This window comes from Erythrobacter sp. S259, assembly GCF_057364965.1.
Genome location: NZ_CP200286.1, coordinates 682,280 through 793,553 on the forward strand (window position 1 = coordinate 682,280; position 111,274 = coordinate 793,553).

Below are 111,274 nucleotides of genomic sequence, written 5' to 3' on the forward strand. Positions count from 1 at the left end.
CGATGCTTTGGCAGAGGTGGGAGGGACGCTTTCAAGGGACGCTGAGGAGCAATGGGCAAACTTGCAAAAGGTTCATCCTCCATTGCAATTGGGAGCGCGCACAATTCGCCTCGACCAGCCCCAGATTATGGGGGTTCTCAACGTAACGCCTGACAGCTTTAGCGACGGCGGGGAATGGCTCGAAAATCCCGACGCAGGGCGCGCGCATGCAGCTGCCATGCTAGAGGCGGGGGCATCCATCATCGACATCGGCGGGGAGAGTACCCGGCCCGGCAGTCAGGCGACTTTCGAAGGTGATGAGATCGAGCGGGTGGTCCCTGCAATCGAATATTGTGCATCAATGGGAGCAGCGATCAGCGTCGATACAAGGCGCGCTGGCGTGCTTGAAGCAGCGCTTTCGAAGGGCGCGCATATGGCAAACGATGTGTCGGCGCTGCGCTATGATCCGCGTATGCTGGAGTTGGCGGCGAGTTCGCGCTGTCCAATTGTCTTGATGCACGCCCCGGGAACGGGTGAGGATTTGCATTCCCTCGATGGGCTAAGCGGCGGCGAATATACAGACGTTGTGAGCGATGTGTTTGACACCCTCCAGCATCAGCGTGCCAAGGCTATCGCGGGCGGTATTGCCGAGGACCGGATCATGATTGATCCGGGCATTGGTTTTGGCAAGACGCTGGCCGAAAACCTGTCGCTGATTAATGCTTTGCCCCTGTTCCATGCACTGGGAAGTCCGCTGCTCGTGGGGATGAGCCGCAAGCGGATGATTGGTGCGCTCAGCAATGAGGAAGCGGCACATGACAGGCTTGGCGGATCAATTGCTTTGGCAACAACCGCGATGAACGCTGGCGCGCATATGCTGCGCGTGCATGATGTAGCCGAAACGGTGCAGGCGAGGAATGTTTGGCGCGGTTTGCGCGATGCAGCGCTGACCGATTTCAGCGGGTTGCCGATGTAGGCTTTTTAAAGCGTAAACCCGCCATCGCTCACCAAAACATGGCCGGTGATGTTCGATGCCGCATCGCTGAGCATGTAAAGCATGGTTGCAGCCATCTCTTCAGAGCTTGCGAAACGGCCATTGGGTGTGGTCTTGGCCATGCGCTTCATCGTTTCCTCGCGGCCAATGGCCTCGACTGATCGCTTGAAGTCCTCGCCGCTCTCCCAAATGGCAGTGTCGACACCGCCGGGCGCAATGGCGTTGACGCGGATGTTGGCAGCGGCGTTCTCCATCGCCGCAATGCGCGCCATGTGCGCGACCGCCGCTTTGGAAGTGCCATAAGGGCCAACGCCGGGCACCGGCTTCACGCCTGTCGAAGAGGAGGTGATCATGATGCTGCCACCCGAACCGCCCCTGGCAATAGCGCGGAGCGATGCGCGAAGGGTCAGAAAAGCCCCGTCGAGATTCACATCCATCACCCTGCGCCATTCGCTAAAGGTGAGATCGGCAATAGGCCCGCCAGCGCCAATTCCAGCATTGACCACGGCGTGATCAAGGCCTTCAAGCTTGGGCTCAACCGCGTCCCACAGGCTTTCATCAGCGACGCTTCCCGTAATGGTCTCCACTTCGCAATCAAGGCCGAGCGCTGCCATTCCAGCGGCGTCCACATCGACAAGTATGAGCTTTGCCGCGCCGCGCTGAGCAAGGAGGCAGGCGCATGCAGCGCCAATGCCAGAGGCTGCCCCGGTTATCAAAGCAGTGCGGCCTGCGAAGTCATTGAGAATAGTCATGAAGAGCGCGCTAAAGCGGCAGCTGCGATTGTTCAAGCGCCCGGTCTTCTGCTCTGCCTTGGGGCCATTTCTAAACGAAAGAAATTGCTGGCAAAAACGGCTCATCGCAAAGGCAAAAAAAGATGTAACCAACCTTAAAAAGGGGCCGAACACTAACGCGAAACGCGCGCGAGAACGGTGTGTTTCGATAGTCCCCCCGAACGTTCTCAGGAGCTTGTACATGACCTTTACCCCTCTGCACCGTCTCACCCTTACCCTTGCTACAGGAGCAGGCGCGATCGCTTTGCCAATGACCTCCGCAGCCGCACAGGAAGTGGACGGTGGTGTGTATGTCCGTGGCGGAGTGGGCATCACGCTACCGAGCGATTTTGACCTTGATGGGGTTCAAGCCCCCGAAGGACTGTCGCCCGGAGTTGCTGGTGCTCCGGCCAATGTGGAAACGGACCTCGATAGCGACGTCACGCTTGTGGCAGCGGTCGGCTACCAGTTCCCAACCCTGATATTTGGCGTTTTCCAGCCTAGCCTCGAACTGGAATATTCCTACGCAAGCCCCACAGTTGACGGAGGAAGCTTCAACGGCGGCGATCAGACTTTCGGCGGCGAGGTTGATGTCCAGACTTTCACGATCAATTATCAGTCCGACATTATCTACTCAGATAAACAGCGAGTGACCCCATTCTTTGGCGGCGGGATCGGCATTGCCGATGTTGATAGCGAAGTGTCGTACTTCCCTGCGACCGCAACGGCAGCGACGTTTGGAGTGGAGGGCGATGACACAGCTTTCGTCTACCACAGCAACATTGGAGTGCGCTTTGACATCACCGATGCGATCGCGCTGGACGCACGGGCTCGGTATGAGCGGGTTGAAGGTGTCGATCTTGAACGGCGATTTATCGCAAACGGTGGCGGCGACTTTAACGCTAATATCTCAGGCGATTATGAAACGGTGAGCCTGATCGCTGGTATCCGCTACAACTTCTAGGCGGTGCGCGGCTGTCTAGGCCGCATTGTCGATGCCGAGGTCGCTCAGCTTGCGATAGAGTGTGGAACGCCCAATCCCAAGTCGCCGGGCGACCTCGGTCATCCGACCACGATAGTGGCCGATGGCCAAGCGGATCACATCGGCCTCAATCTCTTCGAGAGGGCGCAAATTGCCGTCTTCGGTGTAGAGCATGACGCCGACACCTTCGTGCTGCGGGGACTGAGTGGTGTTATCAAGCTCACCAATCATTTCAGAAAGCTGCGGGAAGCTTTCCGCCGTCAGCGTATCGCCTTCGCAATACACAGCCGAACGAAAGAGCACCGACTGCAATTGGCGCACATTGCCCGGCCAATCATAGGCTGCAAGCAGGCCGAGCGCGCTGTCGGCAATCGAGAGATGGGTGAGGCCAGGCTGCTCACCAATGCGGGTGAGGAAATGCCGGGTGAGGGCAGGAATATCGCCAGTGCGCTCGCGTAGCGGTGGTAATTGCACGCGGGTTGCGCTCAGCTTTTGAGCAAGGCCTGCATTGAACACTCCGCCTTCGACAAGCGGGGCGAGGCTCATATTGCTGGCCGACAAGATACGAATATCAATGCGGAAACCGTGCGCCGCGCCAAGCGGGCGAACAATGCCCGTCTCAAGCGCATCGTTGAGCCGGTCTTGGACAGCAAGGCTGAGCCTGTCAATTTCATCGAGCACCAAAGTGCCGCCATCGCAATGTTGAAGCGCGCCGATCTGGCGGTCGAATGCGCCTGGAAATGCGTTGGGCTCATGACCAAACAAGACCGATTCAACAGAATTCGGCGGCACGCTGGCGATGTTGATAATGCGCAGCGCCTCTTTCGAACGAGGGCTCGCCCCGTGCATTGCGCGCATCAGCATCTCTTTGCCGGTCCCGCTTTCGCCTTCGATGAGCGAGTGGTTGTGCCCGCGCGCAGCCTTAGCAGCCTGAGCAAGCGCGGTGCGAAACGGCGGCGCTGTGCCGATCATTGCGTCGAAATCGAGGCTTGCCGACATCTTCTCGGTCAGCGGCGCAAGCTCATCGCGCGGCGCTTCCTGAGTGGTGACAGCGCGAAGGGCGTCCATCAGGCGGTCGGGTGAAATGGGTTTAACTAGGTAGTCGCTGGCACCTGCACGCATCGCTTCAACTGCAAGCAGCGGAGAGGCGCTGGTGGTCAGCATCAAGATCGGCAGGGCTGGGCGGCGCTCTTTAAGCTCAGCAATTAGCGAACAGGCGTCATCGCCCGGTACCCATTGATCAAGCAAGATCGCAGACAGCTGCATACCCTCGTGCGTGCCAAGCATGGCAATTGCGGTTTCAGCGTCGCTTGCCACAACCGTGCGCCAACCATCGCGCGCGGCAATCGCAGAAATGAGACGGCTTTGCGCAGGCTCATCATCAATCAGCATGACGATGCGGGCGTCTTCTTCTGATTCGTCGAGACCGCCTACATCGAGGTCAAAATCCTCGCCTGCCACAGAATCGGACGTAATCTCAGCGTGTTCGTCGCTTTGCGCCATAGAGTTTCGGCCCGCATTCCTAACATCCCCGGCAACCGCCCCGGGGTGAGACGTCAGGTGGGCTTAAAGTAGCCGGGTAAAGACAGAATTAAGGCTGTTGCGATGAGGTGTGTGTCCTGCAATTGGAACCAGCCCCCAACCGCTCGGGAACCGCATTAGCCTTTGATGGGTTGAGCTTGGACAAACCCTTCGATAGTGGGTTCGGGGACTAAACAATTGGCAGACGCAGCGATGTGCGCAACATAATGCGCACTCAGGTGCGTTTGCGGGAAATAATGCTGAAGGGACTTTAACGATGTCAGCCAATGATATGGACCACGCCCGCTCCACCTATGATGGATTTATGGGTGCGCTCAAATGGGCAATTCCGCTGATCGCGATCATCACATTTTTTGTTGTGGCTCTGATCGCTCCATAAGGGCGTAAATTGATGAAAATTGCTGTTCTAAAAGAGCGGGCCCCCGGCGAAACGCGGGTGGCTGCAACTCCTGAAACGGTCAAAAAGTTCATTGCCCTTGGTAATGAATTTGCCGTTGAGAAGGGCGCAGGTCTTGCCGCCTCGATCCCTGATGAGGCTTATGCGGACGCTGGCGCAACTGTGGGGGCGGCGGGCGCCACTGTGAAGGGCGCGGATATTGTGCTTGGCATTCAGGCGCCTGACGTTGCGAAGCTTAAAGGCGCATCACCGGGTGCATGGGTTGCAGCCTTGTTTGATCCTTTCCAGAACGGTGATCTTCTTTCGGCCTACGCAAAAGCAGGGTTTGAGGCATTGAGCATGGAATTCATGCCGCGCATCACCCGTGCGCAGTCCATGGATGTGCTCTCCTCTCAGTCGAACCTTGCAGGATATAAGGCCGTGCTCGCCGCAGCGGACACATACGGCCGTGCATTTCCGATGATGATGACGGCAGCTGGCACAGTTCAGGCCGCGCGCTGCTTTATCATGGGTGTGGGTGTCGCGGGACTTCAAGCGATTGCGACCGCACGGCGTTTGGGCGCGCAGGTTTCGGCAACCGATGTGCGCTCCGCGACGAAAGAACAGATCGAAAGCCTTGGCGCTAAGGCGATCTTCGTCACCGAAGTCGAAGGCATCGAGGGCGAAGGTTCTGGCGGTTATGCGACCGAGATGAGCGATGAGTATAAGGCAGCGCAGGCCAAGCTTGTCAGCGAACACATCGCGAAACAGGACATAGTCATCACCACCGCGTTGATCCCCGGACGCGCGGCTCCAGTTCTGATCACCGATGAGCAGATCAAGACGATGAAGACGGGCAGCGTGATTTATGACCTAGCTGTCGCGCAAGGCGGCAACGTCGAAGGCTCTGAGGCTGACAAAGTGGTTGAGAAGCACGGCGTCAAGATCATCGGTTATGCCAATACGCCAGCGGCATTGGCAGCAGACGCCTCGGCACTGTTCGCGCGCAACCACTTCAACTTCCTCTCAGCCTTTTGGGACAAGGAGGCGGGCAAGCCGGAACTCGACGAAGAAATCGGCGACGCGATCCGTCTTACCCAAGGCGGTGCGGTTGTGAATGCGCGATTGAAGGGAAGCTAGTCATGGGAATTTTGAACGCTACCACTGCGAGCGTTGAAGGCTTCATGAAGGGTCATGGCCATTGCCTTGTGGGCGATGAGCAGGTGCTTGTCGCTTTCAAAACCGTGCGTGACTGGATAGTCTTCACCGACTGGCGAGTAATCCACGTTAACATTCAGGGCCTTACAGGCTCGAAAAAGGAATACAAAACGGTCCCTTATCGTTCAATCAACGCCTATTCGATTGAAAGCGCTGGTACGTTTGATCTGGACGGTGAGATAAAGCTCTTTGTGTCTGGACTTGGCATGATTGAGTTCAAGATCGGTCGCGATAGCGATGTCACTGGTCTGCAAGTGCTCATGGCGCAAAAGCTGCAACGTTGAGCCGGACGATACCCTTTCTTGATCGAGCGCCGGTAAGCCTGCGAGCGGGCGCGGCAGTTCTTGCGTTTCTGGCTTCGTCTGCGGCTTTGGCGCATGATGACCGCGAGCCAGCGACTTACACTCTTGATGACGTGGCGGCCGGAGCGCAATTGCGCGCAGAGGTTGGGGCAACGCTCACCTTCCTTCATAACCCGTGCATTCGAACCGACGCTGCGGCAGCTGCGTTGGAACGTTTCGCCAGCATGCGCGATGGCCAAAACTCGCACGCTCGCCGGATGGATTTTGCAATCGCGCGTGCAGATTATGACTACGGAATGAGCTTGGTCGACATCGCGTGCCCTGAACTTACTGAGCAAGAGCAACGCGAAGCTGATGAGTTTGAAGCGTCTGTCGCAAATTCTGTGATGGATCGTATCGAAAATGTGCTCGAAGAGCTGGCCGAGAGAGGCAAATAATGGACTTTATTTCAATCCTATCCATCTTCGTGCTGGCGTGTTTCGTCGGCTATTATGTGGTCTGGTCGGTGACGCCTGCGCTGCACACGCCGCTTATGGCTGTGACCAATGCGATTTCCAGCGTCATTATCGTGGGTGCACTTATTGCAGCAGCAGAGGCGACGAGCCCGCTTGCCAAATGGCTTGGCCTTGCGGGCGTCGTGATGGCCTCGATCAATATCTTTGGCGGCTTTGCCGTGACCGAGCGTATGCTCGCCATGTATAAGAAGAAGGAGAAGTAGATATGGGTACGCTAACTTCTCTCGTCACCCCGGCGCAGGCCGGGGTCCAGCTTGCTTCGGCGGTGCGCTCAATTGGTAGAAGCTGGATTCCTGCCTTCGCGGGAATGACGGCCTTGTTCGCAGCACCAGCCCACGCCGCAACAGGCGAGGGCACCCCCGCTTGGGCTATGCTCGCCTACCTTGCAGCGGGCGTCTTCTTCATCCTCGCGCTTCGTGGGCTTTCCTCACCTGCCTCAAGCCGCGCGGGTAACCGCAATGGCATGATCGGCATGGCCATCGCCCTCATCACGACGCTGGTCACACATGACATCGCCAATATCGTCGAGATCGCCATCGCGATCTTCATTGGCGGCATCATCGGTGTCACTATTGCGCGCAAAATCGCGATGACCGCTATGCCGGAACTGGTGGCGGGTTTCCACAGCCTCGTGGGTCTTGCAGCCGTTGTTGTAGGCCTTGCCGCGTGGCTGAACCCCGGCGCATTCGGCATTCTGGATGCGGCGGGCCAAGTGCTTGTTGTCAGCCGTATTGAGCTGGGCCTTGGCATCGCGATTGGTGCGATCACATTCTCTGGTTCGGTTATCGCCTTCTTGAAGCTTTCGGGCCGGATGAGCGGGTCTCCGATCCTCTTGCCTATGCGCCACTTCATCAATCTGGGCACTTTGGCCGCTATCCTTGGCTTGATTGCCGCTTATGCGATGAGCGGTGCTGGCGGTCCGGGCGAAGGGCAGCTGATCATCTGGGTGACGGTGCTCGCCTTCATCATCGGTTTCCTCCTCATCATCCCAATCGGCGGGGCGGATATGCCGGTCGTGGTGTCGATGCTGAACTCCTATTCCGGTTGGGCAGCAGCCGCGATGGGCTTCACCCTTGGCAACTCGGCGATGATTATCACCGGCGCGCTGGTGGGCTCTTCAGGCGCGATCCTTTCTTACATCATGTGTAAGGCCATGAACCGCAGTTTCATCAGCGTGATCGCAGGCGGCTTTGGCGCGGAAGACGGCGCTGGCGGCGGCAGCGGGGAACCGCGTGAACAGCGCCCTTACAAACAAGGCTCTGCTGACGATGCGGCGTTTATGCTTGAACAGGCCGAGAGCGTTATCATCATCCCGGGCTACGGCATGGCGGTCGCGCAGGCTCAGCACGTGCTGCGCGAAATGGCCGATGCGCTCAAAGAAAAGGGCGTCGAGGTAAAATATGCGATCCACCCGGTCGCAGGGCGTATGCCGGGGCACATGAACGTGCTTCTGGCCGAGGCGAATGTGCCTTACGATGAGGTCTTCGAGCTTGAGGACATCAACAGCGAGTTTGCGCAGGCCGATGTTGCCTTCATCATCGGCGCAAACGACGTTGTGAACCCGGCGGCCAAGACCGATAAGAGCTCGCCCATTTACGGCATGCCCGTGTTCGATGTGGACAAGGCCAAGCAGGTCTTCTTCATCAAGCGTTCGATGGGCGGCGTTGGCTATGCCGGCGTTGACAATGACGTGTTCTACATGCCGCAAACGGTCATGCTTTTGTCTGATGCGAAGAAAATGGTCGAAGGCATTGTGAAGGCGCTGGACTAGGCGCTTCATGCGGTTTCTGCTGGTATTCCTTGTGCTCCTATTGGGCCTTGGCGCGTTCTGGGTGCTTGGCGGAGAGAAGCTGCTTGAGAAGGTGACCGAGGCCCGCGTGGAGCAAGCTTTGCTCGACAATGGCGCGCCTGAGCCACTGGCCCAATGCATGGCGGAGAGGCTCGTCGATACGCTCACGATTGAGCAATTGCTCAAGCTTGAAAAACTTGCGCCTGAAGAGGGGGAAGGGCGTCTTCCGGCTTCTGCGAGAGAGGCCATCGCGCGTTTGGGCCGCGTCGATGATCCCGAAGCGGTGCGCGCGCTGGCTGCGACAGGAGCGACCTGTAGCGTGGGCTTGATCGGCGAGGCATTTAAAGACCGCTTCTGACTTGCCAAATCTCCCCATTGTGCGCCACTATGCGCAGCGGATTGGGAGACACATCATATGATCAGAATTGCACTGGCAGCATGCGCTTTAGCAAGCGCCGCACCCGCATGGGCTGAGACCCACACAATCAGCCCCGGCGAAGGCGCGCAGGAGCGGTTGCAAGAAGCGCTGATACTTGCTGAGCCGGGTGATGAAATCATCCTCGAAGCCGGGCGTTACACGATCACTGATGGGCTTTCGCTGGATGTGGACGGTGTGACAGTGCGCGGCGCGGGCATGGATGGGACCGTGCTGGATTTTACCGCGCAGGCAGGGTCAGGCGAGGGGCTGTTGGTCACTTCCGACAATGTCACTTTGCGCGATTTCGCTCTCGAAAACCCAAAAGGTGACGGGATCAAATCCAAGGGCGCGGACCAGATTGTCTACCACCGCATTCGCGTGACGTGGACCAATGGCCCTGACCCCGATAACGGCGCCTATGGCATTTATCCGGTTGAAAGCACCGGCGTGCTGGTCGACGGGGTAAAAGTCACCGGAGCTTCTGATGCTGGCATTTATGTCGGTCAATCCAATCAGATCACCGTGCGCAATTCTATTGCCGAAGCAAATGTTGCCGGGATCGAGATTGAAAACAGCCGCAACGCGATTGTTGAGCACAATATCGCAACGCGCAACACGGGCGGTATCCTTGTGTTCGATCTGCCGGGACTGCCAGTGATGAACGGCGGCAATGTGATTGTTGAAAACAACCTTGTGGTCGCCAACGATACCGCCAACTTTGCCCCTCCCGGCAATATTGTCGCTGGGGTCAGGCGGGGCACCGGGATCATGGTGATGGCCAATGAAAAGGTCCTTATCCAAGACAATATCATCGACGAAAACCCAACCGCGCCAATCATGGTGATCGCCTATATCCAAAGCTTTGACGATGACCGCTACAACCCCTTCGCGCGTGACGTGGTGGTGGGCAATAATATCTATGGCCGGGGCGGAGATGACCCTCAGTTTGAGGGCGCAGAGATGCTCCTTGCTGCGTTCGGCGGGGCGTTGCCTCCGGTCCTGTGGGATGGGCAAGGCAGCCTTACTGCGGTTGAAGGCACCAAAGGCTGGTCGCTCAACCTTACGCAGCAGGGTAAGGGCCTGGCGGACGCGGCCCCATCCCCATTGGTTGTGCCTAAACCCGAAGGTGAGTTTGACCGCACCGGCATCGGCGCTCCGGCTGAACTGGACGCGCGAATCTAGTGCGGGGGAATTGGTTCTTCCTGGCTGCGTTGGCAGCTCTTGGTCTGTCTGTTGCGGGGCAGTCGAAGGGCATTCCAAAACCGGTCGTCAATGACGCGGCTGTGACGGGCAAAGGCTTTGCGCGCACCCTTGGAGAATACGGTTTTTTCCAAGATTACGGCGCGCGCGAGCCTTCTGAGCGTGTTCAGGCTTATACGCTCAACACCGCCCTTTGGTCAGATGGAGCCGATAAGCTGCGCTACATCTATCTGCCGGAAGGCACCGCGCTTGAGGCGGATGGGGACGGCTTGCTCAATTTCCCTATTGGCAGCGCTATCATCAAGACGTTCGCTTTTGGCGAGGGGAAGGACCAGCGCTACATCGAAACCCGCGTGCTCCTCCACCGCGCGGATGGGTGGCTTGCATTGCCTTACCGCTGGAATGAGCAGCAGACAGAGGCACGGCTCGCGCTGGCGGGCGGCCGCACCGCGATCACCGCGCCTTCGGGGGAGGAAATCAGCTACCGCATCCCCAACAAAAACCAGTGCAAAACGTGTCACTCAGTCGAAGGAGAGGTCATTCCCATCGGCCCGAAAGCGCGCAATCTCTCAAACGAATGGCTAGGCAAGATGCATGCAGGCGGCATGCTCAATGCGGTTCCGGACGGTGCTGACACGCTGCCGCTGTGGACAGAGACCAACGCCAGCACTGATGCACGTGCACGCGCCTATCTCGATGTGAACTGTGCGCATTGCCACCAGCCTGGAGGCGGGGCGTCCAATTCTGGCCTCGACTTAAGCTGGGACCAGACCGATGCCTTTGCCATCGGCGTCAAGAAACCGCCCGTGGCCGCAGGACGCGGGGCAGGGGGGCTCCTCGTTTCAATCGAACCGGGAGCGCCTGAGAAATCCATCCTCGTGCACCGGATGAACTCTGACGAGCCGGGTGTTGCGATGCCCGAACTTGGCCGGTCTACCACCGATAAAGAAGCGGTCGCGCTTATGCGCAAATGGATTGCAGAGATGCCGCAATGAAATGGACTTTGCGCATCGTTGGAGTGCTGATCGGGCTGCTAGTGGCCGCTTTTCTTGTGTTTCGCGTGCCCGATACCGACCCTGAAATGATGCGCGCTCGCTGGGGCGCAGAGCCGTCGCAATTTGTCGAGATCGGTGATGGGGTGACTGTGCATCTTCGCGACGAGGGACAAGGCGAGGGCCCGCCCATTATCCTCCTTCACGGCTCTAACGCTGACCTGCACACTTGGGAGCCTTGGGTAGAAGGCCTAAAAGATACTCACCGCGTCATCCGCTTTGACCAGGTTGGCCACGGGCTCACTGGGGCAGACCCTAACGGTGACTACAGCCGTGCCAATTACGCGGGCGACGTCATTGAGGTGGCAGACGCGCTGGGGATTGATACGTTCATCCTTGGCGGCAACTCCATGGGCGGCAAACACGCGCTTGCTGTCGCCAGCCTTTATCCTGCCCGCGTCTCCGGCCTCATCCTTGTCGATGCTAGCGGCGCACCGCGCGATGAGGTTGAAGCGATGATGGACCCCGTTGAACTTGAAAAAGAGGATGGCGGGAACATTGGGTTTACCATTGCGCGCATGCCCGGTGTGAACCTGATAGCAGAGCACATTACGCCGCGGTCACTTATCAAGCAGAGCCTCGAGCAAAGTGTTTCCAACAAGGCGGTCGTTACCAAAGAGGCGGTTGATCGCTATTGGCAGTTGCTGCGATATCCTGGCAACCGCGCCGCAACCATGGCGCGCTTTTCGGCCGAATATGCGCCGCTTACGCCTGAGGAAATAAGCGCGATCACTGCGCCGTCTCTCATTATCTGGGGCGATGAAGATGGCCTCATCCCAGTGGAAGCTGGGCAGTGGCTCGATCAAACCCTCCCGGCGAGCGAGTTAAAGGTCTACCCCCAAATCGGCCATTTGCCGCATGAAGAAGCAGCTGAGGCGACTTTGAGGGATGTGAAGGAATGGCTTGCCCGTCAGGAATTTGCTCCATCTGAGGCAGGCGACCAACAGCACACACCTTAATCCTGCCCCGCTTCCCTATGGCTATGGACGGCGGGGTGTAAGGCTGGCACGATCCTTTTTGCAGTGCCGTGCATTGCTCACAAGATTCGAGGGACACGACTTTTGCGAAAACTGGGAATGATTGGGGGGATGAGCTGGGTCTCTACCCGTATCTATTATGATCGGATCAACCGGATAGTGCAGCGCCGGGCTGCGCCGATGGCCTCTGCACCGCTTCTTATCGAGAGCGTTGATTTTGCGCAGCTTTATGCGCTGCGCGACGACAAGGAATGGGAGGACGCTGCGCAAATCCTCTCCGAAAGCGCGAAACGGCTTGAGGGGGCAGGGGCCGAGGCGCTGATCATCAACGCCAATTCCATGCACAAGGTCTATGACGCGGTCGCTGGCGCAGTTGATGTGCCGGTCATCCACATTGCGGATTGTGTGGGCAGGGCTTTGAAAGCCTCTGGATGCAAAAGTGCTGCGATTTTGGGCACGCGCAATGTCATGACAGAGAGCTTTTATCGCAAGCGTCTTGTCGCGCAGGGGATTGATTTGCTGCCCCCCAACATGACCAATGTCGAGATTATGGACCGCATCATTTATGATGAACTGATGGTTGGCAAAGTCACCCGCGATGCGGAGCGTCAAATGAAAACGATCATCACCAATAAATCCCAAGAAGGGGCCGAAGCTGTTGTGCTTGCCTGCACTGAATTCGACCTTGTGGTTGATGTGGATGCGAATGTGCTTCCGGTATTCGATTCCACCCGAATTCATTGCGAGGCGGCCGCAAATTGGATTTTGGAACAGGAAACCGTGAGTTAGATCCCGGCTCAACGCTCTTGAAGAACGCTTTGCCGCATCCCTTTCGAGGGCGGGGTGTAAGTTTAATTTCAAGGCTTTACGCCGGAATAAAGCTTGTCATCAATAACAATCAGATGAGCTTGTGGGTCTTCGGGTCGCGCCGATGACCCGAGAGCTGAAAGGCTCTTGGGGCCGCTTACCACCCCCCATTGCACCCGGTAAGCGGCCCTTTTTTTCAAATTTTGGTACGCCTGCCTCGCATGCTGTTCTGCGCTATTTCGGGCTGTCCACCAATTTCATGGACTGTTGCTGATCTGTTCCCGTTGAGGCGGATGCTGCGCTGACTTAAGCGATAGAGCCGTGACCAACCGAGCTCCCTTTGCCGCCGACCCTAACGCACATGGTGGACGCGAATTTGATGTGGGCAGGCCGGCCGGTTCAGAAACCGCGCTGCCACCAGGAGAGCGACGCGGACCGCGCAGCGATTTTCAGCGTGACCGCGACCGGATCATCCACTCGATGAGCTTCAGGCGGCTTAAATCCAAAACACAGGTGTTTATTGCGCCTGATGGCGATCACTATCGCACCCGCCTAACCCACACGATTGAGGTCGCGCAAATTGGGCGAGTTCTGGCGCGGGCTCTCAGGGTGGACGAGGATCTCACAGAGGCGCTGTGCCTTGCCCATGATCTTGGCCACCCGCCGTTTGGGCATGCGGGAGAAGAGGCCTTGTCTAGTGCGATGACGGCGCATGGCGGATTTTGTCACAATGCGCAGACCCTTCGCACCGTCATGCGGCTTGAAAGCCCTTATCCGCTGCATGACGGGTTGAACCTGACATGGGACCTTCTCGAAGGGCTTGCCAAACACAATGGGCCGGTCACTGACCCGGGCTGGGCTTTGGTCGAACTCGACAAGGCGTTCCCACTAGACCTTCGAACCTGGCCGTCAATCGAGGCGCAGATCGCGGCCATTGCTGACGATATTGCTTACGACAATCACGATATCGACGATGGGCTTCGCGCAGGGTTTCTCAGTCTTGACGAACTCATGGAACTGGATTTCCTCGCGGACCAGTGGCGAGCCGTCGAAAAGCGCTTTCCAAATGCTGCTAGAGACCGGCTACTGCGTGAGCTTATCCGCGATCAAATCGGGCTTATGGTGAATGATGTGTTGGAATATACGCAGGGAATGACAAAAGGCATGGAAAGTGTCGCAGACATCCGCAGCGCTGGCCGCAAATTGGCGGGCTTTTCGCCTGACATGGCAAAGCAAGAACGCGAACTGAAATCCTTTATGTACAAGAAGCTGTATTACCACCCTGAGCAGGTGTCTGCCGCCCAGAAGGCGTGCGATGTGGTGACCAAACTTTTTGCCGCTTACTGCGACGATCCCCTGCTCATGCCCGCCGAATGGCAGGCGCGATTGCCCGAGCAAGAACCGCAACGCTCGCGTCTTATAGCAGACTTTATCGCCGGGATGAGTGATCGCTTTGCAATGCAAGCTTGCGCAAAACTTTATGGGGAAGCGCCGGAGGGGCTCATCAATGTCTGACCAAATCGGCACGCTTCATTCGCCCGTCCGGGTAGGGCTTGTGGGAGCAACAGGCCTCATTGGCCGGCGCCTTATCGAGATTTCGAGCGCGGGCGATGATATGCGGATGGTCGGCATCGCCCGGCGCGAGCAGCCATTGCCGAAAGGCGCCAAGGTCGAGATGTTTGTCGCAGATGTCGAAAAATGGGGTGAGGTGCTCGGGGCAATTCGCCCACGCGCCTTGATCTGCGCGCTTGGCACCACCTGGCGCAAAGCCGGGCGCGATGAAGCCGCCTTTCGCGCGGTCGATTATGACTTGATCGTCGGAACAGCCAAAGCGGCTCAAAAGGCCGGTGTCTCGAACTTCGTCATGATCAGTTCGTCGGGAGCAGACCCTCGCGCAAAGAGCTTCTATATGCGCATCAAAGGCGAGACCGAGGAAGCTGTCTCAAAAATTGGCCTCCACCGGGTTGATATTCTGCGCCCGGGCCTTTTGAAAGGGGCCCGCAAAGACGACCTTCGCCCGCTAGAGGCCATTGCCCAGATCGCCAGTCCGGTGCTTGACCCGTTGTTGCCGCAAAAGTGGCGAGGCTACCGTTCAATCAACGCTGATCTTGTATGCGAGGCGGCCATGGGGCTGGCTTTGCGCAAGGCGGCTGGACGCTTCACCCACGACAATGGGGCAATTAAACGTGCCGCGCGTGATTGGCGGACGAAACACTCTCACCGCGAGCCATAAGGAAGCAGCCACATGGATTGGTCCCTCGTTTTCAATGCGGTAAATTTGCTCGCACTTACCGCGTGGACCGCGCTTATTATGCTGCCACGCTGGCCGTTCTTGCTGGCTTGTGTGCTCTATCTAGGCGTCGGTTTTCTGTGCTTTATCTATGCAGCCTTGATGGGCTCTCTTCTGGCTGGATTTATATCACCCGGCGCAGATGGTGCAGACTTCACGACCATCGAAGGCGTGCGCTCAATCTTCGCAACCGATGTGGGCGTCACGATTGGGTGGACCCATTATTTGGCGTTTGACCTTTTTGTAGGCCTTTGGATCGCCCGTGACGGGGATGCCAAATTCATCTCACGCTTTGTGCAAGCACCCATCTTGCTTCTTACTTTCGTTGCTGGCCCGGCTGGTCTTTTCTTGTGGCTGATTGTGCGGGAACCGGCAGCACGCGCAAAAGGGCGCTGGTCGTAAACTTACGCATTATGTCAAATAGGTTAGTTGCCGTGTGTGAAAATATGGACGAAAGCCCAGACAATCGCTTAACATTACAAAAAGCGAAGTTTGCGGAGAGATGAAATATGGCTGGAGAGGCCCGAGACAATTGTCTGTCATTTGATGATTTCCTGACCCAATGGGCAAAGGCTCGCCCTGATCAGGTTGCGCTAGAGATGGGTGACCGCGCCACAACCTACGCTGAGGTGGAGGTCTTGACCCGGCGCCTTATCGCATTGCTTGCCGACAAAGGTGTGGGCAAAGGCGACCGGATCGCCTGGCTCGGCAAAAACTCCGATCGCTATTTTCTGCTGCTTTACGCCGTTGCCCGCATTGGCGCTGTCATGGCGCCGATCGGCTGGCGATTGGCACCGCCTGAGATCACCTATATCTTGCAAGATACCGGCACAAAGGTCCTGTTCGTCGAAGAAAGTTTCTTGGATACAGCGGTTCAAGTGACAGAGGCGATGGAAAGCGCCCCTGCGGTGCTTGAGGTGGAAACGGCGTTTCGTGCTGCTCAGACATTTGATCCAGCTCAGATCGTGCCAGCGGGTCCAGACGATACTATCCTGCAACTTTATACCTCTGGCACGACCGGAAATCCCAAAGGCGTTGGCCTGTCCAATCGCAATATGTTCGCGCTTCGCAAACCTGCTGAGGACGCATCGCTCCCTTGGCAGCAATATGAAGAGAGCGATTGCATCCTTGCAGCCATGCCATGTGCGCATATTGGCGGAACAGGCCTTGCCGCGATTGCGACTTCAGCGGGCATTCGCGCGCAAGTTCTTGCTGAGTTCACCCCGGACGGCGTCCTGAACGCGATCCAGAACGGGGCGACCCATATGTTCCTTGTTCCTGCTGCCATCCAATTTGTGATCCAGCATCCTCTCGCCAAAGAGACCGATTTCTCAGGGCTTCGCTACCTTATGTATGGCGCAGCGCCCATGCCGTTGGAGCTGCTCAAACAAACCGTGGCCACCATGCCAGGTGCCGGCCTATTGCAAGTGTACGGAATGACAGAGACCTGCGGGACGGTCACGATGCTTCCGCCCGATGATCACGTCTTAGAGGGCAATGAACGGATGCGCTCAGCGGGCAAGGCTGTGCCCGGCGTGAGGATTGAGATCCGCGGCGAAGACAATACCGAACTGCCCCGCGGTGATATCGGAGAGATTTGCATACACTCGCCTTCCAACACCGCTGGATATTGGAAACTGCCGGAAGCGACAACGAAAACCATTGATGCCGACGGCTGGCTCCACACAGGCGATGCCGGGATTATGGATGATGACGGCTATGTCTACATTCAGGACCGGATCAAAGACATGATCATTTCCGGGGGCGAAAACGTCTATCCCGCAGAGGTCGAAAGCGCGATTTATGGCCACCCGGCCATTGCCGAGGTCGCTGTTATTGGCATTCCCTCTGAGCAATGGGGCGAAGAGGTCAAAGCGTGCTGTGTGCCCAAGCCTGGAATGGAGATTGAGGCGGGCGATGTGATCGCCTACGCCCGCGAACGGATCGCGGCTTTCAAGGCACCAAAGAGCGTGGATGTAATCCCTGAAATGCCGCGCAACGCCTCAGGCAAAATCCTGCGCCGCCAATTGCGCGATCCCTATTGGGAAGGGCAGGACCGGCAGGTTTCTTAAAGAAAACCGGTCTTTCATGAAACGTCATGCCCCTGCCACTTTGCGCAACCGCGAGGCGATTGCACGTGTTTTATCCGAGGAGCTCCCGATAGAAGGGCCGGACAAAACAACCGTACTTGAAGTCGCGAGCGGTTCTGGGGAACACGCAGTTTTCTTTGCTGAGCGGTTTCCTGACCTTTACTGGCAGCCCAGCGATGCTGATCCTGCTGCTATCGCCTCGATAAGGGAATTCACTCAGGAATATTCCGGGAAAAACCTAGGTTTTCCGGTGGTTATTGATGCGCAGATGCCTAACGTATGGGCAATACCGCCCGATATTGCCGCCACCTTGTGCATCAACATGATCCACATATCTGCCTACGCTTCGTGCATTGGCCTGTTCGAAGGGACCGCGCGATTGGCAAAATCGGCCGCTTCTGCCCGCGCCTTAGGCAATCGCGGATTCCCCCTAATTTTGTATGGCCCTTTCTTTGAGCAGGGGCGCGAGCCATCTGCATCAAACCTTGCCTTTGATGCGAGCTTGAAAGCTCGCAATCCGAATTGGGGTATTCGCGATGCCGATAAAATAGACACGACTGCGCGCGAGCACGCCTTTAAACGCACCGCGCGGTATGAAATGCCAGCCAACAATCTGATGCTGGTCTATCGCTTTAAGGGAAGGGCCCAATAATCGGGCAGAGCGGCTAAGCCCTTAAGTCACTCATCATTAATGACTTCTTCGCCCTCGCGGCCCACAGATTCGATGTCTTGGCCCAGTCCCTGGACGGTGTTGCATGCAGCGGCCGATATGGTCAAAGTGCCAAGAACGGCTGCGAGAATAACTTTACGGGTCATATTAGGTCTCCCTCGGGGGCGGCGATGCCGGAGTGTTGACAGCATCCTGCCGCAGCTTTGCCAGTTTGCGCTCGCGCCATGCGATCAAAAGCCCTGCACCTACGATCAACGGTGCACCCAGCCACAATGTTGTCGAGGGTGCCCGGTCGAATATGGCGTAACCATACCACGTTGCCCAAAGCAGCGATGTGTAGTCAATCAGCAAGATCACACCGGCCGACCCGAAACGCAGCGAGCTTGTCAGTAGAATCTGGGCCAAAGCCCCGCACACAGCCATTGCGACAATAATCACCCAAGTTTCCTCGCTGTGCCAGCTTGCAAAGAAGGGCATGAGGATCAGGAATGCCGGCATCGAAATCGCGGTGAACCAGAAGATGATGCTCCACGGGCTTTCGGTTTTGTTGAGGTCCTGAATTTGGAAGCTAATCAGCGCGACCATCGCGGCCGCAAGAAGCGCGACGAAGACGCCCAACGCGGTAATTTCATCGCCCATACTGCCGGGTTGCATAATCACAAGAACGCCGCAGAAGCCGACCAGAACCGCAGCAGAGCGATACCGGCCAACCTTCTCACCAAACATCGTGACAGCGATCCCAACGGCAAAGAACGGCGCTGTATAAGAAAGCGTCGTCGCCTCTGCGAGAGGCAGCAGCAGCACAGCGCCATAGACAAAGAACATGCAAAGCCCGCCAAGGGCCGCGCGCGCTGCGTGGCTTTTGATCCTTCTGGTTCGCACAGTGGCGAGCTTTCCAAACAGGGCCAAGCCGCCAGCGATCAGCGCGAAGGTTATGAATTGGCGCCAGAAAAGCATCTCAACCAGATGCACGCCGCGCTCTCCGCCAAGCTTCACCAGCATCCCCATGGTGGCAAACACCACGGCTGTGATGAGGCGCAGTCCAATGGCAAGCATTGGGCGAGGGCGGGCGACTGAACCATCCATTGCCTTGGTGCTTTAGGGACACGGTGTGATTGCGCAATGCTTAGCTGCGAGTTGGGCTTGTGCCCAAGCGAGACACGCCTAAATGAGCGCCGACATGGAGTTCATAAACCCTCTCACCTTTGCGAGCGATGCCGCGCTCTTGGCCTTGGTTGGCATTGCCTGCTGGGTCCTGGCGGCGTTATGCCTGCTGATGGACAAACAGCGCGCAAAACGCCGCTCGGTTGACCGGTTAGAACGCGTCGGGTTTGTGCCGTGGACAGGATTGTTTCTGGGGCTTGCGATTATCGGCGGTGGGTGTTTGGCAATGAGCTTGCCGGTTGTGTTGGGGAATTTGTGAGATACACTCACACTATGCGGATTTTGGGTGTCGTCCTCTCCTTGCTCGCTTTGGCCCTTGGTTTCGCGGCCAAAGCTCAGGCTTGCACAATTGCAGTTGAGAAAAACTACGACGAAATGTTGACCGCCGATGGTATTTTCGTCGGCGAGATGATCGCTTACGAGCCGACCGGGTTTAACGAAAACGGCAATGCGTCGCAGGCTCTAGTCACCTACCGAGTGGACGAAATCCTTAAAGGTCAAGCTGCGGACCAGATTGAGGTTTACTTCCCGCCGATCAACTATCGGGTGCCGGATAGCCGGGCACCTCAGGGGCCAGAGATCGTGAGCTTCTGGCGGCATCGCTACGAAGACAATGCCGGAGCAACATTGTTCGCCAATATGGTCGTTGGTGGCCCATGCGTTGGACTCTACGTCTTGGACGGGAGACGGCAAAACGTCTCTGCCGTTAAGGGATGGATTGTCGATGGCGTGGCGCGCCCGTCGCAACTGTACTCTGAAGAAGCCGAGTATGTCGCGCGAAAGCGGGCAGAAGCGGAAGCGCGCGCAGCTGAAAGGCGGGCCGCGCGCGGTTTGCCGCCCCAAGAATCGCAATCGAGTGTTGTAGCTTCAGAGGAGAACTCGCCCACAACGCAGGAGCAGACGCCGTGGTACACTTACGCTTGGATCTTCCTGCTTGGGCTTGGGGCTTTTGCCGCAGCTTGGTATCTTTGGAGATATTCTAGGCCAGAGGACTAGAGACACGCTTCCAAATACGCCTGATCAAACCCGAACTGACGCGCTTTCTCCAGCGTATAGGGACGCAGACCGCTCGAGCGGAATTCGCCCATGATCTTGCCGTCTTCGCTCTCGTCGAGATATTCGAACTTGAACAGGTTCTGCGTCACGATCACATCGCCTTCCATCCCGATCACCTCGGTAATGTCAGTTGTACGGCGTGAACCATCGCGCAGACGTTTCACCTGAACAATCAGGTCAACAGATTCTGCGATCTGGCGCGAAATGGCTTCTTTAGGGATCTTGATGTCGCCCATCAGGATCATGTTTTCCATACGGCCAAGACACTCACGCGGGGAGTTGGCGTGAAGCGTACACATCGAGCCATCGTGGCCCGTGTTCATCGCTGCAAGAAGGTCGAAACACTCAGAGCCACGAATCTCACCCAGGATAATCCGGTCAGGACGCATACGCAGAGCGTTTTTCACAAGGTCGCCAATGGTAATCGCGCCTTGCCCCTCAAGGTTTGGCGGACGGGTTTCCAGTGGCAGCCAGTGGGGTTGTTGCAGGCGAAGTTCTGCCGCGTCCTCGATCGTCAGAACGCGCTCGCCCGGGTCAATCATTTTTGACAGAGCGTTGAGCATGGTCGTTTTACCAGAACCCGTACCCCCTGAAATCACGATGTTAAACCGGCACGCGCCCGCAATTTTGAGGGCGGTGCACATCTTCTCCGACATCGAGCCGAATTCCTTGAGCATGTCCAAGGTGATGGGTTTCTCAGAGAACTTACGAATGGAGATTGCAGTGCCGCGCAGAGACAGCGGCGGAACGATGACGTTCACACGCGAGCCGTCTTTCAAACGGGCATCGGCAAGCGGCGTGGTTTGGTCAACACGGCGGCCAACCTGGTTCACGATACGCTGCGCGATCTGGAAAAGGTGTTGTTCATCGCGGAACCGGATGGGCGCGATAATGAGCTTACCCTTTTTCTCGATATAGGTCTGATCAGGGCCGTTCACCATGATATCGGACACGTCCGGGTCGTTGAGAAGCTCTTCCAATGGACCAAAGCCCAAAAGCTCGTCGATCAGAACCTTCTCAAGAGCAAATTGCTCACGGCGGTTCAGTGTAACTTTAAGCTCGGCCAGCACTTCCATGATGATCGGGCGAAATTCTTCCGACAGCTCTTCTTTGGTGAGAGTGGCTGCCGCTTCAGGGTCAACGCGCTCAAGAAGGCGCGGGAGAACCTGTTCTTTAATCTTGTGAACGCTGGCCTCAAAACCGCCGGCCTCTGCTTCGGCGGCATGGGTTGCGTTCATGCGCTCGGTCAGGCGATCCATCGCATCTGCTGTAGATGCTGGCTTGGAGGATTTGGGCGGAGGAGGTGCGCTGGATTTGGCAGGCTCTGAGCTGCCCCCGCCTTCAGGAAGGGGAGGGAATTGCTCGCCGCCTTTGGCAGGGTCAGAGTTTGAGCCCCCACCTTTCATTGGCCGTGCAACGCCGAAGGCAGGTTTCGCACCCGGTTTCATGCCGCCTGCGCCACCTTTTTTGCCAAATGCGCTCATTAACTTAGCCCCCAGGCTCAATATATATTTTTCAGCACTCTCGCGAGTTATCGCAAAGAGCTCGTGTCGAAATGTGGTGAATAATTTGGAAACCTTAATTTTTTGCCAAGGCGCTGGTTAAGTTGTGGGGCAATGATGTGCCAAAGACTTGAACGCGCGTTTCCCGGGCAAATCGAAAGGTATCCTATCGCTCTTTTAATGTATCTTGGGTTAAGGATAGTTTGCTAGGATAGATGCCGGACCGCGCGGTCATACGCAGCTTGGCAGATGGCAATGAAGGGTGGCCCCAATCCCATGAAAGCGCTGCTTGGTGCATGGAGCAAACTGGTGAGCGGCAATGCGGCCAATGGCGTCTTGCAATTGGCGATCTTTGCAGTTGCCGCGCAAGCGTTGGATCTGACCGCCCTTGGCCTTCTTATCATTGTCCAATCCTATGTCCGATTTGTCGATGGAATCTGCAATTTTCAGTCCGTCAACGTGCTCACCAATTTTATGGCAAGCGCTCGGGAGAAGAGTGACGCGGCGCGGCTAAGGGGCCTTGTGAAAGCCGGTCTTCTGGTCGATTTTGGCACCGCAATTTTGGCGACGGTGATCGCAATCGCTGCGCTCCCGCTTGTGGCAGGCTGGCTTGGTCTCTCAGCCGATTGGATGTGGCTTGCGGGCGTTTATGCTCTGGTGATTGCAACGCGAGTGTTTGGCGCGATTGAGGCGGCACTGCGCTGCTTTGACCGTTTCGGCGCGATCAGTGTGCGCCCGGTTTCTGCATCCCTAGTGATCCTTGCAGGGTCTTTGGCGGCTTGGGCTGTAGGTGCGTCGGCGCAAACCTTCTTGCTCATCTGGCTCATGGGAGAGGTATTTGCAAACGTCGCCTATCTCATCTGGTCGCTGATACTCTTGCGCCGCGAGGGTATGACCCAACTGAGCCGCGCCAATGCGCAAGATGCGATTTCAGGCTCGCCGAACTTCTGGCCCATGATGTGGCAAACCAATGCAACATTCGGCATCCGTATGCTGAGCCAAGAGGCAGATGTGCTGTTGGCGGGCGCCGTACTTGGACCGGTGGCAGCAGGCTTGTTACGCGCGGCCAAGAACCTCGCTAATCTGGTCGGACAATTGGGACGGCCTTTGCAACAAGTCGCAAGCGCACCCATAGCGCGGGCTTGCGAGGCAGGGGATAAGGGCGGTGCTTTTGGCTATGCCACCAAAATCGCCGGTGCCGCTTGTGTAGTGGGGTTAGTGCTCACAGGCGCCGTGTATTTCTTTGCAGAGCCCATTCTGGTGCTCGGCTTTGGTGCAGAGTTCGCGGCAGCTGCCACGATCACCGTGATCCTGTTTGCCGCGCGTGGGCTATACTTATCGGGCGTGACGCTGATGCCTTTGCTGCTCGCCTTCGGGCGCAGCGGGCGGTTTTTGGGCTCGGTGATCGCTGGGACGTTTGCGTATTTCGCAGTGCTGATATGGACGATCGGATCGCTTGGTCTTGTCGGAATAGGCCTTGCCCATATCGCCTTTGAGCTGGTGTGGTCCGCCTATGGCTGGTGGGTTGCAAGGACCGCTGCGAAGGGCGCCTAATCAGCCTCGCTAGTCAAGCTCGCCCGAAGACCTGCTTAAGCTTCCGGCCCATGGCACGAACGGGCTGAGCGGCCTCGGCGTGAAGATATTGATCCGGGTGTACCAGGTCGAGCATTTGCGGCGCGCCAAAGCCTTGTGCCTGAAGCTTCGCCTCGGCCTTTGAGCCCTGCTTGGCAAACATCAGCATATTCTGACGATACCAAAAGGCAATGTCTGAATTCTGCCAGATCAGCGGGCGTACCGGATCGAACGCGGTGTAGCCATGGGCGGCGAAGTGCTCTGCCCAATAGCTTTGCCATTGCTCGTTCACATGGCCCGTTCCCCCTTGCATCGGGATGGCAGCGGAAAACAGCACGCAGTCGCCAAGCTCGCACAGATCGCCTACAAAGCTTGCCGCGCGCGGGGGGCTAGGTGTTCGGCAACTTCCAGCGAAATAACGAGATCGAAGCGATCATCGGCGCTGACTTGCTCTTCAAGATTCGTAAAGCTGACATGCGATTCATCGAGTACCAGATTGGCGGTTTTCGCCCATGGCCCCTCGAAGCCGCGCACTTTCTGGATGCCAAGTTCCTCTGCTACCGAAAGCCAAGTGCCAACGCCGCACCCCACGTCTGCCGCGCTCTTTGGAGCAATCCAGCGCTGGACATGCCCTAGAATTAGTCTCGCAGCCGCACGCGTGCGCGCATCGCGATCGGCGTGAAAGCTGCTGTCGTAGAGGCTATCTGGGGCTGGAGCTGCGCTGGCCATTCATGTGCTCTTAAATGTGCGCCGATGAAGGCGGCTTGGGAAAAATTGTGGTGCGCAGCAGAGCGCGCTTTCGAAAATGTGCCTAAGAGGTAAGAAATCTTAGTAACTGTCAGGTTAATACCGGTGCCATGAGTCGCAAAATTGTCTCCTCCATCGCGATGGCCGTGCCGAGACCGGTGCGCCGGGCATTGAAAACGCAAGTTTTACCGCCCGTCTTGCGGACGCTGCGCAATGTTCAGGGCCGCGTACCTGCCGAACTTAGTGCGCGCGAGTACCGCGTGCCGGGGTGTGAGACCTTTGCCGGCTATTATGAGATTCAACCCGTGTCCACCGATGGCGGCGCGGTTTTAGCTCATGCCTGTAATGTGGCGCGCCGGGCGCTCACGGGAACTGAAACGGCTCAAGTGGGCTGGTTTGATTTTGCCTCTGGTGATTGGCATCGCGTTGCCGAGACGCAGCTATGGTGCTGGCAGATGGGCGCGCGGCTTCGTTGGTGGGACAGCGCTGGTCCACGCACTTTGGCTTTCAATGCGGTAGTGGACGGTAGGCCTGCGCATTGTTTGGCAGAGGAGGGGAGCGCTCTTCGCAAGCAATGCGGCGTGCCGCTCTTCGATGCAAATGAGAAGGCTGGAGTTGGTCTCAGCCTGAATTTCGCACGGCTTGCTAGGTGTCGTCCCGGCTACGGCTACCCGCTGCTTGAAGACCCGTTTGCGGCTGAAAATTTGCCCGATGGTGACGGAGTGACGCTGGTGGACCTAGCAAGCAGCAAGTCTGAGCTTGCCTATTCCATGCCGCAATTTGCGGCGCTTGTTCCGGGGGCGGCGCGCCATGAGTATCACTACCTCAACGCTGCCCTTTTGAGCCCCAAGGCGAACCGTTTCACAGTACTGTACAAGCGCCTACCCAACCCTGAAGATGTGCACGGTTGGACGGTCGATGCGGTGATTGGAAAGTGCGACGGATCGGGCCTCACACATGTGCCTTTGCCAGGGCGCGCTTCGCACTATTGGTGGCTTGATGACGACCGCATCGTCTACACCTCGAATGCAGGGATTAACTCGCAATATCTTGTATTTGACTGCCGCGACGGGTCGCTTGCGCCGTTATCGCAAGCAACACCCGATGTCGATGGTCATCCTAGCCAGAACGGTGCGAATGGCGCTTGGGTTACGGACACTTACCCTGATCTTTACAGTGAACAGACGCTCTTTGTTATCAGCAATGATGTGGGTGGGCGGCGAGAGCTTGGACGGCTATTGGCGGACAAGCGCTATCAGGACGAATGGCGCTGCGACCTCCACCCGCGCTGGTCGCGTGATGGCACGAGGATTCTTGTGGACTCGACCCATGATGGCTACCGCGCAATTTATCTCGTGGAAGCGGGCTAATTATGCCTGCGGTCACGGTGTTGATGGGGGCGCACAATGGTGAGCGGTTCTTGGGTGAGACTCTTGCAAGCGTCGCTGCGCAAGATTTTGAAGCTTATGAGTTCCTGATCGTTAACGATGCGTCGAGCGATGGGACGGCTGCGATGTTGGCGAAGGCGGCGGCGAGTGATCCGCGGATTCGGGTGCTGACCAATGAAAGCAACATGGGTCTCACTCGCTCGCTCAATCGCGGACTGGCAGAAGCGCGGGGTGAGTTTATCGCGCGTATTGATGCTGATGATGTTTGCTTGCCGAACCGGCTGAGCGTGCAATACGCGCATATGGCGGCGAACCCGCAAGATGTTGGTGTTGTTGCTGGCTTTGAGATGATTGATGCCGAGGGAAGGGTGCTGAGCCGGAAGTCTGAGGCGCTTGATGAATGGCAGGTGGGCTGGCTGCTTGGCTGGAATCCGCCTGCGCCCCATCCTACCTTTTGCTTCCGCCGCTGCCCCGATGGCAAGACACCGATCCTTTATGATGAGAGCTACAAAACCGCGCAGGATTTTGACCTATGGGGAAGGCTAGCGGTGATGGGGCCGACCCGGCGCTTGGCCCAGCCGCTTATACAATACCGCCGTCATGAGGGCGCGATTACACATGCTAAGCGGCTTGAGCAGGCGCAAAACTGCGCCGCGATTGGGAGGCGGCATTTGGCTGCGCGACTGCCTGCGGAAATTGTGGCGGGGTTAGAGCCGCTGATTGCTCTGTTTTCCTACAATGCTAGCGCTACGCCTGAGGTGATTGTTAAGGCAATCGCGGGTGCCGATGCAATGGTGGTGCATGATTGTAGGGAGGCTCCGACGAAAGCGCACGCTCGCTGGATGCGGCGGATGACGGCTGGGTTGCTGGCCGATGCGATTTTATCGCGGGGCAAGGGGCTTTCTTCGCCTGCGTCGGTTGCGGCATTTGTCTGGCATGGAAAAGCGCATTTGCCTCATCTGACGCGCGCGGTGCTCTGCGATCCGGGGACTGCGCTTAAGAGCCTGCGCAATCGGGGGCGTTAACTTGCGTAGACCTGGGCGGTCTCTTGCGCGACCCTATCCCAGGCATAGTGGCTTTGCGCGATCTTTTGCGAATGCGCGATAAACTCGCCGCGTGTCTCAGCATCCCAGCCCAGCACTTCTCTAATCTTCGCGGCCCATTGCTGCGCATTTCCTGCTTCGACTAAGAACCCGGTTTGGCCATCGCGGACCGCATCGGTTAGGCCGCCGCTAGCGCTTGCAAGGACGAGCCCGCCCGCGCTGGCGGCTTCGGGTGCGATCAGGCCAAAACCTTCATATTCGCCATTGTCAGGCTCTATATTGGGCACGATGACGCACGCGGCTTTGGCAAAGCGTTTGGCTAAGGTTGGCTGGTCCATTCCGCCCAAAAAATCGACCTGAGTGTGCTCCAATGCGCTGTCTTCGCCTGTGTCCCACCGGGTTCCGATGACGGTTAGGCGCACCTCTTTGGGCAGATGCGGTAAAACCTCGCGGACGAACCAGCTAAGGCCTTTGCGCTTCACCAATCGGCCTGCGAACAGGAGCTCATTCGGATTGAATTCGGCTTCTAAGTCGGCGCGCAGGTCTGTGGCGAGCGGAACCACCGCGTCGCAATTCCAGCCAATGTCTTCAAGGCGGGCTTTCGTCGCATGCGAATTTGCGATCACTTTCGCGGATTTGAACAGTGATGAGCCGGCGCGTAGATAAGCGTTGTAGAGACCTCCCTTAAGGCCGCCTCTTGCTCCATAAGCAACATCTGTGCCGTGCGCGGATAGGACAAGCCTCGCTTGCGGTACAAAGGCGAGGGAAAGGGCCGCCAAGGGCCAGATCGACATATCGCCGAGATGCACGATGCTGGGTTTTACTTTGAGGCCAAGCAGACGGCGCAAAACAATGAACGGGAACAGCAAGAGCGCCACTGCACCGGGTGGTTGACCGTTTGGCCTGCCTTTCAAAGCAATCACGTCGACGTCAGTGAGCTTTGCAAGTTCCTCGGTCAAACGCTCGCAATAGGTCTCCATTCCGCCGATCGCAGGTCCCCATTTGCGGGTGATGAAAAGGACGCGTGGTCCTTTAGCCGAGGCCTTGGTCCGCGCAGGAGGCACGGCGGCGTCCATCAAAACCCGCCCCAATAATCGCTTGGGGCAGTGGATTGCGGAGGCTTTAGGTTGTCGCCCCATGTCAGGGTGGCTGGAGCGTTTGCGGTGTTTGCGATTGTCACAATGCCACGTGAAAGCTGTACAGTTTGCCCAGCCTCAACCACTTCGCCATCGACCATCAGCGCGCGGGACGCTGTGTAGGTTCCGGGCACCAGCACCCTCCAAGTGAGAGTTTCGCCTGCCGCCAACTTACGCCCAGCCAAATACAGATCGCCCCAGAAATGGCGGTATGTGCCGCGAAGGGCATTCGCATCTTCCGGGTGGAAGAAGGTCTCCCCTTCGCTTTCAAAGAGGGGTGCGAACATTTGCTCATTATCGAGCAGGAGCGGGACGGCTTGGGCTTCCATTTTATCGGCAAATGTCGAGGCACCTGCTTTGCGGTAGCTCTCAATCCCCCACGGTGTCATAAAGCCATTGGCCTTGGTGAAGCGCCCGATCATGCCGCAGCAATCGAAGTATGTGACGGGCTCTTGGAAGGTCTCATCAATCGCGGTGAGCAAAGCTTGCTGGCGGTCGGTCACGGGCTCCTCATTGCTGAACCAAGCGAGCATCGCAAAGGCCGCGACAGCGCCTGCGATCAGCGCGTTGCCGTACCGCTTGGCGATAAAGGCGAAGGAAATTGACGCGGCCATCGCCACCGGCGGCAGGATGAAAACGTAAAAATAGGGCGCGCTGTTGTGGTAGAATAGCGGAGTCAACACCGGGAACCATAGGAGCATAAGCCCAATGCGCCGGGCGAGGCTATGTTGGCCTTTGAAAATCAGCGCCGGGGCAAGGAACGCGGCGAGAGCCAGAGGTGCTGCGCCAAGGGCTGCGTGCCGCGTCAAATAGAGATAGGGCGAGTGGAACAGGCCAAACATCTTGCTCGCCGCGCCGCCTGCGTATTTCGCGGTGCCGATGGTGGTCTCGCCTGCCAGTGCAGCCCCGGAATGCCAGATGTAAAGGAGCGCGCCGAAACCGACGGCTACCGCTCCAGCTGCGACCCAACGAGCGAGATAGCGCCAGTTAAAACCTTCCTCTTCCCAGCGCCACAAAGCGACACCGAGAAAAGCTGGAAACCACAGCACGAACTTAATCGTCACTAGCGCAGAGACAGCGATCAGTGCCCCCAGCGCTAAGATCGCTGGTGTGCGCACTTTGGAGCGCATGGCAATCGCAAGAGCAAGCCCAAGCGTTGCAGCCGCTATCCCATCCACGCGAAATGATGTCGCGTGGTTGAGTACAAATCCGCCGCCCAGATATGCTGCTGCGGCAAGATATCCTGCGGTGCGGCCTGATACGCGCTCGGCGACCAGATAGATCGACCATGCGGCGAAGCCAGCAAACCCAAGCATAGCCCAGCGCGCGGCGAGGATCTGCTCCACCGCTGTCCCACCAAGTTGCGGGAGCCACCAGGCGAACATCTGTGTGTGCAGGGTTTGGAGCGGCTGGAAGGTACGCCCTTGCGCGAGCGCTTCGACCTGCGAGTAGAACCAGAACTCATCCCAGTTGATCGAGCGGGTGACGCCCAAATGCACATGCAGCGCTGCCATAAAAATGAGCAACGCAGCAGGCCAAGACCTTGATAGTGTCTGTGAAAGAGCGCCCATCGCCCCGCTGGGCTCTTGCTGGCGCTCTAAGATTGCCGCTGTCATGCGCGCCGCCTTACCTGACGCCTGTCTGGAGTGCTCACTGGCAGGTCTTCGGGCTCCGTTTCGCCGCGATCAAGCCGCTCTTCGATGCGCCTGAGCTTGAGCATATTGGCCTCAAGCAGCTTGCGGTTGGTCGCGATCAGATCGGCCAGTATGCCGAGCGTTGCCACCAGCACACCCACGGTCAGCAAAGCGCCGCCGATCACGAGCGACTGGATGTGGCCGTCGCCGTCACCCGTCACAAAGAACCACAGGAAACGGCCAATCGGGACCAGCCCAATCAGCGTCGCCAGCATGCCCAGACCCACAAACACGCGCAGTGAATTGAATGTGGTATAAGCGCGCAGGATCGTGACGCCGGTTTGCTGAATGAACTTTGGAATAGACTTGAAAAGGCGCGAGGGGCGGGTGGTTGCATGGGTCCGGATCGGCACACTGGTAATCGCCAGCCGCTTGCGCCCTGCCTGTATCAGCATGTCGGTCGTATAGCTGAAGTCTGTAGTGATATTGATACGCTGGGCCGCATCGCGGCTGATCGCGCGAAAACCGCTGACGGCGTCGGTGATATCTGTCGCAGACAGCGTGCGCACCACATAAGAGCCGAGCCGCTGAAGCAGCCGCTTGCCAGCACCAAAATGCGCATTGCTGCCAACCGACCGATCTCCGATGCAGATATCAGCCTCGCCTGCGACAACAGGCGCGACAATCTTGGCGATATCCGCGCCCTCGTATTGCCCATCAGCATCAGTGTTGACGATAATGTCCGCGCCTTCAGCCAAGCATTTGTCCATGCCGCTGCGGAAGGCTTCGGCAAGGCCGCGATTGCGGCGGTGACGAACGATATGGTGCGCGCCCCATCGCCTTGCGACGCCGCTCGTGTCATCGCGGCTGCCATCATCAATGATGCAATATTCGATGCAATCGACACCGGGCAGCGAGCGCGGCAATTTCGCAAGCGTCTCAGGCAGCACTTCTGCCTCGTTAAGGCACGGTATCTGAATGATGAGCTTCATGTTTTGTGTTGCCCCTTAAAGACAGCGCGGTTTGGCCATCCTTTTGCCGTGCTAGCGGGGTGTGCTTAAGCAATCGTAAACCATGATGAGTGACAGGCGCACGCGGATGCTGCTCATCTTCGGGACAGCGGCTGAAAGTTTGCGCTTTTGCTTCAAGTCTTGTTCAAGCTTTGCAAGTAGTGCACCGGAACACAAACGGCTAACCACCGGTAACACTACCTCAAAGGAATACAGCGAAATATGTGCGGCATCATCGGGATCGTCAGTTCAGACCCTGTGGCAGACCGGTTGGTCGATGGCCTGAGGCGGATGGAATACCGCGGGTATGACAGCGCCGGTGTGTGCACCCTCGATGGCGGCCAACTTGTCAGGCGGCGCGCTGAAGGCAAATTGCTCAACCTAGAAAAAGTATTGCAAAGCGAGCCAGCCCCCGGGACGACCGGCATTGCGCACACCCGCTGGGCGACACACGGTGCACCCACTGCTTCCAATGCGCACCCGCATGCGACCGGTGAAGTTGCGATTGTGCACAATGGCATCATTGAAAACTATAAGGAACTTCGAGCGGAACTGGCTGCGGCTGGGCGCTCTTTCGAAAGCGAAACGGATAGCGAAGTTGTCGCGCATTTGGTGTCTGAGCAGATCGAGGCGGGCCTCGCGCCTGAAGCGGCAGTGCGCGCTGTTCTGCCAAGGCTGCGCGGCGCTTTTGCGCTGGCGATCACCTTCCGCGAGCATCCCGGCCTTTTGATAGGTGCAAGGCTCGGCTCCCCCTTGGTCGTTGGATACGGCGAGGGCGAGATGTTTCTGGGCTCAGATGCGCTGGCCCTGGCCCCGCTCACACAGCGAATTACATATCTTGAAGAGGGCGACTGGGTCGTGGTTCGCAAGGACAGCGTGCAGGTCTTTGACGAAGTCGGCAACGCTGCCGAACGCGCGGTCCAGGCCTCAGGTGCTTCGGCGGCGGCGGTTGAGAAGGGCAATTACCGCCACTTCATGCAAAAAGAGATTTTTGAACAGCCCACCGTGGTTGCGCAAACCTTGAGCTCTTACTTGCGGCGCGAGGATGTCTCAGTTGCGCTTCCGCAATTTGATTTTGACCTCTCCGCCATTCGGCGCCTTACGATTGTTGCTTGCGGCACCTCATATTATGCCGGTCTGGTTGCCAAATATTGGTTCGAGCAATTTGCCCGTGTGCCGGTCGATATCGACGTTGCAAGCGAGTTTCGTTACCGCGATCCCGTGCTGGAGGAGGGCGGACTTGCGCTCTTTATTTCGCAAAGCGGAGAGACCGCAGATACTCTGGCAGCGCTTCGCCATTGTAAAGCGGAAGGCCAGGTCATCGCCGTGGTCGTCAATGTCCCGACCAGTTCGATGGCGCGCGAGGCTGATCTGCTGCTTCCCACTCACGCTGGCCCTGAGATTGGTGTGGCTTCAACAAAGGCTTTCACTTGCCAGCTTGCTGTTTTGGCGGCGCTAGCGGCGCACATGGCCGTGAAGAAGGGCCGCCTGTCGCGGGATGAAGAACGCGAGGTGGTGGAGCATTTGCTGGAAGCCCCCGCAGCGCTGAATGCTGCGCTTGCCCATGATGATGATATTGCCGAAATGGCGCCTTTGTTCTCGCAAACCCGCGATGTGCTTTATCTTGGACGTGGTCAGGATTATCCGCTGGCGCTTGAAGGCGCGTTAAAGCTCAAAGAGATCAGTTATATCCACGCTGAAGGATATGCATCAGGTGAGATGAAGCATGGCCCTATCGCACTCATTGATGACGACGTGCCAGTTGTTGTTATTGCGCCTTCTGGCCCGCTTTTCGAGAAGACAGTCTCCAATATGGAAGAGGTGCGTGCGCGCGGCGGCAAGGTTGTCTTGATCTCGGATGCGGCGGGAATTGAGGAGGCTGGCGATGGTTGTCTGGCGACGATTGAGATGCCTGTTGTGCACCCTTTGATTGCGCCATTGGTGTACGCTATACCCGTACAGCTACTGGCATATCACGTGGCAGTCGTTAAAGGCACAGACGTTGATCAGCCGCGCAATCTGGCCAAGTCTGTTACGGTCGAATAGCCGCAGAATTCCGGGGTTTTTGAGGCCGCGAATTTCTTCGTGCGGGGCAGGCGCTTTTACCACCTTATAACCTTTCGAGATTAACCAAGCGGGTGTGAGCGAGCAGATAAACATAACAGCGCCGTCAATTGAGCGGGAATTGCCGATGTCAGCTGTCCTTGGCCTTTCTGAGAAAGGTCACGCCGACTGGCCGCGTCTTCGGGGGCTTGAAGAGCACGATCTTAGCCGTTTGACATTCCACCGCGCATACGCCCATGCGCTTTTGGGCCTGTTTGTGGCGCAGCTTTATTTAAGCTCAGTTGGGCTTTTGTGGGTCGGGTTATGGTTTGGCGCTCTTGCTTGTTTGCAAGTCTACGGAACCTGGGCAGATCGCCGCCGCCGCTCGCATACCAGCAAGGGTGCACATATTTTGCGGGGGCGGGTTCATTCATTCATGGCTATCGCATCGGCGGTTGTTTGGCTGGTCCCGCCAATTGTGTTTGCGCCTTACGGCTCTCAGGCTAGCGCGGTGACATTGCTCGTACTGATCGGGCTTTTGATGGCAGCGCGCGTCTATTTCTACACCACCACCCCGTTCAACATGGTCGTTGCCACCGCAATCAACGGCGTGGCGGCTTCTTTCCCGTTCCTCATCAATGGGGACTGGAGCGTTGTGGGCGGTATCATTCTCTTCACAATCTGCACCACGCTAGGCGCGGTCGAGGTGGGCCGCGCCCATATCAGCGCACGCATTGCAGAGAGCATGATCGCGGAAAAAGAAGAGGTCGTCTCGCTCCTTTTGCGCGAATTTGAGGAGAATGAAGCAGACTGGCTTTGGGAAATTGATACCCGCCGCCGGTTGCAATCGGTCAGCCCCCGCTTCGCTTTTGCGCTGAATGCTTCAGACACAGAGGTGGAGGGCAAACCACTCCTAGCGCTTATTGCTGGCGATAAATGGGAAAGCGGTGATTTCCCGCCCAGCCTTCATGAGCTTGCCGAAAAGCTGCGAAACAGGGAGAATTTTGCTAACCTGTTCGTGCAGGTCTCAATCAAAGGCGTGAAGCGTTGGTGGGAGCTATCAGGCACACCCATCCGCGATGAGCGCGGCAAGTTCACCGGTTTCAGAGGCGTTGGCTCTGATGTTACAGAGCAGCGGCAATCATCGGAAAAGATTGAGTATCTAGCGCGTTACGACACGCTCACCTCGCTACCCAATCGTTTGATGCTGACAGAGGCATTGGGCGATGCGCTTGAATATGCTGAACATTGGCGCACGCGCTGCGCGATGATGATGATCGACCTTGATCGCTTCAAGGCTGTGAACGATTCGCTCGGACACATGACCGGCGACAAGCTTTTGGCGCAAGTATCCGCGCGACTTGAATCGCTGATGGGCGATAACGCTATCGTTGGCCGGCTCGGCGGGGATGAATTCGCTGTGGTCATACGCGATGCGAGCGATCTGGAATACCTGCGCAGCCTCGCCAAGCGGGTAATCACCACCCTTTCTGAGCCCTACCAAGTCGATAACCACATGCTTTACGTGGGCGCAAGCGTAGGCTCAGCTGTCGGTCCGCGCGATGGCCGCACTGTCGAAGAACTGATGCGAAATGCAGATTTGGCGCTCTACCGTGCTAAGGACGCAGGCGGCGGCGAACATTGTCGTTTTGAGCAAAACCTGCACGCATCCGCTGAAGAACGGCGCCAGCTTGAAGCGTCTTTGCGCAAAGCTCTCAGCCTTAACGAGTTTGTGCTGCACTATCAGCCCGTAGTCGATGCCAGAAGCGAGAATATTGTGAGCTTCGAGGCTCTGGTGCGCTGGAACAGTTCAGAGCATGGCTTTGTCAGCCCAGGCAAATTTATTCCGCTCGCCGAAGACACCCGCTTGATCGTCCCGATTGGAACATGGGTCTTGCGTCAGGCTTGTCTTGAAGCGCGCAATTGGCCCGGTCATGTGAAGGTCAATGTCAATGTGTCGCCGGAACAATTGCTGGAACCTGATTTCCACCAAGAGGTGATCGACGCGCTCTCTGCCAGCGGCCTTCGCCCTGAGCGCCTCGAGATCGAGGTCACAGAGAGTATCTTCCTGCGCGATGCGAGTATCGCTCGCAATGCGTTGGAGCAGGTCATGGCGCTTGGCTGTTCGATTGCTCTTGATGATTTTGGCACAGGCTATTCCTCGCTTGGCTATTTGCGCAAGCTGCGGTTCTCAACCATCAAGGTTGACCGAAGCTTTGTGCAAGGCGCTTCGCAAGGGGCAAATGAAAGCCTTGCGATTATCAACGCAGTTGTTGCGATGGCGAAAAGCCTCGAAATGACTACAACTGCAGAAGGCGTTGAAAGCGCTGAAGAGGCTGACCTCCTTCGCAACCTTGGATGCGATAAGATCCAAGGGTTCTATTTTGGACGGCCCATGCCAAGCGGTGACGCAAAGGCACTGTTTGATGACAATTGGAAGCGGGCAAAGCACGCCTAACCCTAAGCCGGTCTCGTTACGCGGCGATCAGGCTTTCGATCACATTTTGAAACAGTACTCGCCCATCTGCCCCGCCAAGTGAGGGGTGTGCGGCCTGTTCCATTGCGCGTTCCGGGTGGGGCATCATACCAAGGATGCGGCCATTGGCGCTAAGAACGCCTGCTATATCACGCTGCGATCCGTTCACAGGCGAGCGATAGCGGAAGGCCACGCGGTCCTCGCCCTCGAGTGTATCAAGTGTGGCTTGGTCTGCGAAATAATTGCCGTCATGGTGCGCGACCGGAATGCGCAAGGTCTGGCCTTGCTCTAGGCTTTGCGTGAACAGCGATGTGGTGTTGGCAACTTCAAGATCGACCGTGCGGCACACAAATGTCTGCCCCGCATTGCGCATCAAAGCGCCGGGAAGAAGCCCGCTTTCGGTGAGAACCTGAAAGCCATTGCATACGCCCAGGACCGGCACACCGCGGTTCGCTGCTTCGACAACGGCGCGCAGCACCGGGCTGCGCGCTGCCATCGCGCCAGAGCGCAAATAGTCGCCATAAGAAAATCCGCCGGGTAGAGCGATAAAGTCGAGGCCAGCGGGAAGGTCAGCATCGCCGTGCCAGATCCGGACTGCCGGTTCCCCCGATACCATTTTCAAAGCGACAGCCATATCGCGGTCGCAATTGGAGCCGGGAAAGGTGATGACGCCGCCTTTGAAGGCCATTATGCGGGCTCCTTCACGCCGCCAAGCCGCTCGATCGCGTAGTTTTCGATCACCATATTGGCAAGCAGCTGCTCGCACATTTTTGTCAGCGTTTCGTCGGTTGTGCCGTCGGCCACATCCATTTCAATCATACGCCCGATACGCACGTCTTCGACGACATCAAAGCCAAGTCCATCAAGCGAATGATGCACCGCGCGTCCTTGAGGATCGAGCACGCCCGGCTTTAGCGACACAAGAATGCGAACTTTCATGGGACCGATTCCTCAGCTTGAATGTGGTGTTTGTGCATGCGCGTATAACGTCTCGTCGCGCGCGTGCAATGCGGGGCATCATGACAATCACCCGCGCGTATGGCCAAGGCGGTTCAGATGGTGGGCGCTTTTGTAAACAGGGCTTGGTAATTTGCGCGCTTTCGGTTAGCGGCAATAGCTCAGGGTGCCTATCAAGATACCCTAAGGAAGGCTGGCAGGAGGCGACCTGTCAGCCTTTCTTATTTGACGCTCCAGAGGCCGCAGCGTTTTCCCCCGCCTCAGGCGCTTCTTTCGGCAGCACGATAAATTCCACCGCATTTTCAGGTACTAGGAATTCCTTAGCAGTGGCGCTCAATTCCTCAGGCGTGATCGCGCGCAAAGTGTCGGGCCCCTCAAACCATCGCTCCAGCCTCTCTGCCTCGCTTTGGGCACGGTCGGCAAGCTGCATCCATCCCCCAAGCGATTTGAGAGCATTGTCATACGCCTCAAGCAATGGCTGCCGGGCGCGCTGAATAAGGTCGGGCTCAATCGGCTTTTCGCGAAAATCCGTGATCATCGCAGCGATGGCTTTGCGCGCCTCTTCGACTTCAGCCACATCAAGCGAGGCTGTGAGTGTGAAGGTGCCGTAGCCGGGGTAGATCTTGCTCATCGAACTGGAAGCGTTGGGGGAATAGGCCTGACCCAATTCCTCTCGCAGACGGTCGGTCAGCTCAATCCGGACCGTTCGTGCCAAAAGCGAAAGACGCAATTCCTGCGCAAAATCGCTGTCATCATCGGTTGGCCATACCATACGGACAAGCGCTTGATCGGTTTCCCCGTCATGGCTGAGGGTGTGCTGGAGGCGTTCTTTTGTAAAACGGCGTGTGCGCGCCTCGTTGCGGGGGCGAAATTCAGCTTCACGAGCAGGCAAGGCGCCGAGTGTGGCTGCAACGCTTGCGATTGCTGCGTTCTCATCAAAATCCCCGACAAGGGCGAGTTCAATCGCGCCGCTTTCCAGCCGGTCTCCAATAGCGCCTGCCAATTTGGCGTAATCGAGCGCAAAGAAGGCCTCTTTGGGCTGGAGGCTGAAACGCGGGTCTCCTTCTGAAAGGATCGCGCCTGCCGCATTGCCGTAGGCTCTGAAGGGGGTGGAATTGAGCGTTGCAAAGAAATTGTCGATACCGCGCTTAAATTGCTCAATACCTTCAGCGCGGTAGCCGGGATCTGTAAGACCTGCTGTGAGCAGTTGCATCTGCAAATTAAGGTCGCGCGGTGTCGTGCCGCCCGTGAAACTGAATGCTTCTGCGCTGTTGGATGCGCTGAAACCAACGCTGCGTCCTGCCAAAATAGTCTGCAATTCATCACGGCTGTGCTTGCCAAGCCCGCCTGCCGAAAGCGCTCCGATGAGATAGGTGCGCAGCGGATCTTCGGGCGTGTTCATAAGCGCACCGCCATCCAAAAGCAGCCGGTACGCCACGCGGTCTTCGCGAATGTCTGTCGTCTTGAGGGTCAGACGCACATTGTTGGCAAAGGTGATATAGCGAAAGCCCAGCCGCTCATCGCGTGTGTCGAGGACGACCTCTCCGGGAGTTCCAAAATCGCTGTAGGCAAACGCCTTTGCGCTTACCTCTTCGGGCGCGCTGATCGGCAACGCCATGGCCTCGGTAAAGGCCGTGCGCAGAGCATCTTCACCGCCTTCTGGCCGGATGCGGCCCTGAAAGCGGATCAAAGGATCGCCAAAGGGAATAAGGCGCTCGCGAAAGGCTGCGGCCACGCTTTCAGGCGTCACCGCGCTCGCGATGCGCTCGAACAAAGCCAGTGCGAACTTTGGCTCTGTTGGGACCGTCTCGCTCGCGACAAGGTTGAGTGCGCCTCTTGCATAGGCACCATTAGACCGCGTCACCGCGCCTGCCACTTGGTTTTCAAGCGTCGTGCGGATATTGGCGAGTTGTTCCGCGACCTCCGCTTTGGTGAAGCCGTGAACGGCGGCTTCGTGGACGATTTGAACAGCCGCCTGCATCGCCTCGCGCCATTTTCCATCCTCGCTTGCGATGGTCAAAGTGTTGGTGCGTGCGTCCTCGAAGATAGAGCCCTGCGAGAACCGGGCAGCGCGAAAGGGTGGCTGCGCCGAGCGGGCAGCACGCGATATGCGCCGCCGGATGATCCCATAAGCGATCCCTCGCAAAATTGATTGCTCGCGCGCTGTGACCGTGTCCGGCTCGTCGATATACGGCGCCAGCATGGTCAGCGTCAGGCTTTCGGAAAGCGCCGGATCGAGGAAAATATCGCTCTCACCCTTCCGGCTCACATCAACTGGTCCGGTCAACGGTTCTGCTGGCACAGGTGCAGGCGCCCAATCGGAAAACCGCGAGCGGATCGCCTGTTCCATTACCTCAATCGGAAAATCGCCGACAATGACAAGCACTGTGTTCGAAGGTGTGTAGGTCCGCTCGTAAAGCCCGCGAAGGTCAGCTGCGCTCGCATTTTCAATGACTTCCAGCGTTCCAATTGGCAGGCGCTGTGTGTAGCGCGCGCCGGGGGAGATAAATTCAAACCCATCTTCGCGCGCACGCTGGGAATAGCCGCGCCGATCGCGGCGTTCGGCTAAGATCACGCCGCGTTCCCGATCAACGGCGTCAGGTGCGATGGTAAGCTCGCTTGCAGTTTCGCGCATGAGCATCATTGCTGTTTCAAGCAGCGCCTCATCATTGCGCGGCAGATCAAGCATGTAGGTAATCGCCTCGAACCCGGTCGCCGCGTTGGTATCAGCGCCAAAGGCGAGCCCCTCACGCTCTAGCAAGGGGATCATCTCACCTTCGGGAATATTGGTCGAACCATTGAAGGCCATGTGCTCCAAGAAATGAGAGAGGCCGCGTTCGTTCTCGTTCTCAGCGAGCGATCCAGAACCGATGCGCATTCGAACAATTGCGGTGCCTTCAGGCGTTGCATTCTCCCGCAGGATATAGCGCATTCCATTGGGCAGGGTGCCGAAAACATACGCCGGATCAACGGGGACGTCGCTGGCCTCATAGGCCCATGTGGGCTCCGCTTCGCTGCTGCTTGCAGCGCTTGTTTGGTCCTGTTGCTGCGCTGCGAGCGGCGCAAACAGGGCGAGCTGCGATAGGGCGAAGGTCCCTGCGACAAAGGCGCAGGCAGCAAATTTCATCAATGCTTCTAGTCTTTCATCTCTTTGAGATGCTGAGACTAACCACTCTTTGATGTATGTCAGCTTATTTCTTTGAAGGAGGTGTCCCGCGCAGGCGCGAACGGTGGCTGGATAGGTCGAGGACCTCGCCCGGCCCTGTGTCCTCATTCTGCAACAAGCCGAGGCGGCGCGCAACCTCGCGGTAAGCCTCTTCCTCACCGCCCATATCGCGGCGAAAGCGGTCCTTGTCGAGTTTTTCACCGCTCGCCATATCCCACAGGCGGCACCCGTCGGGGCTGATCTCATCGGCGAGGATCACGCGGCTGAAGTCGCCGTCGAAAAGCCGGCCAAACTCGAGTTTGAAATCGACAAGCCGGATGTCGATTGCGGCAAACAGTCCGCTCAGAAAATCATTGATGCGGATCGCCATGGACGAGATATCCTGCATCTCTTCCTGACTGGCCCAATTGAAACAGGCGATGTGCTCTTCTGCGATCAATGGGTCGCCCAGCGCATCGTCCTTGTAGTAATATTCGATCAGTGTGTGGGGGAGGGGCTCGCCCTCTTCCAATCCCAAGCGCTTGCAAATCGAACCCGCAGCAACATTCCTCAAAACCACCTCAATCGGGATGATCTCAACCTGACGCACCAATTGTTCGCGCATATTGAGGCGGCGAATGAAGTGGGTGGGAATGCCGATGTGCGAAAGGCGGGTGAAGACATGCTCGCTAATGCGATTGTTGATCACGCCTTTGCCGTTGATTGTGCCCTTTTTTTCCGCGTTAAATGCGGTTGCATCATCCTTGAAATATTGGATCAGCGTGCCGGGTTCTGGACCCTCATATAGGATCTTGGCTTTGCCTTCGTAGAGTTTGGAGCGGCGGGACATTTTTCAAGAGTTCCCTTATATTCAGCGTGGTGCCCGGGGGCGGAATCGAACCACCGACACGCGGATTTTCAATCCGCTGCTCTACCCCTGAGCTACCCGGGCATTCGCTGCGGCGACGAGGCTTGAAAAAGCGCCCCGGCGAGCAAATGAAGCGGCGCTATGGCGCGGCTTGGGCAACTTGGCAAGAGAGAAATGGGCCGCAATTCGCCTTTTATGCCTAATCTCGGTTTTCCCACTCGCTTTGGACGAATTGTTCAGGATCGGCAGGCTCACCGGGGACGGAGTATCCATCGCCAAACCACCGCGCCAGATCGCGGTCCTTGCAGCGCTGTGAGCAGAAGGGCGTAAATTCCTCGGTGCGGGCGCGCTTGCAGATAGGGCAGAGTTTGGCGGTGTGGTTCATTGCGCTATAATCTGGGCTTGGGGCGCTTCGAGTGCAAGGGCAGGATTTGTCTCTATCCGCACCTCGCGGCCTGTGCGGCGGCGAAGTTCGTCCAGCCATTCGGATTTGAGTTTTGCCTTAAGGGCAGGGTGAACGGTGAGGAGCAGCACAGGGCCGGTGCCTTCTGCGCGCTCAGCGACCCGCAACGCATACCGGACGCACATGCCGGTGCGCGAAGTGGCAAACCTGTGCAGCAGCGAGGGCCCTTCAAGGCGCGCAATGATCTGGACAAAGCCAAAACCGTTCATGGCAGTGCGCTCATGCGGCCAATCGTTGAGCGCATAGCCCAATGCCTCGTCCACCGCGCGGCGATCGGCTTTGGCCTCAAGCGTTGGAAAGTCGATCCCGATGTTGCCGCCCATATCAAACCAGCGCAGCGCCTTTGCGATGGCAGGGACGGCCGCGAGGGCGAGTTCGCGGGGTGGGAGCGCGCCGTCCACGTCGATCACCGTCATGCCCGGCGTCACCGCGCACAGGATTTCGCCGCCAGAAAAGGCTATGCGGCCCGAAGATGCCGCGTGCCAAACCTCTTCCCATGCGCCCGCTTCAAAGCGGTGAGTGGGCGTGCCGCGGCCTGAGGGCGGGGCAGGGCAGCCTTCCACCCAGCGTGCCTGCGGCAGTTTAAACCGGCCTCGTTCTGCAATAGGCCCGCGCGCTATGCGCACATGTCCGCAAAGTCCTTCGGTGGCCTCTTTGGGCAGGTGGTCAACCAACGTCTCTTGCCCGTTCTTAAGGGTGACTGTCCCGCGCCTTGCGCCGCTTGCCTTGTGGGTGAGCTGAGCCGAATGGATCGACCCTGCGGTGAGTTCGCCGGGCCATTGGAGGCGGCTCGCGATGACCTCGCCATTTTCAATGAGAAGCTTGCGGGTCTCACCGATGCCGTGTTCGATGAGCCACGTCACAGGCCCACCCCGCTGCGACTAAGCTCGCCTTCGGCTCGCCAAGTCTCGCTCCCCTCCCGCATGCGGGAGGGGTTGGGGGTGGGCAAATCCTGACGTTTATCCAATCTCAAACCCTGCAGCCTTCAAAAGCGCCCGCGTTTCATAAAGCGGCAATCCCATGACGCCCGAGTGCGAGCCTTTCATCCACTGGATAAGAGCCTCAGCTTGTCCCTGGATCGCATAGCCGCCTGCTTTCCCGCGCCATTCCCCGCCCGAGATATATGTGTCGACCTCCTCGGTGGAGAGGTTTTTGAAGCGCACGACATTTTCGTTGAGCCGCTCGCGCACGCTCCCATCAGGCGCTCGCAAAACCACACTGGTGAGGACAACATGCCGCCGACCTGAGAGAAGCTTCAAGCAATCGCGCGCCTCACTCTCTTCCTCGGTCTTAGGCAAAATTCGGCGTCCCGCGGCAACCACTGTATCGCCTGCCAGAACAAAGCCATCCGCCGAAACCGCAAGCGCTTTTTCCCGCCCCATGCGCAGTGCATAGTCGCGCGGGCGCTCTGCCGAGGCAGGCGTTTCATCAATATCGGCCGGCGTCACGGCGTCAGGCGTTACCCCGAGGCGCGCCAATAGGTCTCGCCGCCGGGGCGATGCAGACGCAAGGGTAAGGTGAAGCGCGCTCATCGGCGCACAGGCTTATTGTGGTCCGGGACCGCCGCGGCCCGGCATAAAGCGATAGGTGATGCGCGCCTTGGTAAGGTCGTAGGGCGTAAGTTCGCAGAGCACTTCGTCACCCACCAGCACGCGGATGCGGTTCTTGCGCATTTTGCCAGCGGTGTGTCCAAGCACTTCGTGACCGTTTTCAAGCTCTACCCGGAACATCGCGTTTGGGAGCAGCTCGACGACGCGCCCGCGCATTTCGAGTAGTTCTTCTTTGGCCATGGGTTTCCTATATCTCGTTTCTTTACCGGGGCAGACTGAATGCCGCCCGTAATGTGGTGGGTGTTAGTCGTATCTTGCGGGCCGTTTAGCGATGGTGAGAACAAAAGGGAAGCCTCGTGCGTTATTGACAAAATTCGGAGCGAAACGAGTGCTGTGTTGCATCAAATCCTGTGCCGTACCCGTTTGTTCTGATGCAAAGTGATACAAAGCATCGCTGTAATTGGCGGCGTTAACAGCTCAATAGGCCCTGAATGACCCTCTTCCGCTTTCCCCGAGCCGCCCTTCTTGCGGGCGCTTCAGTCTGTGCAATTATGGCTCATCCTGCGATCGCGCAGGAAAGCGAGCCTCTTGTTGAGCAATCTCCGGAACCTATTGAAGATGAAGCAGGAGTTGGCAGCATCGTCGTTCAAGGCAGGCGGCTTCGCGGCCAGCTTGATGTCGAGCAGGCTCCCATTCTTGAACTGAATGAAGAGGAGATTGCCGCTGAAGGTGTCGCCTCGATTGCCGACCTGGTAACGCAGATCACGGCGCAATCCGGCTCATCGCGTGGGCGAGGGGGCGGCGGAAGGCCGGTCATCCTCGTGAACGGTATTCGCCCCGGTTCCTTCCGTGAGCTTTTCCAATACCCGCCCGAGGCACTCGAAAAAGTTGAGGTCTTCCCAGAGGAAGTTGCCCAGCGTTTCGGTTTTGCCCCTGATCGGCGCGTGATCAACCTTATCCTTAAAGACAATTACCGCAACGCGGAGGTTGAGTTTGAATTTGAAGGCCCGTCGCGCGGCGGATATTACCAGCGCGAACAAGAGCTTGGGTTTTTGCAAATCGCCAATGGCGCACGGATCAATGTCAATCTGGAAGCAAACGACACCTCACTCCTGACCGAAGATGAGCGCGACATTATGCAAACGGATGGGTCAATTTCCGATGTGCAGGGCGATCCTGATCAAGCGCCGTTTCGCTCGCTCATCGCTGACAGCCGGTCACTCGAAGGCAATGTAAGCTGGGCCAAAGCGTTTGTTGACAGCGGAATATCTGTGTCGGCCAATGCCAATTATGAGCGCACCGACAGCCTGTCTTTGCAAGGTCTCAATATAGTGACTTTGACAGATGGCGCAGGCAACAGTGCAATTCGCACATTCGGCGAGGAAACGCCGCTGGAAAGCCGCAGATCGCAGGATTTGGTGAACGCCTCAGGTTCGTTCACCAGCCCCATCAACGCCTTCCGCTTGACCAGCACGATTGATGCCGGTTTTTCTGAGACCACCCAGCGCATCGACAGCCGGTTCGACACGTCCGAATTGCAGGCCCAAGCGCTTGCGGGCGCGTTGGCGCTGGACGCTGCGCTGCCCGCCAGCGTTGAAATCACCACCGACACGGCATTTTCGCGCAGTATCACGACAAGTTCGCTCACCACATTGCGCGGCCCGCTGGCGTATCTGCCAGGGGGAGGGGTCATTGCGACTTTTGATGTCGGCTATGATTGGCAGCGTCTTGAGAGCGACGACACGCGCACCAATCTGCCTGTGCGCCTAAACCGGGGCGACCTGTCGACAGGCGCCAACTTTGTCATCCCGATCACCAGCCGCCGCGAGGGGTTTGCTGATGCGCTGGGCAGCTTCACCCTCAATGCGCAAGTGGGTCTGCAAGAGCTGTCGGACTTTGGCACTTTGGGGGACTACACCCTTGGGCTCAGCTGGTCTCCGTTTGGAAATCTCGATTTATCGGCAAACTACATTGTTCGCGATGTTGCGCCGGGGATCAGCGCGCTTGGCGCGCCGCTGGTTGAAACTTTGAATGTGCCCGTGTTCGATTTCGTCAACGGCGAAACGGTTCTTGCAACGGTGACAACAGGCGGCAACCCTGACCTCGTCGCAGAGACCCAGCGCGACTGGAAATTTGCCGCCAATTGGGAGCTTCCCTTTTGGGAAGGCGCGCGGTTTCAGGTCGAGTATATTCGCAACCGGTCCGATGATGTGGTGAGCGCGTTTCCGCAAGTGACCTCGGAGATCGAAGCCGCCTTTCCTGACCGAATTACGCGCGATGCAGGCGGGACCTTGATCGCGCTTGACCGCCGCCAAGTGACCTTTGCCGAAACACGCGCGGATAGGCTTAGCTTCAGCCTGAATTTGCGCGGGAGGATTGGTGGGAGCGAGCGCGGAGGCCCTTCCGGTCCTGCTCGCGGTGGTCGCCTAGGTGGCCGCGGCGGACCGAATGCAGGCGCAGAACGCCCAGCAATCGCTTCGGCGGCGGCTGGACCTCCTCCGGGCGCAGCAGGCCCTCCTGGAAACGGCACACCAGCAGCAGGCGGCGCTCCAGCAGCAGGCGGCGGACGGCGCGCCGCGTTTTTGCAACTGCGGGAGCGGATCTGCGCCGATGATGGTCTGGAGGTGCTTACCCGCCTCGCCAATGCAATCGCGAATGGAGAAGATGTTACGGCAATCATTCCGGGAGGCGGCTCCCCGCGCTTGATGCGCATGGTAGAGCGGATGAAGGACGCAGATGGTCAGATTGACCCGGAACGCCTCGCCGCGGCGCGCACCCGCATCTGTAGCATGGACCCAACCGCCATGAGAGGGCCGCGCGGTGGTCCTGCGGGCGGCCCTCCAGGCGGTCCCCCCGGTGGGTCTTTCGATGGTCCTCCTACCAATGGCCGCCCCGCTGGACGTCCAGCCGGGCCAATGGGTGAAAGCTTTGCAGCCTTCCGTTCACTGGTGTGCGCTGAGGATGGCGAGACGAAGCTGCGCAATCTCGTTGCGCGTATTGAGCGCGGCGAGGATGTGTCAGACGCCATTCCCGGCTTTGATCCCAATATGGCCGGCTTTATGATCGACCGGCTGCGCGGTGAGGACGGCACGCTTTCCTCTGAGCGGATTGCGGGTCTTCGTGCACGCTTCTGCGAGGCAGAATCTGGCGGCGCATCCGGCGGCGCATCTGGCGGTGCATCCGGCGGTTCTGGCAGTGGTAACTCCAATACCCAACGCGGCGGTCCGCCCGCTGGCTTTAACCCGCTTGCACGGCGCAATGCCCCAGGTTTTCGCTATTTCCTCTCGCTCAACCACACAATTGAGCTTGAAAATGAGATTCTGATCGCGCCTGGCCTCGCGCCGCTTGACCAGCTTGATGGACAATCCACCAACGCCTTTGGCCAGCCGCGTCACAACACGCGCCTTGAAGCCGGGCTGTTTGGGCAAGGTATGGGTATGCGCCTCTCGGGACGTTACACTGGCCCCACGCGGCTCGACGGATCGGGCCTCCCCGGATCGAGCACGATCTTCTTCAATGATATCGCGCGATTTGATCTCAGGCTGTTTGCCAATATCGACCAGCTGACCGGCAGCCAAAGCCCAATTTTGAAGAATGTGCGCGTCTCATTGCGCGCCGACAATATTTTTGATGCACAGCTCAATGTCGTAGACGAGAATGGCGACACACCGCTGAACTTCCAACCGCTTCTGATTGATCCAGTTGGCCGTTTCGTCGGCATTGATATTCGCAAATTGTTCTAGGGTCTGGGTTTAGCCTCAGGCTGTTTCTAGCTTGGGGAACATCCAGCTTTGATGGATGGGGGCTCGGAATGGAGCCCATTCACCTTCAGCCTGCGCAAGGCGGTCTGCAATGGCGATCATCACGCTGGGATTCACGCCAAGCCCGAGATGGCTTGCAAAAACGCGGATGTTTTCCGTTGGAGCGCCGCTCGCTTTGTCCGGGTCCTGAACGCTGCCGCGCCAATGAACCACACCGTCGGTTTTGGTGAGAACCGAGGTTGTGGGTACAGGCGGTGCCACATCAAGCCCGCGGAACTGACCATCGCGGATTTCTTCAGGCTCATTGCCGTTGAAAAACTCAAAAAGACGCGAGGCATTGGTATGCGCGCGGTCATCGGTGATCGGGCTACCAAGGCTCATCACAAGACGGATTTTCTCAGGGCGAAGCTTTGCCAGCTCGCGCGCCAGCACTCCGCCAAGGCTCCATCCAATCAGCGAGATTTTGCGGCCACTTTCCTCAAACAAACGGTCAATCTGCGCCTCGAGCTTTGAAACAAGCTCTTCGTTGACGCGGACATTGCGGCCAGAATCCCAGCCATGGGCGTCATAGCCAAGGCTTTTTAACAGCCCGCGCAAAGGCACGGTTGAGCTGTTGGTGGCCATGAAACCGGGAAGCGTCATCACGCTATGCCCGTCACCTTTTGGCAGGGTGGAAAGGTAGGCTCTGGAGGCGAAAAATGCGCCAAATTCAAACACGGCGCGCCCCTCAGACAAGGCCCAGAATGGGTGCGGTGCGCGCGGTTCGACCGGCACTTTGCCGCGTGTTTTGGTGTCATCGACAACGATGCTGCCGGGCAGGGGAGGGAGTTTGCGCAATGTGGGAAGGGTGGCCATTATTTGCTTTCCTCGGCAATACGCGCTGCCGAGGCTTTGGCAGGCTTGCGTTTGGCTGGTCTTTTGGCCGCAGTTTTTTTGCCTGCGGATTTCGTGGCTGCAGGTTTCGTGGCTGCGGGTTTCTGGGCCGCGGACCTCTTGGCTGGAGCTTTACGCGGGGCTGCCTTTTTCGCAACCGGCTTCTGGGTCGGTGCCGGAGCTTTTTGCGCTGCTTTGGCCGCCGCGAGCATCTCATCAAAGCTTTTCTTGAGACACTCAGAATAGAACTCAGGATCAGGCATAAGGTCGCGGCAGGCGGTGAAGCTGATATAGGCCTCGTCGCAGTAGGATTGCACAACGTGCGCGAGGCCCAGACCATCAGAAAGACAGATCAGCGACAAAGCCATGCTTTCCATCTTCGCACCCGCCGAATAGATCGGAACGGGCGGCCCCGGCACGTTCGTCACCACCGTATTGAACGGCATAGCGACGCGGTGGGCGATGCTGACACGGCTGAACAATTGCGCACCCAGAGCCATATAGAGCAGCGGATTGACCTTCGAGACCTCGGTCATCGTGCGTGCGCCCATGGCATTGGTCATTGCTTTGGAATTGCTGGTGCGGCCAAAGACGTATCTGAGGCGCTCCGCCGGGTCAGCAATATGGGTGCCCAAAGGAGCGATCATGGCTGCGACCTCATTGCCCATGTCGCCCTTTTTATCGCTTGAGCGCACCGAAATCGGCGCCATGGCGGTCATGGTTGCTTTGGGCAGATCGTCTTTTGCCGTCAGATATTTGTGCAGCGCCCCGCCGATAATGGTGAGCGCGACATCGTTGACCTTGGTTATGAGGTCAGGCGCAAGCGCGCGGATCGTTTTGATATCTGCAAGCGCGAAGCGTTGACCTTCCACCACGCGGTGGGGCGAGATGGATTTGTTGAAGCGCGTGCGCGGCGGCACATAGTCGCTGGTGAGTTTAAATTCGCTCGTGATGAGGCCCTTGATCGCATTCGCTACGCCCGGCACCGCCTGGGCTGCGACCTTTGCTTGTTTGAGCGGATTAATCAGACCGTTGATGTAAGACTTCCCTAGAAGTTCGACCGGACCAGGGATTTTCTCAGGCTTCCACTCATCGGGCTTGTTTGGCGGCGGCGCGTGCGGGGCGAGCGTGTGGATCGCCTCCATCAGGTCAATCCCGCTCATCCCGTCGATGGCCGCGTGGTGAACCTTTGTCACAAAGGCGAAGCACCCGGGAGGATAGCCCGGCACATTGTCCAAGCCCTCAACCACGGTGAACTCCCATGGGGGACGGTTGAGGTCCAGGGGCCGCGCGTGAATACGCGCGGTTTGGATGCACAATTGCCGCCAATCACCCGGCTTGGGCAGAGCCACATGGCGAAGGTGATATTCGAGGTCGAAATCCGGGTCTTCAATCCAATAAGGATAATCGAGGTCAAACGGCACGCGCACGAGGCGCTGACGCATGGTTTTGGAAAGCTGCAAGCGGCTGCGGAAGAATTCAAGGATGTCTTTGAAACGCACAAATCCGCCGGGGGCTGTTGCCGGATTGTAGATCAGCAGATTGCCAATGTGCATTGGAGAATTGGGCGATTCCATCGCCACAAATGATGAATCCATGCCCTGCAGTTGCTGCAAAAGTGCTCTCCTACGATTATCCCTACCGGCCGTGTTTCCCGGTCCCTGTTGCAAGAGGTAGCACTTCTTTGAAACGTGACAAGCTGACGCCCACGTTATGCTTGGCCAGTCAGGTGGAGCTCAAAGCATCACCGCAAGCAACGCCGCTCGCCCAGGCCCATTGGAAATTGTAGCCGCCAAGCCAGCCCGTCACATCCACTGCCTCTCCGATAACGTAAAGCCCGGGGATGCTCTTGGCTTCCATCGTCTTGCTGGACAGCTCGCTGGTGGCGATACCGCCGATGGTGACTTCGGCCTTGGCGAAACCTTCCGAACCGCTGGGGCAGAAGCGCCAGTTGGCAAGCTTTTCTCCAGCGTCTTTCAATGCCTTGTCGGACACATTGCCCAGTTCGCTGTCGATGCCAAGTTTCTCTGCAAGCGCATCAGCGAGACGGTCAGGCAGGTGTTCTCGCAAAGCTGACTTGATGCGAGCACGCGGGCGGTCGCGTTTGAGCTCTAACAGCCAATCGGTATCGGCTTGGGGAAGGAAGGTGATCCCCACTTCCTCTCCGGGGCGCCAGTAGGAGGAGATTTGCAGGATTGCGGGGCCTGAAAGCCCTTTGTGTGTGAAAAGCGCCGCCTCATCGAAGCTTGCCCTATAGCGTCCGGGGCGTTTCTTTGTTCCAGCGGTCGCGCGCACCGGGGCCGACACCCCGGAAAGCTCGCGAAACAGAACGTCATCTCCGCCAAGCGTCAGCGGCACGAGGGCAGGGCGCGGTTCGACCACTTTGAGGCCGAACTGCCGCGCAAGGTCATAGGCAAAGCCGGTTGCGCCCATTTTCGGAATGGAGGGCCCTCCAGTGGCGATCACGAGGTTGGGGGCGGCGAAGGTCTGTCCGCTGGCTGAGACTGCGAACATGTCGCCATCTTTTACAACCGCACTGATAAACGCATCGCACAGGACGTCCACGCTCTCCCCGCATTCATCGAGGAGCATCTGCACAATCTGTTTGGCGGACCCATCGCAAAACAGCTGGCCCAGCGTCTTTTCATGCCAAGCAATGCCGTGTTTATCGACGAGTTCTATGAAATCGCGAGGGGTATAACGGGCCAGCGCTGACTTCGCGAAATGCGGGTTGTCGGAAAGGTAATTCGCAGGCCCCGCATCCACATTGGTGAAATTGCAGCGCCCACCGCCAGAAATCAGGATTTTCTTCCCCGGCTGCTCCGCCTTTTCCAGCACCACGACGCGAAGGCCGCGCTTGCCAGCTTGCGCAGCGCACATAAGGCCAGCAGCGCCGCCGCCGAGGATTATCGCGTCATAATGCTCCATTTTGTAGCCGATAGAGGCTCGCCCGCTCATTGCCAATGGACGGGTGTGCGTCCTATCTATGCCGCATGCCCAATGCGCCGAAGAAAGATGGAACGGGACGCCCCTATAATCCCGATGGTGCTGAGCGCTTCAATGAAGCTCAGGCGGCCACCACCGTTGCGCGCGCCACACCCAATTTAGAGGTCGGCGTCGCCGCCATTCGCGAGGTTGTAAACACGCTCAAACCCATTCCGGGCGTCTACCGGATGCTCGATGCGCGCGGCGATGTGCTGTATGTTGGCAAGGCGCGCAGCTTAAAGGCGCGGGTGGTCAATTACACAGCTGTCAATCAGCTTACGAACCGGCTCCAGCGTATGGTCTCGCAGTGCCGCTCGATGGAGATTGTCACCACCAACTCAGAGGCTGAGGCGCTGCTCCTCGAAGCGCAGCTGATCAAAAGATACCGCCCGCCTTTCAACGTGTTGCTGCGCGATGATAAGAGCTTTCCTTTCATCCTTTTGCGCGCCGATCACGAATTCCCGCGCATCCACAAACATCGAGGGGCACGGCGGGCGAAGGGCAATTATTATGGACCGTTCGCCAGCGCTGGATCAGTCAACACGACGCTTAATGCGCTGGAGAAACTATTCCTCCTAAGGTCTTGCACAGACAGCTTTTTTAACAATCGCGATAGGCCATGCCTGCTCTATCAGATCAAGCGGTGTTCTGCGCCGTGTGTGGGCCGGGTAAGCGAGCCTGACTATGCCGCGCTGGTCGCTCAAGCGAAGGATTTCCTCGCAGGCAAATCGGGCAAGGTGCAGGCCGATCTTGAAAAGCAGATGGCCAAGGCTGCCGAAGACTTGGATTTTGAGACAGCCGCGATCCTTCGCGACCGACTGCGCGCGGCGACCTTTATCCAAGGCTCGCAGGCTATCAACGCCAAGAATGTGGGCGATGCGGACGTCTTCGCGATTGCGGCAAAGGGCGGGCAGATGTGCGTCCAAGCTTTCTTTATCCGTGGCGGGCAAAACTGGGGCCACCGCGCCTTTTTCCCCAGCCACATCAAGGATGTCGAAGAAGCGCAAGTCCTCGCCAACGTCATGCTGCAATTTTACGAGGAAGTGCCGCCGCCGCCGAGCGTTCTGGTGGACCGCGAACTGCCCGAGGAGGAGCTGATAGAGGCCGCTCTTACCGAGCTTGCCGATAAGAAAGTCACCATCTCGATCCCTCAGCGCGGCGACCGGCGCAAGTTGATGGCGCAGGCCGAGCGAAACGCTGTGGAGGCGCTTGATCGCAGGCTCGCCGAGAGCGGGACCAAGGCTAAAGTTCAGCGCGAGTTGGCTGAATTTCTGGAGCTCGACGAGCCGCCGCAGCGCATCGAGGTGTACGACAACTCCCACATCCAAGGCGCAAAGGCCGTGGGCGCGATGGTGGTCGCATCGCCCGAAGGCTTTGAAAAGTCGCAATATCGCAAGTTCAACATCAAGTCCGCGCAGACCAATGACGACTTTGCGATGATGCGCGAGGTGATGGAACGCCGCTTTCGTAAGTTTGCGGAAACCACCAACGGCGAAGGCCCACCCCAACCCCTCCCGCAAGCGGGAGGGGAGCCAAAGGCCACAAGTCCATCCTACCCGACCTACTGCTGATCGACGGCGGGAAAGGCCAATTGTCCTCAGTGATGAGCGTGCTCGAAGAATACGGCCTAGCCGATGCGTTCGCAGTCATCGGCATCGCCAAAGGCCCCCACCACGGGCGCGAGGGGCGCGAGGTGTTCCATTTTCCTGACGGACGCGAAAAGATGCTACCGACCAATTCGCCCGTGCTTTATTACGCCCAGAACCTGCGCGATGAAGTCCACCGCTACGTCATCGGCGCGCACCGTGCGAAACGCTCCAAAGCGATCACCGCGAGCCCTTTGGACGAAATCCCCGGCATTGGCCCGGCCCGCAAACGTGCGCTGCTTCTCCATTTCGGCACCGCCTCAAAGGTCCGCGCCGCCTCGCTGCAAGACCTCCAACGAGCCCCTGGTGTTAGCGATGCGGTGGCGAGGACGGTGTACGATTTCTACCATGCGGGTGGGTGAAGAGACTTGGCAGACTTTTCTACCGAGCCAACGGAACGCTCTTGAGCCCCAGCACGCCTTCATCATTATTCCTTGAAAGGCTGCCGCATGCCGAACTCAAGTTGGATGACATCGGCGCAAGTTCGGGCATGCCGTCAATCGCTGCCAGAACGATGGTTCTCGTGTCACTGTCATTAAAGCCTGCATGATGAAAAGCATTGCCGATGCGGCGACAAAATCCGAGCAAGCTTGTCCTGCGAGCAGCGGTGTCCGCAGATTGGTCCGGGCGATTTTTAAAGTCGTCAGAAACAAGAAAATCCTTGTACCATTGCTGATCGCTCAAAAATTGCTGGACGGTCTTATTGGCCGCCATTTCAAAGTTTAAAATGGTGCCGGTAGACGGATTGGCTTGATGACCGTTATCGCACAAATCCTTTGTTTCAAACATAGATTTGCGCGGGCATGCGAGGGCGAGCCAATAGGAAAGATAGATGGATTCTTTGCTCGAACGTCTGCGATTTGTAGAGCCAATTCTTCGGTTGCGCTCGTGTGATGTGATTTCAAACGGCAGTTGAACGATAACCAAAACCCGCTTTTTCTCGTGCCAAGCCTCGATGCTGAAGCCGTCTTCCACCGTTTCATCGAAGCTTTTGTCAAACAACGAACTCCCGACCTCATTGATGGCATTCGAGGTTTTGGTGAGTTGATCGTTATTGATCGAGGTAAGCAAAGTGGAAGTAGGAGCGACCAGCTTCACGGCGTCTTGAACAGCATTGAGCACTTCGACGGCACCAGAATAGCTTGTGCGGAAAGAATGTTGAGCGCGGGCTGTGACATCCAGTGTCGTGTTGGAGTTCACCTTGAAATAAGTCTGATCGAATGCATGGTTTCGGAGGCTTGTCGTGAATTCGACCCCGTTTTCACCTTCCTCGTTATATTTGAAGGTGGAAAGGGGGATGGGAAACTGGACGGTGGGTGCAGCCATCTCAATTTGCAGCGAATGCGAGGTTTCGATGACACGGTCCGAAAACAGTTTGGCAAGCCAGCCTCTGCCTTCGAATGAATAGACGCGTTGTCCATCATATTGAAACACGGGCCCAGGCTTGACGACCCAGCGCGTATAATTGCCTGCCAATGGTCGGCCAACGCTATCTTCTTCAGGTTCACAAGCGATCATGGAAATGTAGCCAGTGGCGCGAAAACCATCTTGAATGACTTCCAAGTCAGCTGTGTTGGCATCGCTTGACGAGCTTGCATTGCATATCGTTGTTGCGTCTACATCTGCCCCGATACTGCCGTTCTCACTCTCTTGCGCCGAAGCTGCAAATGAAAACGATGAAAGCGCAAATGACGATATAATAATCCTTGTGTATAAAAGTTTCATATTTCCACCCCCTATGCAAAGCAGACATCTGCTTTAGCTAGTAAGGGTATGCGGATTAGTGGCGAACTTGTAAAGTCGTTCGCATTCTCTTCTCTGAAGATAGACCTGAGTTCAAATCAAAATAAAGCCCGGCGCCGCAATTGATGCGGGCCGGGCCTTTTTTCGACTATGTGCGAGGTTTACTTTGGATAGACCCAAGTGCTGCCACGCTCGAGGTTTTCGCTCGCGAAAGCCCAGTTGAGTTTACCGTCAACAACCGCGTCAAGATACGCAGGGCGCGCATTGCGGTGGTCGATGTAATAGGCGTGCTCCCACACGTCGATTGTCAGAAGCGGATTAAAGTCGCTGTCTGCAAGCGTGTCGCCGTCGTGGGTTTCTTGGATGGAGAGTGTGCCGTCTTTTTCGGCAAGCCATACCCAGCCGCTGGCAAAGTGGCCTGCGCCGCGCGATTTGAGCTGCGACTTGAGTTCATCAATCGAGCCAAACGCGGTTTCAATCTTCGCTTTGAGTTCGTCTGAAGGTGCGGTTTCTTCACCGGCGAGCGAATGCCAGTAGAACGCATGGTTCCATGTTTGCGCGGCGTTGTTGAACAGGCCAGCGTTCGATGCGCGGGCATCGGCAACAACGGCCTCAAGAGCTGCATCATCGTGCGCTGTGCCCTCGATGGCTGCGTTCATTTTGTCCACATATGCCTTGTGGTGCTTGCCATGGTGGAATGACAAGGTTTCCGATGAGATCGCTGGTGCGAGCGCGTCGTCGCCGTAGGGTAGGTCGATGAGATCAAAAGCCATCTTAGAAAGTCTCCTGGGTTGGAATTGGGTGTCCATTAGCCAATGCTTGGACTGGAGAAAAGTTGCAATTTTACTGTTTCAGATCGCGGCGCCTCCAAGAAGCTGGATCACGAATTTGTAAAAAGGCGTCTTTGGGGACTTGGCACAAACCTGGTACTTAGCTTACCAGTTCAGCGCATGATCGGTTATCGGGTCGCCGTGGTTAAAGACAAAAGCATGGAACCGCGACTGCCAAAAGGCAGCGTGGTCCTCTTTAAGTCTAAAATACGTCCAAAGCGGGGAGACACCGTTTTGGCGCTCCATCCAGATATTGGCAAAATCGTCCAAAAGGTCACCGCTGTGGGCCGCAAAGGCGGTGTCCATTTGAGCGCAGAGCGCAAAGGCGGGTCTGAAGTGCAATCGGCGGGCCGCGTAGCACCAGAAGATGTACTGGGCGTAATGGTTCGCCGTTTGGTATAGAAGGCGCGCTTAAGCGGCAGCCGTCTGGGCGCGGAGAGCGGCGTCTTTGCGCAATTGGGAATGCTCGACCCAGGCTGCGTGCACACCGCTTGAGATTTTGTGCGGAAGCCGGGCGCGCGCGACCGGGCCTTTGGTGATGTCGCTTGCATCGAGGATGGCCAGCTCAGAGGCGGCGGTGTTCTCGTCGATGAGAAATGTGACAAGATATCCGTCGTCTTCGCTAACCGCCTGTTTGCGCGGCACCATCGGGCTCTCACTCGCGTAAACCCCTTGAGGCAGCGCAAAGACCTGTTCCTCACCCGTCTGCGTGTCGTGGCGGACATATCCGTTAAACAAAAACCACCCGGGCCGCGTCGTTGTGGACCAGATGTAGCGGCTTTTCCGCATGAGATAGGCGGGGTTGATCGTTCCAAATTCGGTGATCCTGTCGCACAGACGCTCTTCGGCTGTCTCGCCCGTTTTCAGGTTAAAGCGCCAACGGTGCAAGCGGCTTTGGAAGCTGTGCTCATCCACATAGGCCATCATATGACTGTATTCGCCCGCTTCTTCGAGAGGGTCGGGCATGGGTTTGTCCTGATAATACCCCTCCAGAACAACTTCGTCGCCTTCCTCCCAGGCATTCGTCCAGTGCAGGACATAGGTAGGAGACGCTTCAAACCAGCGGATATCCTCTGGCTGACCATAGCGCGGGATGAGGGCGAACCGCGTAGGAATGCCGTCATGAATGCGCGCCGCATGAATTTTACGATCCAGCAGGTTTTCGTCCCAAAACAGCGGCATATCGTTGAGGATCGACCAATTCTTGGTGATCGCCATATCATGGGGCAGGCGCGGGCCGGGGAGGGGAATGGGTATATAATGCGCCAGTTTGCCCATCCGGTCGACCACACCGTAATGCATGAAGGGCGCATATTTGGAGTAATTGAAGAACATCAGCTCGCCTGTTTCTTCATCGACCTTGGGGTGAGCGGAAACTCCATCAACCGGGCCCCATGACGCTTTGCCAAGGTTTTCGAGCGTTACCGGGTCCATCTGCCAAGCTTCCCCGCATTGATAAAGCGTCGCGAGCGCGGTGCCTGCGTGCACGATGATATCGGTGGAGCCTGTATCTTTCAGCCCCTCATGCGCGCCAAAACCGGGGCGTTTTGACGTGCCATGCGGGTCCATCAATCCGCCCCACAATGCGCCGCCTGCGATCTGTTCCTGTTTAAAGCAATGGGTGCGGATGAAGCGGTTGCGGTAGCTTGCCTTGCCGCCCGAAATGTTTACCTGATGCACCATACCATCGCCGTCAAATGGGTGATGACGGCCCAGCGGCTGGTGCACTGGATTCTCGGTGTTGCGCAGATAAACACCGTCAATATCCGCCGGGATTTCGCCTTCAATCAGCTCAAGCTCCTCCGCATCCAATTCTTCATGAACCGGCGTCCATGGTCCGCTCAAATAGGGGTGGTTCGAAGGCTCAAGCGTGGTTTTGACAGGTGGCCGGCGTGTGATCTGCATGTGTCTCTCCAGAGGGGCATGGTAGCCAAGAAGCGCGGCAAAACAAAGGCTACCTCAGCCCATGATGATATGCGGCAAGAACCTTGCAAGATCGCGCGTAATTGGGCTCGCGTCTTCGCGGATCGACATGCCCGCAGGGTCATCGCCAACGACCCAGCTTCCGATCACTGCATGATTGTCGCCAGAACGGGCAATCGGCGCATAGCCTTGCACAATATGCCCTTCCGCGCCGTACCCTTCGGCGGGCCCCACATGACTGGCCTCTCCGTCGAACAGCGCAATATCTGCGCCCTCGCGGCTAAAGAACGGCTTTTTGACATGCGCCTGCGTCTCCAACTCGCGGGCGCCGTCAGTGCCTGTAAAGAAGGCGGGCACGAGATTGCGGTGCCCCTGATGTCGCTGCCACAAAAGGGGCATGATCGCTTTGTTCGAAAGGATCGCCTTCCAAAGCGGCTCGATAAAATTGCACGAGGCTCCGGCGAGCTGGGCGGCGCTCTCTTCGAGGATCATATCCTCCCACGGATAAAGTTTGAACATGGCGCCAATCCGGTAGCCTTCCGGGTCCATAAATTCGCCTTCTTCGTCGATCCCGATTTTCTCGATATCGACAAAGCGCGTCTCCAATCCCGCCTGCCCTGCCACGTCCTCAAAGTAAGCGACGGTTGCGCGGTCCTCAACATGCGCTTCGACAGCGGAGAAATGGCACAAGGAGCCTGGTGTCAGTATTTGGGCAAAGCGTTCAACAAGCGCTTCATGCAATCGGTTGAATTGGTCAGTGCTTTGCGGAAGCTCTCCGAGCTCAATCATGTCTTCGAGCCATTTCCACTGGAAGAAAGCGGTCTCGTAAACGCTTGTCGGGGTATCGGCGTTGAACTCTAAAAGTTTGGCGGGCCCATCTCCGGTGTAAGCAAAGTCAAACCGGCCATAAAGCGAGCAATCCCCGCGCTTCCAAGAATTCGCAATCGGGTCCCACATATCTCGCGGGATCGCCAGAGCTTCCATCATCTGTTGGTCATGGCATACATCATCCACGAGGCTTAGACACATGGCATAAAGCTCGGTCGTAGGGTCTTCGATCTCGTCTTCGACCTCGCGCAGCGTGAACTGCCAGCAGGCGCGTTCATCCCAGTAAATTTCGCCGTCAACATGATGAAAAACAAACCCATTTGCCTGTGCCACATCTTGCCAATTGGGTCTTTCGGGAAGCGATTTGCGCAGCATTCTTGAGCCTTTCTTCAGGGCTTTTAATCAAAATCCACCTTACGATAACCTTTTTGCGATAGCCCGAAACGCTCAGACCGGAAGTCTTACGGGGAAAACGTGAAAATGGCCGCAAATAGATCGAAGCGTTCGTCCAATGTTCGCCTGACAACGATGGCAGCACTCAGCTCTGGCGTCATGCTCAGCGCATGCGGCGGCGATCCTGCACCAGCAGCCAAGGCATTGACCCCAGGGGAAAAGATGGACGTCGAAGTCGAAGTTTTTGAGAATGTCTTCGCCTGCGCCAAAGCGACCGGGAAATCGAACGAAGAATGCGAGAACATGCGTCAGGAGGCGGCCCAAATCGCTAAGAAGGACGCACCGCGTTTCGAGGCGAAAGAAGACTGCGAAGCTATGTATGGTCCGGGCCAATGCGTTCAGGACACCCCGCCTGAAGAAGAGCAGACGTCTGGCCGCCGCTCTCACTATTCCGGATTTATTGTTGCTTGGTTCTCAAGCAAAAAAGACGGCAAAACCGGCCCGCTCTATAAAAGCACAGCCGGCGGCTATCAGACCGCCAATGGCTCGCGCCTTGGATATGGCGGTGCGCCGGGCAAATATCTCGCCTCTAATCGGTCAATGGAGCGCGCCAAGAGCGTGCCCAAAACCAAGCCTGCCTCGCAAATGGCTCGCAAGGCCGGTTTTGGTACGCCGGGTTACGGCAAAAAGGATTCTGATTTCGGCAAGACCCGTATGGCAGGCGGTGCAGGCGGCGGCCTGTTTGGCAAGACAAGCGCGCCTGCTGGCAATGCTGCACGCAGCAAGGGCGGTTGATCGCTCGGCGTTGAATTTTCCTACATTCCTATGACGCGCTAGCCTCCGCAAGCTTCGGTTTCGCGGGGGCTTTTGCATTTAGGGGATAGTGGACATCAAAGTTGACACATAAATTGCGGGAAATCATCAAAAATGCCGCAGACTCAAGGCTTTGGGGGAGTCTTGCAATTTCTTCCGAGCGCAGTGACTGTCCCAGATCACCCGCTCTTTCGCTTCCTTATCATGCCTTCCTGGGCGACGCTGGCGATCAAAACCCCCTCGCGGTTGAAGATGCGGCCCCGGTTGAACCCGCGCCCCGCACCAGACCACGGGCTGTCGGTTGCATAAAGGAGCCATTCGTCCGCCTTTGCCTCTTGGTGAAACCAAAGCGTGTGATCAAGGCTGGCCCCGACCAACTCGCCGCGCATCCATGACAGGCCGTGGGGAAGGGCGGAGGTGCCGAGCAATGTGTAGTCGCTGGCATAGGCGATGATGGCGCGGTGGAGCGCGGGGTCATCGGGCAGAGCGCTGGCCGCTTTGAACCAACTGTGGGCGCGCGGGTCTTTGGGCTCTGCGTTCATCCAGTGAAGCTTGTCGGTGGTGCGCATTTCGATAGGACGCGGGCGAAGCGCTATGGAGCGCTGGGCCTCGGTCACGCGGTCGCCCATCGCGTCGATCATGGAGCGGCGGACCTCCATATCGGGTCTGAGCGTATCGGGATCTTCAACCTTGGGCATAGGGGCATCGAGGTGTTCCAGACCCTCTTCAGCGGTCTGGAAAGAGGCTGTAAGGTTGAGGATGGGCGTGGCGGTGCCGTCCTCATTCTCCTGGGATGCGACAACCCGGCGATTGGAGAAGCTGCGCCCGTCGAAATCGCGTTCGATCCGGTACTCGATGGGAAGCCCCTCGCGTCCTCCACGAAGGAAATAGGCGTGCAGGCTGTGCGCAGATTTGACCTCAGGCACGCTGGCTTGGGCCGCTTGCAGGCCTTGCGCAATCACTTGCCCGCCAAAGACCCTTCCCACGCCGCCCTTCTGCGCCGAGCCGACGTAGACATCGGCGGCAACGCGCTCAACGGTGAGAAGTTTGATGAGGCCTGCAACGAGCTTTGCGTAGTCGGGTGTATCACTCATGGGGCGTTCCTTGAGCGCAGCGGGCGGCGCGCGTCAAGCGGGAGTGAGACCGACCTTGCGGATCGCGCGGTACGCGAGCGATTTTGCGCGGTTCGTGTGCGGCCAACGCTGAGGCGCTCTGGGATCAAGACCAAACCTGCGAAGCACACCGTTGAAAGCGCGGGCTTCGCTTTCATTGTAGCTCCACTGGGAGCGCCATGTGATGGAGAGCGAAACGCTGGAGTGCGGGCCGTTGCGCACGAAATGCGGCGCCATAACGGGCACATAAACTGCATCTCCCGGGCCCAGCGCAAACTCGGCTGCACCGTCCATGAAGCTATAATCCCATTCAAGCTCGCGGGGGCCCCCTGTGTGATAACTTTCATGCACGCTGTCGCTTGCAAACCGCGGATTTCCTGCGGGAAACTGGGTCATCACCTTGGTCCCGCGCACCTGCAGCAGGATGTTATGCTCTGGATCAAAGTGGTAAGGCGTGACAGCGCCGGGGCTCGAGATAAAGATGTACCCTTGCGGGGTGAGCAGCTCGCCCGTTTTGCTTTCGATCTCCTCGCGGACTTCACTGAGAAGGTCGCTCAGCAGTGCCTTGTAAGTTGCTGTTTGCTCCACGTTCTTGAGCACCGCCCAACTGTTGCTTTGCGTCACTTCGCGGATCGTCTCACCGATCGAAAGTCCGTTTGATGCAGGCTTGCTATCGACACCAATCGGCACATTTCCGCGGTTGTATTCAACGCTTTCTTCTGGAAGCCCCTCAGCGAGATGGGCGAGGGCATCCAGCTCAAGCAGAGGATGCTGGCCAAGAGAGTGCCGCAAAACATGCGGGCCTTCAGGATAGTGTTTTGCAAAGGTCTGACGCATTGTGAGATCAAAGGTCTCCAGACCCGATACTGCCTTGAGCGAAGGAGACTGCGCGTTCACCCGACTTAGCCTCGATCGCGCGTTTCGTAGGCCATAAGGGCGCGCGCAGTCAGGCGGCGCAGCGACCCGCCAACGGCGATATTGCGGCTCACAAAATGCCGCTTCTCGCGCCAGATCCGCTCTATCATTAAATGCCCTTGCGAGGCGCAGCTATCCGTCCAGGCGATGCCTTTGCGGTTCAGAATATCGAGATTCTCGAGCTGCAAAAGCAGTCCCGGCGAGAAACGCGAATATTCTTCGTCGAACGCGGTCTTGAAACTGTAAGCGCCCGGAGCCGTGAGGAAATTGGTGAGCATCGCGATGGGCTTGCCGTCCAAACGCAGCGCCAAGCGCTCAAGCTTTCCTGTCTGGGCGCACGCGTACATTGTGTCAGCGAAAAACGCATAGGAGGCCGCACTGTCTTTGAGCGCAGAGCCCGCATCACCCTTCCAACCTGCCGCCTCAAGCGTTAGGAATTGTTCGATCCAGGGTTCAAGGCACTCGGTCCCTTCAAGACGCTCGAAGGTCAGCTTGCCCAGTTCAGACAAGCGTTTGTGCTGACGTCGGAGTTCCTTGCGTTTTTTCGCACTCATCGCCTTCGCAAGGTAATCCTCAGGGCCATGGATTGATGAGAGCATCGCGCGCTCTTTGCGCTCTACGATGGCAGCCGGGCGGCGCATATTGCGAAGGACGCGGTCAAGCGCGTGATTGAGCACACCGTGCTCTGGCAGCGCGGGCAGGTGAAGGAAAAGCGCAGGTCCCGGTGTGTTGTCGAGATGCTCAAACAGGGCGCGCCAAAAGCCTCCCTCTGATCCCTTCGCAACAAGGGGGGCACCGTTGAATGCGTTGTCGTGCAGCCAACTGCTCATATGGGGCAGAGTGTGGCCATAGTAGTTGTTAGAGCGCACCAGTGGAAGCACACCGGAAAGCACTCCGCGGCTCCAAAAAGCGGCAATCGCGTAATCTTCTCCGATAGCGAACTGTTCTAGGGAGGGCCCTGCAAACCAATGCTCGAAAAACGGATTGGGTTCGGCAGCGCGGTCCGCGAGCGCCTTCCACGCTTCAACGAAATCTCGCGACATAGCGGTCTGCACATTCAGAAGGCGCAGCTCTCCTTCAAGGCTACTGATCGGCTTTGTATTGCCGGGAAGGGTCGGAGTGCTCGCTTGCATAATCGCGCAACAGATAGGGGAAATCCCTGCGTCAGCGCTATAAACTTGCGTAAAGACATTTTGGTTGCGTCACAGCGGGACACTTAATGCCGCAAATGCAAAGAGCCCCGCCGCGGCTGGACCGGGCGGGGCTCTTCAATGGCGGGTTGAAGGTGCTTAGTGAGCGCCGCCAGCCAATGCCGCGAGCAGAAGCAGCGCAACGATATTGGTGATCTTGATCATCGGGTTCACAGCAGGGCCTGCAGTGTCCTTGTACGGATCGCCAACAGTGTCGCCGGTCACAGCCGCTTTGTGAGCTTCAGAGCCCTTGCCGCCGTGATTGCCGTCTTCGATGTACTTTTTCGCATTGTCCCATGCACCGCCGCCAGCGGTCATGGAAAGCGCGACGAACAGACCGCCGACGATCACACCAAGAAGCAGTGCGCCAAGCGCTGCGAAGGCGTTGTCTTGACCTGCAAGGAAGTAGATCACGAAGTAGGTCACAATCGGTGCCAGCACTGGAAGCAGTGAGGGCACGATCATTTCCTTAATCGCAGCCTTAGTCACGAGGTCCACGGTCCGGGCATAGTTTGGACGGCTGGTGCCTTCCATAATGCCTGGATCGTTTGCGAACTGATCACGCACATCGACAACCACATCGCCAGCAGCCCTGCCCACAGCGGTCATGCCCATCGCACCAAACAGGTACGGGAGGAGCGCGCCAAGCAGAAGCCCGACGATGACATATGGATTTTCAAGGCTAAAGTTGACGTTCGCATCTGGGAAGAAGAGGCGAAGGTCGGCGGTGTAAGCGGCAAACAGCACGAGTGCTGCGAGCCCTGCTGAACCAATGGCATAGCCTTTGGTCACAGCCTTGGTGGTGTTGCCCACAGCATCGAGAAGGTCGGTCTTTTCACGAACACTCGCGTCAAGCTCAGCCATCTCAGCGATACCGCCAGCGTTATCGGTCACCGGACCATATGCATCGAGCGCCACAACCATCCCAGCAAGTGCGAGCATCGCGGTTGCACCAAAGGCGAGACCGATAAGGCCTGCGAGTTGGTACGCACCGATGATCGCTGCGATGATGACGATGGTGGGAAGGGCGGTCGATTCAAGGCTGATCGCAAGACCTTGGATCACGTTCGTGCCGTGGCCCGTTTCCGAAGCCTTGGCGATTGAGCGCACGGGACGATAGTTCGTGCCGGTGTAGTACTCAGTGATCCAGATGATGATGCCGGTCAGAGCCAAGCCAATGAGCGAACAATAGAACAATGCCCGGCCAGTGAACTCGATACCGCTTGGGCCTGCGCCCAATACCGTGTTCATATCTGCGCCAACCGTGCCAAGAGCATGCGCTGTGGCAAACCAAATCAGTGGGATTGCCAGAACGGCTGTGACGATGAAGCCTTTGTACATCGCGCCCATGACATTGGTGCCATTGCCGAGACGGACAAAGTAAGTGCCGATGATCGAGGTAACGATACACGCGCCGCCGATCAGAAGCGGCAATGCCATCATTGGCAAAAGCATCTCGCCCAATTGCTCAGCGAAGAGCAGAGCGGTCAAAACCATGGTTGCGCCAACGGTCACAACGTAAGTCTCGAACAAGTCAGCGGCCATACCAGCGCAGTCGCCCACATTGTCGCCCACGTTATCGGCGATTGTTGCAGGGTTACGGGGGTCATCCTCCGGAATAGAGGCTTCCACCTTACCCACGAGGTCAGCGCCAACGTCGGCGGCCTTGGTAAAGATACCGCCGCCCAAACGCGCAAAGATCGAGATGAGCGATGCGCCGAAGGCAAGGCCAACAAGGCCGTCAATGACGATCCGGTCATTCGGCGCAAGCGCCATCGGGCCGACAAGCACATAGAAGAAGACCGCAATCGCCAGAAGCGCGAGACCTGCCACCAGCATGCCTGTGATCGCGCCAGCGCGAAACGCGATGGTGAGGCCCTCTTGAAGGCCTTTTTCAGCCGCAGCTGCCGTGCGCACGTTGGAGCGCACCGAGATGTTCATCCCGATATAGCCCGCAACGCCTGAAAGCACCGCACCAATGACAAAGCCCACCGCTGGGATCGGCCCAAGAGCCACTCCAACGATAATCGCGGCGACCACGCCGACTATGCCAATCGCTGTGTATTGACGGTTGAGGTAAGCTTGAGCGCCTTCTTGAATAGCGCCCGCAATCTCTTGCATTTTGGCATTACCAGCGCTGGCACCCAGCACTTGGCGGCTGGTCACGATACCGTACACAACGGCAAGCAGTCCCAGCCCAATTGATATAAGAATTAAGTCCACGAAGAATCCCCTCTCCAAAGCGTGGAAAACCATGCGCATGGAAGGGACCGGACGTTATTATCTCTCATTCGCCGATCCCATGCGCCGAGGCGCGCCAACTTATCGGGAGAATGCGCTTACACAAGGGCGAATGCGTGTGCGCGGTGGGAAACTTCGCATTTTTGCAACCAAGTTTGCAATTTTAGCTGTGTTCGAAGCCCAAACCTTCTCCGTTTACGAGCGGATGACCGTCAAGGAAGAGCGGCGCGAACCCGGCAGGCCCGACCGTTCCAATGCGCTCTGCATTTATCGTGGGCTGCATTCCGGCGGGCAGGGTGAAGAGCAATTCGTAATCATCACCCCAGCGCAAAGCATCTTCGCGGCGCTCAGGCGATGCAACCGGCACCGCTTCGCTCTCGAGCGCGATGGAGACCCCGCTTGCTTCGGATAGCCGGAAAGCATCAAGCAAAAGCCCGTCCGATACATCCATCATGGCGCTGACGAGCGGTGCGAGCGCGCGGCCTTCGGCAAGGCGAGGGGTGGGGCGGTTGAAGACGGCAAGATGTTCCGCGTCGCCCTCAAAGCCCAGCATTGCGCGGCCCAAGATGCCGGTCACATAAACTTCATCGCCGATATTTGCGCCCGCGCGGGAGGGAACGGGGGTGTAAGTCGCCCTACCGATCGCGGTGAGGCCCAGCACATTTGCGCCCGCCGTTTTGACGGTGTCCCCGCCAAGCAGTGGCGTGTTGAAAGCGTTGAGGGCTTCTGCAAGGCCGCTCAGGAACCGATCATCCTCTTGGCCAAGGCAGTGCCCAAGCAGCACTCCGATAGGCTCCGCGCCCTTGGCCGCTAAGTCCGAAAGATTGCTGGCGACGAGCTTCCACGCAACGTCTGCCATATCCGCATCCGACCGGAAATGAGTGCCCTCAGCCATGATGTCATGGTTGAAGATCAGCGTCTCGCTGCCGAATTTGAGCACTGCGCAGTCATCTTCAAACCCGCGCGCTCCACTGTGTAGAGGAAGGCCGCGCAAGGCGGTGATGAAATCCGCCTCGTTTATGGCCGAACCTCTTTGGCCACCGCATCAAGCAAGCCGTTCACAAACTTCGCCTCGCGGTCATCGAAGAAGGCTTTGGCGACCTCAACATATTCGTTGATCGCAGCCGCTGCTGGAACATCGGCGCGGGCCAAAAGCTCATAGGCGCCAGCGCGCAGGATCTGAACCATGGTCTTATCAAGCCGCGTCAGCGTCCAGCCATCGGAGAGCTTGGCCGTGAGCACCGCGTCAATTTCATCGCGGCGCGCATCGACGCCGCGCACCAGATCGTTGAAGAAATCGACCTCGACCGCTGCCAGTTCCTGACCGCCGCCGCTGTCCTCGTCATCAAGGCGCTCGCCAAGACGGTGGCGGTGAAATTCAACGAGAAGTTCGTCGACCTTAGTGCCCTCCATCTGGTGCTGATAGAGCGCTTGCACACAAGCAAGGCGCGCAGTCGAGCGGGCTTGAGATTTGGGATTGGTGTTCATTTGAGGCGCAATTCTACTGATTTGGCGTGGGCAGGAAGCCCTTCTGCATGGGCAAGGGTCGCAGCTGCAGGGCCAATCGCGCCAAAGGATGCGTCGTCCAACTCGATAAAGCTGGTGCGCTTCATAAAGTCGAGCACCGACAGTCCGCTGGAGAACCGCGCGCGCCTGCCGGTGGGCAGAACGTGATTGGGCCCCGCGACATAATCGCCCACAGCCTCAGGCGTCATGCGGCCAAGGAAGATGCTGCCTGCATGGCGAACCTTGCCCATCATCGCCTCGGGATCATCAATGGCAAGCTCCAAGTGCTCAGCGGCCAGAGCGTTGATCAAATCGGGCGCTTCAGTCTCCATGTCATTCACAAGAATGATCACCCCGTGATCTTCCCAGCTTGCCTTCGCGGTCTTGGCCGTATCGAGCATGCTGATCTGCACATCGACACAATCGGCGACCATAGCGGCAAAGCCGGCGTCATCGGTGATCAGGATGGATTGCGAAGTGGGATCGTGTTCGGCCTGACTGAGCAGGTCAGCAGCGATCCAGTCGGGGTCATTCTTACCGTCTGCTACGACCAGAATTTCGGACGGCCCTGCGACCATATCAATGCCGACAACGCCGTACAGCTGACGCTTGGCCTCTGCGACGTATGCATTGCCTGGGCCAACGATCACATCGACCGGTTTAATCCTCTCAGTGCCGTAAGCGAGCGCGCCGATTGCCTGCGCTCCGCCAACGCGCCAGATTTCGTCAATCCCTGCAATATGGGCGGCCGCCAGCACAAGTGGGTTCGAATTGCCCCTGGGCGTGGGAGTGACAACGACAACGCGGTCCACTCCGGCAACGCGGGCAGGGATCGCATTCATCAAGAGCGACGAAGGATAAGCCGCCCGGCCGCCAGGAACGTAAAGCCCCGCTGCATCCACTGGACGCCAAATCGCGCCAAGCCGGGCCCCGCTTTCGTCTTTGAAATCGCGGTTTCTGGGTAGCTGGGCTTCATGATAGGCGCGGATACGGTCTGCGGCCATTTGAAGCGCATCGCGCTGTTCGGTCTCTATTTGGCCGTAAGCCTCTTCGCAGCGTTCCGCTGTTACCACCCAGTCCGCATCGTCGATCAACGAATAGCCGTCGAAACGCTGCGTGTACTGAATTAGCGCGTTGTCTTTGCCTGTACGCACTGTGCGAAGAATGTCCTGCACGGTGCCTGCAACATCGCTGTCTGTATCGCGGCGCGCTTCGACCACGCGGGTAAAGTCGCGCGCAAAATTCGGGTCAGTGGCGACGAGCTTTTGCATCAGGCGGCATCCTTTTCCGCACGGGTCTCGGCGTCTTTGCGAAACGCATCGACCAGCTCTGCGACGCGGCGGTCAGTTTTATAAGCTGCGCGGTTGACGATCAGCCGCGCGGTGATGTCGATTATCCGCTGCGTTTCAACCAGGCCGTTCTGCTTAAGCGTTGCGCCCGATGAAACAAGGTCCACAATCTGCCGAGCAAGGCCCAGAGACGGCGCCAATTCCATCGCGCCGTTAAGCTTTACACATTCCGCCTGAATCCCGCGCGCTTCAAAGTGTCTTGCGGTAAGGCCTGGATATTTGGTCGCAACCCTGAGGTGACTAGCGACCGCGTCATCATCGGTATCGCCCGCTAGCCTTGCGATAGACAAACGGCAGTGGCCGATGTCGAGGTCTACGGGTGCATACAGATCATCGTAGTTGAACTCTTCGATCACATCAGAGCCAACGATCCCGATTTGCGCCGCGCCGTGAGCAACAAAGGTCGCCACATCGAATGCCCGCACCCGGATTAGACGCATGTCTTTTCTTGATGTATCGAATGACAAGGATCGGTTTTTCTTATTATGAAAACCGTCATCAGGCACAATTCCTGCGCGCTCCATCAAGGGGAGCGCTTCGTCCAGAATACGCCCCTTCGGCACCGCGAAGGTGAGCTGGCTCCTAGATTGGTCGGCGCGGGTCGAGGATAGATCATGTGTCATGAGCCCCGCGCACTTAAGGTGTCGCCACCCAAAGGGCAACAAGAAGAGCTACAACAACAATAACTGGAGGCAGCAGGAAATATGAGCGATGCAGCTAAGGGGCAGGCGGGGATCATGGCGATCGAGGAGTTTGATGCGGCGACCGCGTGGCAAGCGGATCACGCTGAGATCAATCACGCGCCGTGCACTGCTCGCATTATTCGTGCGCTTACCAAGGTCATCGAGGGCGATACGGCGTGCGCCCGGCGGATGTCCTCGTGGCAGGGTCTGACCTTAAAGGACGCGATGCCGCTGCGCATTGCGGGCGGGTTGCACCATCTTGTGCTGTCCGGCGTGGATGACCGGCTCGCGCAGGTTTATTCGGGCCACATCACCGATCAGGGCGAGGTCGACCGGCTCGTCTGCGCGCTGTTTGAGGCTTACGACAGTCTGCTTCTTCCGTGGTTTGATGGCCCACCGCAAACCAACGAGGCAGGGCGCTCTGCCAGCATTATGGCTGGGCTGTTGTGGCTCTCACACCGCGTTCATCCGCGTTTTGAACTCTTCGAACTGGGGGCAAGTGCCGGGGTGAACACAATGCTTGATCGCTATCATTTCCGGCTTGGAGAAACTCAGATCGGTCCTGCAAATTCGCCGATGCAGATTGTGCCCGAGTGGAGAGGAGAGCGCGGTTCGCCGCCTGCGCCCGCCGGTCAGTTTGAGATCCAATCGGTGCACGCCTGCGATGTCTCTCCTATCGACCTAACTGACGAGAATTGCGCATTGATGTTAAAATCTTACGTATGGCCAGATGCACCGGGAAGATTGGCGCGGATTGATGCAGCGGTTTCATTGGCGAATGAAAAGCCGCCAAGCCTTGTCCAAATGGATGCGGCGGACTTTGTGGAGGAGCGCCTTGCCGCCCCGCAGGAGCCGGGCACGACGAAGGCGATGTTCCACTCCATCATGTGGCAATATATGCCTGAGGCCTCTCAGAATGCGATCACCGAAAGGTTCAAAGCAGCGGGAGGTAAGGCGACACCTGAAACCCCGCTGGCTTGGGCGGCGCTGGAGACCGATCCGGCGACCTTCCGCCATGAGCTGAAGGTCCGCTATTGGAACGGCTCCGCGGAAGATGGCAAGTCGTGGACGCTTGCCTTTGCTCATCCGCATGGCGCCTGGGTGGAATGGCTCGGAGCCTAGTTCGGCCCCTCACCAAATTCCCGGTTTAGCTGCAGCTAGTGCAGCCACAATCGCAGCAGCCGCTGCCCGATTTGCAATCGGTGCAGCCGCAATCGCAATTGGCCGGCACCGTGTCTGCTTGGATATGATATACCATATTAAAACTCCTTATCTTTTAGAGACTTACGTGAATATCACGGGTTTGTCAATCAAAGGGGTGGTGCATTCACATTGGTAGAAATTCTTCCATCGCGTCGATTACTTTGTCAGGCGCTTCCCACGGCACGAAGTGCCCGCAATCGGGAACCTTGACGAGGGTGAGCGGCGAGATGATGTCCTCCATCCCGTCGAGATTCTCGGGCGGCAGGGCGATGTCATCCATGGCCCAGATCACCAAAGTGGGAATGGTTAAATGGGGCACTTGCGGCGCGGCGTAATCGGCTGGCAGCTCAAACGGCTCGTCCATGCTCGGGACCACCATAGGCGTTGCGCGGTAGTAATTGAGCATCCCGAAAGCTGCATCACGGTCTTCGTAATCGCGCATCAGGATCGCACGTTCTTCTGGGTCAGAGGTGGAGGGGTTGTCCCACTCCGCCGCCGTTTCAAGCAGCGCTGAAAGCCCGCCTTCGCGGATCAATGCATCATTCGCCGTGTCACGAAACGCTCTTATATATTGCGAGGCGCTGCGCTGATTGTGGGATGTGAACAGCAGCTTTTGAAAGATTGCAGGATGCGGTGCATTGGCAATGATCGCGCGGGTCACACGGGCGTGCTGCCCGCCCAGAGCCACACCCCATGCGATTGCGCCGCCCCAATCATGGCCAACGATAGTGAATTTCTCGATGCCTAAGGCGTCTGCCAGAAGGAATACATCGCCGATAATCTGATCCGGCGTGTAGGCCTCCACTTCCTTAGGCTTTGATGACCCACGATAGCCGCGCTGATCGGGCGCGATGCAGCGGTATCCCTTCGCCGAGAAATGTGCGATCTGGTGACGCCAGGAGCGGTGATTTTCGGGAAAGCCATGCAGGAAGATCATCGGATCACCGCGGTGCGATCCGTCTTTGGGGCCTTCATCGACCACATCGAGCTCAATCCCGTTGGCCAAGGTGACGCGGTTCTGCTCAAGCGTGATCATTGGGTCTCTGCCTCCATGCGCTCCATATAACCAGCGGCCACCATGTTAGCGACTTGGTCAAGCAGCGCATCGGGTGTGCGCCGCGCCTCGCCCATTTGCAGTTCCATCCCCCGCGCAACGATGATCTCGCGCTCGCCAGCTGCAATCCCATCTAGCATGGTTTTAGCAGCATCTGCGGCCGGAATGCCTTCGTCGATGACCTTGTCCGACACGCCGCGCTTCGTGCCATCGGCGGTCATGGCATTGCGCGAAACATCAGTGGCGACAGAGCCGGGATAAATCATGTGCACGCTGATCCCTGATTGCGAGAGTTCGGCCCTCAGCGCGTCGCCATATCCAGCAAGGCCAAACTTCACAGCGGAATAAGCGGTGCGCATGGGCACGCCGACTTTACCGGCGATGGAGGAGAGAAATCCAAGAGCGCCTGAGCCGCGCTCTGCCATGTGACCGATGAGGCCTTGGCTAAACGCGATTTGCGCGGTGAGGTCGATGTCGATGATATCGCGGTAGACTTGCATATCGGTTTTGAGCGCGCGGGAACGCTGAGACACGCCGGCATTGGCCACCGCCAAATCAACGCCGCCCCTCCAAGCGATCGCTTTGGCCGTCGCATCTGCCAAGCCCGCATCATCGCGCACATCGAAGGGCAGGATCAGCGTTTCGCCGCAATCCGCCGCGACCCGCGACAACCGCGCTTCATCGCGGCCCGACAAGATGACATGCGCCCCCCGGCTCGCCAGATCGCGCACCAATGCAGCCCCAATTCCCGAAGATGCGCCGGTGATCCAAGCGACTTTGCCGGTGTAATCCATCATTCTCTCCCTCGATTATGTGTGGGGGAGGTGCTCGCAATTGTGACAGCCAGGGGCAAGCAAATTGTTTCTACCAAATTGTTTGCGGCAAATTGTTTGCGGCAAATTGTTTGTGGTCAGGTTCCGCAGGGTGTCCGGTCCGCTCCGGCGATGATGTGCGCAAGGTTCTCAGGAAAGATCGATTCGTCCCAAGTGGCCAGTTCAGCCAATGCAAACCAGCGGTGCTGGGTCATGACTTGGCGTTCAAGCTCGGTATGGCCGCTCGTCTCGATTGTGGGATCAGAGATCCGCACAAGAAAGTAGCGCTCATCGGCTTGGATGGGCTCACCTTCGACTGTTACGAATTCAGGCGTGGTCCGCGCGATTTGAGCGCCAGGGTCTGCTTGAATGCCTGTCTCTTCGAGTAACTCGCGGGTCGCTGCCTCTTCGAAGCTCTCATGAGGCTCGCATTCTCCCCCGCTGTGACCCAGAACGGCGGGCGGTCAGACACATCGAAACGGAACAGCAAAACGCGGTCTTGCGCGTCGAGGACGATGATCCGCGCCGCGCGCCGAATGCGTTTTGAATTGCCGAATTCGTTCATGGATATGCGCGATCGCTTAGGCGGGCACGCTCGCCTTGATCGCAACAGCATGCACACGCTGACCGACAATATCGCCCAGCGCCGCGATCACCGCGCGCTGGCGGGCGAGGCGGGTCATGCTCGCAAATTCAGCCGCTTCGATCACCACGGTAAAATGGGATTCGCCCGATCCATCATCGCCAGAATGCCCGGCGTGTTGGTGGCTGTCATTGATGATCTCGAGCGAGCTTGGAGCAAAGGCCTCGGTCAAAAGCTCCTGCATTTCTTGTGCAACAGTGCCGCTCATTTTTGCTCATCCCCTAGTTCTCGTGATTTCACGCCTTGGAATTTGGCGTCTTAATCGCCATTCTCAAGCACTTTATGGCAAATTCACGATTTCACGGCCGCTATGAAGGCGAGGGAAGGGTGTGCGAACACCCCACTTGCCGTGAGGCGGGCGAATTTCGTGCGCCCGGATACCGGGCCAGCGGATTTGACGGGCCGGGCGAATATCGCTGGTTTTGCTTGGACCATGTGCGCGAATTTAACGCAGGCTACGATTGGTTCGAGGGGATGAGTGCAGAAGAAATCCTCAACGCACAAAGCCCGGTGAACGGGTGGCGGCGCGAAAGCCCGACCTTTGGCCCGCGTGCAGGGGTCGATGGAATGCCGCGTTGGAACGATTTCGACGATCCCCTGGACGCGATTTCGGCGCGCGCCAATGGCATCAAAAGCCGCGCTCAACGTCAGGCTGCCCATCAAATGTCGGGGCGATGGAGCAAGCCAGAGGCCGAAGCGCTTGAGGTTATGGGGCTGGGTTCTGATACCGATAAAGCCAAACTGCGCCGCCGGTATTCAGAGCTCGTGCGGCGCTATCACCCTGACCGCAATGGCGGGGATCGCAGCTATGAGACGCGGCTCACCAAGGTGGTGGATGCCTATCAACTGCTGCGCAAGGCGGCGGCGATTGTTTGATGCAGCCTAGGCCTCGATGTCGCAAATGACCTCGAAGCTGCCAAAGATCATGCGGGCGCCGTCAAAAGGCATCGGATATTTTTCAGGGTCCAGCCTTTCGTCTTTGTCTTCGCCGCTTTCCATTTTGGTCATTGCGGCATCGCGGGTCGCCTTATCAGGCCATTCGACCCAGCTAAATCCCACTGTCTCACCCTCTTTCGCAGCCACCGCGCGCCGCATGTCGGTGGTTTTGCCTTCTGGCACATCAACGCCCCAGCCATCCACCACGCGCAGCGCCCCGTTGTCGGTGAACCATGTGTTCACGGCTCTGCTGTGCGCAATATATGCCTCGCGGTTTTCGCTGGGTGTTGGTGTCAAAAATCCGTCAATGTAGGTCATTGTTTCACTCCCGGCCGTTCGGTTTGGCGCCTAATCTTTGCGGTGGCTGCCATTTTGTTTGAAGGCCCACCGCAAAGTTTTGCCTATGCCCCAAGTGGCGGCTCTTGCGGGCAGGGCAGTGAGCACGGGCCTTTGAAGTTTGAGCATATCGCGGGCAAAAGACGGCAGCATAGCAACGGCCTCTGCGCCGATTATCGTCTGCACCGCAACGGGCGTGCCCTTGGGCCGCTGGCTCAGGACCAGTTGCGCGACCTCGCGCGCTTCGGGCGATGCTTTCAAGTCGCCGCGCATCTCGCGGAAAATCGCATCAGCCTCGCGCCGGGTTTCGGGCACAGGATCAGCGCCAAGCGCGCGCGCAATCACAGCGATTTGGGCGTAATATTCATCCTGTTTACGCCCAGGCATATCCGGCCGCACATGGCGAAGGTATCCAGCAAGAAAGCTCTGCGCTTCGGTAACATGGACCCAAGCCAGCGTGCGCGGATTGGTCGCCTCATAACGGCTGCCATCGGGCAGCGTCCCGCCCACACGCGCATGAATGCGGTTCACCCGGTCAATCGCCTTCATTGCCTCATCGCGGTGGCCAAAAGTCGTAACCGCGATAAAACGCGCCGTGCGCTGGAGACGCCCGTGCATATCCTCGCGAAAATTGGAGTGGTCGAGCACCCCTTGCAGCGCATGGGGGTGGAGCATTTGGAGCATCAAAGCGCGCACTCCGCCGGTCATCATCCCTACCAGGTCTGCATGGACGAGACGGATCGGCGTGTCCTTTTCGAACAGGGCCTCATCCGAAGGGGGAACGGGCTTTTGCTTTGCCGCTTGGTCGTTAAACGTCGCGCGGACTTGGTCCACGAGCTTGAGCCTTATGGTTTCAACCGGGGAGGACATGGTGAGAACGGTATCACAGTGATCGCATTTTTTGGAGTTTTCTTCTCTTTGATTTTCCATCTGATGCTCGCATCATGGGATCATGGAAATAAACGCAGATTTCGCCCAGTGCGCGCTCATCCGAACCCAAACGCTCGACTGGACACCGTCACCAATGGACGGGGTGACCCGCCGTATGCTCGACCGGATTGGCGGAGAGGTAGCGCGGGCGACCTCTATCGTGCGATATGCGCAAGGCAGTTCTTTTCCTGAGCACACCCATTCCGGCGGTGAGGAATTTATCGTCCTCGAAGGTGTTTTTCAGGATGAGCACGGCGACTATCCGGCGGGCACATATGTGCGCAATCCGGTTGGCACACACCACGTTCCAGCCTCTGCGCCCGGGTGCACGATTTTCGTGAAACTCTGGCAATTTGACCTTGAAGATCAGGAGCAAATGGCCGTCGATATGAACGCAGCCCTCCTCACTCCTGATCCAAACAGTCCAGGAGTAAGCCGCCATGTGCTCGCCGCGCGCGATTATGAACATGTGTCGCTTGAGGTTTGGGAGGCAGGGACAAGGCAAAAGCTCATTCATAACGGCGGGGTGGAAGTGCTTGTTTTGCATGGGGCGGTCACTTTGGACTGTGTCACATATGGCGCGCAGGATTGGCTGCGCATCCCAGCAGATGAAGTGGCCAGTATGACCGCAGGCGATTTGGGCGCACGCTTGTGGATCAAACGCGGTCATTTGGGTGAAATCCGCGTTCCTGATCAAGTTGCTTAAACGGGCTCTTGCAGGGGCGCGCTGAGCCCACTAACGACCGTATTGAAATGAACACGCACACTTCAGATGAATTCACAGGCGCTGCGGCGCTTCCTACCGAGCCTGATACTACGCTTGATGTCCGAGATACATTTGGCGTCGATGTCGATTGGCAGGTTCCCGCTTTCAGCACGCCATCAGAGCATGTACCAGAGCTTGACCCTTCTTACGTGTTCGATCCCGACACGACGCTCGCGATCCTTGCAGGTTTTGCGCACAACCGCCGGGTGATGGTTCAAGGCTATCACGGCACGGGTAAATCCACCCACATCGAACAGGTCGCAGCGCGCCTTAACTGGCCGAGCATCCGGGTCAATCTAGACGCGCACATCAGCCGGATCGACCTTGTGGGCCGTGATGCAATCGTTCTCAAAGATGGCCTCCAAGTCACTGAGTTCAAAGAAGGCATTCTTCCATGGGCGCTTCAACACCCGGTGGCATTGACCTTTGACGAATATGACGCAGGGCGCCCTGACGTTATGTTCGTGATCCAGCGCATTTTGGAATTTGATGGCCGCCTGACGCTGCTTGATCAAAACCGCGTGATAACACCCAACCCGCACTTCCGCCTGTTTGCGACCACCAACACGGTCGGCCTTGGCGACACCAGCGGGCTGTATCACGGCACGCAGGCGATTAACCAAGCGCAGATGGACCGCTGGAACGTGGTGTGCGCACTGAACTATCTGCCCGCCGAAACCGAAGAGCAGATTGTCGCCTCGAAGACCGACGAGACTTCGCCTGAGGTTATCGCTGACATGGTCAAGGTCGCAGACCTCACGCGCCAAGGGTTTATGAACGGGGATATCTCCACCGTAATGAGCCCGCGTACGGTCATCACCTGGGCGCAAAATGCCAGCATCTTCAATTCGGTCGGCTTTGCCTTCCGCCTGTCATTCCTCAACAAATGCGACGAAGCAGAGCGCACATTGGTGAGCGAATATTACCAGCGTGTGTTTGGTGAAGATTTGCCTGAGAGTGCGGCATAAAGGGCGAAGGGTTATTCGCCCACTTGCCCATTGCCGTGTTACTCTGCTAATACACTGCGGCAATGGCGCTGTTTGAACGATTCTGGAAACGCTCGAGCCGTGAGGATTCTCGCGATGAAGAGCGCGGCTATTACGCCCTTTATGAATCGCAGCGACCACTTGATCCTGACGAAGGGTCATCCACTGTTTATCGCTCACCGGGTTCCACCGACTTTTCGCGCTGGGATGCTGGACTTTCGCAGTTGGATGCAGGCGGCGGAGCGGCCACGGGAACGGGCTCAGGCGCGCTTGTTCCCAAGGATCGCGGGTCGTTTTGGAAACGCGCGTTTTGGCTGGGGCGGCGCAAACGCTGGTGGGTGGTTCGCATTGTTGCGGCAATTATCATGCTGTTTATCGTGCTTGTGGCGTGGCTTGCGATCACCGCGCCGCTTTCCAAAAGCCTCGAACCTATTGCCGCGCCCCAAGTCACATTGCTTGCCAGCGACGGGACGCCGATAGCTCGCAGCGGAGCTGTGGTGGCTGCGCCTGTCAAAATCGCAGACCTGCCAGATCACGTGACTCAGCCCTTCATCGCGATTGAGGACCGGCGGTTTTATTCGCATTGGGGCGTGGACCCGCGCGGAATTGCGCGCGCGGCATGGAGCGGCCGGGGCGGGGGCTCTACCATCACACAGCAGCTTGCGAAATTCACCTGGCTCACCCCCGAACGCAGCCTCACGCGCAAAGCGCAAGAAGCGATGATCGCGTTTTGGATAGAGAGCTGGCTGACCAAGGATGAGATCCTCGAGCGCTATCTTTCGAATGCCTATTTCGGCGACAATCAATATGGGCTGCGCGCCGCCTCGCTTCATTATTTCTATCGCAAACCAGAGAACTTGAAGCCCGAGCAGGCAGCGATGCTGGCAGGGCTTTTGCAAGCGCCATCGCGCTATAACCCGACCAAGCATTACGACCGCGCCAAGAACCGTATGGACTTGGTCGTGGGCGCGATGGTGGATGTGGGATATATGACGCAAGCCGAGGCGGATGCACTGCCCAGACCCAAGATTGACGTGCGCGCCCGCAATGACCTGCCCACAGGCACCTATTTTGCCGATTGGGCGCTTCCCTTGGCGCGCGAGAGATTGGAGGCGGGATATGAGAAACTGGTGGTGGAAACCACGCTCAATGCTCAGCTCCAGGCACTCGCGAACAGGGTTGTGGGCAGAGCAGGGCTGGGCGATGCTCAAGTGGGCCTTGTCGCAATGCGGCCCAGCGGCGAAGTTGTCGCCATGGTGGGCGGTAAATCCTATGCAAACAGCCCCTTCAACCGGGTGACACAGGCGCGCAGGCAGCCAGGCTCGACGTTCAAACTGTTCGTCTATCTTGCCGCGCTCGAAGCGGGATGGGACCCTGAGGACACCATCTCGAACCAGCCGATTGAAACGGGCAGTTATCGCCCCAAAAATTCACGTGAGCGTTATTCAGAAACGATCACGTTAGAAGACGCCTTTGCCTCCTCCAGTAATGTCGCTGCAGTGCGGCTTTTCGATGAAGTGGGCAGCGAGGCTGTGATCCGCACGGCGCGTTCCTTAGGGGTGCGGTCCGATCTGCCGAAGGGGGATCCAAGCGTGGCGCTGGGCTCATCCAGCATGACATTGCTCGAGCTTACCTCTGCTTATGCAGGCGTTGCGGCGAATGAATATCCGGTGCGTCCCTATGCCTTCCCGCAAGAGGAGGAAAGCTGGTGGGAGTGGCTGACTTCGAGCGAGGATAGCACCTCTGGCCGGGTCCATGACGATATGGAGCAGATGCTGCGCGCGGCGATTAATCGCGGGACGGGGAAGGCGGCGGAACTGCCGATTGCAAACTTTGGCAAGACCGGCACCACGCAGAACAACCGCGATGCGCTGTTCGTGGGATATGCGGGCGATCTGGTGGTGGGCGTATGGGTTGGCAATGACGACAATTCATCGCTTGGCGGCGTAACCGGCGGCGGGCTTCCAGCTCGCATTTGGAAGGACTTTATGCGCGGCGCTCTCGACCTGCCAGCGCCCAAACCCAAGGCCTCACCCGATCCGCAAGGACCGGTGGAACCTTTCGATATTGATATAGAGGAAGGCGAGGAAATCCCGCTGGGCGAAGATGGCACTTCCTTGCGTTTTGAAGAGAATGGGGTCGTGCTATCCCAAGACGGTGTGCCTGTCGAACTGCGCCTTTCCGAAGATGGGTTAGAGCTTGACGAGACCGGTAACTAAGCCATCAGAATATTCAAAATTGCGCTCGCAATCGGCTTGCTGCGATCGGATTGCCATGCCTCAACACTGATATTGGCATTGCGCCGTCCCATGCGGGTGATGCGCGCTTTGGCATAGCTGGTGAGCGGTTTGCCAGCGGACAGATATTGCACAGTTATGTTTACCGGTTTCAGCCTAGCCTCCCGGCCCTGTTCGGCCAAAGCGCTGCGCAAAGCGGCAAAGGCGGCGTTTTCCAAAAGGCCCCCAATTGCGCCGCCGTGGTAGTGACCGGGACGCCCTTCGACATCCGAACTGAAATCGACGGTGAGGATTGGAATACTGTCCTCAATCTCGTGGACTGTAATGCCAAGCGCCTGAGCATAGGCGGGAAGTGTCGCAGCATCAGCCATTGCCGGTCTCCTTCATTTTCGCCTCTGCCTGCGCCTTGACCTGCCGTCCGATAGCCTTGGGATCGGCCGAAAGCGTCATAAAGACGCCCGCCATGGTCGCCACGGTATCTTCCGGGTCGCCATCATGCGCAATGCCGCGCACAAAAGCGGCGGACTTGGTGATCCGGTAGCATTCCACCCGCGCCCAAACCGCGCCTCGCTCTTTGGCAGGGCGCTGATAGTCGACCCTCAGATCGAGTGTGGCCACTGGTGAGAAAGTGCCCTTCTTGCACCATATGCACATGCCGCTTGCCATATCGAGCAGGCTGACGATGGGCCCCGAGGCCAGCACGGGACGGTCCGGTTCGCCCAGTAGTTTTTCGTTCCAAGGAAGCTTCAGCTCCACCCAGTCATCGCCGTGCCCCGAATACTCCAGGCCAAGCCAGCCGGGATGGGCGCGCGACATAAAGAACTTGCTGACCTGCGCGGGGTCGAAGCTTTCCATGGAGGGCTGATCATTGCTCATAATTGCCACTTCATTGCAGCGGACAAGCGCATATGACAACGCCTAAAGCATCCGGCCTCTGAGAGTTTCTGCCTCCAGCGCGCCCCTAAAGGGCGCGCTCAAAGCACACCGCCTGCCATGCGGTCGATTGCGCCTTGCAAAATCACCGCAGCGGCGTGGGCGTCGATGGCCTTTGCCCGCTTGGCTCGGCTCATATCCTGTCCGATCATCGCCGCTTCCGCTTCCTGTGTAGACCAGCGTTCATCCCAAAGGAGCAGGGGAAGCGCAAAGGCTTCTTCCAAATTGCGAGCAAAGGCGCGGGAGCTTTGTGCGCGCGGGCCTTCGGTGCCGTCCATATTGCGCGGGAGGCCAAGGACGAGGCCTTTGACCTCGCGCTCCTTGATAAACGCCTCCAGCTTCGAGCGGTCCTTGCCCCATTTGCTCCGGCCTATGACGGTGCCATTGGTAGCAAAGCGCCAGCCCGCATCGCATGTCGCAGTGCCGATAGTTTTGCTGCCAAGGTCAAGCCCTAGAAGCACGCCTCCATCGGGCAATGCCTCGCTAAAATCAGGGGCGGACTCGGTGATCAATCAGTCTTCGCCTTCTTGCCCGCCGTTAAAGGCGCTTACCCGGCGCGCGACATCAGCCTGCGTATTTGCCCAAAAAAGCGGGATGTCATAGACGTGGTAATTGTTCCCCGGCAGCACGTAAGAACCCATTTCTGGCGGGTCACCTATCATCAACAGGCCGCGTTCATCGCACCTTGCTGGCACAGCCTGGGGGACAAGCTCGCCGCTGGTCATGCTGTCATCGGGCACCAATGTCCCGAGGTTTGCCTCCTTGTCAGCCGCAGCGCCGAATGTACCGGTCAGTGGGTTTGTGCAAAGGATCTGGCTGTCACCGCGCGGGGCTCCATCAAAACCGATAGAGGCCGAATAAGCGTCAAACACCGAAGAGGGATCAGCTGGCTGGGCAAAGCTCGACCATGAGAGAAGGCACCCGGTCTGCTCAGCCGTTGCGCATGCAGGGACGCCCAGTGCTGGCAAGTCATGCTCAACTGAAATAGGCCAGCCAATGGCGTAATATGCGGCGATACGGTCTGAGAGGCCCTTTTCCGCGACCTCTTCGCGCAGCAGCCGCAGCAAATGCACCGATCCTTGCGAATGCCCGGCAAGCACAATCGGCATATCTGTATCGAGAGAATCGACGAAGAAACGGAAGGCTTCAACTACGTCATCATAGGCGGCATCAAGCGCTTGCTGAGCCTCTGGCGCGTCGGTCAGAAACGCACCCAAAGTTGCCTGCCTGTAACGCGGCGCCCAGATCTCGTCGGCTGCGTTGAACGGGCTCGCCATACCCCGGATATAGATACGGGCGATCCGTTCGGCTTCTTCATGGCCGATGGGCGCGTTCCAACTGTCCGTGTCGCGGTAACTTGTGGGGTGGATAAAGAAGACGGCAAAGTCAGGCGTGCCGTCACCTGCAGGCGCGGGCGGGCCGGCGCGCTCATTCGCATAGGCTGGTTGCCAGCGGGCAGGGTCTTTGACACCGATGCCGGGGCGCGAATACCACAGGGCCGGGTCTTGATAGGCGCTCGCCTCAAGCGGTTCCTGCTCGGCGAATTCCACATCGGGCACGAACACAAAAGCGGTGAGTTCTTGCGACCACACGCGCAGAATTATGAGCGCTGCAAATATCAAAACGATGATGATTGCTATTAAATAGAGGAACTTGCGGGCCATCAAATAAGCCTTTCTGGAGCGCTACTCAGCCGCCTCTTCTTCTTCCGAAAGGGCCGGACGCAGCGTTGTCCAGGCTCTATCACCGCGCATCGCTGAGAACCATGAGAGCGGGTTCCAAGTGGCTGAGCCATCAAGGCTGAAGGTGATAAATTCTGCTCGCCCGCCAATGTTTTCCATTGGGATGCCGCCGCCAAGCCCGCTTAGTTCAGCGGCAGCGCGGCTGTCCGCGCTTTCGTCGCGGTTATCGCCCATCGCAAAAACCTGGCCTTCGGGAACGGTGTATGGGCCAAAATTGTCGAGCGGTTGGTTTTCGTGGTCGATGATCAGATAGCTTGCCCCATTAGGCAAAGTCTCGCGGTAGGTGGGCGGTTCGAAATAAACAGAGCCATCCGCATCGCGCACTCTGAAGGGATCGAAGGCAGAAAGGCATGGGGAGCCATTGCAAAGCAGTTCAGGCTCAAACGGAATGCGCACCGGAGGTACGACCTCACGCTTTACCGGCGTACCGTTCAAGATGATCCGCCCGTCGCTTACCTCGATGCTATCACCGGGCAGCGCGACAACGCGCTTGATGTAGTCTTCGTTGCGCGAAGGATGCACGGGGATCACCACATCGCCATATACTGGTGTCGAGCCACGCACGCGCCATTCCCCGCGCGGCAGCAAGTGGAAGCTCGCCGAGGCCCATGACCAACCATAAGGATATTTACTCACAATAAGGCGGTCGCCTACATGAAGACCGGGCATCATCGAGGTTGAGGGGATATAGAACGGTTTTGCCACAAGACTGTGGAACATCAGCACTCCGAACAGCATCAAAGCCAGCCCGCGTATTTCCGCGAACCAGTTGATTTTTTCTTCCTCACCGTCGCCCTTCTTGAGCTGCTGGCGCAGTTCGTCGTGTGGGTGCGGCTCAGTGCCGGTCGTGGGTGTATTGCTTTGGCTCAAGATTTGTCTTCGTTTCTTATTCAGTACCGGTCAAATCACATCTTTTGAAGCGGCGTTTGGTATCGCCTCGATGATAACAAAGGCCTGCGCCCATGGGTGATCGTCGGTGAGTGTTAGATGAATATTGGCCTCATGGCCTTCTGGGATCATTTCTTCAAGCCGTTTGGCCGCACCGCCTGTGAGCGAAAGGGTGGGTGCGCCCGATGGTTTGTTCACGACGCCGATGTCTTTCATAAAGACGCCGCGCCGAAATCCGGTGCCGACCGCCTTGCTGAATGCCTCTTTGGCAGCGAAGCGTTTGGCGTAGGTTCCTGCGATGGTGAAAGGGCGCCGCTGCGCCTTCGCGCGCTCCAATTCGGTGAACACGCGGTTCTCAAACCGCTCACCAAAGCGGTTCAATGAGTTCTGGATACGCTCGATATTGCACAGGTCTGAGCCAGTTCCGATGATCATGAAAACGCCCTTATGATGACGACAATGAGGAGGGTGGCTGCCATGACATGCAGCATGATCTGGCTCTTAAACAAGGGATGCGCGAAATCGCCTTTGGCCATTTTGATCGCGCCGACATAGCCGAATATCTGCAAAGCCACCCAGCCAATCGCAAAGGGCCGCATGATGCCGGTGTTAAGCGAAAACCCGAGGAAGCCAATGCTCGTGAGAAACAAGCATGCGGCTGCCAATGCCCAGCGCTTTTGAGCAGGTTCAAGGGGAGGGGCATCTTGCGGCTGGCTCACCTGGTAATCCTCATCCCCGCGCTTCATCCATCAAATCGCGCATCCGGCGGATGGCTGGCTCTAACCCAGAGAAAATTGCCTCGCCAATAAGATAGTGCCCGATGTTAAGCTCGGCCAATTGAGGAATGGCGGCGATGGGTTGGACATTGTCAAAGGTGAGGCCGTGGCCTGCGTGCGGCTCAATTCCGTTTTTTGCGGCAAGGGCGCTCATATCGGCGATTCGGCGCAGCTCGCTTGCCACCCGCTCTCTGTCACCATCAAGGATTGCGTGCGCATATTCGCCTGTGTGAAACTCCACCACAGGCGCGCCTAAGCGATTGGCTGCGTCCAATTGCGCCTCGCTTGCCTCGATAAAGAGCGATACGCGGATGCCTGCCTCGCGCAATTGATCGACGATCGGCACCAAAGTGTTGTGCAAGCCTGCTGCATCCAATCCGCCCTCGGTTGTGCGCTCCTCGCGTTTTTCAGGGACGATGCAGGCCGCGTGCGGTTTGTGACGCAGCGCAATCTCAAGCATTTCCTGAGTCGCCGCCATTTCAAGGTTGAGCGGCAGATCGGTCGCATCTTGAATGCGCTGCAAATCCTCATCGCGGATATGGCGGCGGTCTTCGCGAAGGTGCGCAGTGATCCCGTCCCCGCCAACAGCTGCCACGATTTCTGCTGCGCGCACAGGATCGGGGTGGTCGCCGCCTCGCGCGTTGCGGATAGTGGCGACGTGATCAATGTTGACGCCTAATCGAAGTTTGTCGGGGATCATCCGGCTTTTATTCCTTCCGGCTTCCGGGTTTGGTCACAGCTACGGCGGCGAGCTCTGGCGGGATGTTATCTTCGTCATAGGTGGCAAAATCAAAAGCGGCGAGCGGGAAGAATGGCACGCCCAAATCGACCGTCCCCATAGAACGGTCGATGAGTGAGCATTCTGCGATCACTTCGCCGCCCTCTTTGGCAACGGCGGCAATGGCTTCGCGGCTGGAAAGACCAGTTGTGACCACGTCCTCGACCATGAGCACCTTTGCCTCTGGTTCAAGCGCGAATCCGCGGCGCAGGTGAAAGACGCCGTCCGGGCGCTCCAAGAACATTGCGTCCTTGTTCAAAACCCGGGCAACTTCTTGGCCGATGATAATCCCGCCCATCGCAGGTGAGACAACCACATCGACCTGTGCGAGGATTTCCTCAGGTATAGCCTTCACAACGCCCTGAGCCAGCCGTCCGGCCCGCGCCGGGTTCATCAACACGCGTGCGCATTGTAGATAGTGACCCGAATGCTTGCCAGACGACAGTTTGAAATGCCCCTCAAGAAGCGCGCCGCTTTCCCGAAATTCGGCAAGCACGTCATTAACGGTTGTGGGGATAGATTCGCCTGTGGCGGAGTTGGTGACTGAAGCTGGCATAATTAGGTAACAATCCGCTGTAATCTGGGGTTGTGATATGAATTCTCGAGTGCCAATTGCGTGCGCAACATGGCGACTTGCATAATTTTCTCCCTAGAAGCGCTTGAGGCCATGAGCAAGCGCGGCTAAGGGGGCTGGAATTGTGGCAGACATGTCGTGATAAGCGAGTGAGACTTGAGGCCTTTTGGCCGCGTCGGTCGTAGCTCGTGGTGGGATAACAATTTAAAAAACCGATTAGGCTGGAAAATATGCGTCAGGCTGTTGACCGTTTTCACTTGGGAATTCTTGCGCTCGTAGCAGCGCTCTTGGCGCTTGCTGTGCCGCAGACCGCCACCGCGCAGGATGCCGCTGAGGTGGCATCCGAAGAGGTTGCTGCTCCTGCTGAGACCGCCGGCGGATATGTTCCAATGGCTCCAACACCGGGCAAGGGCATGCCGACCTCTTACGAGGATGATCCGCTTGCGAGCATGACATTCCAGGATCAATACAGCCAAGACGGTCTTTATGCCTTGTGGATGCACGATGTGATCCTGCTTCCCGTGATCACTTTGATCAGCCTTTTTGTGCTTGGCCTGCTGCTTTACGTAGTTGTGAAGTTCAACCGCCGATCCAACCCAAACCCATCGCGCACGACGCACAACACTTTGATCGAAGTGGTCTGGACGGTTGTTCCGGTCATCATCCTCGTGCTCATCGCTGTTCCGTCGATCACGCTGCTCGCCAGCCAGTATGAAGAGCCGCCAGAAGATGCGATTACAGTGAAGGCTGTTGGGTATCAGTGGTACTGGGGTTACGAATATCCCGATCACGGTGTTGAGGTTATCTCCAATATGCTGACCGAAGAAGAGGCGATCGCTTCTGGCGAAGGCGAGCAATTCCAAATGGCGGTTGATAACCGCATGGTTGTGCCCGCTGGTGTTCCGATCCGGTTGCAGACAACGGCGGCTGATGTGATCCATGCGTTCGCGGTTCCATCGCTTTGGTTCAAGCAGGATGCGGTTCCGGGCAGGCTGAACGAGAGAATGCTCGTGATTGATGAGCCCGGCGTTTATTACGGCCAATGTTCAGAGCTTTGCGGCGCGCTTCATGGCTATATGCCGATCACCGTTGAGGCGCTTCCGATGGAACAATTTGAGGCATGGGTTGCTGAACAAGGCGGCACTATCCCCGGCGCAGAAGTCGCTGTGGAAGCAGAAGTAGAAGCAGAAGCAACCGAAGAGGCGGCAGCTGCGTAACTCGCAGAACAGCCCGACAAGATTAGAATACACGCGAGAGAGCTAATAATTATGGCAACCACCGCAGACAATTTCGCACCGGCAACAGGCGGCACAACTGGGGTCACAACAGGGGGGCCTGTTGACGATCATCACGATCATAAACCCGGCTTCTTTTCCCGTTGGTTCATGTCAACCAACCACAAGGATATCGGTTCGCTCTATCTGATCTTCGCGATTGTTGCGGGGATCATTGGCGGCGCTATGTCCGGTGTGATGCGTATGGAGCTGATGGAGCCGGGTATTCAGTATCTCTGGTGGTTCGCTGGTTCTTCGCCTGAAGATCTTTCGGCTGCGGGTCACATGTGGAACGTGTTTATCACAGGTCACGGTCTTATCATGGTCTTCTTCATGGTGATGCCAGCCATGATCGGCGGCTTTGGTAACTGGTTCGTGCCGCTGATGATCGGCGCGCCGGATATGGCGTTCCCGCGCATGAACAATATCAGCTTCTGGCTGACGGTTGTTGGCTTCTTGTCGCTGTTGTTTTCGTTGTTCGTGCCCGGCAACTCCATCGGTAACGGTGCAGGCGTTGGCTGGACGGTTTATGCGCCGCTTTCGACGACGGGCGCGCCTGGCCCAGCGGTCGATTTTGCGATCTTCTCGTTGCACCTGGCGGGCGCTGGTTCGATCCTCGGGGCAACCAACTTCATCACCACCATCTTCAACATGCGCGCGCCGGGCATGACCCTGCACAAGATGCCACTGTTCGTATGGTCGGTGCTTGTTACAGCATTCCTGCTTCTGCTCGCGCTTCCTGTGCTTGCAGCGGCGATCACCATGCTTCTCACAGACCGCAACTTCGGGACGACCTTCTTCGACCCCGCGGGCGGCGGTGACCCAATCCTTTACCAGCATTTGTTCTGGTTCTTTGGGCACCCAGAGGTCTACATCATGATCCTGCCGGGCTTCGGTATGATCTCACAAATCATCGCGACCTTCAGCCGTAAGCCAGTGTTCGGTTACCTCGGCATGGCCTATGCGATGGTCGCAATCGGCGTCGTCGGCTTCATCGTGTGGGCGCACCACATGTATACCGTCGGCCTCGACGTAAACACGAAGATGTACTTCACCGCGGCAACCATGGTTATTGCGGTGCCTACGGGCGTTAAAATCTTCAGCTGGATCGCGACGATGTGGGGCGGCTCTATGGAGTTCAAGTCACCGATGGTTTGGGCGCTGGGCTTCATCTTCCTCTTCACCGTTGGCGGTGTGACCGGTGTGGTCCTCGCAAACGGCGGGATTGATGATAACCTTCACGACACATATTACGTCGTGGCTCACTTCCACTACGTTCTGTCGATGGGCGCTGTGTTCTCGCTCTTCGCCGGGTTCTACTACTGGTTCCCGAAGATGAGCGGCCGGATGCACTCAGAGCTTTTGTCGCACCTGCACTTTTGGGTGTTCTTCATCGGCGTGAACGTGATCTTCTTCCCGCAGCACTTCCTCGGCATGAACGGCATGCCGCGCCGCTATCCTGACTATCCAGAGGCCTTCGCGTTCTGGAACTACGTCAGCTCAATCGGCTACGTCATCATGGCAGCATCAATGCTCATCTTCTTTGTGAACCTCGCTTACGCGTTCCTCGCAGGCAAGAAAGCGGCGAACAATCCATGGGGCGAAGGCGCAACCACCCTGGAGTGGACGCTGACCTCGCCTCCGCCGTTCCACCAGTTTGAAACGCTGCCAGTGATCGAGGATCACCACGATTATCACGATCACCGTCCGGCAACTGCTTGAAGCCGGTAGCCTTGACCAAAGCCGGGGCACCAAGACTAAATAAGGGGGAGGGCGCGCCGTTTAGGAGTGCCCTCTTCGCACAAAAGGAAAGGGCCGTAGGGCCGCGCCATTGAGATGACCGCAACGACCACGACAACAGCGATGCCGACCGAGTGGCGCGATTTCTTCGCGCTGACGAAGCCGCGCGTTATGACGCTGGTTGTGTTCACGGCGATCTGCGGTCTCTTGGCGGCTCCTGGCTCTATTCATCCGGTTCTCGGCTTCACCGCTGTCCTTGCCATTGCGATGGGGGCTGGTGGGTCTGCTGTTCTCAACCAATGGTGGGAAGCTGATCTTGATGCCGGAATGAAGCGCACCAAGGATCGCCCGCTCCCCGGTGGCCGCATGAACCGCGATGATGCGCGCGACTTTGGGATGTTCTTGTCAGGCGTTTCAGTCATGCTGATGGGCGTGGCAATAGGCTGGCTCGCAGCGGCACTGCTCTTCGCGGCGATCATTTATTACGCCGTCATCTACACAATGTGGCTCAAGCCGCGCACGCCTCAGAACATCGTAATCGGCGGCGGTGCGGGCGCGTTTCCCCCGCTGATTGGCTGGGTGGCAGTGACCGGTGAGCTTACCGCTATGCCGGTCTTGCTGTTCGCAATCATCTTCATGTGGACCCCGCCGCACTTTTGGGCGCTCGCTTTGTTTGTGAAGACCGATTACGCGAACGTTGGCATTCCGATGATGCCAGTGGTGAAGGGCGAGAAATCAACCCGCCACCAAATCCTTGCCTACACGGTGCTGCTTGCGCCTGTCGCGGTTGCGCCGTGGCTGATTGGTGGGACGAGCTGGGTTTATGGCTCTGTATCGGTAGTGCTCTCTGTCCTGTTCTTTGCGCTCGCATGGCCTGTTGGCCTTCGCACCCGCGCTGAGAGCGATCCGATGAAACAGGAAGTGCTCCTGTTTAAATTCAGCATCGCCTATCTCTTCGTGCTGTTCGCAGCATTGGTCGCTGACCGCGTGCTGTTTGCACACGGTCTCATCGGGGGAGGCATGTTGTCATGACACCCGACGATAAGGACGAATTCAAGCGCCGCCAGAATGCGCGCAATTGGGTTGTCGGCGGTTCGCTCTTGTTCTTTGCTTGCCTCTTTTATGCCATCACCATGGTCCGGATTGGGGATCTGTAGAGTTGAGCGTTTACACCGGCCTTGAAGACGACGTTGCGCGCAGGAATGTGCAGACCGGGATCATTGCCGGTATCGGCGCGCTGGCGATGCTGGGCATGGGCTATGCAGCGGTTCCGCTTTACGACCTATTTTGCCGGGTGACAGGCTTTGGCGGCACCACTCAGGTCGCAACCGAAGCGCAGGCGAACGCTGCGGCGCTCGTAAGCAACGGTCGCCAAATCTCCATCCGCTTTGATGCGTCTCTTGCGCGCGATATGCCTTGGGAATTCACCCCGACACAAAGCACTGACACCGTGCGCATCGGCCAGCGCGATATTGCGACCTATGTGGCGAAGAACAACACGGGTAAGCCGATCACCGGCACCGCGACGTTTAATGTCGAACCGTGGCAGGCGGGTGCGTATTTTAACAAGATCCAGTGTTTTTGCTTTACTGAGCAGACACTTCAGCCGGGCGAGGAAGTCACCATGCCTGTGCTCTACTATGTCGATCCGGCGATCCTCGAAGACGACACCATCGCCGATGTTGAGCAAATCACACTTTCGTATACTTTCCACCGCGCGAAAGACGCTGTAGCAGCAGCACCGACGCGCAAAACACCATCTGATGCATCCTAAGGGACGGGAACTCGAACCATGGCTGGCAATGTAAACCACGACTATCACATTCTGGAGCCCGATATCTGGCCGCTCGTCGGCTCGTTTTCGGCGCTGACGTTCACCAGCGGCATGGTGCTGAGCTTTTACCCAGACCTGTTTGGCGCTGCATCGAACATCGTCATCTGGGCAGGCCTTGCTGGCCTTATCGCGACTTTCTTCATGTGGTTCCGCAACGTCACTATTGAGGCGCAGCAAGGCGACCATACGCCAGTGGTTCAGCTCCACATGCGTTACGGCATGATCCTCTTTATCGCCTCTGAGGTGATGTTCTTTGTCGGGTGGTTCTGGAGCTTTTTCGACTTCGCGCTCTTCCCCGATCCGCTCGCCTATGACGCGGCGGCTGGGAGCACTGAGGCGCTGAATGTGCTGGTTGGCGGCACTGAGACCCCGAAGGGAACCTTCGTTCCGCAAGGTATGGAAGTGCTCGACCCGTTCAGCCTGCCCCTTCTTAACACGCTGATCCTGCTGTGTTCAGGCACCACGGTCACCTGGGCGCACCACGCGCTGATCCACGGTGATCGTGAGGGACTGAAGCAAGGGCTGTGGGCGACCATCGGCCTTGGCGTTTTGTTCAGCGGCATCCAAGCTTACGAGTATGGCATTGCTCCGTTCACCTTTGGCGGCAACACGTACTCAAGCGCCTTCTACATGGCGACCGGCTTCCACGGCTTCCACGTTTTGATCGGCACGATCTTCCTCGCCGTGTGCCTTTACCGTGCCTACATCGGCCACTTCACCTCGCGCCAACACTTCGGTTTCGAAGCGGCGGCTTGGTACTGGCACTTTGTTGATGTCGTGTGGCTGTTCCTCTTCGTTGCAGTTTACGTTTGGGGCGGCTGGGGCGCTGTTTACCACTGATGAGCGGGCCTTCTGGTCCTGACACATCTAAAGGGCAGTCCGGTATCTTCCGGGCTGCCCTTTTGGGTTTATGCCCGCAGTGCACCGAGCCGACTTTATTTGAGGCACCTGCAAGGGTGGCGATGGAGTGTTCGGGTTGCGGCTTGGACCTCACCAAATATGAGCGCGGCGGACGGGTGAGCGGATTGTTCACTGTGCTCATTGCGATTGTGCTGATCCTGATCGCACTTGGGATTGAGAGTGCCTTTCGCCCGCCCTTGTGGTTGCAGGCAGCGGTTTGGGCTCCCGTGACGGTGGGAACGGTGACTTATTCGCTTCGGCTGTTTAAGACTGTACTGCTTTACGCCGCTTATGAGAATGCCAAGGACGCCTCCGAATGATCCGCCAATTGCCTTTGATCCCGACGGTGCTCGTGGTGGTGGCTGCGGCCACGATGGTGTGGCTGGGCTTTTGGCAGTTGGGCCGGGCTGAGGAGAAGGCGGCATTGATTGCGCAATATGCCGATGCGGGCGTCCAGTCGGTGGACTTCCCTTATGCTGGCTCAGGCGAAGATATCTGGTTTCGCCGCAGCTCTGTTGATTGCAGTGAAATTCTCAGCCGTGATCCAGTTTCAGGGACCGCTGCGAACGGGGCCAAGGGCTGGGCGATGCGCGTAGTGTGCAAAGCTAAGGACGGGAGCGGCGATGCCGGATTGACTGTTGATCTTGGTTTCACCCGCGACCTCAATGGTTTTGAATGGGAAGGCGGAATGGTGGAAGGGATCATTGCGCCAGGACCCCGCCTTGTAGCCGATCCGCCGGCCGCCGACCTTTATCCTTTGGCCAAACCCGATCCCAATGACCTTCCCAACAACCATCTTGCTTATGCTGGGCAATGGTTCTTCTTCGCGCTGACGGCCTTGGTGATCTATTTCTTTGCAGTGCGTTCAAAGCTGCCGAAACGGGATTAGCCCTCAACCGTCATCCTGAACTTGTTTCGGGATAACAAACCCCGCCCACGGTTATCCTGAAACAAGTTCAGGATGACGAGTGTATAGAGCTTTACTTGCCCCTAAACCCACACGGCGCTAACCGCACCTGCAATATGCAATACATATCGACCAGAGGCAGCGCACCGGCGCTCGATTTTGAAGGCGCAACGCTTGCAGGGCTCGCCGGCGATGGCGGGCTCTATCTGCCAGCGCAGTGGCCGCGTTTCAGCGAAGACGACATTCGCGACATGCGCGGGCTTCCATACCCGGAACTCGCCGCGCGCATTATGGCACCCTTCGTCGCGGGCTCGCTCACCGATGATGAGCTCGGCGGCTTGTGCGAAAAGGTCTATGGCGACTTTGGCCACTCGGCGGTCACGCCTCTGGTCCAGCTCAACGAACAACACTGGCTGCTCGAACTCTTCCACGGGCCAACGCTCGCGTTCAAAGACGTAGCGCTGCAAATGCTGGGCCGCTTGTTTGAGACATTCCTTGAACGCCGGGGCGAGCAGCTCACCATCGTTGGCGCGACGAGCGGTGATACAGGCTCTGCCGCCATCCGCGCGGTTGCGGGCCTTGAGCGGGTTGAGATTTTCATGCTCCACCCCTCGGGCAAAGTCTCCGACGTACAGCGCCGCCAGATGACCACCGTTCGCGCGCCCAATGTGCACAATCTGGCGATTGCAGGCAGCTTTGACGATGCGCAGGCCCATGTGAAGGCGATGTTTGCTGATGAGAGCGTCACAAACACGCTCAACCTTGGAGCGGTCAATTCGATCAACTGGGCGCGATTGATGGCGCAAGTTGTGTATTACTTCTACGCCGGGCTCCAACTGGGCGCACCGGACCGCGCGGCGGCCTACAGCGTGCCCACAGGCAATTTCGGCGATATCTTCGCAGGCTATGTCGCCAGCAAAATGGGCCTTCCCATTGAGCAGCTGATCGTTGCCACGAACGTCAACGACATTCTCCACCGGGCGCTGACCGATGGCGACTATTCCACCGGCACAACCACGCCCACTATCACTCCTTCGATGGACATTCAGGTGAGCTCAAACTTCGAGCGCCTCCTGTTCGATGTCGGCGGGCGCGATGGTCATGCGATGGCTGAGCAAATGCGCAGCTTTGAAAGATCCAAAGCGATGCAGCTTACCAACAGCCAGCGCGAAGGGGCCTCTGCGCTCTTCTCCAGTGGGCGTGCTGATCAGGAAGAGACCACCCGCGCTCTCCAATGGGCCTATCGCCACTGCGCGCAAGTGATCGACCCGCACACGGGCGTTGGCCTTCATGCGGCGCAAATCTCCGAATTGAGCGCAGATGTGCCAATTGTGACCTTGGCAACAGCCCATCCAGCTAAATTCCCAGACGCAGTCGAGCGCGCCACAGGCACTCGCCCCGCGCTTCCCGCACGCGTGGGCGATCTGTTTGGCCGCGAGGAAGCTATGACGGAAATTGGCGGCGATTACGCCGCCGCGCGCGATTTCGTGCTCTCCAACGCAGGCGCAAATGGCTAAGCTCATCCAGCAGCCGCTGGTGATGGAGTGCGCTGGTTGGCCAGATAACAGCTCGTATCGGCTCCTCGACAGCGGCGGAGGGCGCAAATTTGAGGCCTTCGGCCCCCACGCCTTTATCCGCCCCGAGCCTCAAGCCATGTGGCAGCCGCGCTTGCCTGAATGGGATGCGGCGGGCGAATTTGTGCCGGGCTCTGATGAAGATGGCGGAGGACGCTGGAATCTCTCGCCCGAAGTTCCCGATGGCTGGGAGCTAGCATGGAACGAGGTGCGTTTTACCGCGCAGCCGACGCCGTTCCGGCACCTTCAGTTCTTTCCTGATATGGCCCCCGTTTGGCACTGGATGAGAGAGCAATTAGGCGCGCGCAAGGATGCCGAGACGCTCAACATGTTCGGCTACACCGGACTTGGCTCTTTGGCGCTGTCCGACCATGGCCGAGTGACGCACGTTGATGCGTCAAAGAAATCCGTCGCACAGGCCCGCGAAAACGCCGCGCTTTCCAAAATGGAGGATCGCCCGATCCGCTGGCTTGTGGATGATGCGGCTAAGTTCACCGCGCGCGAGGTTCGCCGAGAGCGCCGCTATGACGGCATCATCCTTGATCCCCCCAAATTCGGACGCGGTCCGAAACAGGAAACCTGGCGTATTGAAGAGGGGCTTCCCGGCCTTATCCGCGACTGCGCAAAGCTGCTCGATGACAAAAGCGCCTTCCTCTTTCTCACGGTCTACGCTGTGCGCATGAGCAGCCTCTCCATCGCTGGTCTGCTTGAAGAGACGCTTCAGAACCTTCCCGGTCAAATCGAACACGGCGATCTTGCCTTGCGCGAGGAAGGCCCCGATGGCCGCCTCCTTCCAACAGCGATCTTCGCACGCTGGTCCAATCCCGGCTAAAGGCTTTGGCATAATGACCCAAACCGATTCGCTCATTCTCGAAGTTGCCGACCTCGAAGTCGATGTCCTCACCGGCATCTATTCCGAGGAGACCGGCAAGCCGCAGCCCCTACGCATCACCATTCAGGTGCGCTATGATGTGGCGGATCGTTATGATCCTGATACGCCGCTGGATGCGTCGAAGAATTATATGGACCTGAAATTTGCAGCGTCCGAAGGGCTTCCCAAGGGTGTGCATTTCAAGCTGATTGAGGCGGTGGGAGACCACATTTGCGAAACGCTGTTTGTCCAAGACGTGCGGGTTCAGGCGGTGAGCGTGAAGATCGTGAAGCTCGCTATCGCGGAAGCCAATGAGAAGATCGGCATCACCCTCCACCGCGAGCGGCCCGCGTAACCGCTTATGGCGCAGGCGCAGTATCACGTTAGCGATCTGCCGAAGGGCGCGCTTGAAGCTAGCACCGCATTCTATGCCGAGCATTTGCCGGCCGCGCGCGCAGCTATTGCCGAGATTGGTGGGAACGGTGATCTGGTAATCATCCTGCCATCAGCGCCATATGACCACAAAGATTGGCGACAAGCTTTGGCCCGCGATCTGGCCCGCGAGTGTGCGCCTGCCCGCATCAATGTGATTGCCGCCGGTGATGAAGCGCGAAAATCGACGCTGCTTGCCTATTTGGCAGGTGCAAAGGGCGTGACGGGACACTACGCTGAAACGCATGACTGAGGTGACCTCCCGCCAGCGCGACGTTTTGAGCCTTGGCGGCAAGGGTGCGCCTTTGATCGACACTTTTGGTCGCGCGATCAGCTACCTGCGACTTTCGGTCACCGACCGCTGCGACCTGCGCTGCACCTATTGCATGCCGGAGCGCATGACATTTCTTCCTAAGCGTGAAGTTCTCTCGCTCGAGGAGCTTTATGACCTTGCAACCGGCTTCATCGCGCGCGGGGTTACCAAGCTGCGTATCACCGGGGGCGAGCCTTTGGTGCGCCGTGATATTATCGACCTGTTCACAGCGCTTGGGCGGCATTTGAATGCCAACCACTCGGACAAGGGCAGGCTGCAAGAGCTGACCCTGACGACCAATGCGACGCAGCTTTCGGGCCATGCAGAGGCGCTTTACAAGGCGGGCGTGCGGCGGGTGAATATCTCATTGGATACGCTTGAGCGGGATAAGTTTGCTGAGCTCACAAGGCGCGATGCTTTGCCGCAGGTGCTAGATGGGATCAGGGCGGCCAAAGAGGCAGGCTTACGCGTTAAGCTCAACGCCGTTGCGCTTAAGGGTGTGAACGAGGATGAGCTTCCCGACCTTATCGCTTGGGCACATGGGCAAGGCCATGAGGTGACGCTTATCGAAGTGATGCCGCTGGGCGATGTGGAAGAAGAGCGCCTCGACCAATATCTGCCTTTGAGCGATGTTAGGACGCGTTTGGAAAAACTCTGGACGCTTACCGACAATGCGCACCAATCAGGTGGTCCGGCCCGCTATGTCGATGTGGCAGAGACCGGCGGTAGGCTCGGGCTAATAACACCGCATACGAACAATTTCTGCGATGGCTGCAACCGTTTGCGGGTGACGGCAACAGGCCAGCTTTACCCTTGCCTTGGCGGGGGAGAGCGGGTGGATTTGCGCGCCGCGCTTCGTTCAGATGACCCGCAAGGGCAATTGGCAGCGGCGCTCAATAAAGCATTGCAGATCAAGCCGGAGCGCCATCATTTCCGCATGGATGAACGCGGGTCAGAGCCGCACTTGCCGCGCCACATGTCTATGACGGGAGGCTGATCACCATGGCTGTCAAAATCGTCTTTTTGGGACCGCTTGCCGATATGGCTGGACGCCCGAGCATGGACGCCGAAGCGCCGCTTGATTGGGCAGGGCTGCTTGGCGTGGTCGGCGCAGAGGTCGCTGGACAGCTCCGAGAAGAGCGCGTCAATATAGCCTGCGGTGGCAGGGTGCTCGCGAACAAAACCGAACTTAATGCCAAGGACGGCGATGAAGTTGCGTTACTGCCACCGGTAAGCGGGGGCTAAGGACGGGTGAAGGATGTCCGCCTCCTCTTTGATCCATTCATACCCGGCGCGCTGGTGGGCCCGTTTACGCAAAGCCATCCCGGCCTTGGCGCGGTGTGCACGTTCGTCGGAGAGGTTCGGGGCGGAGAAGGACAGGATATGGGCGTCGAGGCCCTAGAACTTTCTCATTACGAACCGCTCACGCTTCCCACGATGGAGGCCCTCGCGGATCAAGCCATCGAGCGCTTCGACCTAATCGGCCTGCTTATGCTTCACCGCGTAGGCAAAATGCGCGTAGGCGAACCCATCGTGCTCGTCTCCGCTGCCGCCCGCCACCGCCGGGGCGCGATTGATGCGGTTGATTTTTGTATGGACCATTTAAAAGCCGCAGCCTGGTTCTGGAAGCGAGAGAAGCGCGAAGACGGTTGGCACTGGATCGAACCGCGCGCCGCCGACTATGCCGATTTGGCGCGCTGGAACTAAAGAAGAGCGACGACAAAAGGCCTGATTTGATTTGAACCGATGTGGAACTGATGCGGGACCGATGTGGGCGCGCATAGCGCCTGTTTCATTCCCTTAGCGCCGCATTGAGCGAATCAAGCGTCGCATTCTGGTCAGCGATCATCCTGAGAATTTCCGCCTGAAATTGCCGAATTTCCTGGGTCCGCTGAAATCCGGTCGCCGCTTTGACTCCGATAAGATCGAGGTCGGACAAAGCCAGCGCCGTTTGCCCCCTCAACGAGGTAAGCTCAGCCACACCGGCAAGCGCGCGGGACCTTATGTCGCTTTCTGGGCCGACGCCGCGTGCTGAATAAACGAGGCGGCCTACGCCGCCTTGCAATGCCGTAAAGCGCGAGTGCGCTTCCTCTGCGCGGCCCACCGGCGCCATGAGTGCATCCAGATCGCTGATGCCGACCCCGGAGGGCCCGGCCAGCTCGGCAGATTCAAGATTTCCTTCAGCCCGTTCGGCATCGCGCACTGCAAGCGAGGGATAGCGCCCATCAGCCGACGCGCAGCCCGCAAGGGTGGCGGTGAGGGTGACGCCCAAAACGATGCAATAGCCGGTGTGCCGATGGATGCTTTTCATAAAACCCGTTTAATCCTATCTCGCGTTCCAGACCAAATAAATATGCGCCGAGTTTCTATCTGAGTGCAGATTCTCATCAAACTGGCGTTGACTTAAATGCCCCTTTCCCTTACCGGCACGCTTCCTTCAGGCGCGGCTTTGTGGCTGCGCTTCCCAAACTTAAGCGTTTGGGTGGTCCGGTGGGCTTGGATATTCCAAGGTCAATCGGACAGTCAAAGAAACGAGAGTATTTAGCCATGTTCGCGATAGTGCGCACTGGCGGCAAACAGTACCGGGTTGCCGCTGGAGACAAAATTGCCGTTGAAAAGCTCGCCGGAGAAGCCGGCGACACGATCACTTTGGGCGACGTTTTGCTCGCTGGCGAAGGCGAGACGATCGCTGACGCATCGAAAGTGAGCGTCTCGGCTGAGATTATCGCTCAAGCAAAGAGCGAGAAGGTCGTCGTTTTCAAAAAGCGTCGCCGCCACAACTACCGCCGTAAAGCAGGGCACCGTCAGCAGATGACGCTCCTGCGCATCACTGATGTGGGTGCTGGCGCGAAAAAGGCTCCTGCAAAGAAAGCGGCCGCTCCTAAAAAGGAAGCAGCGCCTAAGGCAGAAACCGAAACGAAAGCAGCGGCTGCTAAGAAGCCAGCTGCGAAAAAGCCAGCTGCCAAAAAGGCACCGGCTAAGAAAGCACCAGCTAAAACAGCGGCCCCTAAGGCTGATAAAGAATAAGGATGGTATTGAACCATGGCACATAAGAAAGCAGGCGGTTCATCACGTAACGGTCGCGATTCAGTCGGTCGCCGCCTTGGTGTGAAGAAATTTGGTAGCGAAGCTGTCGTTGCTGGCAACATCATCGTGCGTCAGCGCGGAACCAAGTTCTATCCGGGCAACAATGTGGGCATGGGCAAAGACCATACCCTATTTGCGCTCGAGCATGGCGTGGTCCGATTTCACACAGGCAAGCAATCGCGCAAATATGTCTCTGTAGACGTTATGGCGGAAGCAGCCGAATAAACGGACGATCTCAACCGGATCGTCCACCCGAAAGGGAACTGGGACGGTCCTAACCGATGAAACATTCGGCACTCAGAGGGAGAAGGGCCACCCCAGTTTAGGGGAGCCCGACTCCCTTTTGTCGTTTTTCCCTCGCAATTTTCCGACTCCTGCTCGGCTGTAGTGCAAACGTCATGCACTTCCGGTAAAAGCCGAAGGGAAGAGAGATAGGAGAGGTTCCTTGTTCCATCGCAGCGACCGTTTACTGCTAAGACCGATTTGGCCCGAAGATTGGCAAGCCGTCTATGGCGGCATTGCGGATGAAGGCGTGGTGCGCAATTTGGCCCGTGCGCCGTGGCCATACTCCAAGCAAGACGCGCGCGAGTTCGCTTCGCGAGTGCCTGCGCCGTCTGAGCCGCGTTTCCTCATCACCACTGCGCGCGATGCTCAAGTTGTTGGTTGCATAGGCCTCGACGCTCAGGGCCCGGAATACCCCGGCGCGGTCGAGATAGGCTATTGGATCACCCGGCAGCACTGGGGCAAGGGCTATGCCACCGAAGCTGGCCGCGCAGTGCTGAGTATTGCACGGGCGCTTGGATATCCGAGGATCTTCGGATCGCACTTCCTCGACAATCCCGCTTCGGGCGCAGTGCTAGCGAAGCTTGGCTTTGAACCCACGGGCCGCATGATTGAGCGTCACTCGTGCGCACGCGGAGAAGCAGCGATGAGCGCTGAATTTGCACTGAACCTCTACCGCACGTCACAACCTGTCCAATCGCAGTTGAGGGCGTCACAGCCTGTACTAACGCAGTTGAGCGCGGCTTGAGCCTTCGGAGCAAATCCCCTAGCAACCGCCTTAATGACTGTTCGCAAAAGACTAAGCCCCGAAGAATCGCGCAAATTCGCCCTTGAGGCGGCGCGCGCGCTGCTCATTGAGACGGGTCCGCAATCGGTGACGCTCAAAGCTGTGGCAGCGCGCATTGGGCGTACACATGCCAATTTGCTCCACCATTTTGGTTCAGCCTCAGGCTTGCAAAAGGCTCTGGCTGAGCATTTGGCAAAAACCGTGTGTGAAACCATTATCGAGGCAGTCCGGGCAAGCCGTGCGGGGCTGGGTTCGGCCCGTGAGGTTGTGGATCTGGCATTCGATGCTTTCGACCGCGAAGGGGCAGGCGCGCTGACCTCTTGGATGCTGCTTACGGGCAATGAGGATGCGCTCAACCCGATTATCGGCACCATTCATGAACTGGTCGATGAAATTGCCCCCGAAGAGGCTCTGGATCATTCAGACGACCCGATGCACGTTCACAAAGACACACTCAGCTTGGTCCTGCTGGCATTGGGCGATGCGCTCATCGGGGCGGCTCTGGCAAAATCGCTGGGCTTGCCGCGCGATGCAGCGCGCGACCGCGCGGCGGCCAATCTGGAATCCTCCATGGCCGTGCATTACGGCGAGAAGGCTATTCGTTAATCCCCGCCGCCTGCCAATCGGGCAAGGTCACTGGATCGAGATCAGTCACGCGCAAATGATCCACCGCTAGACCAATTTCCGGGTATGCTGCACGTTGCCGTTTTTCTTGTGATTGCGCCAGAGGCACCACCACAAGCCGCCGGTTGACCTTTTGCCGCCAGTTCATACGTGCGGTGTTTTCCTGCCCAATATAGCACCCTTTTTCGAAACTTACGCCCGATAGCTCAACCGCGTTGGTCTCTAGCCACAAGATGTCGCCAAGTTCGCTTTGTCCTTCGGGAACTCCGAGCGACAGGCGGTGGGCGAGGTAATCTGCGTCTGCTGATGCGCCCTTCGCGTCACCCAGCCAGCGGTATCCCAATTCGGCCAAGCGGGGGTCGGAACCTGCGCCTTCGACCGCCTCGCGTGACCAGTGCACTCCTTGGGTGTCATCGCGCGCAATCGTGATTTTGCAGCGCAAGCGATACAGCGAGAGGCGCTTTATCAGGTCGTCTGTGACAGACCCCTCGCAGTCGAGCAGCACATCATCTCCGCTGGCCCACACGAAAAAGTCGAACATCGCCTTTCCTTGAGCCGACAACAGCCCGGCATAGACAGGCAGATCGCCGCTTACATCGTTGGTCACAAGGCCTTGGAGAAACCCGCGAACGTCTTCGCCCTGTTCATCGGCATGCATGCGGATAATTGCTCTGCTTTTGAGATAGGTAGCGCTCATAATTCCAGTTCTTTCGCGATGGCATAGGCGAAATTCTCACCCATTTGCGGCCCTTGTTTAGGATAGAGATAAGGTTCGATGAGTTCTGCTTCCATAAGCATCAGCGCGCCGTCATCCCCTTCAAGCATGTCGATCCGCGCATAAAGCGGTGCGCTAAAGGGAAGAGCGTCTATGATCGCACGGGCCCGTGCCTGCTCTTCGGCGCTTGGCTCATATGTCAATTCCGTCCCGCCATAGAGCGATTGGACGCGATAGTCGCCCACTGCGGGCATTTTGCGTACACAGTGGCTGTACTTGCCGCCGAAGAACAAGAAACTAAGCTCACCTTTTTTCGCGATTGCTGAAAGATACGGTTGGACCATTGCCGGATGATCGAAGCGCCAATCATCGGGCACCCGTCCGCGTTTGAGCAAGTCCTGCCCTTCGGCTCCTGCGCCAATCTGGCGTTTGACGACCAGCTTCTCGCATCCCAGTTCATCCATCGCAGCCTCCGCCCCATCAGCATCCAGGCTGTCGGCCCAAAGCGTGGGGATTGTGCGCACGCCGCTCTCGCCCAGCTCTTTGAGATAGGTCTTGGAGATGTTCCAGCGCACTACATTTGCCGGATTGCAGACCTTGATACCTCGTTCTTCAAGCGCCTCAATCTTGGCGAGAAATGCCCCGGCCTTGTCCGCATAGTTCCAAGCGGTGCCCAGTACGACAAGATCGGCGTCTTCAAAGCGTTCCAATGGCGCTTCCCAGTCAAGCACACTCAGAGCCCAGTTTCTTGCCTTTAACGCGGGGGTGATCGCTGCAATCATATTGTCGTGTTCGAAGGCATCCTCGCGCCGGGTTTGAGAGCCGGGAAGAGTTGTCTCGCAGGCGAGAAATACGATGTGGGCCATAGTCTCACGCCAATAGTCTGCGGATTGAGGGGTGGAAACCCCCGCGCGCGCCGTTATGCGCCGGTGTATGACAGACAGGATCACCATCCGCCGCCCCGATGATTGGCACCTCCATTTCCGCGACGGCGACGTGATGCGCGGCGTCGTGCCATACACCGCTCGCCAATTTGGCCGGGCGATTGTGATGCCAAACCTAACCCCGCCTGTGACAACCGCCGAGATGGCAGCGGATTACCGCGACCGGATCATTGCCGCCGTCCCAGAGGGCATGGAATTCGAGCCACTGATGGTGTGTTACCTCACGGATGATACGGATGCTGATGACCTTGTGCGAGGCGCGCACGGCGGTGTGTTCACCGCTGCCAAGCTCTATCCGGCCAATGCGACCACCAACTCGGCCCACGGCGTCACCGATGTGCGCAAAATATATCCCGTGCTTCAGCGGATGAGCGATGAGGGCATCGTATTTTGCATCCACGGAGAAGTGACCAGCCCTGATATCGACGTCTTCGACCGCGAGGCGGAATTTATTGAGCGGTATTTGCGCGATATCGTTGCAAATTTCCCTGACCTTAAAATTGTGTTCGAGCATATCACGACAAGCGATGCGGTGGATTTTGTGCTGCAGTGCGGGCCCAATGTGGGCGCGACGATCACCCCGCAGCACCTCCATATCAACCGCAACGCCATGCTGGTGGGAGGTATTCAGCCGCACAACTATTGCCTTCCCGTGGCCAAGCGAGAGACACACCGCCAGGCGCTGCGCAAAGCGGCGACATCGGGGAGCCTTAAGTTTTTCCTTGGCACCGATTCAGCACCCCATTTTAGAGGCGACAAAGAGAGCGCATGCGGATGTGCGGGGATTTTCGGTGCGCCTTATGCGCTCGAGAGTTATCTTACCGTGTTCGACGAAGAGGGCGCGCTGGACAAATTTGAAGGCTTTGCCTCGCGCAATGGCCCAGCGTTTTACGGCCTGCCGGTCCACGAAGACACGGTTACGCTGGAGCGGGTGCCTGTTGAGGTGCCAGAAGAATTGGCGCTGGCGGGCTCGGCCATTGTACCGTGGCATGGCGGCCAGACGATCGGCTGGAAATTTGCTGGCTAGGCGTTGACGGCGCTTGCTTTGCGGGTCCGCCACCAAAGGTCTGCAACAAAGATCGCAATCGCTGTCCAGATTAACAGGAAGCTTGCAAGCTGCACCGTCCGCAATTGCTGACCGAAGACAAAAAGGCCAAGCACGAATACAATTGTGGGCGCAAGATATTGGATGAAGCCGAGCGTCGAGTACGCCATGCGCCGCGCGGCAATGGCGAAGAGCAGAAGCGGGATTGCTGTGACGACGCCTGACAGCACCAGCAAAAGGCTAAGCTCGGTTGTTCTGCCAAAGGTTGAGCCATCGGGGCTTGCCGCATAGTAAAGCGCGATAAGCGCTGATACGGGCATGAGTATCATGGTTTCGATGGCGAGACCCGGCAAAGCGCCCACATCCACCTGCTTTCGCACGATGCCGTAAAGGCCAAAACTGAAGGCGAGGCTGAGGCTGATCCACAAGGTCGTGAGCGCGCCTGACGAAAGCATAGCGACTGCACAAGCGGCAATCGCGACCGCGAGCCATTGCAGCTTGCTTAGCCGTTCCCCCAAGAGGAGCGTGCCAAGCAGCACATTAAGCAGCGGATTGAGATAATAACCAAGGCTGGTCGCATAGACCTGATTTTCCATAATCGCCCAGGTGTAGATAAACCAGTTCGCAGCGATAAGCGCAGCGCTGGCAAGGAGCGCGAGCACGGTTTTAAGTGAGCCAAGTGCGCGTTTGATCTCTCCAAACTGACGGCGAAACGCGACAATGATAAGGCACAAAGGCAGCGTCCAAATGATCCGCCAGCCGACAAACTCAAACGGCGGCACGCTAGAGACCAGCAGGATGTAGAGCGGCATGAACCCCCAGATCGTATAGGCAGCAAGCGCTGCGGGGAGGCCAGAGGGAGAGGCTGCCGCCTTATTGTTGGTGGAGGGTTCGTTGTTCATCGGAGCCTTGCGCCCTTAGGCGCGCGAATGTGGGCACGCAAGCTTAGCCCTCGGGGTAAATCCGCAGTGTCAGCAAAACACCGATTTAGATGAACGCGTGCTAACGACCGGCTCTCGAAGTGTTCATATAACATAGTCTAAACCTGAACAGACATTGAGGGGCGCGCAATTTCCTTTGTTGAGCGTCTCTCCTCCTCCTTGGGCCAAATCCACCACCGGCCCGGGCGCGGCAACCACCAGCCGTGGAAGACGTCTCCATGTTCCTTAGGAGTGTGGGGGCGTTTTCACGTTCGGGCTGCGGCGTAACGATGATTGAGGTAAACTTGCGTATGTGGGACTCTAATCGGGTCATACTTAGCAAAAATTAACCATTTGACGGGAAGGTGTGCATCATGACGCACCGCCTTTCATTTAGCATCGCCCCTTTGTTCGTTCTGGTCGGCCTCAGCGCTTGCAGCGATGCAGCTGTTGAGCAGCCTTATGCTAGTGCGGCTTTGGCAAAAGATCCCATTCTGGCGCGCGCTCTTAACGATCCGCTGATGACCGACCCCGATCTCGCCTCGCGCAATCAGTCGAATGCAGTGATCGCATTTCATGACAGCCAGCCGCTGCCCCCAATGGGTGCGAATGAGGACGCGGCAGTGCGCGCGAGAGAAGCCTCGCGCCTTGAGCTGCTTAATGGCGGACAGATCGAAAACCTGCCCTTGCCAGGTGATGATGACACAGCCGTTTCGCTTGCCGCATTTACCAACGCAGGCGACATAATCGAGGCTGTAGGCGGTCGCATGGACTGTGTTGAGAGCATGGATGCAGGCCTTTTGTGGTCTACCCAAATGCCAGCGACATCAGCGGTCATGCCGCATGGGATGGTGCAGGAGGCCGCCGGTGTCGACACCGCCAGATGTGTGGTTCGGATCGTACGCTATCACACCCCTGTCAGTGTAAACGACGCGCTCGAATATCATTTCAACAAGGCCAAGCGCGAGGGCTTTGATGTGGAACATTTTGCAGCGCCCGAAGCGCAGCTGCGCGGGGAATGGCGCAACGAAGAGCTTGCCGTGCACAGCCGTAAAGGGCCGCGCGGGCTCACAGAAGTCGATGTGGTTCACTGGATCCGCTAGGATCAAATTCCCGCGCTGCTATTCTTTTACGCCAATCGCGATGTTTGCGCGCGGTTGATCCATTTCCGTGCTCGCAACTGGGTAGGCGCAATAGTCGGCTGCATAATAGGCGGACGGACGGTGGTTGCCTGAAAGGCCAATCCCGCCAAAGGGCTGCGACGAGGAGGCACCGTTGGTGGGCCGGTTCCAATTGATGATACCAGCGCGCGTGTTCGCCCAAAACCGGCCATAGTCTTCGGGCGATCCTCCAATCAGCGAAGCGGACAGGCCAAAGCGTGTGTTGTTCGCCTCTGCTATACCAGCGTCCAGATCGGGCACGCGGATCACTTGCAAAAGCGGTCCAAACAGTTCGATATCCGGCCGATCGGGAATATCGGTTGTGTCGATGATCCCGGGCGTCACAAATGGCTGCTGCGGTTTTATCCGGCGCATCGGGAGCAGCGGCTTGCCGCCTCCTGTCATCAGAGCGACAAAGCTCTCCGTAATCCCCTCTGCCGCCGCATTGTCAATCACCGGACCCATAAAGGGCTGCGGATCAGCGAAAGGTTCATCCACTACCAATTTGCGCGCCAGAGGGATGAGCTCAGCCATGAGCGGCTCGAACATGCTTTCCGTCACGATCAACCGGCGCGCGGCAGTGCACCGCTGGCCCGCGGTGGCGAATGCGCTTTGGATGATGAGAGCGCAGGCATCCGAAATAAGCGGCGTATCGGTGACTACAATCGGGTTGTTGCCGCCCATTTCCAGCGCAACTATTTTGCCGGGGTTTGCGGCAAGCTTGCGATTGATGGCGATGCCTGCCTGCGCAGAGCCGGTGAACAGGACGCCATCCACACCCGGATGCGCAACCAGAGCTTTACCTGCTTCAGGGCCGCCAACCACCATTTGCACCACATCTTCCGGCATACCGCAGCGCGCCCAACATTCCATCAATGCAGCCGCCACGCCCGGCGTTTTCTCAGACGGTTTTAGAATGACCGCATTTCCGGCGATCAAAGCGGGAACCATATGGCCATTGGGCAGGTGTGCGGGGAAGTTGTAGGGCCCAAGCACTGACATAACGCCGTGGGGTTTGTGCCGAAGCGCTGATGTGCCTTGCAGAGCGCTGTCGCGTTTTTTGCGCCCTGTGCGTTCGGCGTAGGCATTGACTGAAATATCGACTTTGTCGACCACCGCATCGACTTCGGTCTGCGCTTCCCACAAGGGTTTGCCCGTTTCGTTCGCGATCAAATTGGCAAGATCAGCAGCAGCGGTTCGCACTTCATTGGCAAAGCGGCGGGTGAGTTCGATGCGCTGGCTTTGCGATTTGGCTGCCCACGCGGGCCAAGCGCGGCGTGCACGGCTGACTGCATCATCGACATTGCCAACCGGCCCGCGCCAGACTTCTTCGCCCGATGCCGGAGCGTAGGAAACCAGCTCTGTGTCTGTCTCAGCCATAGCCTGTCTTTACCTGCTGAATTCCTGCGGCCGTCCATGTTCAAGAACGCCAGCTCGAATCGTGTCGTTAGTGGCTTTGCGGTGCAATTAGAATGAAAAAGCGCTCATGGTTAATACGTGGCCTATGGATTATGCCCCGATGGAACTGGAATGTTACCATGTGCCTCTCCCATTCGCCGGAGCGCAGCAACCTTGTCATGCAGAGGCTTCCAATCGTCGCGCTCCTCGATCGCGGACCAGATTTCCTCCATTTCGTCGATGACCATGGATTGGGGGACGTCGTCTGTCCAGTATTCATGCGAGCTATCGAGAAGCGAGTAGCCTGCAAGTGCTTCGCCCAGTTCTCCATCCAAAAAGTTCGCGGCATCGCCGCCGAGACCGCAAAGCGCGCGGCGTAAGCCGAAGAAGAACGCATCGGGCTGCGCTTTGCTCTCCCGCATGGCCTTCTCGCAAAGCGCAACCACTTGCGCGTCTTGCTCAGCTCCTTTTTGCCCAATACCAATGCGCCAGCACCAGCGCCGGGCAACCGCCTGCTGGTATAGCGGTCCATATCGCTCAAGCGCTGCGACCAGCGGCCCGCTTTCGGCGAGCATTCGCAACGCGACACCCAATTGCCCGCAATTCCAATGCAGCGCCTCGGGTTGACGGCCAAAGGCGTAAAGCCCGGCGTAATCGAAATAGGCGGCGGTAAAGCCCGGCTCCCACTCGGGCAGCCAGCGCCAGGGGCCATAATCGAAACTTTCGCCGGTGATATTCATATTGTCGGTGTTGAGGACGCCGTGAACGAACCCTGCGACCATATAGCTGGCGGCAAGGTCTGCTAGGCGTTCAACCACATTGTGCATCAAAACGACGGCGGGATTGTCTCGGTCAGGCGCATCCAAGGGCACCTTTTGTCCGGGAAAATGATCAAGACAATAGGCGATGAGTGCCTCCATCTTTTCTTGCTCTTCCATCGCATAAAGCCGCTGGAATGTGCCGATCCGGATGTGGGAGTGCGACAGGCGCACCATTACGGCAGCGCGCGCAGGCGAGGGTTCATCTTCGCGCCACAGTTTCTCACCCGTTTCGATAATCGAGAAGGTCTTTGAGGTGTTGACGCCAAGCGCCTCTAGCATTTCGGTGGCAAGAATTTCGCGCACGCCGCCCTTCAATGTCAGTCGCCCATCACCGGCACGAGAGAAAGGCGTCGTGCCAGACCCCTTGGTGCCAAGGTCCATAAGCCTCCCATCAACCCCACGCATCTGCGCGAACAGAAATCCGCGCCCATCGCCGATATCAGGGTTGTAAACGCGGAATTGGTGTCCGTGATACTTAAGAGCAAGCGGGCTAGGAAGGTTGCCCTCAAGCGGTTGGAAACGCCCGAAATGCTGGGCCCATTCGTCATCGCTTAAGCCCCCTAAGCCGACGCTGGCCGCTGCCCGGTCATTGCGGAACCGCACGTTCGTTTCAGGAAAATTTGCTGCTTCAACCTCAGAGCCAAGCCAATCGGCAAGCGTCTCAATGGCGGGGTCAGGGGTATAGATGGCTGCTTGCGTCAAATCGCTCATGACGCGATAGTGGGGGTGAAAGCACTGCGGCGCAAGCGCTGGATAAATGACGGGAAACAAAGCCTCTTATGGGCCACTCATATCAAGACAAGAACTGGATAAGCGCTGACGGGCTTTCCTTATATTTCCGCGATTATGCGGGGCCAGAAGGATATGAGGGGCCGCCTGTTCTTTGCATGCACGGCCTCACCCGCAACTCGCGTGATTTTGCCGAACTTGCCGAGCATATTGCAAGCTCTCGCCGCGTGATCGTCCCTGAAATGCGCGGGCGGGGGCTTAGCGATTATGCGACTGACAGTTCCACTTACAATCCAAAGCAATACGTGGCCGATGTTGAAAGACTGCTGGCCCAAGAAGGCATTGAACGCTTCATTTGTGTGGGCACGTCGATGGGCGGGCTCATGACCATGTTGCTTGCCGCTGCAAAGCCCGGGCGGATCGAGGCCGCTGTGATGAACGACATAGGCCCTCAGATTGAACCATCCGGCCTGGCGCGCATCGGCGGATATGTAGGGCAGGGGCGCAGCTATCCCACTTGGCTTCATGCGGCCCGCTCTATGGCATCGGTGCATTCGGCCGCCTTTCCCGGTTACGATCTTGAGGCATGGATCGAGATGGCCAAGCGCACCATGGTGGTGAGCCAGAACGGGCGGATCAGCTATGATTATGACATGGCGATCGCTGAGCCTTTCAAGCAGCCGGGCAATGCCGCTCCTGCTGACCTGTGGCCTGCATTTGATGCCTTAAAAGATGTACCCATGGTGCTCGTGCGCGGAGAGCTTTCAGACCTTCTTTCGCCTGAAACGGTCGCTGAAATGGGGCGGCGCAATCCGGCTATGACCAGTGTGACGGTGCCAACCGTTGGCCATGCGCCTATGCTGAGCGAGCCTGAGGCGCTTGGCGCTATTGATGCACTTCTGGCAAAAGTGTGACGCGCGGCGGGATGATGGAAAAGACCGCGCCCAAGATATTGCACCTGCACTCGACCTTTGCCGCCGGGGGCAAAGAGGTGCGGGCGGTTCGCCTCATGAACGCCTTTGGCGATGCTGCCCAGCACACAATAGTGTCTGGCCAGCCTGAGCAGATGGCGGCAAGAGATCTCATTAATGCGTCAGTTGCTGCGGAATTTCCCGAGGCCTTTCCCCCGCTTACCGGAAAGCCTGCGCCTTGGCGGCTTTGGAAGCTGGCAAAGGCGATGCAGGGCTTTGACCTGGTGCTCACCTACAATTGGGGCGCGATGGACGGCGTTCTTGCACACCGGCTTTTCGCATCAACTCTTAAACTTGCGCCGCTGATCCATCATGAGGATGGCTTTAACGAAGATGAGGCCCGCGGCCTCAAACCTGCCCGCAATTGGATGCGCAGATTGGCATTGCAAAAAGCTTACAGGCTGGTCGTGCCAAGCATGGTTCTTGAAAATATCGCTCTATCTGTGTGGCGCCGCCCGAAAAAACAGGTTGTGCGCATCCCCAATGGGATCGACACGAAAGCCTTTGCCGCTGCGCCTGACCCTTCCATTTTGCCGATTGCAAAAGAGAAAGGGGAGGTGTGGATTGGGACCCTTGCAGGCCTTCGCCCGGTGAAACAGCTTTCCCTGCTGGTAGAGGCGTGTGCAAAACTCACCCAGGATTGGCGGCTGGTCATCCTTGGTGAGGGGCCAGAGCGCGCGGCCATTGAGGAGACAGCGCATCGCCTTGGAGTGGAATCGCGTGTGCATTTGCTCGGCGCGTTTCAGGACCCTGCCAAAGTCATCGGGTTGTTCGACATTTTCGCGCTGTCATCAAAAAGCGAGCAATTCCCTCTGAGCGTTGCAGAGGCCATGGCCGCCGGACTGCCGATTGCCGCGCCTGATGTGGGCGATGTCAAGGCGATGGTGTCGGATGCAAACCGGCCCTTTATCGTGGCTACTGGAGGGGCTGGGCCGCTTGCGGAAAGGCTTGCCGAATTCGCAAACGATGAGGCCTTGCGGCGCGCGATTGGGGAGGCAAACCGGCAAAAGGTGCAAAGTCAATTTGATAGCGCAGCGATGACGAAAACTTACCGCGAACTCTATTGGGGAGCGATGAAGCAGGCGTAATCAAAACAAGCCTTGCTTCACGTGCCGTTCAATTTGCGCGCTTCATTTGGGGGTTCATCTTTGCAACCAGCGTGTGAGGCATTGCACGTTAGGCGCGCGGTCCTTAAAGAGCGCCGCTAACGACACGATAACAGTAACGAGGAACCTCCGCCCCGTGGCGCGTACTCCGACACAAACTCCCGGCGAACAACCCGGCGCCCCTGGTGAGAACCCATCGCGTGAAGACGAGATTCTTATGCGCGAGATTGATGAGGCCGTCCGTCAGGACGACACGCTTCAATTCTTCCAAAAATACGGCGTGGCACTTGGGTCCGGGATTGCGCTGATCCTTGTTGGAATGCTCGGCTATTGGTGGTGGGACAGCACCTCTGAGGCCGCGCTTGAGGCGCAATCAGAGACTATTGTGAGCGCGCTCGATTCCGTTGAGGCTCGCAATTTTGATAACGATTGCTCTGACGCACCCGAAGATAGCGGATGCGCTGAAGGGGCCGTGCAAAAGGTTGATGGGCTGATTGATGACGGCTCAATTGGTTCAAGGACCATCGCCCGCTTCTTGCAGGCAGGCGCGGCTCTTGAACAAGGTGAGAGCGTCAAGGCGGTCGAGCTTTACGCAGCTGTGGCCGCTGACAGTGATGCGCCTCAACCGCTGCGCGATCTCGCTTTGATCCGCGAGGTTTCGACCAATTTTGATGACCGCGATCCTCAAGATGTGATCACCAAGCTCGAAGGGCTTGCCGTGCCGGGAAATCCCTATTTCGGAAGCGCGGGCGAGCTTGTCGCAATTGCGCATTTGGAAGCGGGCAATAGAGCAGAGGCAGGCGCATTGTTTTCAGCCATCTCACAGGCTGAGGAAGTTCCTGACACTTTACGCAATCGCTCGCGCCAGATGGCCGGGCTATTGGGCGTCGATGCAATTGAAGACGTTGAAGAATTGCTTGAAACTCAATTGCCAAGCGGACGAAATTAGAAAGGCTTTACGCGGTTGGAACACGCGTTTGGTTCGTCATTGGCTTTGGCGTTTGGGGACAGTCCAAAGACCATATATTAATACGAAGGTTTGAGACGGGAATGAAAATGCTAAACGGTAAGTTCGGAGTGAAGGGTGCGGTTGCAGCCGGGGCTCTTGCAATGGTGCTGACTGGGACTTTGGCTGGCTGCGGCGGTAAAGAGCGGACCACTCCGACGATCGGCAATCGCACACCGATCCTCTCACGCATTGAGAGCGGCGCGGCTGTTGATCCTTCTCTTGCCGGTGTTTCCGTGGTTCTTCCCCCCAAGCCGTGAACAGCGAATGGGCGCAGGTCGGCGGCTCCGCGAGCAAATCATATGGGCACCTCGCGCTGGATGAAAACCCGACCAAGGTGTGGACCAAACGCATCGCCGGATCGAGCAATTCCGAGCGTCTTGCTGCATCGCCAGTGATTGGAGCGGGCAAGCTCTTCGTTGTGGACACTGACAGCGTGATTTATGCCTTCGATAAGCAGACAGGCGCTGAAATCTGGCGCACTGATGACAGCGAAATGAGCTCCGATATGCGCCCATCGGCCTTTGGCGGAGGGGTAAGCTTTGAAAATGGTATCGTGTACGCAACCAACGGCGCAGGCGATGTCAAAGCGCTGAATTCAGAGACGGGCGAGGAGATTTGGAAGGTTCATCCAGCAGGGCCGCTGCGCGGATCACCGACAATTGCCTTTGGCCAGATTTATGTGATGACACAGGATAATCAGGTCCTCGCTTTGAACGCCGCTGACGGGTCGCTTGCTTGGAACGAATCCGGTTCGACCACGCAATCCGGCGTATTTGGCGTGGCAGCACCTGCAGCAGGCCAGGGCACCATCATCGCGGGGTATTCCTCAGGCGAGCTTTCCGCTTACCGCTACGAGAATGGCCGCACGCTTTGGGCCGATGCTCTGGCGCGCACCAATATCTCAACCAAGGTAAGCTCGGTGACTGATATTGATGCCGATCCGATTATCGATTCAGGCCGTGTCTACGCGCTTGGTCAAGGCGGCCGTATGGCGGCCTATGAGCTTGTCACCGGACAGCGGATTTGGGAATTGAACCTTGCGGGCATTTCTACCCCAGCGATTGCGGGAGAGTGGATTTTCACCCTGACCGATGATGCGCGCCTTCTTGCGATTGCGCGTTCAACAGGCCGGGTGCGCTGGATCACTCAGCTTCAAACACACCGCAATGTTAAGAAGAAAAAGGACCCGATTTTCTGGACGGGCCCTGTTCTGGCGGGCGGCCAACTTTGGGTTGCAAGTTCGCGCGGCGAAGTGTGGAAAGTGAGCGCTGGTGAGGGGTCTGCACAGCTGTTCGCTGACATTGATCAACCGGTGAGCTTGGCGCCTGTGGTGTCGGACAAGATGCTCTATATTCTGGACGATTCAGGTACAGTCCACGCTTGGCAATAGGCCGCCACCAAACGGCCCATTTCTTCAAGCTTTGAGCCCGAGGAGCGTCGAGGGGATATTAACCCTTTTGCCTTAAGGGCAAGAGGGTCATGACCACAGCCGCCGACCAAACCGCTTCGTCAAGCATGCCTGCTACGTTACCGGAGAGCGATGTATCCTCCGGTGTGGGCTTCGCTGGGTTGCTTGGCCTGCTGGTGTGGGTTTTGTTCTGCCGCAGCTTTCCTCTGATGGCGGACCTGATTGGCCTTGAAGGCGAATACGGCGTGCTCTCAGGGCCTTACGCCTCTCTCACCGCCATGCTTTTTACCGCAGGGCCGATGGCCATTTGGTCACTCCTTGTCGATAAAGTGCATTTGCGCGCATCAACCGGGCTCGATTGGAGCCTCAAGCGGCCCCTGCAAGAGACCATTGCGATCTCTTCAGTCAAGATCATCGGGCTCTGGGCAACTTGGGCGGTATTGGCTGCGCTCTATGCGCTGTGCCGGTGGTATTGGGGCGGGGATTACCTCTTTGCGATGCAAGTGCTGTGCACAGCCATCCTGCCGATGATTGTGCTGTCTGTGCCCTATGTCATGTGGCTTGATCGTCATATGGTCGATCTCAAAGACGCGACCTGGCACTTTGGCGCTTTGATCGCGACCAATCCTGCCGATAATGCACGGCGCGACATTGATATGGAAGCGGTCAAGAAACACTGGCGCGCGTGGATTATCAAAGGGTTCTTCGGGGCCTTTATGATCTCAATCTTGCCGGGCGGGTTTGCTTATATCGTGGAGGCTCAACCACAAAATATCCTCGGCAATCCGTTTGAAGTCGGGGTTTTCCTTATAGCATTGCTGTTTCTTGTTGATGTGCAAATCGGAACAGTGGGTTATCTTTTTACACTGCGTCCGCTTGATGCGCACATTCGTTCAGGCAATCCCTTTGTGAGCGGCTGGCTGGCTGCGCTTCTTTGTTATCCTCCATTTGTCTGGGGCATCATCGGCAACGATGGCCAAATCCTGAGCTACGAGGGCGCGACTGCTGGTTGGGGGCATTGGCTCGCAGGACAGCCGGGGCTTCTTTGGATCTGGGCCGCTTGGCTGGTGTTTCTCACAGCGATCTACGCTTGGGCGACCGTTGTATTCGGCATTCGCTTCTCCAACCTCACATATCGCGGCGTGCTCACCAATGGACCGTATCGCTATACACGGCACCCCGCCTATCTGTCGAAGAACCTGTTCTGGTGGTGTTCGGTTTTGCCGTTTCTTGTCACCAACGGCTCGACCACGGATATGATCCGCAATTGCTTCTTCCTCGCCGTCGTCAACGCCATCTACTATTGGCGCGCAAAGACCGAAGAGGCGCATCTGCTCGCCGAAGATCCCAAGTACCGCGAATATTATGATTGGATGGAAGAGAACGGATTAGTCACCGCGAAGCTCGCAAAATTAAAGCGCTGGGCTTTCGGCCGCTTTCTTGGAGCCCCGGCAGGGCGCCAATCGTCACAAGCAGCATCCCAAGCAGCATCGCAAGCCAAGCTCGATCCTGAGCAGGAGCCGGCTGAATAAAAGCTGTTGTTAAAGGCTCAAAAATGGAAGCCTTCATCCTTGGTATCATAGCCTGTAAGCTCGCGCTCGCTGATCGCAAGCGCAGAGCATTGAGCCCGCCATTCCGCGATATGTACAGTGCGCAAATGCGCTTCCAATGCGTCGCGGTCGCGCCATTTTTCAAGAACACGCACAAGGCCGTAATCGAGACAATCAAGCGCGTAGGAATATTCGACACACCCCTCTTCGGCCCGGCTAGAGATAACCATATCCTCCATCGCCGGGCGCAACACTTCGATGATGCTAGGGGGAAAGCGGAAACTACCGACCACGACGATCATGACGTTTGCGTCCTTTCTATCAGGAAAGCGGAGAGCCCTCGTCGGCCTGAAACTTCTTGAGCTGCGTTATAGTGATATCGAGCCCAGCTAGCGCCTTTTGAAATGCGGCCATGTGCGGGGCCGCGAAATGATCGGCGAGCGCTGCATCATCCACCCATTTCTCGACAATCAAAAGCGTGTTCGGGTCAAGCACATCCACCGCGTAAGAATAGGCGATGCAGCCTTCTTCTGCACGCGATGCTTCAACCATAGCCGTGAGTGCGGCGCGGCCTTCATCAAGCGCGCCGTTGCCCAATGTGGCCTCTGCCAACACGATTAGCATGTTCGAAATCCCCCAAACGCTGTGACTAGTATCGTATTTTACGCGATATTGTAGCCTTTCATATCATCCATTTGGTAAAAGTCGCTGGTGAAAAATGTGCCGTGTCCGGTCGCCTCATTTAGGACCGTCGCGTTGAAAT

The 111,274-nt window shown here is 57.7% G+C and carries 117 protein-coding genes, 1 tRNA gene and 1 pseudogene (2 of these 119 cut by a window edge); 61 read left to right on the forward strand and 58 right to left on the reverse strand.

All coding sequences use genetic code 11. The annotated features are described in order from the left end of the window. Positions 1–955 carry the 3' portion of a dihydropteroate synthase gene (gene folP / locus AC0V60_RS03150; protein WP_486177093.1) on the forward strand. 185 nt of this gene lie to the left of the window's left edge, so 955 of the gene's 1,140 nt are visible here — the last part of the coding sequence; its start codon lies beyond the left edge, outside the window; the stop codon is at positions 953–955. A gap of 5 nt (positions 956–960) precedes the next feature. Here folP and AC0V60_RS03155 read toward each other — a convergent pair whose 3' ends face one another. Further along, positions 961–1,725: an SDR family NAD(P)-dependent oxidoreductase gene (locus tag AC0V60_RS03155; RefSeq protein WP_486177094.1), complete on the reverse strand. Its 765-nt coding sequence runs from the start codon at positions 1,723–1,725 to the stop codon at positions 961–963. A gap of 220 nt (positions 1,726–1,945) precedes the next feature. Here AC0V60_RS03155 and AC0V60_RS03160 point away from each other — a divergent pair, with 220 nt between their 5' ends. Continuing rightward, positions 1,946–2,707, forward strand: a complete 762-nt coding sequence (locus AC0V60_RS03160) for an outer membrane protein (RefSeq protein ID WP_486177095.1) — start codon at positions 1,946–1,948, stop codon at positions 2,705–2,707. A 15-nt stretch (positions 2,708–2,722) separates the two neighbouring features. Here AC0V60_RS03160 and AC0V60_RS03165 read toward each other — a convergent pair whose 3' ends face one another. Beyond that, on the reverse strand, positions 2,723–4,117 hold the full coding sequence (locus tag AC0V60_RS03165) for a sigma-54-dependent transcriptional regulator (protein ID WP_486179418.1): 1,395 nt from the start codon (positions 4,115–4,117) through the stop codon (positions 2,723–2,725). Between the two features lie 406 nt (positions 4,118–4,523). Between AC0V60_RS03165 and AC0V60_RS03170 the strand changes: the two genes are divergently transcribed. The 16 genes from AC0V60_RS03170 (at position 4,524) to AC0V60_RS03245 (ending at position 17,953) form a co-directional block, all read left to right on the forward strand. Then, positions 4,524–4,646, forward strand: coding sequence for a hypothetical protein (locus AC0V60_RS03170; RefSeq protein WP_486177096.1), 123 nt, complete (start codon positions 4,524–4,526; stop codon positions 4,644–4,646). 12 nt (positions 4,647–4,658) lie between these two features. Beyond that, positions 4,659–5,783: an NAD(P) transhydrogenase subunit alpha gene (locus AC0V60_RS03175; RefSeq protein ID WP_486177097.1), complete on the forward strand. Its 1,125-nt coding sequence runs from the start codon at positions 4,659–4,661 to the stop codon at positions 5,781–5,783. Positions 5,784–5,785: 2 nt separating this feature from the next. Beyond that, the gene (locus tag AC0V60_RS03180; RefSeq protein ID WP_486177098.1) at positions 5,786–6,145 is read left to right on the forward strand and encodes a PH domain-containing protein; all 360 of its coding nucleotides are present in this window, start codon (positions 5,786–5,788) and stop codon (positions 6,143–6,145) included. Next, on the forward strand, positions 6,142–6,600 hold the full coding sequence (locus AC0V60_RS03185) for a hypothetical protein (RefSeq protein ID WP_486177099.1): 459 nt from the start codon (positions 6,142–6,144) through the stop codon (positions 6,598–6,600). Before AC0V60_RS03180 ends, AC0V60_RS03185 begins: the two co-directional genes overlap by 4 nt. After that, positions 6,600–6,881 carry an NAD(P) transhydrogenase subunit alpha part 2 gene (locus AC0V60_RS03190; protein ID WP_486158005.1) on the forward strand — a complete coding sequence of 94 codons (282 nt, stop codon included), beginning with the start codon at positions 6,600–6,602 and terminating at the stop codon, positions 6,879–6,881. The genes AC0V60_RS03185 and AC0V60_RS03190 overlap by 1 nt, the downstream gene beginning before the upstream one ends. A gap of 104 nt (positions 6,882–6,985) precedes the next feature. Further along, positions 6,986–8,449 carry an NAD(P)(+) transhydrogenase (Re/Si-specific) subunit beta gene (locus AC0V60_RS03195; RefSeq protein WP_486179419.1) on the forward strand — a complete coding sequence of 488 codons (1,464 nt, stop codon included), beginning with the start codon at positions 6,986–6,988 and terminating at the stop codon, positions 8,447–8,449. Between the two features lie 7 nt (positions 8,450–8,456). After that, on the forward strand, positions 8,457–8,825 hold the full coding sequence (locus AC0V60_RS03200) for a hypothetical protein (RefSeq protein ID WP_486177100.1): 369 nt from the start codon (positions 8,457–8,459) through the stop codon (positions 8,823–8,825). 57 nt (positions 8,826–8,882) lie between these two features. After that, positions 8,883–10,067 carry a parallel beta-helix domain-containing protein gene (locus AC0V60_RS03205; RefSeq protein ID WP_486177101.1) on the forward strand — a complete coding sequence of 395 codons (1,185 nt, stop codon included), beginning with the start codon at positions 8,883–8,885 and terminating at the stop codon, positions 10,065–10,067. Beyond that, complete coding sequence (locus AC0V60_RS03210) at positions 10,067–11,080, forward strand: SO2930 family diheme c-type cytochrome (protein ID WP_486177102.1); 1,014 nt, start codon at positions 10,067–10,069, stop codon at positions 11,078–11,080. Before AC0V60_RS03205 ends, AC0V60_RS03210 begins: the two co-directional genes overlap by 1 nt. Then, entirely contained in the window at positions 11,077–12,096 is a 1,020-nt protein-coding gene (locus tag AC0V60_RS03215) for an alpha/beta fold hydrolase (protein ID WP_486177103.1), read from the forward strand. The genes AC0V60_RS03210 and AC0V60_RS03215 overlap by 4 nt, the downstream gene beginning before the upstream one ends. A 102-nt stretch (positions 12,097–12,198) precedes the next feature. Beyond that, on the forward strand, positions 12,199–12,903 hold the full coding sequence (locus tag AC0V60_RS03220) for an aspartate/glutamate racemase family protein (RefSeq protein WP_486177104.1): 705 nt from the start codon (positions 12,199–12,201) through the stop codon (positions 12,901–12,903). Between the two features lie 339 nt (positions 12,904–13,242). Continuing rightward, a complete protein-coding gene (locus AC0V60_RS03225; RefSeq protein ID WP_486177105.1) occupies positions 13,243–14,436 on the forward strand; it encodes a deoxyguanosinetriphosphate triphosphohydrolase in 1,194 nt (397 codons plus the stop codon). Further along, positions 14,429–15,154, forward strand: coding sequence for an NAD(P)H-binding protein (locus AC0V60_RS03230; RefSeq protein ID WP_486177106.1), 726 nt, complete (start codon positions 14,429–14,431; stop codon positions 15,152–15,154). Before AC0V60_RS03225 ends, AC0V60_RS03230 begins: the two co-directional genes overlap by 8 nt. A 12-nt stretch (positions 15,155–15,166) precedes the next feature. Next, positions 15,167–15,613 (forward strand): ABA4-like family protein, encoded by a 447-nt coding sequence (locus tag AC0V60_RS03235; RefSeq protein ID WP_486177107.1) that lies wholly within the window; start codon positions 15,167–15,169, stop codon positions 15,611–15,613. Positions 15,614–15,720: 107 nt separating this feature from the next. Next, a complete protein-coding gene (locus AC0V60_RS03240) occupies positions 15,721–17,283 on the forward strand; it encodes a long-chain-fatty-acid--CoA ligase (protein ID WP_486177108.1) in 1,563 nt (520 codons plus the stop codon). Positions 17,284–17,299: 16 nt separating this feature from the next. After that, positions 17,300–17,953, forward strand: a complete 654-nt coding sequence (locus AC0V60_RS03245) for a DUF938 domain-containing protein (RefSeq protein WP_486177109.1) — start codon at positions 17,300–17,302, stop codon at positions 17,951–17,953. Positions 17,954–17,979: 26 nt separating this feature from the next. Here AC0V60_RS03245 and AC0V60_RS03250 read toward each other — a convergent pair whose 3' ends face one another. Together AC0V60_RS03250 and AC0V60_RS03255 are read right to left on the reverse strand one after the other, a co-directional pair. Further along, positions 17,980–18,117: an entericidin A/B family lipoprotein gene (locus tag AC0V60_RS03250; RefSeq protein ID WP_486177110.1), complete on the reverse strand. Its 138-nt coding sequence runs from the start codon at positions 18,115–18,117 to the stop codon at positions 17,980–17,982. Between the two features lies 1 nt (position 18,118). Then, positions 18,119–19,057 carry a DMT family transporter gene (locus tag AC0V60_RS03255; RefSeq protein WP_486177111.1) on the reverse strand — a complete coding sequence of 313 codons (939 nt, stop codon included), beginning with the start codon at positions 19,055–19,057 and terminating at the stop codon, positions 18,119–18,121. 82 nt (positions 19,058–19,139) lie between these two features. Between AC0V60_RS03255 and AC0V60_RS03260 the strand changes: the two genes are divergently transcribed. Together AC0V60_RS03260 and AC0V60_RS03265 are read left to right on the forward strand one after the other, a co-directional pair. After that, positions 19,140–19,394, forward strand: a complete 255-nt coding sequence (locus AC0V60_RS03260) for a hypothetical protein (RefSeq protein WP_486177112.1) — start codon at positions 19,140–19,142, stop codon at positions 19,392–19,394. Continuing rightward, on the forward strand, positions 19,391–20,131 hold the full coding sequence (locus AC0V60_RS03265) for a hypothetical protein (protein ID WP_486177113.1): 741 nt from the start codon (positions 19,391–19,393) through the stop codon (positions 20,129–20,131). The genes AC0V60_RS03260 and AC0V60_RS03265 overlap by 4 nt, the downstream gene beginning before the upstream one ends. On the opposite strand, the gene AC0V60_RS03270 is transcribed toward AC0V60_RS03265, so the two are convergent. After that, positions 20,128–21,675: a TadA family conjugal transfer-associated ATPase gene (locus tag AC0V60_RS03270; protein WP_486177114.1), complete on the reverse strand. Its 1,548-nt coding sequence runs from the start codon at positions 21,673–21,675 to the stop codon at positions 20,128–20,130. The two genes, AC0V60_RS03265 and AC0V60_RS03270, sit on opposite strands and share 4 nt — an antisense overlap. A 273-nt stretch (positions 21,676–21,948) precedes the next feature. On the opposite strand from AC0V60_RS03270, the gene AC0V60_RS03275 reads away from it, so the two are divergent. After that, entirely contained in the window at positions 21,949–23,247 is a 1,299-nt protein-coding gene (locus AC0V60_RS03275) for a lipopolysaccharide biosynthesis protein (protein WP_486177115.1), read from the forward strand. Positions 23,248–23,260: 13 nt separating this feature from the next. On the opposite strand, the gene AC0V60_RS03280 is transcribed toward AC0V60_RS03275, so the two are convergent. Beyond that, positions 23,261–23,602 carry a hypothetical protein gene (locus tag AC0V60_RS03280; protein ID WP_486177116.1) on the reverse strand — a complete coding sequence of 114 codons (342 nt, stop codon included), beginning with the start codon at positions 23,600–23,602 and terminating at the stop codon, positions 23,261–23,263. Between the two features lie 26 nt (positions 23,603–23,628). Then, positions 23,629–23,994: a methyltransferase domain-containing protein gene (locus AC0V60_RS03285; RefSeq protein ID WP_486177117.1), complete on the reverse strand. Its 366-nt coding sequence runs from the start codon at positions 23,992–23,994 to the stop codon at positions 23,629–23,631. Positions 23,995–24,122: 128 nt separating this feature from the next. On the opposite strand from AC0V60_RS03285, the gene AC0V60_RS03290 reads away from it, so the two are divergent. Continuing rightward, positions 24,123–25,382, forward strand: coding sequence for a TolB-like translocation protein (locus AC0V60_RS03290; protein ID WP_486177118.1), 1,260 nt, complete (start codon positions 24,123–24,125; stop codon positions 25,380–25,382). A 2-nt stretch (positions 25,383–25,384) separates the two neighbouring features. Further along, positions 25,385–26,425 carry a glycosyltransferase family 2 protein gene (locus AC0V60_RS03295; RefSeq protein ID WP_486177119.1) on the forward strand — a complete coding sequence of 347 codons (1,041 nt, stop codon included), beginning with the start codon at positions 25,385–25,387 and terminating at the stop codon, positions 26,423–26,425. Here AC0V60_RS03295 and AC0V60_RS03300 read toward each other — a convergent pair. Genes AC0V60_RS03300 through AC0V60_RS03310 form a run of 3 tightly spaced genes read right to left on the reverse strand, consistent with a single transcriptional unit; the run spans position 26,422 to position 30,205 of the window. Continuing rightward, complete coding sequence (locus AC0V60_RS03300; protein ID WP_486177120.1) at positions 26,422–27,519, reverse strand: glycosyltransferase family 4 protein; 1,098 nt, start codon at positions 27,517–27,519, stop codon at positions 26,422–26,424. The two genes, AC0V60_RS03295 and AC0V60_RS03300, sit on opposite strands and share 4 nt — an antisense overlap. Continuing rightward, positions 27,519–29,195: a hypothetical protein gene (locus AC0V60_RS03305; protein ID WP_486177121.1), complete on the reverse strand. Its 1,677-nt coding sequence runs from the start codon at positions 29,193–29,195 to the stop codon at positions 27,519–27,521. The genes AC0V60_RS03300 and AC0V60_RS03305 overlap by 1 nt, the downstream gene beginning before the upstream one ends. Further along, positions 29,192–30,205, reverse strand: a complete 1,014-nt coding sequence (locus tag AC0V60_RS03310) for a glycosyltransferase family 2 protein (protein WP_486177122.1) — start codon at positions 30,203–30,205, stop codon at positions 29,192–29,194. The genes AC0V60_RS03305 and AC0V60_RS03310 overlap by 4 nt, the downstream gene beginning before the upstream one ends. A 240-nt stretch (positions 30,206–30,445) precedes the next feature. Between AC0V60_RS03310 and glmS the strand changes: the two genes are divergently transcribed. Together glmS and AC0V60_RS03320 are read left to right on the forward strand one after the other, a co-directional pair. Next, positions 30,446–32,269 (forward strand): glutamine--fructose-6-phosphate transaminase (isomerizing), encoded by a 1,824-nt coding sequence (gene glmS, locus AC0V60_RS03315; RefSeq protein ID WP_486177123.1) that lies wholly within the window; start codon positions 30,446–30,448, stop codon positions 32,267–32,269. Between the two features lie 145 nt (positions 32,270–32,414). Next, complete coding sequence (locus AC0V60_RS03320) at positions 32,415–34,724, forward strand: putative bifunctional diguanylate cyclase/phosphodiesterase (protein ID WP_486177124.1); 2,310 nt, start codon at positions 32,415–32,417, stop codon at positions 34,722–34,724. 16 nt (positions 34,725–34,740) lie between these two features. Here the strand turns inward: AC0V60_RS03320 and purQ are convergent, their stop codons facing one another. The 9 genes from purQ to infA form a co-directional block, all read right to left on the reverse strand. Then, entirely contained in the window at positions 34,741–35,430 is a 690-nt protein-coding gene (gene purQ / locus AC0V60_RS03325; protein WP_486177125.1) for a phosphoribosylformylglycinamidine synthase subunit PurQ, read from the reverse strand. Then, positions 35,430–35,681 carry a phosphoribosylformylglycinamidine synthase subunit PurS gene (purS, locus tag AC0V60_RS03330; protein WP_486177126.1) on the reverse strand — a complete coding sequence of 84 codons (252 nt, stop codon included), beginning with the start codon at positions 35,679–35,681 and terminating at the stop codon, positions 35,430–35,432. The genes purQ and purS overlap by 1 nt, the downstream gene beginning before the upstream one ends. 229 nt (positions 35,682–35,910) lie before the next feature. Further along, a complete protein-coding gene (locus AC0V60_RS03335; RefSeq protein ID WP_486177127.1) occupies positions 35,911–38,826 on the reverse strand; it encodes a M16 family metallopeptidase in 2,916 nt (971 codons plus the stop codon). Between the two features lie 64 nt (positions 38,827–38,890). Beyond that, positions 38,891–39,694 carry a phosphoribosylaminoimidazolesuccinocarboxamide synthase gene (purC, locus tag AC0V60_RS03340; RefSeq protein WP_486177128.1) on the reverse strand — a complete coding sequence of 268 codons (804 nt, stop codon included), beginning with the start codon at positions 39,692–39,694 and terminating at the stop codon, positions 38,891–38,893. A 27-nt stretch (positions 39,695–39,721) separates the two neighbouring features. Further along, positions 39,722–39,796 (reverse strand) — tRNA-Phe (locus AC0V60_RS03345). 115 nt (positions 39,797–39,911) lie between these two features. Further along, positions 39,912–40,097, reverse strand: a complete 186-nt coding sequence (locus tag AC0V60_RS03350) for a DNA gyrase inhibitor YacG (RefSeq protein WP_486177129.1) — start codon at positions 40,095–40,097, stop codon at positions 39,912–39,914. Further along, complete coding sequence (locus AC0V60_RS03355) at positions 40,094–41,038, reverse strand: ribonuclease (protein WP_486177130.1); 945 nt, start codon at positions 41,036–41,038, stop codon at positions 40,094–40,096. The genes AC0V60_RS03350 and AC0V60_RS03355 overlap by 4 nt, the downstream gene beginning before the upstream one ends. A 96-nt stretch (positions 41,039–41,134) precedes the next feature. Continuing rightward, on the reverse strand, positions 41,135–41,707 hold the full coding sequence (locus AC0V60_RS03360) for a Maf family protein (RefSeq protein ID WP_486177131.1): 573 nt from the start codon (positions 41,705–41,707) through the stop codon (positions 41,135–41,137). A gap of 12 nt (positions 41,708–41,719) precedes the next feature. Continuing rightward, complete coding sequence (infA, locus tag AC0V60_RS03365; RefSeq protein ID WP_007163491.1) at positions 41,720–41,965, reverse strand: translation initiation factor IF-1; 246 nt, start codon at positions 41,963–41,965, stop codon at positions 41,720–41,722. A gap of 311 nt (positions 41,966–42,276) precedes the next feature. On the opposite strand from infA, the gene AC0V60_RS03370 reads away from it, so the two are divergent. Continuing rightward, the gene (locus tag AC0V60_RS03370; protein ID WP_486177132.1) at positions 42,277–45,468 is read left to right on the forward strand and encodes a TonB-dependent receptor; all 3,192 of its coding nucleotides are present in this window, start codon (positions 42,277–42,279) and stop codon (positions 45,466–45,468) included. Positions 45,469–45,483: 15 nt separating this feature from the next. Here AC0V60_RS03370 and AC0V60_RS03375 read toward each other — a convergent pair whose 3' ends face one another. The 3 genes from AC0V60_RS03375 to AC0V60_RS03385 all read right to left on the reverse strand — a co-directional run bounded on the left by AC0V60_RS03375 (position 45,484) and on the right by AC0V60_RS03385 (position 49,287). Continuing rightward, complete coding sequence (locus AC0V60_RS03375) at positions 45,484–46,341, reverse strand: lipase family alpha/beta hydrolase (protein ID WP_486177133.1); 858 nt, start codon at positions 46,339–46,341, stop codon at positions 45,484–45,486. Continuing rightward, on the reverse strand, positions 46,341–47,957 hold the full coding sequence (locus AC0V60_RS03380) for a WS/DGAT/MGAT family O-acyltransferase (protein ID WP_486177134.1): 1,617 nt from the start codon (positions 47,955–47,957) through the stop codon (positions 46,341–46,343). The genes AC0V60_RS03375 and AC0V60_RS03380 overlap by 1 nt, the downstream gene beginning before the upstream one ends. Positions 47,958–48,084: 127 nt before the next feature. After that, on the reverse strand, positions 48,085–49,287 hold the full coding sequence (locus AC0V60_RS03385) for a BaiN/RdsA family NAD(P)/FAD-dependent oxidoreductase (RefSeq protein ID WP_486179420.1): 1,203 nt from the start codon (positions 49,285–49,287) through the stop codon (positions 48,085–48,087). A 65-nt stretch (positions 49,288–49,352) separates the two neighbouring features. Between AC0V60_RS03385 and uvrC the strand changes: the two are divergent. Then, positions 49,353–51,352: pseudogene (uvrC, locus tag AC0V60_RS03390) on the forward strand (excinuclease ABC subunit UvrC). Between the two features lie 19 nt (positions 51,353–51,371). Here uvrC and AC0V60_RS03395 read toward each other — a convergent pair. Together AC0V60_RS03395 and AC0V60_RS03400 are read right to left on the reverse strand one after the other, a co-directional pair. Next, positions 51,372–52,316: a hypothetical protein gene (locus tag AC0V60_RS03395; RefSeq protein ID WP_486177135.1), complete on the reverse strand. Its 945-nt coding sequence runs from the start codon at positions 52,314–52,316 to the stop codon at positions 51,372–51,374. A 578-nt stretch (positions 52,317–52,894) separates the two neighbouring features. Beyond that, on the reverse strand, positions 52,895–53,506 hold the full coding sequence (locus AC0V60_RS03400) for a superoxide dismutase (protein ID WP_486177136.1): 612 nt from the start codon (positions 53,504–53,506) through the stop codon (positions 52,895–52,897). A 177-nt stretch (positions 53,507–53,683) separates the two neighbouring features. On the opposite strand from AC0V60_RS03400, the gene AC0V60_RS03405 reads away from it, so the two are divergent. Beyond that, complete coding sequence (locus tag AC0V60_RS03405; RefSeq protein ID WP_486177137.1) at positions 53,684–53,965, forward strand: S24/S26 family peptidase; 282 nt, start codon at positions 53,684–53,686, stop codon at positions 53,963–53,965. 9 nt (positions 53,966–53,974) lie between these two features. Here AC0V60_RS03405 and AC0V60_RS03410 read toward each other — a convergent pair whose 3' ends face one another. Together AC0V60_RS03410 and AC0V60_RS03415 are read right to left on the reverse strand one after the other, a co-directional pair. After that, positions 53,975–55,468 carry a carotenoid oxygenase family protein gene (locus tag AC0V60_RS03410; protein ID WP_486177138.1) on the reverse strand — a complete coding sequence of 498 codons (1,494 nt, stop codon included), beginning with the start codon at positions 55,466–55,468 and terminating at the stop codon, positions 53,975–53,977. Positions 55,469–55,522: 54 nt separating this feature from the next. Next, positions 55,523–56,689 carry a glutathionylspermidine synthase family protein gene (locus AC0V60_RS03415; protein ID WP_486177139.1) on the reverse strand — a complete coding sequence of 389 codons (1,167 nt, stop codon included), beginning with the start codon at positions 56,687–56,689 and terminating at the stop codon, positions 55,523–55,525. A 105-nt stretch (positions 56,690–56,794) separates the two neighbouring features. On the opposite strand from AC0V60_RS03415, the gene AC0V60_RS03420 reads away from it, so the two are divergent. Further along, positions 56,795–57,502: a DUF1190 domain-containing protein gene (locus AC0V60_RS03420; protein ID WP_486177140.1), complete on the forward strand. Its 708-nt coding sequence runs from the start codon at positions 56,795–56,797 to the stop codon at positions 57,500–57,502. 197 nt (positions 57,503–57,699) lie between these two features. Here the strand turns inward: AC0V60_RS03420 and AC0V60_RS03425 are convergent, their stop codons facing one another. The 8 genes from AC0V60_RS03425 to hisG form a co-directional block, all read right to left on the reverse strand. Further along, the gene (locus tag AC0V60_RS03425; protein ID WP_486177141.1) at positions 57,700–58,614 is read right to left on the reverse strand and encodes an acyl-CoA thioesterase; all 915 of its coding nucleotides are present in this window, start codon (positions 58,612–58,614) and stop codon (positions 57,700–57,702) included. 33 nt (positions 58,615–58,647) lie between these two features. Continuing rightward, a complete protein-coding gene (locus AC0V60_RS03430) occupies positions 58,648–59,469 on the reverse strand; it encodes a cupin-like domain-containing protein (RefSeq protein ID WP_486179421.1) in 822 nt (273 codons plus the stop codon). 65 nt (positions 59,470–59,534) lie between these two features. Further along, positions 59,535–60,680, reverse strand: a complete 1,146-nt coding sequence (locus AC0V60_RS03435) for a GNAT family N-acetyltransferase (protein ID WP_486177142.1) — start codon at positions 60,678–60,680, stop codon at positions 59,535–59,537. Positions 60,681–60,836: 156 nt separating this feature from the next. Next, positions 60,837–62,960 carry a sodium-translocating pyrophosphatase gene (locus AC0V60_RS03440; RefSeq protein ID WP_486177143.1) on the reverse strand — a complete coding sequence of 708 codons (2,124 nt, stop codon included), beginning with the start codon at positions 62,958–62,960 and terminating at the stop codon, positions 60,837–60,839. A gap of 181 nt (positions 62,961–63,141) precedes the next feature. Next, complete coding sequence (thiL, locus tag AC0V60_RS03445; RefSeq protein ID WP_486179422.1) at positions 63,142–63,999, reverse strand: thiamine-phosphate kinase; 858 nt, start codon at positions 63,997–63,999, stop codon at positions 63,142–63,144. Next, positions 63,996–64,466: a transcription antitermination factor NusB gene (gene nusB, locus AC0V60_RS03450; protein WP_486177144.1), complete on the reverse strand. Its 471-nt coding sequence runs from the start codon at positions 64,464–64,466 to the stop codon at positions 63,996–63,998. Before nusB ends, thiL begins: the two co-directional genes overlap by 4 nt. Next, complete coding sequence (hisD, locus tag AC0V60_RS03455; protein WP_486177145.1) at positions 64,463–65,755, reverse strand: histidinol dehydrogenase; 1,293 nt, start codon at positions 65,753–65,755, stop codon at positions 64,463–64,465. The genes nusB and hisD overlap by 4 nt, the downstream gene beginning before the upstream one ends. Continuing rightward, entirely contained in the window at positions 65,755–66,456 is a 702-nt protein-coding gene (gene hisG, locus AC0V60_RS03460) for an ATP phosphoribosyltransferase (protein ID WP_486177146.1), read from the reverse strand. Before hisG ends, hisD begins: the two co-directional genes overlap by 1 nt. Before the next feature lie 81 nt (positions 66,457–66,537). Here hisG and AC0V60_RS03465 point away from each other — a divergent pair, with 81 nt between their 5' ends. Further along, positions 66,538–67,638, forward strand: a complete 1,101-nt coding sequence (locus tag AC0V60_RS03465) for a DUF2332 domain-containing protein (protein ID WP_486177147.1) — start codon at positions 66,538–66,540, stop codon at positions 67,636–67,638. Positions 67,639–67,843: 205 nt separating this feature from the next. Here AC0V60_RS03465 and AC0V60_RS03470 read toward each other — a convergent pair whose 3' ends face one another. From AC0V60_RS03470 to AC0V60_RS03485, 4 genes are all read right to left on the reverse strand, one after another. Further along, positions 67,844–68,755, reverse strand: a complete 912-nt coding sequence (locus AC0V60_RS03470; protein ID WP_486177148.1) for an alpha/beta fold hydrolase — start codon at positions 68,753–68,755, stop codon at positions 67,844–67,846. Then, the gene (locus AC0V60_RS03475) at positions 68,752–69,567 is read right to left on the reverse strand and encodes an SDR family NAD(P)-dependent oxidoreductase (protein ID WP_486179423.1); all 816 of its coding nucleotides are present in this window, start codon (positions 69,565–69,567) and stop codon (positions 68,752–68,754) included. The genes AC0V60_RS03470 and AC0V60_RS03475 overlap by 4 nt, the downstream gene beginning before the upstream one ends. A gap of 116 nt (positions 69,568–69,683) precedes the next feature. Further along, positions 69,684–70,037 carry an NUDIX domain-containing protein gene (locus AC0V60_RS03480; protein WP_486179424.1) on the reverse strand — a complete coding sequence of 118 codons (354 nt, stop codon included), beginning with the start codon at positions 70,035–70,037 and terminating at the stop codon, positions 69,684–69,686. 129 nt (positions 70,038–70,166) lie between these two features. Beyond that, complete coding sequence (locus tag AC0V60_RS03485) at positions 70,167–70,436, reverse strand: BolA family protein (protein WP_486177149.1); 270 nt, start codon at positions 70,434–70,436, stop codon at positions 70,167–70,169. A 74-nt stretch (positions 70,437–70,510) separates the two neighbouring features. Between AC0V60_RS03485 and AC0V60_RS03490 the strand changes: the two genes are divergently transcribed. Next, the gene (locus AC0V60_RS03490) at positions 70,511–71,104 is read left to right on the forward strand and encodes a J domain-containing protein (protein WP_486177150.1); all 594 of its coding nucleotides are present in this window, start codon (positions 70,511–70,513) and stop codon (positions 71,102–71,104) included. Positions 71,105–71,110: 6 nt separating this feature from the next. Here the strand turns inward: AC0V60_RS03490 and AC0V60_RS03495 are convergent, their stop codons facing one another. Both AC0V60_RS03495 and AC0V60_RS03500 read right to left on the reverse strand, forming a co-directional pair. Next, on the reverse strand, positions 71,111–71,482 hold the full coding sequence (locus AC0V60_RS03495; protein ID WP_486177151.1) for a DUF1428 domain-containing protein: 372 nt from the start codon (positions 71,480–71,482) through the stop codon (positions 71,111–71,113). A 30-nt stretch (positions 71,483–71,512) separates the two neighbouring features. Further along, positions 71,513–72,370, reverse strand: coding sequence for an oxygenase MpaB family protein (locus AC0V60_RS03500; protein WP_486179425.1), 858 nt, complete (start codon positions 72,368–72,370; stop codon positions 71,513–71,515). A gap of 82 nt (positions 72,371–72,452) precedes the next feature. Between AC0V60_RS03500 and AC0V60_RS03505 the strand changes: the two genes are divergently transcribed. The 3 genes from AC0V60_RS03505 to AC0V60_RS03515 all read left to right on the forward strand — a co-directional run bounded on the left by AC0V60_RS03505 (position 72,453) and on the right by AC0V60_RS03515 (position 76,401). After that, on the forward strand, positions 72,453–73,136 hold the full coding sequence (locus tag AC0V60_RS03505) for a cupin domain-containing protein (protein WP_486177152.1): 684 nt from the start codon (positions 72,453–72,455) through the stop codon (positions 73,134–73,136). Positions 73,137–73,183: 47 nt separating this feature from the next. After that, the gene (gene cobS, locus AC0V60_RS03510) at positions 73,184–74,164 is read left to right on the forward strand and encodes a cobaltochelatase subunit CobS (RefSeq protein ID WP_486177153.1); all 981 of its coding nucleotides are present in this window, start codon (positions 73,184–73,186) and stop codon (positions 74,162–74,164) included. Between the two features lie 62 nt (positions 74,165–74,226). After that, positions 74,227–76,401: a transglycosylase domain-containing protein gene (locus AC0V60_RS03515; protein WP_486177154.1), complete on the forward strand. Its 2,175-nt coding sequence runs from the start codon at positions 74,227–74,229 to the stop codon at positions 76,399–76,401. Here the strand turns inward: AC0V60_RS03515 and AC0V60_RS03520 are convergent. The 9 genes from AC0V60_RS03520 to pyrE form a co-directional block, all read right to left on the reverse strand. Further along, complete coding sequence (locus tag AC0V60_RS03520; RefSeq protein ID WP_486177155.1) at positions 76,398–76,790, reverse strand: PaaI family thioesterase; 393 nt, start codon at positions 76,788–76,790, stop codon at positions 76,398–76,400. The genes AC0V60_RS03515 and AC0V60_RS03520 overlap by 4 nt on opposite strands. Continuing rightward, positions 76,783–77,295 (reverse strand): PaaI family thioesterase, encoded by a 513-nt coding sequence (locus AC0V60_RS03525; protein ID WP_486177156.1) that lies wholly within the window; start codon positions 77,293–77,295, stop codon positions 76,783–76,785. Before AC0V60_RS03525 ends, AC0V60_RS03520 begins: the two co-directional genes overlap by 8 nt. A gap of 98 nt (positions 77,296–77,393) precedes the next feature. Further along, on the reverse strand, positions 77,394–77,864 hold the full coding sequence (ruvX, locus tag AC0V60_RS03530) for a Holliday junction resolvase RuvX (protein ID WP_486177157.1): 471 nt from the start codon (positions 77,862–77,864) through the stop codon (positions 77,394–77,396). Beyond that, positions 77,865–79,016 (reverse strand): DUF3089 domain-containing protein, encoded by a 1,152-nt coding sequence (locus tag AC0V60_RS03535; RefSeq protein WP_486177158.1) that lies wholly within the window; start codon positions 79,014–79,016, stop codon positions 77,865–77,867. It lies immediately after the preceding gene. 21 nt (positions 79,017–79,037) lie between these two features. Then, positions 79,038–79,910 (reverse strand): signal peptidase I, encoded by an 873-nt coding sequence (lepB, locus tag AC0V60_RS03540; protein WP_486179426.1) that lies wholly within the window; start codon positions 79,908–79,910, stop codon positions 79,038–79,040. A gap of 84 nt (positions 79,911–79,994) precedes the next feature. After that, on the reverse strand, positions 79,995–80,417 hold the full coding sequence (gene acpS / locus AC0V60_RS03545; RefSeq protein WP_486177159.1) for a holo-ACP synthase: 423 nt from the start codon (positions 80,415–80,417) through the stop codon (positions 79,995–79,997). After that, positions 80,414–80,701 (reverse strand): pyridoxal phosphate biosynthetic protein, encoded by a 288-nt coding sequence (locus AC0V60_RS03550; protein ID WP_486177160.1) that lies wholly within the window; start codon positions 80,699–80,701, stop codon positions 80,414–80,416. Before AC0V60_RS03550 ends, acpS begins: the two co-directional genes overlap by 4 nt. A gap of 10 nt (positions 80,702–80,711) precedes the next feature. Beyond that, positions 80,712–81,458 carry a pyridoxine 5'-phosphate synthase gene (locus tag AC0V60_RS03555; protein WP_486177161.1) on the reverse strand — a complete coding sequence of 249 codons (747 nt, stop codon included), beginning with the start codon at positions 81,456–81,458 and terminating at the stop codon, positions 80,712–80,714. Positions 81,459–81,465: 7 nt separating this feature from the next. Beyond that, positions 81,466–82,092: an orotate phosphoribosyltransferase gene (gene pyrE / locus AC0V60_RS03560; protein ID WP_486177162.1), complete on the reverse strand. Its 627-nt coding sequence runs from the start codon at positions 82,090–82,092 to the stop codon at positions 81,466–81,468. Positions 82,093–82,340: 248 nt separating this feature from the next. Between pyrE and coxB the strand changes: the two genes are divergently transcribed. The 15 genes from coxB (at position 82,341) to AC0V60_RS03635 (ending at position 93,662) form a co-directional block, all read left to right on the forward strand. Further along, on the forward strand, positions 82,341–83,327 hold the full coding sequence (gene coxB / locus AC0V60_RS03565) for a cytochrome c oxidase subunit II (protein ID WP_486177163.1): 987 nt from the start codon (positions 82,341–82,343) through the stop codon (positions 83,325–83,327). Positions 83,328–83,378: 51 nt separating this feature from the next. Continuing rightward, entirely contained in the window at positions 83,379–85,106 is a 1,728-nt protein-coding gene (gene ctaD, locus AC0V60_RS03570) for a cytochrome c oxidase subunit I (protein WP_486177164.1), read from the forward strand. A gap of 114 nt (positions 85,107–85,220) precedes the next feature. After that, the gene (locus AC0V60_RS03575) at positions 85,221–86,156 is read left to right on the forward strand and encodes a heme o synthase (RefSeq protein ID WP_486177165.1); all 936 of its coding nucleotides are present in this window, start codon (positions 85,221–85,223) and stop codon (positions 86,154–86,156) included. Further along, a complete protein-coding gene (locus AC0V60_RS03580; protein WP_486177166.1) occupies positions 86,153–86,281 on the forward strand; it encodes a hypothetical protein in 129 nt (42 codons plus the stop codon). Before AC0V60_RS03575 ends, AC0V60_RS03580 begins: the two co-directional genes overlap by 4 nt. A gap of 2 nt (positions 86,282–86,283) precedes the next feature. Beyond that, positions 86,284–86,898 (forward strand): cytochrome c oxidase assembly protein, encoded by a 615-nt coding sequence (locus AC0V60_RS03585; protein ID WP_486177167.1) that lies wholly within the window; start codon positions 86,284–86,286, stop codon positions 86,896–86,898. 18 nt (positions 86,899–86,916) lie between these two features. Further along, positions 86,917–87,798, forward strand: coding sequence for a cytochrome c oxidase subunit 3 (locus AC0V60_RS03590; protein WP_486177168.1), 882 nt, complete (start codon positions 86,917–86,919; stop codon positions 87,796–87,798). Continuing rightward, on the forward strand, positions 87,798–88,178 hold the full coding sequence (locus AC0V60_RS03595) for a DUF983 domain-containing protein (protein WP_486177169.1): 381 nt from the start codon (positions 87,798–87,800) through the stop codon (positions 88,176–88,178). Before AC0V60_RS03590 ends, AC0V60_RS03595 begins: the two co-directional genes overlap by 1 nt. After that, positions 88,175–88,747, forward strand: a complete 573-nt coding sequence (locus AC0V60_RS03600; protein ID WP_486177170.1) for an SURF1 family cytochrome oxidase biogenesis protein — start codon at positions 88,175–88,177, stop codon at positions 88,745–88,747. The genes AC0V60_RS03595 and AC0V60_RS03600 overlap by 4 nt, the downstream gene beginning before the upstream one ends. 134 nt (positions 88,748–88,881) lie before the next feature. Further along, positions 88,882–90,282 carry a threonine synthase gene (gene thrC / locus AC0V60_RS03605; RefSeq protein WP_486179427.1) on the forward strand — a complete coding sequence of 467 codons (1,401 nt, stop codon included), beginning with the start codon at positions 88,882–88,884 and terminating at the stop codon, positions 90,280–90,282. Beyond that, entirely contained in the window at positions 90,275–91,171 is an 897-nt protein-coding gene (locus tag AC0V60_RS03610; RefSeq protein ID WP_486177171.1) for a class I SAM-dependent methyltransferase, read from the forward strand. The genes thrC and AC0V60_RS03610 overlap by 8 nt, the downstream gene beginning before the upstream one ends. 13 nt (positions 91,172–91,184) lie before the next feature. Next, positions 91,185–91,565 carry a dihydroneopterin aldolase gene (locus AC0V60_RS03615; RefSeq protein WP_486177172.1) on the forward strand — a complete coding sequence of 127 codons (381 nt, stop codon included), beginning with the start codon at positions 91,185–91,187 and terminating at the stop codon, positions 91,563–91,565. A gap of 6 nt (positions 91,566–91,571) precedes the next feature. Further along, complete coding sequence (locus AC0V60_RS03620) at positions 91,572–91,895, forward strand: Rossmann fold domain-containing protein (protein ID WP_486177173.1); 324 nt, start codon at positions 91,572–91,574, stop codon at positions 91,893–91,895. Further along, a complete protein-coding gene (moaA, locus tag AC0V60_RS03625) occupies positions 91,888–92,952 on the forward strand; it encodes a GTP 3',8-cyclase MoaA (RefSeq protein WP_486177174.1) in 1,065 nt (354 codons plus the stop codon). The genes AC0V60_RS03620 and moaA overlap by 8 nt, the downstream gene beginning before the upstream one ends. 5 nt (positions 92,953–92,957) lie before the next feature. Further along, positions 92,958–93,200, forward strand: a complete 243-nt coding sequence (locus tag AC0V60_RS03630; RefSeq protein ID WP_486177175.1) for a MoaD/ThiS family protein — start codon at positions 92,958–92,960, stop codon at positions 93,198–93,200. A gap of 6 nt (positions 93,201–93,206) precedes the next feature. Continuing rightward, on the forward strand, positions 93,207–93,662 hold the full coding sequence (locus AC0V60_RS03635) for a molybdenum cofactor biosynthesis protein MoaE (RefSeq protein ID WP_486177176.1): 456 nt from the start codon (positions 93,207–93,209) through the stop codon (positions 93,660–93,662). Between the two features lie 85 nt (positions 93,663–93,747). On the opposite strand, the gene AC0V60_RS03640 is transcribed toward AC0V60_RS03635, so the two are convergent. Further along, on the reverse strand, positions 93,748–94,266 hold the full coding sequence (locus AC0V60_RS03640) for a hypothetical protein (protein WP_486177177.1): 519 nt from the start codon (positions 94,264–94,266) through the stop codon (positions 93,748–93,750). A gap of 236 nt (positions 94,267–94,502) precedes the next feature. On the opposite strand from AC0V60_RS03640, the gene rplU reads away from it, so the two are divergent. The 4 genes from rplU (at position 94,503) to AC0V60_RS03660 (ending at position 96,717) form a co-directional block, all read left to right on the forward strand. Further along, positions 94,503–94,982: a 50S ribosomal protein L21 gene (rplU, locus tag AC0V60_RS03645; RefSeq protein ID WP_486179428.1), complete on the forward strand. Its 480-nt coding sequence runs from the start codon at positions 94,503–94,505 to the stop codon at positions 94,980–94,982. 15 nt (positions 94,983–94,997) lie between these two features. Continuing rightward, positions 94,998–95,267, forward strand: coding sequence for a 50S ribosomal protein L27 (gene rpmA / locus AC0V60_RS03650; protein WP_486177178.1), 270 nt, complete (start codon positions 94,998–95,000; stop codon positions 95,265–95,267). Positions 95,268–95,487: 220 nt separating this feature from the next. Next, positions 95,488–96,072, forward strand: coding sequence for a GNAT family N-acetyltransferase (locus tag AC0V60_RS03655; protein WP_486177179.1), 585 nt, complete (start codon positions 95,488–95,490; stop codon positions 96,070–96,072). 33 nt (positions 96,073–96,105) lie between these two features. Beyond that, entirely contained in the window at positions 96,106–96,717 is a 612-nt protein-coding gene (locus AC0V60_RS03660) for a TetR/AcrR family transcriptional regulator (RefSeq protein ID WP_486177180.1), read from the forward strand. On the opposite strand, the gene ygfZ is transcribed toward AC0V60_RS03660, so the two are convergent. After that, on the reverse strand, positions 96,707–97,432 hold the full coding sequence (ygfZ, locus tag AC0V60_RS03665; RefSeq protein WP_486177181.1) for a CAF17-like 4Fe-4S cluster assembly/insertion protein YgfZ: 726 nt from the start codon (positions 97,430–97,432) through the stop codon (positions 96,707–96,709). The two genes, AC0V60_RS03660 and ygfZ, sit on opposite strands and share 11 nt — an antisense overlap. After that, the gene (locus AC0V60_RS03670; protein ID WP_486177182.1) at positions 97,429–98,316 is read right to left on the reverse strand and encodes an ATP-grasp domain-containing protein; all 888 of its coding nucleotides are present in this window, start codon (positions 98,314–98,316) and stop codon (positions 97,429–97,431) included. The genes ygfZ and AC0V60_RS03670 overlap by 4 nt, the downstream gene beginning before the upstream one ends. Before the next feature lie 67 nt (positions 98,317–98,383). Between AC0V60_RS03670 and pyrC the strand changes: the two genes are divergently transcribed. Further along, entirely contained in the window at positions 98,384–99,421 is a 1,038-nt protein-coding gene (gene pyrC / locus AC0V60_RS03675) for a dihydroorotase (protein ID WP_486177183.1), read from the forward strand. On the opposite strand, the gene rarD is transcribed toward pyrC, so the two are convergent. After that, on the reverse strand, positions 99,418–100,341 hold the full coding sequence (rarD, locus tag AC0V60_RS03680) for an EamA family transporter RarD (RefSeq protein ID WP_486177184.1): 924 nt from the start codon (positions 100,339–100,341) through the stop codon (positions 99,418–99,420). The genes pyrC and rarD overlap by 4 nt on opposite strands. 392 nt (positions 100,342–100,733) lie before the next feature. On the opposite strand from rarD, the gene AC0V60_RS03685 reads away from it, so the two are divergent. Next, complete coding sequence (locus AC0V60_RS03685) at positions 100,734–101,462, forward strand: hypothetical protein (RefSeq protein ID WP_486177185.1); 729 nt, start codon at positions 100,734–100,736, stop codon at positions 101,460–101,462. Between the two features lie 18 nt (positions 101,463–101,480). Here AC0V60_RS03685 and astD read toward each other — a convergent pair whose 3' ends face one another. Beyond that, on the reverse strand, positions 101,481–102,899 hold the full coding sequence (gene astD, locus AC0V60_RS03690) for a succinylglutamate-semialdehyde dehydrogenase (RefSeq protein ID WP_486177186.1): 1,419 nt from the start codon (positions 102,897–102,899) through the stop codon (positions 101,481–101,483). A gap of 122 nt (positions 102,900–103,021) precedes the next feature. Next, positions 103,022–104,449, reverse strand: coding sequence for a protein adenylyltransferase SelO (locus AC0V60_RS03695; protein ID WP_486177187.1), 1,428 nt, complete (start codon positions 104,447–104,449; stop codon positions 103,022–103,024). A 68-nt stretch (positions 104,450–104,517) separates the two neighbouring features. Between AC0V60_RS03695 and AC0V60_RS03700 the strand changes: the two genes are divergently transcribed. From AC0V60_RS03700 to AC0V60_RS03725, 6 genes are all read left to right on the forward strand, one after another. After that, positions 104,518–105,381 carry an alpha/beta fold hydrolase gene (locus AC0V60_RS03700; RefSeq protein WP_486177188.1) on the forward strand — a complete coding sequence of 288 codons (864 nt, stop codon included), beginning with the start codon at positions 104,518–104,520 and terminating at the stop codon, positions 105,379–105,381. A gap of 11 nt (positions 105,382–105,392) precedes the next feature. Beyond that, on the forward strand, positions 105,393–106,526 hold the full coding sequence (locus AC0V60_RS03705; protein WP_486177189.1) for a glycosyltransferase: 1,134 nt from the start codon (positions 105,393–105,395) through the stop codon (positions 106,524–106,526). Positions 106,527–106,680: 154 nt separating this feature from the next. Further along, positions 106,681–107,493 (forward strand): tetratricopeptide repeat protein, encoded by an 813-nt coding sequence (locus tag AC0V60_RS03710; protein WP_486177190.1) that lies wholly within the window; start codon positions 106,681–106,683, stop codon positions 107,491–107,493. 101 nt (positions 107,494–107,594) lie between these two features. Beyond that, positions 107,595–107,810: a hypothetical protein gene (locus AC0V60_RS03715; protein ID WP_486177191.1), complete on the forward strand. Its 216-nt coding sequence runs from the start codon at positions 107,595–107,597 to the stop codon at positions 107,808–107,810. Next, positions 107,807–108,943, forward strand: coding sequence for a PQQ-binding-like beta-propeller repeat protein (locus AC0V60_RS03720; protein WP_486177192.1), 1,137 nt, complete (start codon positions 107,807–107,809; stop codon positions 108,941–108,943). Before AC0V60_RS03715 ends, AC0V60_RS03720 begins: the two co-directional genes overlap by 4 nt. A gap of 89 nt (positions 108,944–109,032) precedes the next feature. Beyond that, a complete protein-coding gene (locus AC0V60_RS03725) occupies positions 109,033–110,493 on the forward strand; it encodes a methyltransferase family protein (protein ID WP_486177193.1) in 1,461 nt (486 codons plus the stop codon). A gap of 17 nt (positions 110,494–110,510) precedes the next feature. Here AC0V60_RS03725 and AC0V60_RS03730 read toward each other — a convergent pair whose 3' ends face one another. The 3 genes in view from AC0V60_RS03730 to AC0V60_RS03740 are tightly spaced (at most 38 nt apart) and all read right to left on the reverse strand, a layout consistent with a single transcriptional unit that may run on beyond the window. Further along, complete coding sequence (locus AC0V60_RS03730) at positions 110,511–110,813, reverse strand: putative quinol monooxygenase (protein WP_486177194.1); 303 nt, start codon at positions 110,811–110,813, stop codon at positions 110,511–110,513. Positions 110,814–110,832: 19 nt separating this feature from the next. After that, a complete protein-coding gene (locus tag AC0V60_RS03735) occupies positions 110,833–111,135 on the reverse strand; it encodes a putative quinol monooxygenase (protein WP_486177195.1) in 303 nt (100 codons plus the stop codon). A gap of 38 nt (positions 111,136–111,173) precedes the next feature. Further along, positions 111,174–111,274, reverse strand: partial view of a hemopexin repeat-containing protein gene (locus AC0V60_RS03740; RefSeq protein ID WP_486177196.1) — the 3' end only. The gene runs 1,285 nt beyond the window's last position; only the last 101 of its 1,386 coding nucleotides appear in the window; its start codon lies beyond the right edge, outside the window; its stop codon occupies positions 111,174–111,176.

Excerpts from the sequence above, each read along its gene's own strand:
- AC0V60_RS03155 (WP_486177094.1), bottom strand. The coding sequence starts at position 1,725 with ATGACTATTCTCAATGACTTCGCAGGCCGCACTGCTTTGATAACCGGG.
- AC0V60_RS03160 (WP_486177095.1), top strand. The coding sequence starts at position 1,946 with ATGACCTTTACCCCTCTGCACCGTCTCACCCTTACCCTTGCTACAGGA.
- AC0V60_RS03165 (WP_486179418.1), bottom strand. The coding sequence starts at position 4,117 with ATGCTGATTGATGATGAGCCTGCGCAAAGCCGTCTCATTTCTGCGATT.
- AC0V60_RS03170 (WP_486177096.1), top strand. The coding sequence starts at position 4,524 with ATGTCAGCCAATGATATGGACCACGCCCGCTCCACCTATGATGGATTT.
- AC0V60_RS03175 (WP_486177097.1), top strand. The coding sequence starts at position 4,659 with ATGAAAATTGCTGTTCTAAAAGAGCGGGCCCCCGGCGAAACGCGGGTG.
- AC0V60_RS03180 (WP_486177098.1), top strand. The coding sequence starts at position 5,786 with ATGGGAATTTTGAACGCTACCACTGCGAGCGTTGAAGGCTTCATGAAG.
- AC0V60_RS03190 (WP_486158005.1), top strand. The coding sequence starts at position 6,600 with ATGGACTTTATTTCAATCCTATCCATCTTCGTGCTGGCGTGTTTCGTC.
- AC0V60_RS03195 (WP_486179419.1), top strand. The coding sequence starts at position 6,986 with ATGACGGCCTTGTTCGCAGCACCAGCCCACGCCGCAACAGGCGAGGGC.
- AC0V60_RS03200 (WP_486177100.1), top strand. The coding sequence starts at position 8,457 with ATGCGGTTTCTGCTGGTATTCCTTGTGCTCCTATTGGGCCTTGGCGCG.
- AC0V60_RS03205 (WP_486177101.1), top strand. The coding sequence starts at position 8,883 with ATGATCAGAATTGCACTGGCAGCATGCGCTTTAGCAAGCGCCGCACCC.
- AC0V60_RS03215 (WP_486177103.1), top strand. The coding sequence starts at position 11,077 with ATGAAATGGACTTTGCGCATCGTTGGAGTGCTGATCGGGCTGCTAGTG.
- AC0V60_RS03230 (WP_486177106.1), top strand. The coding sequence starts at position 14,429 with ATGTCTGACCAAATCGGCACGCTTCATTCGCCCGTCCGGGTAGGGCTT.
- AC0V60_RS03235 (WP_486177107.1), top strand. The coding sequence starts at position 15,167 with ATGGATTGGTCCCTCGTTTTCAATGCGGTAAATTTGCTCGCACTTACC.
- AC0V60_RS03240 (WP_486177108.1), top strand. The coding sequence starts at position 15,721 with ATGGCTGGAGAGGCCCGAGACAATTGTCTGTCATTTGATGATTTCCTG.
- AC0V60_RS03245 (WP_486177109.1), top strand. The coding sequence starts at position 17,300 with ATGAAACGTCATGCCCCTGCCACTTTGCGCAACCGCGAGGCGATTGCA.
- AC0V60_RS03250 (WP_486177110.1), bottom strand. The coding sequence starts at position 18,117 with ATGACCCGTAAAGTTATTCTCGCAGCCGTTCTTGGCACTTTGACCATA.
- AC0V60_RS03255 (WP_486177111.1), bottom strand. The coding sequence starts at position 19,057 with ATGGATGGTTCAGTCGCCCGCCCTCGCCCAATGCTTGCCATTGGACTG.
- AC0V60_RS03260 (WP_486177112.1), top strand. The coding sequence starts at position 19,140 with ATGAGCGCCGACATGGAGTTCATAAACCCTCTCACCTTTGCGAGCGAT.
- AC0V60_RS03270 (WP_486177114.1), bottom strand. The coding sequence starts at position 21,675 with ATGAGCGCATTTGGCAAAAAAGGTGGCGCAGGCGGCATGAAACCGGGT.
- AC0V60_RS03275 (WP_486177115.1), top strand. The coding sequence starts at position 21,949 with ATGAAGGGTGGCCCCAATCCCATGAAAGCGCTGCTTGGTGCATGGAGC.
- AC0V60_RS03285 (WP_486177117.1), bottom strand. The coding sequence starts at position 23,994 with ATGGCCAGCGCAGCTCCAGCCCCAGATAGCCTCTACGACAGCAGCTTT.
- AC0V60_RS03290 (WP_486177118.1), top strand. The coding sequence starts at position 24,123 with ATGAGTCGCAAAATTGTCTCCTCCATCGCGATGGCCGTGCCGAGACCG.
- AC0V60_RS03295 (WP_486177119.1), top strand. The coding sequence starts at position 25,385 with ATGCCTGCGGTCACGGTGTTGATGGGGGCGCACAATGGTGAGCGGTTC.
- AC0V60_RS03300 (WP_486177120.1), bottom strand. The coding sequence starts at position 27,519 with ATGGACGCCGCCGTGCCTCCTGCGCGGACCAAGGCCTCGGCTAAAGGA.
- AC0V60_RS03305 (WP_486177121.1), bottom strand. The coding sequence starts at position 29,195 with ATGACAGCGGCAATCTTAGAGCGCCAGCAAGAGCCCAGCGGGGCGATG.
- AC0V60_RS03310 (WP_486177122.1), bottom strand. The coding sequence starts at position 30,205 with ATGAAGCTCATCATTCAGATACCGTGCCTTAACGAGGCAGAAGTGCTG.
- glmS (WP_486177123.1), top strand. The coding sequence starts at position 30,446 with ATGTGCGGCATCATCGGGATCGTCAGTTCAGACCCTGTGGCAGACCGG.
- AC0V60_RS03320 (WP_486177124.1), top strand. The coding sequence starts at position 32,415 with ATGTCAGCTGTCCTTGGCCTTTCTGAGAAAGGTCACGCCGACTGGCCG.
- purQ (WP_486177125.1), bottom strand. The coding sequence starts at position 35,430 with ATGGCCTTCAAAGGCGGCGTCATCACCTTTCCCGGCTCCAATTGCGAC.
- purS (WP_486177126.1), bottom strand. The coding sequence starts at position 35,681 with ATGAAAGTTCGCATTCTTGTGTCGCTAAAGCCGGGCGTGCTCGATCCT.
- AC0V60_RS03335 (WP_486177127.1), bottom strand. The coding sequence starts at position 38,826 with ATGAAATTTGCTGCCTGCGCCTTTGTCGCAGGGACCTTCGCCCTATCG.
- purC (WP_486177128.1), bottom strand. The coding sequence starts at position 39,694 with ATGTCCCGCCGCTCCAAACTCTACGAAGGCAAAGCCAAGATCCTATAT.
- AC0V60_RS03350 (WP_486177129.1), bottom strand. The coding sequence starts at position 40,097 with ATGAACCACACCGCCAAACTCTGCCCTATCTGCAAGCGCGCCCGCACC.
- AC0V60_RS03360 (WP_486177131.1), bottom strand. The coding sequence starts at position 41,707 with ATGAGCGCGCTTCACCTTACCCTTGCGTCTGCATCGCCCCGGCGGCGA.
- infA (WP_007163491.1), bottom strand. The coding sequence starts at position 41,965 with ATGGCCAAAGAAGAACTACTCGAAATGCGCGGGCGCGTCGTCGAGCTG.
- AC0V60_RS03370 (WP_486177132.1), top strand. The coding sequence starts at position 42,277 with ATGGCTCATCCTGCGATCGCGCAGGAAAGCGAGCCTCTTGTTGAGCAA.
- AC0V60_RS03375 (WP_486177133.1), bottom strand. The coding sequence starts at position 46,341 with ATGGCCACCCTTCCCACATTGCGCAAACTCCCTCCCCTGCCCGGCAGC.
- AC0V60_RS03380 (WP_486177134.1), bottom strand. The coding sequence starts at position 47,957 with ATGGATTCATCATTTGTGGCGATGGAATCGCCCAATTCTCCAATGCAC.
- AC0V60_RS03385 (WP_486179420.1), bottom strand. The coding sequence starts at position 49,287 with ATGGAGCATTATGACGCGATAATCCTCGGCGGCGGCGCTGCTGGCCTT.
- AC0V60_RS03395 (WP_486177135.1), bottom strand. The coding sequence starts at position 52,316 with ATGGCTGCACCCACCGTCCAGTTTCCCATCCCCCTTTCCACCTTCAAA.
- AC0V60_RS03400 (WP_486177136.1), bottom strand. The coding sequence starts at position 53,506 with ATGGCTTTTGATCTCATCGACCTACCCTACGGCGACGACGCGCTCGCA.
- AC0V60_RS03405 (WP_486177137.1), top strand. The coding sequence starts at position 53,684 with ATGATCGGTTATCGGGTCGCCGTGGTTAAAGACAAAAGCATGGAACCG.
- AC0V60_RS03410 (WP_486177138.1), bottom strand. The coding sequence starts at position 55,468 with ATGCAGATCACACGCCGGCCACCTGTCAAAACCACGCTTGAGCCTTCG.
- AC0V60_RS03415 (WP_486177139.1), bottom strand. The coding sequence starts at position 56,689 with ATGCTGCGCAAATCGCTTCCCGAAAGACCCAATTGGCAAGATGTGGCA.
- AC0V60_RS03420 (WP_486177140.1), top strand. The coding sequence starts at position 56,795 with ATGGCCGCAAATAGATCGAAGCGTTCGTCCAATGTTCGCCTGACAACG.
- AC0V60_RS03425 (WP_486177141.1), bottom strand. The coding sequence starts at position 58,614 with ATGAGTGATACACCCGACTACGCAAAGCTCGTTGCAGGCCTCATCAAA.
- AC0V60_RS03430 (WP_486179421.1), bottom strand. The coding sequence starts at position 59,469 with ATGCGTCAGACCTTTGCAAAACACTATCCTGAAGGCCCGCATGTTTTG.
- AC0V60_RS03435 (WP_486177142.1), bottom strand. The coding sequence starts at position 60,680 with ATGCAAGCGAGCACTCCGACCCTTCCCGGCAATACAAAGCCGATCAGT.
- nusB (WP_486177144.1), bottom strand. The coding sequence starts at position 64,466 with ATGAACACCAATCCCAAATCTCAAGCCCGCTCGACTGCGCGCCTTGCT.
- hisD (WP_486177145.1), bottom strand. The coding sequence starts at position 65,755 with ATGCAAAAGCTCGTCGCCACTGACCCGAATTTTGCGCGCGACTTTACC.
- hisG (WP_486177146.1), bottom strand. The coding sequence starts at position 66,456 with ATGACACATGATCTATCCTCGACCCGCGCCGACCAATCTAGGAGCCAG.
- AC0V60_RS03465 (WP_486177147.1), top strand. The coding sequence starts at position 66,538 with ATGAGCGATGCAGCTAAGGGGCAGGCGGGGATCATGGCGATCGAGGAG.
- AC0V60_RS03470 (WP_486177148.1), bottom strand. The coding sequence starts at position 68,755 with ATGATCACGCTTGAGCAGAACCGCGTCACCTTGGCCAACGGGATTGAG.
- AC0V60_RS03475 (WP_486179423.1), bottom strand. The coding sequence starts at position 69,567 with ATGGATTACACCGGCAAAGTCGCTTGGATCACCGGCGCATCTTCGGGA.
- AC0V60_RS03485 (WP_486177149.1), bottom strand. The coding sequence starts at position 70,436 with ATGAGCGGCACTGTTGCACAAGAAATGCAGGAGCTTTTGACCGAGGCC.
- AC0V60_RS03490 (WP_486177150.1), top strand. The coding sequence starts at position 70,511 with ATGGCAAATTCACGATTTCACGGCCGCTATGAAGGCGAGGGAAGGGTG.
- AC0V60_RS03495 (WP_486177151.1), bottom strand. The coding sequence starts at position 71,482 with ATGACCTACATTGACGGATTTTTGACACCAACACCCAGCGAAAACCGC.
- AC0V60_RS03500 (WP_486179425.1), bottom strand. The coding sequence starts at position 72,370 with ATGTCCTCCCCGGTTGAAACCATAAGGCTCAAGCTCGTGGACCAAGTC.
- AC0V60_RS03505 (WP_486177152.1), top strand. The coding sequence starts at position 72,453 with ATGGAAATAAACGCAGATTTCGCCCAGTGCGCGCTCATCCGAACCCAA.
- cobS (WP_486177153.1), top strand. The coding sequence starts at position 73,184 with ATGAACACGCACACTTCAGATGAATTCACAGGCGCTGCGGCGCTTCCT.
- AC0V60_RS03515 (WP_486177154.1), top strand. The coding sequence starts at position 74,227 with ATGGCGCTGTTTGAACGATTCTGGAAACGCTCGAGCCGTGAGGATTCT.
- AC0V60_RS03520 (WP_486177155.1), bottom strand. The coding sequence starts at position 76,790 with ATGGCTGATGCTGCGACACTTCCCGCCTATGCTCAGGCGCTTGGCATT.
- AC0V60_RS03525 (WP_486177156.1), bottom strand. The coding sequence starts at position 77,295 with ATGAGCAATGATCAGCCCTCCATGGAAAGCTTCGACCCCGCGCAGGTC.
- AC0V60_RS03535 (WP_486177158.1), bottom strand. The coding sequence starts at position 79,016 with ATGGCCCGCAAGTTCCTCTATTTAATAGCAATCATCATCGTTTTGATA.
- acpS (WP_486177159.1), bottom strand. The coding sequence starts at position 80,417 with ATGATCATCGGAACTGGCTCAGACCTGTGCAATATCGAGCGTATCCAG.
- AC0V60_RS03555 (WP_486177161.1), bottom strand. The coding sequence starts at position 81,458 with ATGATCCCCGACAAACTTCGATTAGGCGTCAACATTGATCACGTCGCC.
- pyrE (WP_486177162.1), bottom strand. The coding sequence starts at position 82,092 with ATGCCAGCTTCAGTCACCAACTCCGCCACAGGCGAATCTATCCCCACA.
- coxB (WP_486177163.1), top strand. The coding sequence starts at position 82,341 with ATGCGTCAGGCTGTTGACCGTTTTCACTTGGGAATTCTTGCGCTCGTA.
- ctaD (WP_486177164.1), top strand. The coding sequence starts at position 83,379 with ATGGCAACCACCGCAGACAATTTCGCACCGGCAACAGGCGGCACAACT.
- AC0V60_RS03575 (WP_486177165.1), top strand. The coding sequence starts at position 85,221 with ATGACCGCAACGACCACGACAACAGCGATGCCGACCGAGTGGCGCGAT.
- AC0V60_RS03580 (WP_486177166.1), top strand. The coding sequence starts at position 86,153 with ATGACACCCGACGATAAGGACGAATTCAAGCGCCGCCAGAATGCGCGC.
- AC0V60_RS03590 (WP_486177168.1), top strand. The coding sequence starts at position 86,917 with ATGGCTGGCAATGTAAACCACGACTATCACATTCTGGAGCCCGATATC.
- AC0V60_RS03595 (WP_486177169.1), top strand. The coding sequence starts at position 87,798 with ATGAGCGGGCCTTCTGGTCCTGACACATCTAAAGGGCAGTCCGGTATC.
- AC0V60_RS03600 (WP_486177170.1), top strand. The coding sequence starts at position 88,175 with ATGATCCGCCAATTGCCTTTGATCCCGACGGTGCTCGTGGTGGTGGCT.
- thrC (WP_486179427.1), top strand. The coding sequence starts at position 88,882 with ATGCAATACATATCGACCAGAGGCAGCGCACCGGCGCTCGATTTTGAA.
- AC0V60_RS03610 (WP_486177171.1), top strand. The coding sequence starts at position 90,275 with ATGGCTAAGCTCATCCAGCAGCCGCTGGTGATGGAGTGCGCTGGTTGG.
- AC0V60_RS03615 (WP_486177172.1), top strand. The coding sequence starts at position 91,185 with ATGACCCAAACCGATTCGCTCATTCTCGAAGTTGCCGACCTCGAAGTC.
- AC0V60_RS03620 (WP_486177173.1), top strand. The coding sequence starts at position 91,572 with ATGGCGCAGGCGCAGTATCACGTTAGCGATCTGCCGAAGGGCGCGCTT.
- moaA (WP_486177174.1), top strand. The coding sequence starts at position 91,888 with ATGACTGAGGTGACCTCCCGCCAGCGCGACGTTTTGAGCCTTGGCGGC.
- AC0V60_RS03630 (WP_486177175.1), top strand. The coding sequence starts at position 92,958 with ATGGCTGTCAAAATCGTCTTTTTGGGACCGCTTGCCGATATGGCTGGA.
- AC0V60_RS03640 (WP_486177177.1), bottom strand. The coding sequence starts at position 94,266 with ATGAAAAGCATCCATCGGCACACCGGCTATTGCATCGTTTTGGGCGTC.
- rplU (WP_486179428.1), top strand. The coding sequence starts at position 94,503 with ATGTTCGCGATAGTGCGCACTGGCGGCAAACAGTACCGGGTTGCCGCT.
- rpmA (WP_486177178.1), top strand. The coding sequence starts at position 94,998 with ATGGCACATAAGAAAGCAGGCGGTTCATCACGTAACGGTCGCGATTCA.
- AC0V60_RS03660 (WP_486177180.1), top strand. The coding sequence starts at position 96,106 with ATGACTGTTCGCAAAAGACTAAGCCCCGAAGAATCGCGCAAATTCGCC.
- ygfZ (WP_486177181.1), bottom strand. The coding sequence starts at position 97,432 with ATGAGCGCTACCTATCTCAAAAGCAGAGCAATTATCCGCATGCATGCC.
- AC0V60_RS03670 (WP_486177182.1), bottom strand. The coding sequence starts at position 98,316 with ATGGCCCACATCGTATTTCTCGCCTGCGAGACAACTCTTCCCGGCTCT.
- pyrC (WP_486177183.1), top strand. The coding sequence starts at position 98,384 with ATGACAGACAGGATCACCATCCGCCGCCCCGATGATTGGCACCTCCAT.
- rarD (WP_486177184.1), bottom strand. The coding sequence starts at position 100,341 with ATGAACAACGAACCCTCCACCAACAATAAGGCGGCAGCCTCTCCCTCT.
- AC0V60_RS03685 (WP_486177185.1), top strand. The coding sequence starts at position 100,734 with ATGACGCACCGCCTTTCATTTAGCATCGCCCCTTTGTTCGTTCTGGTC.
- astD (WP_486177186.1), bottom strand. The coding sequence starts at position 102,899 with ATGGCTGAGACAGACACAGAGCTGGTTTCCTACGCTCCGGCATCGGGC.
- AC0V60_RS03695 (WP_486177187.1), bottom strand. The coding sequence starts at position 104,449 with ATGAGCGATTTGACGCAAGCAGCCATCTATACCCCTGACCCCGCCATT.
- AC0V60_RS03700 (WP_486177188.1), top strand. The coding sequence starts at position 104,518 with ATGGGCCACTCATATCAAGACAAGAACTGGATAAGCGCTGACGGGCTT.
- AC0V60_RS03705 (WP_486177189.1), top strand. The coding sequence starts at position 105,393 with ATGATGGAAAAGACCGCGCCCAAGATATTGCACCTGCACTCGACCTTT.
- AC0V60_RS03715 (WP_486177191.1), top strand. The coding sequence starts at position 107,595 with ATGAAAATGCTAAACGGTAAGTTCGGAGTGAAGGGTGCGGTTGCAGCC.
- AC0V60_RS03725 (WP_486177193.1), top strand. The coding sequence starts at position 109,033 with ATGACCACAGCCGCCGACCAAACCGCTTCGTCAAGCATGCCTGCTACG.
- AC0V60_RS03730 (WP_486177194.1), bottom strand. The coding sequence starts at position 110,813 with ATGATCGTCGTGGTCGGTAGTTTCCGCTTTCCCCCTAGCATCATCGAA.
- AC0V60_RS03735 (WP_486177195.1), bottom strand. The coding sequence starts at position 111,135 with ATGCTAATCGTGTTGGCAGAGGCCACATTGGGCAACGGCGCGCTTGAT.